Below are 115,343 nucleotides of genomic sequence, written 5' to 3'. Positions count from 1 at the left end.
ATGCATTCTTCATTGCCTGCTCTTTTGCCGCAGAATCTTCCATGGCATAAACATTAATGGAAGCCTGCCTATAGTACGGAGCATATATCCTTGCTGTCTTTGCATAAATGGCCTGTTGCTGATTCATGGCATTTCTGAATTTTGTTTTGTATTTTGGTGTAATAGCCGAATTGCTCTCACTGCTGGTATCTACTGTTGGCGCAACAATAAAGACATCCACGGAATTCTCTGGATAAGCACCATCATACAGCCAGTTATCAGAAAGCGAGTAATCCAAAGGACTTGTGAAAGGCAGAACTTTTACTGCCTTAGCAGTAATTTTCGAAGGAAATGCTACCGCCATTATCAAAAGAATAGTAAACAATAATCTTAGTCCCTTATTTCCCATTAATTTGCTCCTTTCTGATTACCATTTTTACTAATACACACAGCTTTATTTTACCATTTTGCGTTTATTCCTTTTGTAAAAAATGTATAAATATCATGTTGTACAAAAAAACACACATTGGATCCTCTTTTCCAATGTGTGTCTGTGTTTTATATCATATTAAAATGCTTCAGCGCCTCAGTAATAGCCTTCTCCTTTTCCGGAGTTGTTTCCGACTGCCTGCTATCCTCTGACTTCGGCTTATTATAGTTCTCTCTTTCAATAATTCCGTTCTTTCTCTTGATCTGGGCTATATTCAGGTTAGTAACATGTATACCATACTTTTCCTGTACCCAATCTCTTATCTCATCGTAGGTAGCTCCATCCTTGAAACCATCAGTATCCATGCCCTCTAACGATATTTCTACCTTAACTTTCTTACTGGGTATCTCGCCCTTGGAAAGCAAGACGACCGTCTCAACATGATTCGTCCAGGGGAATTGATCCACTGCTACTGCTCGCTGGACATAATATCCGCCTTCGGCGAGTATCTCAAGATCACGAGCAAGGGAAGTGGGTTTGCAGCTCACGTAAATCATATGCTTAACGCCGTAATCTATGATTTTCTTTAGAGCTTTGGGGTTGATGCCTTCACGGGGTGGATCAAGAATAATGAGATTGGGTTTGTCTTCAATCTCGTCCAGGACCTTCAATACGTCTCCGGCGATGAACTCGCAATCCATCAGGTGATTTCTTGAAGCATTTTCCTTTGCTGCAGTAACTGCTTCTTCTACAATCTCAACGCCGATAACTTTGTTGGCAACAGGAGCAATAATCTGGGCAATTGTTCCTGTTCCGCAATACAGGTCAAAGATGATCTTATCTCCGGGATCCTCGGTCGTGTTGTCGTAGAGGCCGTCGATATATTCACGTACTGTGCCGTAAAGGACCTCCGCGCTAAGAGAGTTTGTCTGGAAAAATGAAAAAGGAGTTATTCTGAACTTTAACCCTAAAAGTTCTTCAAAGAAATAATCCTGTCCATAAAGGATAGTTGTTCCTTCATCTATGATGGCATCTGCCTTGGAATCATTTTTCGTATGAAGTATGCCTACGATATGTCCCGACAGGTCAAGAGTAAGGAGCATCTCCTTATAATCCGACAGATCATGGTCTTCCTGAGTAGTTGTAACAATATCTATAAGGATATCCCCTGTTTTAACAGCCTTTCTCACAAGAAGATGTCTGAGATACCCTATCTGCTTCATTCTATGATAGAACGATATTTTTCCGTTTTTATATAGCTCACCAAAATATGATATGGTTGCGCTTAGAATCTGATTATAGTCATCATCAACGATTCTGCATCCGGTAACACTTACGATATCATGCATGCTGTTTCTTTTATGCATGCCAAGAGTGAGAGGCCCGCCAAGCTCCTCATCTCCGAATGTAAATTCCATCTTATTTCTGTAAGCAAATTTAACGGGGCTGGTCTTTATTCCTTCCCACGTATAGCTTTGTGTCTGATTCTCCAGAATAGGATTAAGTATTCTTCTTACCTGCTGTTCCTTAAGTCCAAGCTCCTTGACATAAGGCATGGTAAGATAACTGCATCCACCACATTTGCCAAAGTGAATGCAGGGACTGTCTATAGCATCAATAGGCTCTTCGAGAATTTCGAGGAGCCTGCCTTCTGCTCTGCCATTTCTGTTCTTTATAATTACACAGGAAACCTTCTGACCGGGAAGTGTATTCTTTACAATAACCTTCCCTTCAGGAGTCTCCATTATTCCTTTGTTCGGAAATTCAACACGAACAATTCTTCCCGTTACGATATCTTTTTTCTTCATTTCTCCAAATCCAGATCAACGAAATCGTCATCATCAAAATCGTCGAAATCGTCATCATCATAGTCAAAATCGTCCTCGTACTCGGGCATCATATAGTTAAATACTAAGTAAGCGATTGTTGCAACAGCTGCTACTGCACCGAAAACCGCAAGGCACCACAAAATAATATTTGCAGGCTTTTTAGCATTTGCTGCTTCCTTCTTAGCCAGAAGCTCATTAATCCTTGTCATTTCAAGAAGTTCTTCAATTCTGTTTTTATCCATTACTGTCCCCTTTCCAAGATACTGTTAATAGTTAATACGCATGATAAATATATTATAACATTTACTTTTTTACATTCTATCGAATTAGTAAAGTTTATACTTTTTTTAGTTTAGCAAAAGCCGCAAACATGATTTTCTGGCCATAATCATCAAAGTTGATAGTAACCTTATAATCCCGTGGCTCTTTAACTATATCAAGTACTGTCCCCAGTCCAAATTTAACATGTACCACTCTGTCACCGACTCCGTATTCCAGTGCCGCTGCGGAGGGCATTCCCTTTGAAAGGCCGGAGAGGCCTGGTTTTCCAAGAGCCGCTTTACTGTGAGTGCTTGCTGCACCTGCAATAAACGGCTTATCCTTTGGTACTGCTCTCTTTTTAGGAGGTGCAGGCTTTGCTACAGGTTTTCCGTATGCCGGCTGAACTGCTGCCCCGGTTCCTGCATATGCACTTCTTCTCAGCGCTGAAGGCGTGTTATTCATGCCATAAGCAGGCTTTGAAAAATCCATCTTCTTTTTGAAAATACGACCTGTCTCAATATCAATATCATCGTCGTCATCAATTGATTCACCACCGTCAAACAGATATTGAGCTTCGGCGTAGCCAACCTTCTCTAAGAGGTTCTCGGGAATCTCAGATACAAATCTGCTGATCCTGTTATATTCAAGCTGACCTCTGTTCATCCTGCTCTTCGCACAGGTAAGTGTGAGATGCTTTTTGGCCCTTGTTATTCCAACATAAGCAAGGCGTCTTTCTTCCTCAAGCCCTTCCGGATCGTTATCTTCATTCATAAGAGTCATAAAGCTCGGAAAGACATTTTCCTCCATACCTGCAAGATAGACATGATCAAATTCAAGACCCTTGGCACTGTGAAGCGTCATCAGTAAAACCTTGTCGTCATCCTCCGACACATTATCTATATCAGCTACAAGTGCGACTTCTTCAAGAAAACCTGTAAGTGTCGGCTCGTCTTCCTTCTCCTCATATGAAGCCATCTTGGAAATAAGTTCATCCACGTTCTGCGCTCTGTCGTTGTCCTCGGTATTATCAAGGTCGTCAAGCGTATAAAGATAATCAATATATCCTATTTCCTTAATAACATGCTGAAGCAGCTGATCGAGCCTTGCTTCTTTTGAAAAAGCCCTGAAAACTCTTATCATCTCAGCGAAAGCTTTACATTTCGCCTGCGCCGTCTTATTAAGTCCCGGAATCATGTCAGCTTCCGCACATGCCTTAAGAAAACTGATATTTATTCTGTCGGCGTAGTCCTGCACATGAGAAATGCTGGTTGCGCCAATACCTCGCTTGGGCACATTTATTATTCTTCTGACTGAAAGATCATCCGCACCTGAATCAATTGTTTTCAGATATGCCAAAAGATCCTTTATCTCACGCCTTCCGTAGAAATTAACGCCACCAACAAGGTCATAGGGAATTCCCTCATAAACAAAGCGTTCCTCTATAAGTCTGGACTGTGCATTCGTTCTGTATAAAACAGCTATATCCCTATAATCTGCCTTGCCGGTTTTCTTTAGCTTTCCTATCTCAGAGGCAATAAATTCAGCCTCCTCGGGTGCCTGATTTACCTGCTTTAATCTGACAAGCTCTCCCTTTCCTTCATCAGTCCAGAGTGCCTTATCTTTTCTTCCGTAGTTGTTTTTAATCACCGCATTTGCTGCATCAAGAATGCACTGGGTTGACCTGTAATTCTGCTCAAGCTTTATTACCGTTGCATCAGGATATACCTTTTCAAAATCAAGTATGTTTCTGATGTTCGCACCACGGAATCTGTAAATACTCTGGTCATCGTCACCTACTACGCAAAGATTTTTATATCTGTCAGCAAGTAGCCTTACAAACTCAAACTGAACATTGTTAGTATCCTGATACTCATCCACCATTATGTAACGGAAGCGTTCCTGATACTGCTTTAAAATCTCATGCTCCTGTCTGAAAAGCTTGACGGTATTTAAAAGCAGATCATCAAAATCCATTGCATTGTTCTTTTTTAAAGTATTCTCGTACTCTATGTATGCCTTGGCTATCTTCTGCTTTCTAAAATCCGCCCCCTGAGTCAGCGCATATTCATTTGCATCCACGCAGTTGTCCTTCGCATGTGATATCGCAGTCTGTATTCCGCGAAGCTTAAGCTGCATAGTTTCGAGCTGGTATCTCTTGCAGATATCCTTGAGAACAGATTTGGAATCATCCGAATCGTAGATGGTGAAATTGTTGTCATATCCGAGTTTGTCGGCATATCTTCTAAGAATTCTCACACAGGTGGAATGAAAAGTTGCCACCCAAATGCTCTCCGAGCCAAAGCCTACAATTTTGTCAACACGCTCACGCATTTCACCTGCAGCCTTGTTAGTGAAGGTTATGGCAAGAATGTTCCACGGATTAACACCGCATTCATCAATTAAATAAGCGATTCTGTGAGTCAGCACTCTGGTCTTTCCCGAACCTGCTCCCGCAAGTATCAGAACCGGACCGTCTGTCTGTAGAACCGCCTTTTTTTGTTCACTGTTTAGCGTATCGTAAATACTCATTAAAAATCTTTCTGAGAGTCACTATTTAAGCGACTCCCTTGCCTTTCATCTTTGTTATTACACCACATTTACACCATTTTCAGGATAGTAATCTTACAATTCTCCTTCTGAAAAAAATAATTTCTTGCGTTTCTTCGATTCCCTTTGAGGATTGCTTTTATGACGCTCAAATTATTTCTTGCGTTTTTTCGATTCTCTTTGAGGATCGTTTTTATGACGCTCTTCTTCAACATGATCAAGAATATTCTCTATGAGAAGCATCTTCATAAAAACATCATAAGACAAAAGTGAGATAAAATTAAAAGTCTGAAGCTCCCGCTTGTCGTCCCCTTCTGCATTTGGAAATGATTCCTGTGCCACTTTAAATTTTCTTTCGATGTCCTTTTTAAGCGTAGCTACTATTTCATCCTGCTCGTCATATATTGTCGTATAAATATCCTTAAGATTTATGGTGGCATAGTCATCACCGAATCTCTTGTACAAAGGCTCAAACAGAGTCTGTATGTCGCTGAAGGAAAGGATGTTTTTGTAATAATATATGAACATCAAAAGTATAATATGATCCTTCGAGTACTTCTTTTTGATCGGAGGGGGCAAAAGATCATTTTTGGCATAATTGTTTATCATGGTCTTGGTAAGTATCTTATCAACACCGGGATGTCTTGCGGATCTTCGAAGACTCTCCTCCATGAAAGTAAGAAGCTGATCCATATAAAGATCAATATTAGGGATCTCAGTGACCTCAACCTGCTTAGTCCTGTCAAGACTCGCCATTATACTGTTTAAAAGATCATCGTAATCTAGTGTCATGTGTATTGGATTGCTCCTTTATCTGATATTATTCTTAACATCATCCGCCTGGCGCATCATCTCTCTTGCGTTTTCAAGTGTAGAATCTGTTATCTGCGCACCGCCAAGCATTCTCGCAAGCTCTGAAACTCTCTCATCTTCACCAAGCATTCGGATTCTTGTAACGGTTCTTTCCTGTCCGTCTTCCTTGTGAGTTCCCTTGGCAATCTCATAATGATTATCTGCCATCGCTGCGATCTGCGGCAGATGTGTGATACAGATTATCTGATGTTCCTTTGCAAGGAGTCCGAGCTTCTCAGATACCTTCCAGGCTGTCTGACCGCTTATTCCGGCATCTATTTCATCAAAAATAAGTGTATCGATTTCATCCTTATCCGCTACAACCGTCTTAATGGCAAGCATGATTCTTGAAAGCTCACCTCCGCTTGCTACCTGATCAAGAGGTCTTATCTTCTCTCCCGGATTGGTGGAAATCATAAATTCAACATCATCAAATCCTATAGCGGAAATCTTTTCTTCGTCAGGTCTTACCTCTATCTCAAATCTGACATCAATGAAATTTAAGTCAACTAAAGCTTTCCTAAGCAGCTCTGATAAAATATCCGCATTCTTTTTTCTGAGGTCAGATATCTTTGTGCACAACAAAAGGACCTTTTCATGATACTTTTTCTCGTCGGAAATCAGCTTTTCCCTGTAAGCACCAAGATCCTCAAGTTTACTTAGTTCCTCTTCCTTCTCATCCCTGTACTTTAGGACAGCTTCAATACTTCCGCCGTATTTATCCTTTAAGTGATTTATTACATTAAGTCTGTCCTCTGTCTGTGCAAAGTCTTCTGCATCGAATTCCAATTCGCTTATATATGAAGAGATGGCATGTCTGAAATCCGATAACAAATTATCGATATCAGAGAGCTGTGACAACAGTTCATCAGCCTTTTCATCATAGCTGCTTACCAAAGACAGTTCTCTTACTGCTCTGCCGATCGCGTCAGCTGCACTCTCATTGGACTCGCCGGCGCCGGTAGCCTCTGCGGCAATACCCGCTGCCTCGGCAATTTTCCTTGAATTAACCATTCTCTTATATTTGTTTTCAAGGTTTTCATCCTCACCAATCTGAGGATCGGCTTCATTTATCTCGTTGAACTCAAAGCTTGCAAGATCCTTTTGTCTCTCTCTTTCTCTTTCATCAAGATTAGTTTCTTCGAGACTCTTTAGGATATCCTTCCACTCTTTGTATGCATCAGCGCATTCATCTTTTAACTTTGAAAGCTCTTCACCGGAAAAATCATCAAGTATCTCAAGATGTTTTTTCTTATGCAAAAGCTCCTGGTTATCATTTTGTCCGTGAATATTTATCAGAATATTAGAAAGCTCTCTCAGCTGCCTTGCGCTTACGGTTTCTCCGTTTGCCTTACAGACACTTCTTCCTTCCATGATCTTTCTCTGAAGTATCAGTGTTCCGTCTTCATCAACAGGAATATCCAGCTCCTTAAGGCTCTTTTGCTGTGTCTCATCAGTTATTCCAAAGCTCAGCTCTATCAGAGCATATTCTGCACCTGTGCGGATCATTCCACTATCAGCTTTGGCTCCGAGTGCAAGATTAACGCTACCTATGATAACCGATTTTCCGGCTCCGGTCTCACCACTCATAATATTAAGACCGTTTTTAAACTCGACCTCCTGCTCGTTTATAAGTGCAAGATTTTTTACATGTAGACTGTATAACATATTTACCTCTTTCCTTTTGTGCTTCTTCGGGCAAACTAAGGAAATGTTGTTTTTATTATCCGATCATCTCGTTCAGTCTGTTCATTACCTTCTGAACGTCATCATTTGTACGTATTGCAGCCATGATAGTATCATCACCTGCAATACATCCTACTACCTCTTCAAATTCAAGAGCATCAAGAGCCGCAGCAACCGCCATCGCCATACCGGAAACCGTGCGTATAACGAGAATGTTCTGTGCACTATCCATGCTGATATAACCGGCTCTCAAAACATCCGCATACTTGTCGTTCATCGAAGCAGTGTCCTGAAGATAGACATATTTATGTCTTCCATCGGAAGTCGCTCTCTTTGTAAGACGAAGCTCTCTGATATCTCTTGAAACCGTCGCCTGTGTTACCTTGTACCCAGAAGCATTAAGCATATCCGCTATCTGCTCCTGTGTTTCTATTACATTGTTCTGAATAATTTCAATTAATTTGTTCTGTCGTTTTTTCTTCATACGAGTTTTTTCCTCAAAATGTTCAAAAAGCTCTCTTTGCTGATTTTCAGAATCCTTGTAACTTCTTTTGCGGCAGTAATATCTATTTTATCGCCGCTTTGCATCATCATTCTCTTTCCGCCGTCAAATGAGGCTTCAAGCTTTTGTATATTTCCGCCTCTTCCTTTTCCTATCTCAATTGTAACCCTGTCATGTTCAGACAACACGATAGTACGCGCATATGCATTATGTGAACAGATGGGTGTCAGAAGCAGAATCTGCGCCTTGGGATCCACAATAGGACCACCCGCAGACATATTATATGCCGTAGACCCTGTGGGCGTGGATACGATAATTCCATCAGCCTGATAACTTGTGAGCGGCATATCGTTTACAAATACATTGAAATTGTATACCTGGAGTGATGAACATCTCGCGATTACGATGTCATTTAGAGCATAGGTTCCTACACCTTTATCTTCTCCCTGACAGGGAACTCCCTGAAGCATCATGCGGTCTTCTATCTCGTACTCATCATTAAGAAGCTTATCCATCGCTTCTTCAACCTCGGAGAGCTCTACCTCTGCCATATAGCCAAGAGTTCCGAGATTAACACCTATGATGGGAAGATTCTTCTCTCGCACATTCCCTGCTGCCTGCAGCATTGTGCCGTCTCCGCCGAGAACAATACAGCATTCATAATTATCCGGAACCTCACACAAATACTCACTGCTGTCATTTTCTCCGGAGTTTTTCTCCATTTCGGCAACCTTACACTGTCCCCCGTGAGCTTCCAGATACTCTCTGATACGTAAGGTCTCCTTCATCTTGGGATCTTTGTTCCTATTGGTGATAATAAAAAACCGCTTCATAGTTTTATAGCTCCCCGTGCGCTTTTTTAACCGTCTCCTCTATCAGGTTTTTCATTTCCTGCTCGGTTGAAAAACCATTCTTTGCCTCAATTTTTTCAGAGAGAAGATGTAGTCCCGTGCCTTCATTTATCTCACTGACTTCATCATTTTTGCTCTCATCCTTTTTAATGTGAAGCAGATATTCTATATTTCCTTCCGGTCCCCTAACCGGTGAAAAATCAAGGTTCAAAACTTTAAATCCGATTATGTCGGCAAAATCTATTACTTTGCAAATGACCTCTTCGTGGATTTCAGGTTCCCTTACAACGCCTTTTTTTCCGACCTTTTCCCTGCCGGCTTCAAACTGAGGCTTTATGAGGCACACCATCTCGCCGCCATCCTTAAGAAGCTTTCTTGCGGGAATCAGAATTTTTGTAAGTGATATAAAGGAAACATCCACCGATGCAAAATCCAGATCATCATCAATATCATCCCTTGTCAGATATCTGAAATTCGTCTTTTCCATACAGACAACACGCTCATCGGACCTGAGTTTCCAGGCAAGCTGACCGTGTCCCACATCAACAGAGTACACCTTGGATGCTCCGTTCTGAAGCATGCAGTCTGTAAATCCTCCGGTGGAAGCCCCGATATCCATACATACAAAACCATCAAGACTAAGCTCAAAACTCTTCATAGCCTTTTCAAGCTTAAGCCCGCCTCTGCTCACATATGGAAGCTGATCTCCCTTTACTTCAAGCGATGTTATTTTGGATTCATCAAAGGATGTTCCGGGTTTGTCTTCCCTTTGTCCGTTTACAAAGACATCTCCTGCCATAATGACAGCCTTTGCCTTTTCTCTTGAGGGTGCAAGCCCTCTGGAAACCAGAATTACATCCAGTCTTTCTTTAGCCATTTACTAATATTTCCTCGTATTTTCTAATAACCTTTTTAGCTATAGACTGTGCGTCTATGCCAAGCGCCTTATATAACTGATCACAGGAGCCATGTGTCACAAAAGTATCGGGAAGCGCGATAGTCAGCTGCTTAATATCAATCTCTTCATCTGCAATAAAGCGTCTTACCTGATCTCCGAAGCCACCGTTTTCAATGTTCTCTTCCATGGTCACCATAAGCTTATGCTTCTTGGATGCTTCCCTGATATAGTCAACATCTACAGGCTTAACAAATCTGGCATTTGTAAGTGAGCAGTTGTAGCCCTTTTCTATAAGGATCTCCCTTACCTGTTCTGCAGTCTTGACCATGCTGCCTACAGCCAAAAGAACAATGTCTCTCTCTTTGTAGATCGGCTCCGCTTTTCCCATAACGATAGGCTCACGGAATTCCTCAAGTCCGTCGTAGGCAGTTCCCCTTGGATATCTTATCGCCGTCGGTCCGTTAAACTGTATAGCGAACTTCATCATGTCGGAAAGCTCCCATTTATTTTTAGGTGCCATGACATGCATATTAGGCATACTTGAAAGATAAGACAGATCAAAAATTCCCTGATGAGTCTCACCATCACTGCCTACAAGTCCCGCCCTGTCTATTGCAAAAGTAACGGGAAGGTTCTGTAGACAAACGTCCTCGATCATCTGGTCGTATGCTCTTTGTAAAAATGAACTGTAAACCGCAAAAACAGGATGATATCCGCCAACTGCAAGACCTGCTGCAAAGGTAACCGCATGTTCTTCCGCGATCCCCGCATCAAAAAATCTCTTGGGATACATATTCCTGAATCTCTTAAGGCCTGTTCCGTCCGCCATGGCAGCGGTTATTGCTACGACCTCCGGATTACGCTCACCTATCTTACACATTACGGTACTGAAAATATCCTGGTAGTTTGCTACCGTTCTGGGATTTCTGGGTATACCGTTCTCAATGAGGAAAGGCTCCGTACCATGGAATCTTGCAGGATGTCTCTCAGCGGGTTCATAACCCTTACCCTTTTTCGTAACAACATGAATCATAACTGCCTTACGAACCTTCTTGGCCTCACGAATCGCCGCTCTCATAGCGGAAATATTATGTCCGTCTATAGGTCCGAGATATGTTATTCCAAGATTCTCAAATACCATACCGGGTACAAAGAGCTGTTTAAAGCTGTTCTTCGCCCTTCTTATCCCCTTTACCATCTTGGGGCTGGAATTCTTCAGAGAATTATAAATGTCATCTCTAAGATTCAGATATCCCTCATTTGTGCGGACTACATTAAGGTATTTTGCCATACCTCCAACGTTCTCCGATATGGACATCTCATTGTCATTAAGAACCATTATAAAGTTCGTATCCAGCTTAGCTGCATTATTCAAAGCTTCATATGCAAGTCCGCCTGTCAGAGATCCGTCTCCTATAACGGAAACTATAGTGAAGTTTTCATCTGAAAGCTGTCTTGCTCTGACCATACCGAGTCCTGCTGACAAACTGGTTGAACTATGACCTGTGTCAAAGCAGTCGCAGTCCGATTCACTTCTCTTTGGGAAACCACTCATTCCTCCGAATTTCCTAAGTGAGTCAAAACCATCCTTTCGTCCGGTAAGAAGCTTATGGGTGTAGGACTGGTGTCCAACGTCCCATATGATCTTGTCCTTTGGCAGATCAAGTTCAAGATGAAGCGCCATTGTAAGCTCAACCACTCCGAGATTGGAGGCAAGATGCCCCCCTGTAACACTTATTTTTTCTATAAAAAACTCTCTGATTTCCTGAGCGAGTTCATTTAACTTGTTCGCAGGTATTTTCTTTATATCATTTGGCTTATTGATACTATCAATTAACATGTCAGCCCTCATCCTCCAGCCTAGCTGAAAAGTATTTTCGTACCCTTGGAACAGCACTTACTTATTACGTGTTATCATCCACTTCACAAGTGGAATAAGGAATGTATCTGCTCCTTCAAATTCAGACAATATTCCGATTGCTTCATCGGAAAGTCTCTCTACTTCCCTCTTTGATTCTTCAATACCATGAAGAGTCACATAGGTAGTCTTCTCATTTTTCTCATCAGAGCCCACAGGCTTTCCCAGTTCTGCCTCGTCGCCTGTTACATCAAGGACATCGTCCTGTATCTGAAAAGCTACGCCGATTTTGCGGGCAGCCTGTTCAATCTCTTTAAGCGTCGCACTATCCGCACCTGCAAGAAGAGCGCCTATCATCATACTGCTCTCAAGAAGTGCTGCGGTCTTGTTTTCATGGATAAAAATGAGTTCATCCTCTGTCGCACAGGCTTTACCTTCAGCCTCAATGTCAGCGCACTGTCCGCCTATCATTCCGTAAATACCGGCTTTCGTTGCAAGAATCTTAAGTGCAACAGCCCTTCTGTCGCTGAATTCTCCGTCATACAAAGGTAATTCTTCCTTACAGTTAAATACCTTTATTGCCGTCTCAAACGCATAGTTTAAAAGGCCGTCACCTGCAATGGTTGCCATACCCGGTCCGTAAACAACATGAGTTGTTTTTCTGCCTCTTCTGTACTCATCATTATCAAGTGCAGGAAGATCATCATGAACAAGTGAGTAGGTATGTATCATCTCCATGGCAGCCATGAACGGTGCAATGATCTCCTCTGATTTTCCTGAAAAGATTCTGAACATCTCCATCATGAGGACAGGTCTTATTCTCTTTCCACCTGCAAGAACACTATAGTTCATAGCCTCAATTACCGTCTTCTGATAACCTTCCTCTAAAGGCAAAAAGCTTTTTACGATTTTCTCAGCCTCAGCAGCTTTTTCATCAAGTAATCTGTCAAAATCAGACATTATTCAAAATCCTCCGTACGGCCGTCCGCCATTACTTTCTGAACCTTTTTCTCAACCTTGTCAATTGAGTCATTGCAATATTTTAAAAGGTCCATTCCTTCCTTAAAGAGTTTAAAAGAATCCTCAAGTGATATATCGCTTTGTTCAAGTGCCTTGATCGTGGCATCAACCTTATCAAAGGCTTCTTCTACAGGAATATCCTTTTTCTGTTCGTTATCCATATCTTCAGCTTTTTTAGCCATAGGTTCGTTCCTTTGCAGCTATTACTTCAGTTTTAATAGTTCCGTCAATTACATTTATCTCTAGCACATCTCCGGCTTTTACGCCTTCGATAGACCTGATATTTCTGCCGTCCTCATCACAGACATATGAAAAACCGGACTGCAGCTTATCAAGAGGACTAAGTGCCTTAAGCCGCTCTATATTAACATCAAGAAGATGCCTCTTATCACGTATCATATCCGTCATAAGTCTGATAAGGCGTTCCTCACCCTGAGCAGCTCTCATTCTCTGATCCCGTATTCTTGCCTCGGGTGAAAGATGCTCCAGCAGCCTTCTGTCACTTGCAGCCTTATCCCGTAAGATACGAATTTTATCATTCATCCTGCGGGTCAGAATATCCCTGTAGGCTTCCAAATCGTGAAGCAGAAGGTCAAGTTCATATACCGCAAGTTCAGCAGCAGCTGAAGGTGTAGGTGCCCTAAGGTCCGAGACAAAATCCGCTATCGTCCAGTCAGTCTCATGACCGACCGCTGAAATAACAGGTATAGGGCAGTTAAAGATTGCCTCAGCAACCACCTCTTCATTAAAAGCCCACAAATCCTCAATGGATCCGCCACCTCGCCCCACGATGATGACGTCCACATCCATTTTTGTAAGTGTTTCTATTCCTCTGACAATGCTCTCTTTTGCCTGGTCTCCCTGGACAATTGCCGGGTACAGATAAATCTGTACATAGGGATTTCTTCTCTGAGAAATATTGATTATATCCCTCACGGCAGCTCCTGTGGGAGCAGTAACAACTCCCAGAGTCTTTATATATTTGGGAATAGCCTGTTTGTACTCTGCAGCAAACATTCCCCTCTCAGACAGTTCTTTTTTAAGTGCAGCAAAACGCTCAAATAAAGCACCTTCTCCATCTAATTGAATTTTCTTAGCATAGAGCTGGTACTTACCATCACGTTCAAAAACATCTATAGTTCCGGTCACCTTGACCTGCTGGCCTTCCTTCATCTCAAAATGCAGACCCTCAGCCCTGCTTCCGCGGAACATCACACATGAAATCGCTCCGGACGCATCCTTAAGCGTAAAGTAGATGTGACCGGAGGAATGATATTTACAGTTACTGACCTCTCCCTTCACAGTTAGCGATGAGAGCAGAAAGTCCTGCCTGAACATATTTTTAATGTAATTATTTATCTGCTCAACAGTATATTCGTTACGCAAACTTTGCAAGCACTCCGTTTACAAAGGAGGAAGCTCCATCCTGTCCGAACTTCTTAGACAGCTCAACCGCCTCGTTAATTGCAACTCCGGTAGGAATTGAATCGTCAAACTTTATCTCATAAACAGCAAGTCTCAGGATAGCAAGTTCAACCTTACCGATTCTGCCTGTGTCCCATCCGGTTGTCACTTCATTTATAAGCTTGTCAATCTCAGGAAGTTTCTCAGCTATGCTCTCATAACGCTCCTTAACATAGCTCACATCCTTCTCACTCATATTCAGGTCATTAGTTTCAATGAACAGGTCTTCCTGTTCTCTCATTTCCTCAGGCGTATTAAATTCAACACGAAAAAGAAGCTGAAAAACCTGTTCTCTTAATTCTGATCTTTTCATAATATCTCTGTCATCCTCTTATTCCGGCATAGTAATTCCGGCAATGCGGACATTAACGTCAGTTACTTCAAGTCCTGTCATACTCTCAATCGAGTTCTTAACCTTATCCTGTACCTTCTTGCTGGTTGCGGGAATGTTATAGCTGTAATCCATAAGTATGGACATATCCACGCGAACCTTACCATTGTTCAGGAAAATTTTGGAGCTCTTCTGAAGGTTCATAGGTCCAACCTTCTCAATAGTCTCACTTGTATAATTACCTGCCATTGCGCTTACGCCATCAATCTCAAGCGCTGCAAGTGCAGCAATCTTTGCAACTACGTCGTCAGCAATTTTAACAGATCCAATACCCTTTGCTTTTGTAAGTGTATTATTCTGTACTTCTTTTTCCATAGCAATCACGTTCCTTTCATACTGAAATCCTTATAATTATACAAGATAGAAAAGCGGAGGGCAACTTTTTATGTCTGCCCTCCGTCATATCTGTCAGTTAAATTTTCATTATTCTTTCTTACTGTTATCTTCAATGTACTTATCAAGTTTATCAAGCTGTCTTGCAGCAAAATTCCTGCCGCCAAAACCAAAGGATATGGCAAATGCTATTGCAAGCGAAGCTACAATGATTATGAATGCTGAATTCACTATTACGGTTGCTATGCCAAGCTGGTTTAAGACCATGAACACACCGATCACAAAGATAACCGCTTTTGAGATCATTGCATATCCGTCCATGCCATTTTTCTTAAGAGCTTTCTCTGCAAGAATACCCGCAAAATATGCAAGAGTAAGAACTATAATAGCAGCAAGCACCTTTGGCATATAGCTGATAACAGCAGCGCCTATATCTGTCAGGAGCTTTAAGTCAACAACCGCAAAGCCCTGCACAATAAAGATGATATTGATAACCACCTGCACTATTTTGCCTGTAACCTTAGACAAAACAAATTTTTCTGTCTTCCCGTCCGTCACATCTGTGAGCTTTTTATCCACGCCCGTTGAAGCAAGGAGCTGTGAAATTATATTTCCCGAGAATTTACCGATAAGATATCCCACAAATACAACCATGCAGGCTACAACAACACGAGGAATATAGTTTACTACAATTGTGAGCATGTTCACAGCCGGCTCAGTTATGGCTTCAATCTTGAGAGTGTTGAGCGCAACTATGAAAACAGGAATCATTATAAGAACATACACGATATAAGCAAGTGTGTATGAAAGTCTTGCTGTATCCTTAACCTCGATGCCTGCCTTAGTCTGAAGCTCATCAACCTTAAGCTTTGCAAACAGTGGTTCAAGAAGGCCTCTGACTGCACTTGCTATCAGATTACCAACAAAAAGAACGATAACCGCTGCCACAACGTTAGGAGCGTATCCCCAGATCGTATTAAGCAGTCCCATTATGGGAGAAGAAATACTGTCAATCCCCAGTGCTCCGAAAATTGCCGGAATAAAAAGCATAAACACAAGAACATAGACAAGCTTGCTTATGTAGGTTATTGTCACACCGGGTCTTTGTCCGTCAGCTCTCGATACGATGAAGCCAAGCTTCGTATGTGTCATGAGCTTGATTATAAGTGATTTGGCAATCGATGCGACGATATACGCAATGAGAAGGATGACAAGCGCCACCATTACTTTCCCCAGGCCCCCAAATATGCCCGTCATAAAATTTGAAAAATCTAACATACCATTTCCTCCACTCTAAACGTATTTTTGTATCCGACTAGCCGGATATCCGTTTCTGCAAGATTATTTTATCACTGGAAATGGTATTATTCAACGAAATACCGTTTGTTTTAACGAAGCATAATTCATCAATATAGCCAAATTACGAGTATGTATTGCGTCTCAAAGCTTGAATATGAAACAGTATTATTTGAGCCTTCCATTAATCTGAAAACTGTTTTATCCGTAAAAAGAGTTTTCTTAAATTCATCATAGATGTTTTTGGTGCTGCACTTGATTGTCACATTATTACTGCCTATGGCATAGCTTCTCTTAAAGAGGTTTTCGAGTGCATTCATGTCAACCTCTGTGAAATACTCGCCCTCTCTGACATAATAATTGTTTTTCATTGAAGTGCACTCCGGAACCGGAAGAGTCTCGGCTATAACGTGAGTCTTCTCAATATCCTGAGTTGTGCAGCAAAGATATGTATAATTTATCAGAGGCAGCTTTTGGGAATTGTCATCTCCCGCTTCAAGCTTCTGGTATGAAGAATCTCCCCATGTCGTATCAACATAAGTGTACTCGCCATCCACAAGAACCAGATTCCAGGCGTGCCCTATCCCATTCACTTTTCCTGTGACAAGTGTTGTAGGTACCCCGAGTTTATTAAGCAAATACTGTGTTGCCTTGGCATAACCCTGACACACGGATCTGCCGTATAAAAATACCGAGCAGATATTCTGATTGTCCGGAGCCTTGGCATCGTACTCCGTATTAGTGATCAGATAATCATAAACATACTTTACTTTTGTATAGTCATCAGCATCTGAAGGTACTTCCGAAAGACATGTATTTACATAATCATTGATCCTGTTTAATCTGTCTGCGATCTCCTCATCGCTGTAGATATAGTTTCCCGTAAAAGATATCTTTTTCAGAACTCCCGCCACCGTATATCTGGTGTAGGTATATCCATCCATGTAAAAAAGCTCAGGGTGATCTGCAAGCACAAACTGACAGACCACATCAAGTACCTCTTCGTCAAGAGTTGATACTACCACATCCTCAGCACGCTTCTGAATTATTCTCAAAAGCTCCACATACAGAGTCTGTCCTTCTTTCGTAAGATGCTCAAAGGCATAATTACCTGCCTGCGTTTTTTTGAGTTCTTCAATATCCACAGAAGAAAGACCAAGGGATGCTCTCTGTGCTTCCTGATAGGTATCACTAAAGTAGGTGGTAGCATCCTTCCCGGATTTCTTATCGGTCTCCTCAACATTTTTTCTTCTGCCGGTGCGGCCTGTCTCTATCTCAATCTGAGTGATAAGGTCATCGATGGCTTTGTTTACTTTGTCAGGATCAAAAACGGAAGAAGCTGTGTTTGATGCCATGGTAGATTCGCCGGCAGAATCGGAGTTATTGCCTACGGCATTACTGCCCTGAACATTGCTTCCTACATTATCAGTATCGCTGCTATTCTTTCGGCCGTTAGAATCATTTCTCTCTAAGTTTTCATTCGCAGCATCAATTCCGACATCCGATTCATCTTCATCCGCAGCATTGGTACTGTCATCCGATTCATTTTTATTTGCGGCATGAGCACTACTGCCCTGCTCGAATTCTTCTCTGCTCATGGAAAATGCATCCGTGTCGAAGCCGCCTTCCTCAAGGTTAAGGTTTTCCTCATCCTGAGCGCTTTCCACAGCTTCAGTTTCATCATCAGAATCTTTATCTGCTCCAAAACTCAGAGAGTCTGCGCTATTTAGCGGATTATTTTCCTGTATGAATTCCTTCACATTTGCAGTCGTATCGCCACAACCTGCGATCATCGTCCCCATGCATAAAAATGCAAAAAAGACAGATGTCTTCCTTATTAAGTTTTTAAAACATCTGTCTTTTTTCATAACTTTAGTTCTTCCTGAATTCACTAAGTGAAAGTCCCTTGTTTCTGTCTATAACCATCTGAGGGCTCCACTCGTTGATAAAGATAAGAAGCGGTCTTCCATTCATATCCTTAATCTTCTTCATATCTGAAGTTCCAACAAGTGAGTTCATATCAACATCCTCATTATCAACCCATCGGATATACTCATATGGTAACATATCCAGAATAATTTCGACATTATATTCACTCTGAAGTCTGAATTTAAGCACATCAAACTGGAGGACACCGACAACGCCTACGATGATTTCCTCCATACCCATATTAAATTCCTGGAAAATCTGAATTGCACCTTCCTGTGCTATCTGCTCGATACCTTTGACGAACTGCTTACGTTTCATGGTATCTACCTGTCGTACTCTTGCAAAGTGTTCGGGAGCAAATGTAGGAATACCTTCATAGGTTACCGAATCCTTAGGCATGCAGACGGTATCACCTATTGAAAAAATACCCGGATCGAACACTCCCATTATATCACCTGCATAGGCCTCACTTAAGATTTTCCTCTCATCTGCCATAAGCTGCTGAGGCTGTGATAATCTGAAAACCTTGCCGGACTGGATATGTTTAACTTCCTTATCGGCATCATAGCGTCCCGAGCAGATTCTCATGAAGGCAACTCTGTCTCTGTGAGCCTTGTTCATGTTGGCCTGAATCTTAAATACAAAGGCTGTGAATTCATGCTCCAAGGGATCAATGACCTCGCCATCTGATGCTGTTCTTCCGCTTGGCGGAGTAGCCATCTGAAGGAAATTATGCAGGAAAAGTTCAACTCCGAAATTCTGAAGTGCTGAACCGAAAAATACCGGTGTAAGCTTTCCGGCACGAACCTCGTCAAGGTCAAATTCTGCACCTGCTCCGTCCATAAGCTCGATCTCGCCCTCAAGATTTTCAAGAGCCTCTTCGCCAATGGTAGCGATAAGCTGATCTCTGTCATCCATAGGAATTATGGTCTCAGTACCTTCCTTGGTTCCCTTCATGGTATCCTGGAAAGTCACAACGTGTTTCTCACTTCTATCATAGATTCCCTTGAAATTCTTACCTGATCCGATAGGAAGATTCATAGGGCACGTAGCTATTCCAAGATGATCCTCAATATCATCAAGCAGCTCATATGTATCCATGGCATCTCTGTCAAGCTTGTTTATAAATGTAAAAATCGGAATATGCCTCATCGTGCAGACCTTAAAAAGCTTCTTGGTCTGAGGCTCAACGCCCTTACTGGCATCAATGACCATGACCGCTGAATCCGCAGCCATAAGTGTTCTGTATGTATCCTCTGAGAAATCCTGGTGTCCGGGTGTATCAAGAATATTGATACAGCAATCCTCAAAGTTAAACTGAAGTACAGAAGATGTAACCGAAATACCTCTCTGCTTCTCTATCTCCATCCAGTCTGATACGGCATGTCTTGCTGTCGCCTTACCCTTAACGGAACCCGCAAGGTTGATCGCTCCACCATAGAGAAGGAACTTCTCCGTAAGTGTTGTCTTACCTGCATCGGGGTGGGAAATAATTGCAAATGTTCGTCTCTTATTTATCTCTTCTGTAATCTGGTTGTTACTCATCTTAAAACCTTTCAAATAATCCTAACAATTACTATACTGCTCTACGCAACAAGCTCAACTAGGCTCGACAAAACCTCGCCAAGTTGACTTGCATGGTTCGCACTAAGTTCGTGAAAGACCTCACTAAGTGCTCTACACAAAGCGCACCCAACCTATTTTAATGAAGGGTGCGCGTAAAGTCAATTACTGACTTAATCTATTTATATTTTCTCACCTGAACGGATTGTAGAATCTGCTTCCATTAATATGCGTAAGCGTAAGTGATGTCGCAAAGAGAAGCGCACATACAAGGATGCAGAGATAGTCGGCCCATCTGAATTTTTTCTCCATATACCAGGTTCGCTTTTTATTCTTTCCAAAGCAGCGAAGCTCCATAGCATTTGCGATAACTTCTATTCTATCCATACTGCTGAGCACCAGCGGGATCAGGATTGCTGAAGCAGCCTTAAGCCTATTTATAAGCGATGCCTTTTTACTAAGTTCTATTCCCCTGGCCTGTGATGCCTGGCTGATCTCGTGATACTGCTTTTGTATATCTGGTATGTAGCGAAGCGCCAGCGCCACAGAATAGGCTACTGAATACGGGACCCCTATCTTATTAAGTGATGCGGCAAATTCACTGGGATTCGTGGTGCAGACAAACAAAAGCACAAACGGAATCGTCGCAAAGTACTTCAGAATATAATTAAGCTGAAAAAAAAGCTGCTCTGCAGTGGGGGCAAAATATCCCGAAAGCCCAAAGAGGAATGTCGTACTTCCGTAAACTCCGCAGCCATGACGCGGCGAAAACAAATACACAAGCACTGTATTCAGCACAAGAAAAACCAAAGTAAATACCAGCATAAAGGTTACATCCTTCAGCTTTATCCTGCCTATAGGAAAAAGTGCGATCCCAAGTACTGACAAAACAGCAAGAAGCCTTGTATCATAGGTCGTCATCGCAGCAAGGCTCCACAAAAGAAGGCATACCAGCTTGGTCGCACCTGTAAGCTCATGAATCGGAGACTGTCTGTCTATATAATTAAAAAGATTATTCATCGCATAATCCTCTCATATTTTCCCGCTCATAATCGATAAAGTCCTGAACAAAGCCGGCACCATCCTCAATACCGCACATTTTTGCCAGATTATAAAGACTTGTCTCTTTGAGACTTGCCCTGTCGACAATTTCTGAATCCGTCAAAATCTCTGCGCAGGTCTTATCCGCTATGATCTCACCACCGGAAAAGACAATACCTCTGTCCGCATACTCCAGCATAAGATGCATATCGTGAGTTATCATGATTATCGTAATTCCCTGCTCGTTCAGCTGTCTCAAAAACTCCATTATCTTAGTGTAATGCCTGTAATCCTGTCCCGCAGTGGGCTCATCCAGGATAAGAACCTTTGGCTCAAGTACAAGAATCGAGCATATGGTAACTCTCTTCTTCTGCCCATAGGAAAGCGCTGATATAGGCCAGTTTCGCATCGTATAGAGCCCGCAGATCTTGAGCGCCTTTATAACCTTTTCCTGAACCTCTTCCTCGGGAACTCCCCGAAGTCTTAGCCCCATAGCGACTTCATCCATTATCATGACCTTGGAGATCATCTGGTTCGGATTTTGCATCACATAGCCCACATAAGCCGCTCTCTCCTTGATTGACAGCATGGAAAAATCGCTGCCTTCAAAAAATATCTGCCCTTCATCTTCCCTCTCCATACCGCAGATTACCTTGGAAAAAGTGGACTTCCCGGCTCCGTTGGTTCCGACGATCGCCACCATTTCTCCCTGGGATATCGCGGTAGTGATGTTATTAAGAGCTCGCTTTTTCATCTTCTCATAAGTAAAGGAAAGATTCTTTGTCACAAGAAGTTCTTTCTTTGCAGAAGCTTTTTTCTCTTTGTGAACATCCTTCATAAACTTCTTTAACTGCTCTTTGTTATCTTCTGAAAGGAGCAACGTATTAATAGAAGATGGACGCATGTTTTTCTCAATACTTACTCCTGCATATTTAAGAGCTGTGAGATACAGCGGCTCTCTTACTCCGCATTCGGCAAGCAGCCCTTTTGAAAGGAGCTCATCAGGACTTTCATCCGCAACAATATGGCCTTCCTGCATCAAAACAATTCTATCTACATGCCTGTGCAGAACATCCTCAAGTCGATGCTCAATTATAACAACAGCAGCACCTGTCTTCTTTTGAAGTTCATCTATAAGCTCTATCGCCTGCTTTCCGGTCTTGGGATCAAGATTAGCAAGAGGCTCATCAAATAAAAAGAGATCCACGTCACTTGCCAGAACACCTCCCACAGAGACTCTCTGCTTTTGTCCGCCGGAAAGTTCAGCAGGCGCATGGAGCAGAAAATCCTTAAGGTCCAGCATTGTAGCTACTTCATCCACTCTCTTTTTCATATCGGGAAGAAGCACACAATCATTCTCCAATGCAAAAGCAAGATCTTCCGCAACTGTCATCCCTACAAACTGGGCATCACTGTCCTGAAGAACAGTTCCGACGATATGTGATATATCAAAGATTGACATTTCCTTTGAATCTTTACCTTTTATTAATAGATAGCCAGTAATATCACCCTTATAGGAAAATGGAATAAGTCCGTTTATAAGACTCCCCAAAGTGGACTTGCCACAGCCGGACGGGCCTGCGATAAGAAGTTTTTCACCCTTTTTGATTTTCAGGTCAATATTAAAGAGCGTAGGCTTAGCCTGCGCCCTATATTTAAATCCAAGATTCTTAAATTCCAGTATATTTTCACTCATATGATCAGTTTTCTTGTGTAAGACTGCCCTTCTTAGGGATTGCCTTGGAATAAGCTATACAAAGAATAGTTCCAACAACAGCAGTTGTAATGATGTTGATGATCGCGCCGGTAACGCCCTGAAGAAATACCTTGTTAGCAGGTTCCTGGAACATAAGGATGTCCAGAACAGGTGCAACAACTATCCATGAAATAGCATGTGCAATGGCCTGACCAATGTTAAAAGTGATAATGCCCCTTGTACCGAACTCGCCTTCATCTATCCTTAGTTTCATGGTCACAATTCCCATGAGGCAGCCAAATACTGCTGAAGCTATAACCCAGCTCCACCACACTCCCCAGCCATAGCTGAAGTCAATAAAGAAGTGTCCGATCAGGCCTGCAAGAGCTCCCGGAATAGGTCCGAAAACAGCTGCGATAAATGCAAGCAGACCATACTGGATTGAAATGTTAGTGTTCGGCACAGGACTCGGGATTGCAACGAATCTGCCAAGTACAAAGAAAAGTGCCGCACCGATACCAATAGCTACAATTGATTTTACCCCTAGTTTTTTCATCCTTTTCCTCCTTTTTTTATAGCATTGACGTTCCTTCAAACTCCGGTTTGATTCCAAAGTAGTCGAGAACAGTGGCTCCGATATCAGCGAAAGTGCTCCTTGTTCCGAGGTTCTTCGGTGTAACATTCTTACCATACATAATGAAAGGAATGTACTCTCTCGTATGGTCCGTGGTTTTAAGATATGCAGGATCGCAGCCGTGATCAGCGGTCATCATAATGATGTCATCATCACGCATCTTAGCGACCATCTCGGGAAGCTTGCTGTCAAAGTAATTAAGTGCCTTAGCATAGCCATCGATATCTCTTCTGTGTCCGTAAAGCATATCGAAATCTACCAGATTCACGAAGCAGAGTCCGTCAAAATCTCTGTCCATGTACGCAAGTGTCTTCTCAATTCCATCGGCATTGCTCTCGGAGAAAACAAACTCCGTAAGGCCTTTACCTTCAAAGATATCCCTTATCTTACCAACTCCGAGAACATCCTTACCTGCTGCCTTTAGCTGATCAAGCATGGTTGTCTTCGGAGGCTCAAGTGAATAATCATGTCTGTGAGGAGTTCTCGTATAATTGCCACTTGTACCAACGAAAGGTCTAGCAATTACACGGCCAACACCAAGGTCTCCCTGAAGCATCTCTCTTGCAATATGGCAATACTCATAGAGAGTTTCAAGAGGAACTATATCCTCATGTGCCGCAATCTGGAACACACTGTCTGCGGATGTATAGACGATAAGATCTCCTGTCTTAACATGCTCATCGCCGTAATCATTTATAACCTGAGTTCCTGAATAAGGCTTATTACATATCACACCTCTTCCGACACGCTTACTGAACGCATCAAGAAACTCCTGCGGAAATCCGTCAGGGAATTTCGGCATTGGCTTAGGTGATATCACGCCTGCAATCTCCCAGTGTCCTGTAGTAGTGTCCTTATCCTTACTTGCCTCCTGGCATCTGGCATATGCACCTGTCGGATTATCGACTGACGGCCTGCAGTCAACGCCATCAATGTTGAACAGTCCCATTGCTCCCATGTTAGGCATGCTGAAATACTCACTGGTAGCGCATGACCTTATTGTATTTACATCAAAATCTCCGTACTCTGCAGCATCAGGCTCTTCTCCGACGCCAAAACTATCAAGTACTATAAGAAAAATTCTTCCCATATATGTATCCTCCGGAAAAAAATTATAAATAGTAAGGGAATTCCCCTACCCTATTAGTTTATCATGAAAAAGTATCCGTTGCGACGAGTTCCTGTAAAAAAGAACTGGGAAATTGATTAAATCAAAAACTACTCTTCTATTTTTCCAAGGTATCTTATTATCCCTTCATCCTAGGTAAAGCTTCTATCATAATTATAGTTTGTTTATCTACGATATTAAATACATTGCAGCGTCTTTATTTTGAATGTTTTTTCGTTAAGCATTTCGTCAATTTCGCGCAACCCGTTCTACGTCTAGGTTTCCGTTTTTCTTCCTCTCATACAATTGCAGTTAAACGTTTATGAATGAGATTCTAAACCTTCCTCAAATCTAGCAAAATCCGTTAGTGTCGGGTTTTGCTTGTTAAAAGAATTTAACAAAATTTAGTTAATGGGTAAGACCAGGCATTAACGAAATGTTAATTCCGAACTAAACTAAAATTTCTTTATGAAAGGGGAACAATTTATGAAGAAAAACAAAAAGATCTGGGCTTATGCTCTTGCTGGAGCATTAGCTATAAGTAATCTTAGCGTAGTAGCAACTCCGTTTGCAAGTATTGTTGCACAGGCAGGTACGTCTCTTACGGCTAATACAACATACAGTACTGATGTGCAGAAAATTCAGGTTGGTGTACCGACTACCGTGACTGCGACTACTAATGACACTCTTGGCGCGGGCGATAAGATACAGATTGTGCTCGGTGATGCGAGTGGTATATTTGGTATAACCTCGAATAGTGAAGTTTCTACAGGTCCAGCTACTGCTACCTTCACAACCACTTCTACGGCAAAAGTAGGCGATAAAGCTAAGATTAAGCTTGCTGCAACTGTAGCCGCGTCTTCTACTACTAAGGAATTAGCTCCGGCAACAGCAGATTCAGATGACACTCTTGTTGTTATCGCACCTAACACGACCAGTATATCAAAGGGTGCTACGAACACGGTTGTGCTCGGCTCAGAAACTGATATAGAGGTAGAAGGTGCGTGCAGCAGCGTGACTGCGGCTCCACTTACAGATGCTCAGCTTGCAGCAATTAAGAGCGGAATAAAAATCACTGGAACATTGGCCGATTCTATTACCTTGACTGATATTTCTGCACTAAGCGGAACCGGAAATAATGGTAAATTTACTGCTACATTCACTGTAAATGCGACTGATGATAAACGAACATCCTCCGATTCTGCCACAATCACTTTTTCTGACGAGAGTAATTCAGGAAGCAATACTGCATCTGTGTCATTATCAGGTGAATCTTCAGCTACAAAAGCATCAAAAATTGCATTCTATACAAAAGATGATAACGGGAAACTTATAGTAGCTAATAATGTAACTAAAAGAACTGCTGGTGCTAACATTGAACTGAATGTAGGCGTTATGTCAGGTAGTAAGGTGGTTCCCTTCAAACAAGGTGCGACACCTAAGACAATTAACAAAGATACTACTGATGTTACAACTGCTGATCCAGCTGGGACTACTGCTATAACATACGTGGTAGCTGACACTTCGGTTGCAACATTAACAACTTCAGGTGCTGAACATGATACTCCTACTCTTACACCAAAAAAGGCTGGAAAGACAAAAGTTACCGCTAAATATACAATTAAAGATGCAATAGATAATAAGGTTTACACTTCTACAGCAGATATAGATGTTGAGATTATTGCATTACCAGCTGCTACTACGGGCGTTGTTATATACGAGAAGGGAACAGGTTCTGCAGCTATAACCAAAAAGATTACAGCTGGAGCATTCGATAACAAAGATACAACAGCATATAATCTTGTCGCAGAGGCATCCAATACTACTATTACACCTGGCCAAAATTTCGCATGGGTTTCAGCTAATCCTGACGTAATTGCACTTTCTGATGATACAGGTGTTGCAACAACTGTAACTGCTAAAGGTAATTCCAGTTCAGGAATTAATGTATATGCATTCCATACAGATACAGAAGCATGGATTAAATATGCAAATAGCAAGAAAGACGCTGCTGCTCTTGCAACTCTTCTTTCATCTACCACCGACGGAACAGATAGAGAAACTGTTAGTTTCACATCAACTGGTTACACCGATAAGATTGCACTTTCAAAAGAAAGTGTTGATGTCGTTGTTGACAAATCTGAGGAAGTAACTGCTTCAACAAATAATACAAGTCTTTCAGCTGGTGCTACAGCAAGTGAGACAAAGGTAGTTTATTCAGCAACTTCTGCAGATAAAACAATCGCTACAGCAGAGGTCGATACTGCAACAGGTAAGATTACCATCAAAGGCGTAAAAGCTGGTTCTACTACTATTGATGTGAAGGGCGAGTACAAAGTAAGGAATTCAACTACTAATAAACTTGAATCCGCTGAAGTTACTGGAACAATTAACGTAAAAGTTATTGATCCTAACGCAGCCGACAAAGCTAAAGCAGACGCTATCGACGCAGCTGATAAGGCAGCTGACGCAGCTGTAGCTGATCCTACAGCAGATAAGATTAAGGCAGCTAATGATGCGGTTGTTGCAGCAAAGGCTCTTGGTGCAACTGATGACGAACTTAAGTCTGTAACAGAAAAGGTTGCTAAGGCTGAGGCAGCTAAGGAAGCAGCTGAAAAGAAGGCAGCCGATGAAGCAGCTAAGAAGGCAGCTGACGAGAAGGCAGCCGCTGAAGAAGCAGCTAAGAAGTCCGACGGTTCTACTGCTGGCACACCCGCTCCTATTAACTCTAACCTTAAGGATGCTAACGGCACAGAGACTGGCTTCGTAGTAACTAATGCTACTGCTGGTGCTGCAGAAGTTAAGCTTACAGCAGCTGCTGTTACAAAGGGCGCTTCAAGCTACACAATCCCTGCAACTGTTAAGGATGCTTCCGGTAACGATTACAAGGTAACTTCTATCGATGCTAACGCATTCGCTGGATCAGACGTTAAGACAGTTACTATCGGCGCTAACGTTAAGTCTATCGATCCTGCAGCATTTGCAAGCAGCAGTGTTAAGAAGATCAACATCAAGGGTGCTAAGCTCACTCAGAAGATGGCTAACTCTCTTAACAAGGCTAAGAAGGGAACAAAGGTTAAGGTTACAGGCAAGAATAAGAAAGCCAACATCAAGAAGATCAAGAAGACAAAGGCTTACAAGAAGGACAGAATTAAGCTCGCTAAGTAATTTTAACTGTTTGGAAGGTTAACAAAAAGTAATAAGCAAAATTTAGGTATTTAATTTGTCATTTCAAAATTTTAGTTCGGAATGCCTAATTTAAAGAAGGCGGGACTCGCATAAACGGGTCTCGCCTTTCTTTGTGGGTGTTATTATTCTTGAAAAAAATCCGAAATCAGTTGATTCGAAAGCAATGCCTTAATATTATTATCAACATATGAATAATCTACATTGCTTTTATATACAAGAGTATCAAATTTCGAAGCTTCTTTAGCTCTTTTTAAAATGGCATCAACAGGGAATTATCTCAACCATATTAGGCAAAACACGTATTTTCTCTCTTACAGTACCTTTTAATGCATTTTTGCCAACACCTCTTTTGACGAAATCAAAGTCGTTTTCAGAAAGTGTCCTATTTAAACATTTCTTAAAAAATGTATCAGGTGGCATAGAAGTATTAACACCTACAAGATGCAAATAATTACCATCTAATGCTTTTGTTATATAATATCCAGAATCACTAAAAGCCTTTGATATGATGCAATATTCATAATTGATAAAATTATCATTAAATTTGGGAGCATTTTCTATTGCGCAGTTTTTTACTCGTTCTTTAAATGAAATTTGTACTTCCATAATATTTCTCCACAATAAAAGGGACGAGTAAAATAAATTATTCGTCCCTTAACATTCAAAGGAGCGGATTATGGTCGCCGCCCCGACCTCTCGGATAGGTTTATAGTCTCTAGCCCGACTTCTTGAACAGGTTTATAGTCTCTGGTCCGATATTCAAGAAAATATATAATTATCTGAATGTTTTGACAAGCATGCCCCTCTTTTTTGGATTATTTCTGAGCTACATCCTTCATGGAGAAGCTGATTCTGCCCATTCTGTCCTTACCAAGGCAAACAACCTTAACTTCATCGCCAAGTGTAAGTACATCTTCAACATGATCGATACGCTCGTTAGCGATCTTGCTGATGTGAACCATACCCTCTTTTCCGGGAGCGAATTCAACAAATGCGCCAAATTCCTTGATGCTGACAACAGTTCCTGTAAAGATCTGGCCCTTTTCAAACTCTGTTGTGATGATGTTGATCATATCGATCGCCTTCTGCATCATATCCTTATCTTCACCGCAGATGCTTACTTTTCCGTCATCGGTAATGTCAATCTTAACATTTGTGCGGGCTATGATCTCATTGATTGTCTTACCTCTCTGCCCTACTACATCACCAATCTTCTCAGGATCGATCTCAATAGAGATAATCTTAGGTGCGTACTGGCTTACTTCCTTACGAGGCTCGGCAATTGCCTTGCTCATGCACTCATCCATAATGAAGAGACGAGCTGCGCGGCACTGTGAAATAGCCTGCTCTACGATGGGCTTTGTAAGACCATGGATCTTGATATCCATCTGGATAGCTGTGATACCTTCCTTAGTACCTGTTACCTTAAAGTCCATATCTCCGAAGAAGTCCTCAAGACCCTGGATATCTGTAAGTACTACGAAATCGTCATCTGTATCGCCTGTTACAAGACCGCAGCTGATACCTGCAACCATCTTCTTAATAGGAACACCTGCTGCCATAAGTGACATACATGATGCGCAGGTAGATGCCATTGAAGTTGAACCGTTACTCTCAAAAGTCTCTGATACGCAGCGAATAGCGTAAGGGAACTCTTCCTCTGAAGGAAGTACAGGGAGAAGTGCTCTCTCTGCAAGTGCGCCGTGACCGATCTCACGACGTCCGGGACCTCTTGAAACCTTGGTCTCACCTACTGAATATGCAGGGAAGTTATACTGGTGAATATATCTCTTACCTGTTACGTAAGGATCAAGTCCCTCAACCTTCTGCATCTCTGAAAGAGGAGCAAGGGTTGTAACATCACAGATCTGAGTCTGTCCACGAGTGAACATAGCACTTCCGTGAACACGGGGAATAAGATCGATCTCAGCTGAAAGAGGACGGATCTGATCAAGTGCTCTTCCATCAGGACGCTTGTGGTCCTTAAGGATCATCTTACGTACTGTCTTCTTCTCATACTGATAAATAGCTTCACCGAGAATGGAAAGCCATTCTTCGTTATCTGCAAATTTCTCTTCGAGACGTGCAGTGATGTCAGCAATATTAGCTTCTCTCTTCTGTTTCTCATCTGTAAATACAGCATTCTCCATCTCTTCCTGAGGAACAACTTCCTTGATGGCATCAAAGAGTTCCTGAGGAACTGCACAGCTGTCATAAGAATGCTTCGGCTTACCAACCTCTGCAACAATGCCCTTGATGAACTCAATGAGCTTAAGGTTCACATCATGAGCAAGGTAGATAGCTTCCTTCATCTTATCTTCAGGAACCTCGTTACAGCCTGCCTCGATCATGATTACCTTCTGACCTACAGATGCAACTGTAAGACGCATATCGCCATTATCCCACTGTTCCTGTGAAGGGTTGATAACGAACTCGCCATCGATAAGACCAACCTGTGTCATAGCACAAGGGCCGTCGAAAGGAATATCTGAAACAGATACGGATACGGAAGCACCGAGCATAGCAACAAGCTCAGGGCGGCACTGTGTATCTACAGACATTACCATAGTTTCGATTGTAACGTCATTACGATAATCCTTAGGGAACAGAGGACGCATAGGTCTGTCTATAACACGGCTTGTGAGAATAGCATTCTCAGAAGGCTTACCCTCTCTCTTATTAAATCCACCGGGGAACTTACCGATAGAATAGAATTTCTCGCTGTACTCTACGCTGAGCGGGAAGAAATCAATTCCGTCCCTGGGCTTATCGGAAGCTGTTGCTGTACAAAGAACGGTAGTATCACCATACTTCATAAAGGCACATCCGTTAGCCTGTTTACCTACTTTGCCGATCTCAACTGTAAGTGTACGTCCGGCAAGTTCTGTTGAAAATGTTTTCATATTTCGTCTCCTTCTCGCGCCATCCGCGGGCGCATTTTCCTATTTGGCTTTGGCCAAAACAAAGAAATTTCGTAAAATAAAACAAGGCGGAATAAGCCGACTATTTCTAATCGGCATCCCCGCCCTATTCTCCCATTGGAAATTACTTTCTGAGTCCAAGATCAGCAATAAGCTTACGATACTTCTCAAGGTCCTTTTTCTTAAGGTATGCAAGAAGAGCACGTCTTCTACCTACCATCTTAAGAAGACCTCTTCTGGAGTGGTGATCCTTCGGATGTGTGTTGAGGTGCTCGTTGAGCTCCTTGATACGAGTTGTAAGGATAGCTACCTGAACCTCCGGTGAACCTGTATCGCCGGCGCTTCTAGCGTACTGATTGATGACTTCTGTTTTCTTTTCCTTTGTTATCATGTTTCGTCTCCTTTTATTTTCAATTTGCCGTATACCAGGAAGTGGCTGGAGTACCATCATCCGAGTATCGGTAATAACGTAACCGTTTCTCATGTGAGAAACCACTTGATTTTAACACACACGCCGCCACTTGTAAAGGAGCGGATAAATTTTAATCATCGTTCATAATCAAAGAAGTTTCTCCCGGCCTCAAGGTCAAGCTCAAGCTGTTTCTTTAGCCTGTCAACGTCTGAAAATTTCTGCTCTTTTCTATGGAAGGTCAAAAGAGCGATCTCCAGATATTTTCCGTATATATCTTCATTGAAATCATATATATAGGTTTCAACGCTTATCTGTCCGCTATTTGATACTGTGGGTCTGCAGCCTATGTTTGTCATACCCTGATGGCTTTTTCCGTCGATCCTGACCTCTGAGAAATATACACCGAAGGGTGGTAAGCATTTCTCATCGGGAGGAAGGAGATTTACCGTAGGAAATCCTATGGTCCTGCCAAGTCTCTTCCCATGTTCGACGATACCGCCTATATAGTAAGTTTCACCAAGAAGCTCTGATGCACGTTCCATCTCTGCCTGTGTTATCTCTTCTTTTATAAAGCTGGAGCTTACATTTCTTCCGAACATCTGAAGCTTTTTTATCGCATGGGTTCTGTATCCGAGTTCCGGTGCAAGTTTATTTAAGAGTTCGAAATTCCCCTTGCCCTTATAACCGTAGGAAAGGTCATCTCCTGCTGCTATGTATGCCGCATTCATCTGATCATGCAGTATTTTTCTTACAAAATCTTCAGGCATGGTATGTGCGGTTTCCGCATTCATTGGGAATTCAACGAGAATATCTATACCGAGCTTTTCAAATTTGCGACGTTTTTCATCTCTTGTAAGAAGCTGGGTGAGCATCTTCTCATGTCTGTCAGTATTGTTTTTGCCCTTATTGTTATTATCAGGATTATGACTGACTTTATTATTTCCACTAGCCATTTGAGCAAAGAACACCGCAGGCGGCGGGTCGAAGGTAAAGATTGTTGCCTTCATCCCCTGTTCCTTTTTATCAAGGATATGCTTTAGGAGCTTTTGATGCCCCATATGCACGCCATCAAATTTGCCTATGGCAACTGCGGTCTTATCCTCTATATGAAATTGTTTTTCTCCGGATATTATCCGCATTTTAGCTCCTTTACCACATCAAACATAAAAGAATTTCTCGACTCTGAACTGGCCTGTTCTTTCGTCGCATTTGTATATTCCGAAGAAGGTACCGTCCTCGGAATATACTCTGACTCTTGTTCCGTCAGCGTATAGTTTTTCAGGCTCCACAAAGTCCTGCTCATCCTCCGGTGCTTCACTTAACAGATTTTCTATTTTAAAGCTGTTTCCGTTTTCAAGCATTCTTCTGAAGTCGTCCTTTACTATGCAATAGTCAAGGTCCTTAAAGAGGCTCTCTGTAGGCGCAACTATATCATCTACCCTGCCTTCATCACGAAGCTGCTCTATCTGATCAAGGGTATGGGCGGTTTCAAGGTGGAAGCTCCCTACAGCCGTTCTGGTAAGATGCTCCATCGCTGCACCGCAGCCAAGCGCCTCTCCTATATCATGGCAGAGGGTTCTTATATAAGTGCCCTTGGAGCACTTTACTTCCATGGTAAAGATATGCTCGTCCTGTAAGTGTGATTCGTCAAGAACCGTAATGGCTTCAATCCTTATACGTCTTGGCTTACGCTCAACTTCCTTACCCTGTCTTGCAAGTTCGTAGAGTTTTTTTCCGCCGACTTTGATAGCGGAATACATGGGCGGGATCTGGTCATATTCACCTACAAATCGCTTTATTGTTTCGTGAAGCTTTTGGGAAGTCACATTTACTTCTTTTTCCGAGAGAATATGGCCGGACATATCCTGAGTGTCTGTTGTCACTCCAAGTCTGCATACTGCTATGTATTCCTTGTCGTGATCCGTAAGCATTTCACACAGTTTTGTCCCGTTGCCAACACAAACAACAAGGACTCCGACCGCATCCGGATCCAGAGTCCCTGTATGTCCGATCTTTTTCATTTTTAAAATGCCACGGAGGCGAGCTACAACATCGCTGGATGTATAGCCTGCCTCCTTGTAAACATTAATCAGTCCGTTATAACTCAAGAAACTACTCCCTTTAAATATCTTTCAACATATTCGGAAAGACTGTTAATTATGTCATGCTGTGTTCCGTTCATGGTGCAGCCTGCTGCTCTTGCGTGGCCACCGCCGCCAAAGAGTTCTGCTATTTTTGCAACATTGACTTTTCCCTTTGATCTGAGGCTGACTTTGTATTCAAGGCTTCCTATCTCGTACATAAAAATAGCACACTCGGTCCCTGTTGTTAACAGAAGCTGGCTTACTATTCCGTCAAGGTCGCTGGATTCAACAGCGTAGAAATCCATGGTCTGTCTTGATACTACGCTTACTATGCATTCACCGTCCATGATAAGCATGCTTTCAAGCAGTGCTCTTCCGAGTATCTGGTTCTGGATATAGTTTTTCTCATAGAAAACATGGTCTATGAGTTCTCCGAAGTCAAAGCCGTAGCTTATAAGGTCGGCTGCAGCTCTCATTGTATCGGGAGATGTGTTTGAATATTTGAATACACCTGTGTCTGTAACAATGCCCATGTATAGCATCTTTGCGATTTCTGCATCAATCTTATCCGGTATAAGGCAGTTGTATACAAGTTCTGAAGCAGAGCTGGCTAAGGGTACTATATAGTTCTCATCGCCTGTGCCCTGGTTGCTTACATGGTGGTCAATGTTTACTGTTTTCTTGGCTGCATCGAAAAGTTTTTCAGCTTCGCCAAGTCTTTCCTTTCCGCAGTCAAGCGCAAAGAATATGTCGTAGCTGTCCACATCTGTTTTAAATGTTGTATTTACTTCGTCTACAGCCTCAATTATCTTGTAGCTCTCAGGTATTTTCTCAAGAAAGACATCTACCTTAAGATCGGGATAATTTTTTTTCAAATAGAGGTATAATGCTACGGTAGAACCAATGCAGTCTCCGTCAGGACGTATGTGTCCGCCGATTCCGACCGTATTTACACCGTTTACAAGTTCATCTATTCTCATCTACAATCCTCATCTAAAGTCGTAAATTTTAAATCTTACTCATACCGGTCTGTTGCCAGTACCGTTAACCAATCATGCTCCGCATTCTTGGACGGTACTTGGCTCATGTATAAATGTAAGTTTCTATCTGAATGTAAGTTTTTATAATATATTTTATTCTTCTGAAGGTTCCTCTGTGGGTTCTTCTTCGATTTCGCCTCTTGCTGCCTTTGCTGCGGCATCCTTAGCTGCGACTTCATCAATCTTTTTGGACATGTTGATAGCGTACTCAATGGAGTCGTCCATGATGAATCTGAGCTCAGGTGTGTTACGCATATTAAGTTCTTTGGCAACAGTGCTTCTGATATACCCTGCAGCCGATTTAAGGCCTTCTTCGGTGCGCATTCTGTCTTCGTCATCGCCCATTACAGATACCCACACCTTACAGGTTTTAAGATCGGGAGCGACCTCGACATCCATAACGGATGTCATGGGGCTGATTCTGGGGTCCTTACTATATCTGATTGCTTCAGATATAACCTTCATTACTTCGCCGTTTATGCGGATATTTTTTATACTGTTTTTTCTCATATTGTGCTCCTAAATCCCCTCATCCACTCATACCCTCATCCGTCAGCTTCGCTGACACCTGTCTTCGCTCCGCTTCGGTCCGCGCTGAGCAATCGTCCCCTGGACGATTAGCGCCCCCTAAAAGGGGGGAAGGCTATGGGTGATGATATTTCATCGGATGATGGTATTTATTTCTTGTTGTCGATTTTTTCGCGGGGAACTTCGACCATGATGTATGCTTCAACAACATCGCCGACGTTGATCTGGTCAAAGCCTTCAAATACAAGACCACACTCGTAGCCGTCCTTAACTTCCTTAACGTCGTCCTTGAAGCGCTTAAGTGAAGCAAGGTCGCCTTCGAATATCTGCTCGCCGTCTCTGCTGATACGTACTTTGCAGTCCTTCTGGATCATGCCGTCGGTGACAATAGCACCGGCAATGTTACCAACCTTGGATGCCTTGAAGAGCTGGCGGATTTCGGCATGGCCGATAACCTTCTCCTCGTATACAGGAGCAAGCATTCCCTTCATGGCATATTCTACGTCTTCAATAGCCTGGTAAATAACCTTATACAGCTTGATCTCTACGCCTTCGTGCTCAGCTGTGCTCTTGGCAACAGCGTCGGGACGAACATCAAATCCGATGATGATCGCATTTGAAGCAGCTGCAAGTGATACGTCAGACTCGGTGATGGCACCAACGCCGCCGTGAATAACCTTAACAACAACTTCGTCATTTGAAAGCTTAAGAAGGCTTGCTTTAAGTGCTTCTACGCTACCCTGTACGTCAGCCTTGATGATAAGGTCAAGCTCTTTAAGCTTACCTTCCTCAATCTTGGAGTAGAGTTCATCAAGTGACATCTTAGCCTTTGTCTCTTCGATAAGGTCTTTCTTCTGCTGCTGGAGGTATGTGTTTGCATACTGCTTAGCTTCCTTATCGCTCTGGTGGCCAAGAAATACTTCACCTGCTCCGGGTACATCTGAAAGTCCGAGTATCTCAACAGGCTGTGAAGGCTTAGCTTCCTTAAGTCTCTTGCCCTTGTCATCGATCATGGCACGAACTTTACCTGAGCATGCACCTGCGGAAATGAAATCACCTACATGAAGTGTACCCTTCTGAACAAGTACGTTAGCTACAGGACCGCGGCCCTTATCAAGCTTAGCCTCAAGAACGAGACCTCTTGCTTCTCTGTTTGCATTAGCCTTAAGCTCAAGAATGTCAGCAGTGATAAGGATAGTATCAAGAAGTACATCCATACCCTCGCCTGTCTTAGCTGATACGGGAACGAACTCTGTTGATCCGCCCCAATCAGTAGCGATAAGGCCGTATTCTGTCATTTCCTGCTTAACTCTGTCAACGTTAGCACTTGGCTTATCAATCTTGTTGACAGCAACGATTATTTCAACACCTGCAGCCTTTGCATGGTTGATAGCTTCGATTGTCTGAGGCATTACACCGTCATCGGCAGCTACAACAAGAACTGCGATATCTGTTGAATTAGCACCACGCATACGCATAGCTGTGAAGGCTTCGTGTCCGGGTGTATCAAGGAAGGTGATCTTTCTGTCCTGAACCTTGATCTGGTAAGCACCGATACGCTGTGTAATACCACCGGCTTCCTTATCGGTTACGCTTGTATCACGGATAGCATCAAGAAGTGAAGTCTTACCATGGTCAACGTGACCCATTACGCAGACAACAGGGGGTCTTGATGTAAGGAGGCTCTCATCCTCCTCTTCCTCTTTAAGAAGCTCTTCAATAACATCTACCTGTACTTCTTTCTCACAGATGATGTCATAATCAATAGCAATGTTCTCAGCATCTTCATATGAAAGCTCCGAGTTAACAGTAACAATCTGACCTGCCATGAAAAGTTTCTTGATGATTGCTGAAGGCTGAAGCTTCATCTTATCAGCAAGTTCTTTGATGGTGAGCTTTTCAGGGATTGTGATAACCTTGATCTGCTCTTCAGGTTCTTCTACCTTTTTAACCTCAGGTTTAATGAAGCGACCAACCCTCTTGCTTCTGGGCATCATCTCTTCATTTTCTTCATAAATATGGTCCTTCTTGGATCTCTTGTCCTTATCCAGGCCCTGGCGTCTCTTGCCTTCGCTCTTTCCTTCATTTATGGGAGCAGCATCAAATCCGCCTCTGTCCTTACCCTTGGAGAAGTCTTTTCCTTTTCCTGAAGGACGGTCCATGCCGGGTCTGCCCTGAGCGCCCATTCCGGGTCTTGCATTGCCTGCGCCCTGACGAACATTACCCTGGCCTTGTCTTTGTCTGTCATTCTGAGAGCCTTTTCTAAGCTGTCCGCCCTGCTCTCTTCCATCGTTTCTACGGTTGTCGCCGCGGTTTGCATTACGGTTGTCACCACGATTGTCGCCACGGTTTTCACCACGATTTTCATTACGATTATCGCTGCGATTTTCAGCACGGTTGTCGCTGCGATTATCATTCGTACGATTCTGGTTCTCAGCGGGCTTGTTTTCCTTAACCGGAGCTTCAGGCTTAGTTTCAGTTACAGGCGCACTTACGCTTACAGGTTCCTCAACCTTCTTAACAGGTTCAGCCTTAGGTGCCTGCTCAGCCTTCTGTTTCTGTGTGGGCTCCTGGTACTTGGGTATCTCTGTATTATAAGCTTCAAGCTGTGAAGGCGCTGTCAGAGGCTTGATCGGATGATACACGTTCTGTGAACGGGCAAACGTACTCTGCTTCTGGCCGCCACGATTGTCGCGGTTCTGATTCTGGGTTTTATTCTGTCCGCCGCGGTTGTTATTATTGTTGTTATTATTTCCGCTCTGGAAATTACCGCTCTTAGAGTTGTTGGGATTAGTTACAAAGATAATGTTCTTTTTCTTTTTAACTGCTCCTTCACCCTCAGGTTTTTTCTTCACAAGCTTCTTTTCACCTTTTTTATCATCATTTGTTATCACGGGCTTCGTCTTATCCTCCTTAGAAGTAACCTCCGGCTTCTTCTCGTTTTTCGCATCTGCTTTTCCGCTTCCGAAGTGTTTTCTTACCTTCTCCGCATCATCGTCTTCGATTGAACTTGTTGATCTCTTTGCAGCTTCAACACCCTGATTCTGCAGGAATGCCATAAGCTCCTTATTATCAACACCAAGTTCCGAAGCGAGTTCGGATATTTTAATTTTCGACATTCGCATTTCCTCCGTACTGTTCATCTACACGTAAGTTCTTCTGAAAGCTTTTTGCAAATCCGTCGTCCGTGATCGCAATACTCGTTCGAACTTCCTTGCCGATCGCATGTCCTAAATTTTCTTTTTCCCCAAACATGTAAAACGGCACACTATAATAATCACATTTATCCCGGAATTTTTTGCCTGTATTATCAGAGGCATCTTTACTGACAATAACCATACAGGCTTTTCCGCTTTTTATGGCATTTTCCACTGCAAACTCACCGCTCACCAGTTTCCCTGCCTTTTGACATAAGCCGAGCAGAGAGTAAATCTTATTATCATCCATTTACCTCAAGCTCCTTTTTCAATTGCTCCAGAGTTTCCTCGGGAATGCTTACTTTCAGTGACCTTTCCAGGCCCTTTCTTTTTATTGCCTTTTCCAGGCATTTGATATCCCTGCATACGTATGCGCCTCTTCCGTTTGCTCTTCCGGAGGGATCTAAGTGGATTTCTCCGGAAGTGTCGCGGATCACGCGGATGAGCAGGGATTTTTCCTTGCTTTCTCCGCAGCCGACACATTTTCGCATAGGTTTCTTTTTCTCCATAAAACCCTTAACCCTCATCCGTCAGCTTCGCTGACACCTTCCCCCTGGAAGGGGGAAGGCTTTTTATTTATGTTGGCACCTTCTCTCAAGGGGGAAGGCTTTTTTGTTGTTCGCTGACACCTGTCTTCGCTCCGCTTCGGTCCGCGCTGAGCAATCGTCCCCTGGACGATTAGCGCCCCCTAAAAGGGGGAAGGCTTTACTATTCTTTAAACCCTCATCCGTCAGCTTCGCTGACACCTTCCCCCTAAGAGGGGGAAGGCTTTATTATTTTCTTCGTGCCATCTTCCCCCTGAAAAGGGGAAGGCTTTATTATTCTTTAAACCCTCATCCGTCAGCTTCGCTGACACCTTCCCCCTAAGAGGGGAAGGCTTTATTATTTTCTTCGTGCCATCTTCCCCCTGAAAAGGGGAAGGCTTTATTCTTCAAACCCTCATCCGGCACTTCGTGCCACCTTCCCCCTAAGAGGGGGAAGGCTTTATTATTTTCTTCGTGCCATCTTCCCCCTGGAAAGGGGAAGGCTTTATTATTCAACATTTTCTTCCGATTCTTACTCTTCTGTATCTTCAGCAGTATCCTCTGCATCTTCTGCAGTGTCTTCTGTATCCTCAGCGTCATCTGCTTCTGCTTCGTAGTCTTCTTCAGCGTATTCGCTGTCCTCGGATTCGTACTCTTCCTCTTCTACGTACTCTTCCTCGCTGTCGTATTCTTCCTCATCATCCATGTAGTCTTCGATACGGAATCCGGGAGCGTCCTTAGCCTGAGTCTCGCTCTTGATGTCGATCTTGTAGCCTGTGAGGCGTGCAGCAAGTCTTGCGTTCTGTCCTTCCTTACCGATTGCAAGTGAAAGCTGGTAATCGGGAACTACGACCTTAGCACTCTTCTCATCGGGATCGGCAAATACTGCAACTATCTTTGCAGGTGAAAGAGCATTCTGAATAAGGTTTCCGGGGTTCTCATCCCAGTTAACGATATCGATCTTCTCACCGTTTAATTCATCAACGATAAGGTTAACTCTGCTTCCGTTAACACCTACGCATGCGCCTACAGCGTCTACGTTCGGGTTGTTGGAGTAAACTGCAATCTTTGTACGGTTGCCGGCTTCACGGGCAATGCTCTTTATCTCAACTGTACCGTCCTGGATCTCGGCAACTTCCTGTTCAAAGAGTCTCTTAACAAGATCGGGATGTGTACGTGAAACAAGGATTCTGGGTCCCTTGTTTCCGTTTCTGACTTCAAGGATATAAACCTTGATTCGCTCTGTAGGACGGTAATGCTCTGTCTTAACCTGTTCATTCTCGTTGAGCATTGCATCAGCTTTTCCGAGGTTGATGCTGATGTTCTTACCGATGAATCTCTGGATCACACCGGTTACTATATCGTGCTCATGATCATAATATTCGCTATAGATCGCATCCTTTTCTTCCTCACGGATTTTCTGAAGGATAACGTTCTTGGCATTCTGTGTGGCAATACGGCCGAATTCCTTGGAATTAAGTGAAACGGCAACGATATCACCTATCTGAGCTTTGGGGTCGATCTTGTGAGCATCATCAAGACAGATTTCCAAAAGAGGATCCATAACATCGTCCTCTAATTCAACTACTTCTTTATCTGCAAAGCATCTGAAGTCGCAGGTATCTCTGTCAACTTCAACGCGGATATTCTCAGCTCTGCCAAAATTGTTCTTGCAGGCAGTAATAAGAGAATTCTCGATTGCATCAAACAGTGAATCTCTGCTGATGTTTTTCTCCTTCTCAAGTAAATCGAGTGCGTCCATCAATTCTTTACTCATGGTTTTTTTCTCCTTGGTATATGAAAGTTTTATCAATTTCCGAGTCTTGCTCTGATTAGTTATGTTAAATATTTAAAAATCCAATGTAAGCTTCACACTTGAAACTTCTTTTCTGATGAAGGATCTGTCACCGTTTGCTGTTTCTATAGTGATAGTCTCTGCATCGTAGGCCTTGAGCTTGCCGGTAAATTCCTTTGTTCCGTCAATAGCTTTGTAAAGCTTAACATCAACGTCTGCTCCAAGACTGTTTTCGAAGTGTCTGTCCTTTTTAAGTTGTCGTCCAAGTCCCGGACTGCTGACTTCCAAAGTGTAGGCTTCCTCGATGAAATCATGCTCATCAAGTGCATCAGAAAGTGCATGACTTACATCAACACATTTGTTGATATCAACGCCTCCGTCTCTGTCAATGTATGCTCTCAGATACCATTCGCCGGCTTCCTTGACAAATTCCACATCGTATATGCGAACTTCGTTCTGCTCGGCAATAGGCTTTAAAAGCGCTTCTGTTTTGTTTTCAATTTCTTCTCTTCTGGACATAATTTTTTCCATAAATAAAGTGGACTCGCAAAAGTCCACTTTCAGTTAGCATTATTAAGTTACAAAAGTAATATAGCACCACTACAAAATTTCGTCAAGCGCCCGTTATTTTATTCTTATAAACTATTTCTTAACTTTTTATTAGAACAAGGGCTTGATGGTTCTCTCCACTGCCTTTAGCATGATATAAGTAATAAATGTATCAACGGGCAGCATTATCGCATTCGAGAGTATTCTTCCAGGTAAAAGTGCAATAATTGCCTGATCATAGAGGATTTTCAGCCATAGGGAGTTAAGTCCGATATTCACGAATATCTTTACAATAAGCTGTGCAATGAAGACTCTTGCTACGGATATGTCCTTTTTATAGAAGGCAAAGCCGTAAATTATTCCGCCAAGTGCGGCACTTATTGTAAAACCGGGAAAGAAATCGCCGGATGGCTGCAAAAACCATTTAATGATATCAAGCGCAGCCCCGAATATAGCTCCTACTGCCGGTCCGAAAAGGTAGTCAACTACCTGATTGGGGAGCCCTGAAAATCCGATTCTGATAAACTGGCCGATCCTGATCGTTGCAACAAAGCCGAGAATGATTGCAATGGCAGCCATCATTCCGCAAAAGACAACGTTTCGAAGTCTCTTAAACTCTTCAAGTGATTTAAGCCATCTGTTTACTCTGATCTTACCTGTTTCATTGATAGTTGCATTTTTTTCCATAATAAAACCTCCTTTGCATTCCACAGTATGCACAAGGAGGTGTAAGAATTCATAACACATTCAATATGCTACAGTGGGAACCGAATCCGATATCGCGGCTGTCCTTCGTCCTCCGGCAGTCCCTGTCCGGATGGCACTTAACGCATCGAATTCTACTCTGCTGAATCTAATTGTTACCAATTCATTATATCAATTAATGTGTCTGCGTCAATAAATATATTATTATTTTTTGTTAAAAATTCCCCTCCGCAATGGCAGAGGGGAATCCATATGTGAAGATATCAGATTATCTTGTCAAAAGTAGCTGCAAGTGCAGGATAGATATTCTTAAACTGCTGGTATCTAGCCTCATATTTTTCAACAAGTGAAGGATCCGGCTTCTCTGTCTTGTCAACCTTAACAATTGCCAAAGCTGCCTCTTCTACGCTCTTGTATGCGCCGCATGCTACCATAGCGAGCATAGCACCGCCCATTCCGGGGCCTTCCTCACATGCAGGAACGTCAACTTCTATATTAAGAATGTTTGCGATCATTTTTCTCCAAAGAGGACTCTTTGCTCCACCGCCGCAGATCATTGTCTTTTCAGGTGCAACGCCTATGCTCTTTGCAACTTCGTACATATCTCTTGTAGCAAATGCAACGCCTTCAAGAACAGCCTGTGTCATATCCTCTCTTGTTGTGTCCATTGTGATGCCGGTGAAAGTAGCGCGGGCATTCGGATTGTTCCAGGGAGATCTCTCACCCATAAGGTAAGGAAGGAAGAATACATGGTTCTCTCCAAGCTTCTCGATTCCTTTCTGCTCATCAGCGTAATCCTTTGTTTTAAGGATTTCGTCCATCCACCATTTGTTGCAGCTTGCTGCGCTGAGCATGCATCCCATGAGGTGGAAGTGTCCGTCAGCATGGTCGAAGGAATGAAGTGCATTGTTGCTGTCAACCGCAAAGCTGTCAGATGACATGAAAATAGTTCCGCTGGTACCAAGTGAAATGTTACATCTGTTGTTGCCTACAGTACCTGTTCCTACAGCTGCTGCTGCGTTATCACCTGCACCTGCAGCTACTACTACGCCGCTCTTAAGTCCAAGCTCTGCTGTAAGCTCGGGATTGAGCTCACCAACCTTTTCATAACTCTCAAAGAGTGAAGGAAGCATGTCTTCTGTAATTCCGCAGATATCGCACATTTCTTTTGACCATTTGCGGTTCTTAACGTCAAGGAGCAGCATTCCTGATGCATCAGAGTAATCTGTGCAGAAGGTGCCTGTAAATTTATATGCAAGATAATCCTTGGGAAGCATTATCTTCTTGATCTTCTTGAAGTTCTCGGGCTCATTTTCCTTAACCCAGAGAATCTTGGGTGCTGTAAAGCCGGCAAATGCGATATTTGCTGTATAGTTTGAAAGTGTTTCTTTTCCGATCTCATTATTAAGGTAATCAACCTGTTTCTGAGTTCTTCCATCGTTCCAGAGGATTGCTGGACGAATAACATCGTCGTTCTCATCAAGAATAACAAGTCCGTGCATCTGGCCGCCAAAGCTGATTCCGGCAACCTCTGATTTATCTGCATCCTTTAAGAGTTCCTTTAATCCGTCAACAGCCTCTCTGTACCAGTCCTCAGGCTTCTGCTCAGACCAGCCGGGCTGAGGGAAGTACAAAGGATATTCCCTTGATGTTGTTCCATGAATTTTCCCCGTTTCATCCATAAGCACAAGCTTAACTGATGATGTTCCTAAATCTACACCTATATAAAGCATGTAAAACCTCCCATATAATTCAGTATTTTAAGTTACTCTAGTGTTTTGTCTGACTCATTATTAGTCAGGCAGAACACTAATCTTCTGGCGGCTCTGTATTTAACCCTTATGCCGCACTTTTCATAGAATATTATAATTGTTTTTTCCCTTACGTGCATTACAGTTTTTGCTATATTTTCCCTAATTATTGCCCGGGTTCTGTAATTGATTATTCATATTAACCGTTTACTTATATTAATCGATTACTCATTTTAATCGTTCATTCATATTTTCCATGAGCACTTTTTCAAATTCTTCTGCCCGCATAGGTTTCCCCAGTAGATATCCCTGCATCTTGGTGATTCCGAGGTTCTTTAGTATCTCGTACTGTTTTACAGTTTCTATTCCAACAGCTGAAACTGCAATCCCCATGGTTCCGGCAAAATTCAAAATGGACCTTATAAGGATTTCGGTGCTATTGTCCTCTCCCACACCGGCTATAAGATTTCTTGATAGTTCTATAAAATTTATCCCGCAGTCCATAAGATATGAAAGGTTAATGTTTTTTCCGCCAAAATCATTAAGACTAAGCGCAAAGCCGTAATTGTGAAATGCTTCGAGGGTCTCTTTTGCGGAATATGTTGCGCCGACTATGACCTCATTGGAAATATCAAGGACTATTTTACCCATATCAAATTTGTAGTCATCACTTAAGTGTTCAAGGGTCTCTATAAATTCGGCATCAAGAAGCTGCACCGGTGACAGGTTGAGTGTAAATCCTATATTTGTGCCTAATTTCTTGTTCCATTCGGATACGGTAGCCATCGCTGTTTTGGCTGTCCAGATGCTAAGGCTGCTTATAAGGCCGGTTTCCTCTGCAATAGGCACAAACTCCTCGGGAGATATATGCTCCATATCTCCGTCAAGATGAAGAAACACCTCCGCTCCAATTATTTTTCCTGTAGAAATATCAAACTGCGGCTGGAAATGAAGCAGAAAATCCCTGTCAACCCTTGCTGTCTCCAACACTTTCTGTATGGTCTTTTTCTTTAATACCACATTGGTCAGCTTGGAGTCAAAGAACTTGTAACCATCCTTGTTGCCGCTTTTCTTAACTTCGTACATGGCAGCATCCGCATAGTTCATAAGCGCTTCATAGTCCTCGCTGTCATCGGGAAATATGGCTATTCCCAAGCTTGCAGACAGATTAAATATGTATGAGTCAAATATTATCGGTGTGTTAAAAAGATTTCTTAGCTCTTTTGCCGCATCTATAACTTCGTCCTGATTTTTTATGTCAAAAAGACTTATGAGAAATTCGTCTCCGCCAACTCTGAATGCTGAAAAGTTCTCAGGGAGGCTGTTAAGTCTTTTTCCGAACTCGATCAGAACCTTGTCTCCCATCTCATGTCCGTAGGTATCATTTACGGGTTTAAAATGATTGAGATCGGCAATAAAAATGGCATACTTTTTCTCTTTTTCCATTGCGGTCATCCATAGTTCTTTCATGCATTCTTCGGATGACCTTCTGTTTTTCAGCCCTGTCAGTGCATCTGTGGAGGCCATGATCTGAAGGTTATCATTTGCTTTTTCCAGATCCCTGGTCTTTTCCTTAATCCGCTCTTCAAGTATCGCATTCTGCTCGCTCTGCTGATGGATAAGCTCTTCATTAAGATAATTGGAATGCAAAATATAGTTCACGATCAGATAGGAAAGCAAAGTGATTATAATGTATACTCCCAGGGACTCCGGAAGAAATCTGGTCGCTATAAAAAGCAGATCCACCATAATTATTATTATGGTAATTGCAAAGCGCCTGCCTGTTGCTTTTTCGGAATAATCTCCCGATCTGAAGTCAAATTCGTACTTCTTCTTTTGCTGTATGGTTGTTCCGACTGTCATCAGTATCATAAAGAGCACATATAAGAGATTGACAAAATTATTCTCGGCATCAATTCCCAGCGACTGCAAAAAGTCATATTCTATGTCGAGAATGGCATATCCGAAAATGCCGAGGCTTACGAGCATTGTTCCCTTTCGCAAATTTTTGACACCAACAAATGACACAAGCTGCAGGCACATCATTATCGTATAAAAGCTTATAAAAAAGAATACAATCTCAATCTGCGGCGTAAAGTTCCCACTATAGCCCGTAGCAATCTGATGAAATCTGAATATAAGTACGAAGCCGATTATGGCAAAGCATAGTGTGTTTATCATCAGAAATGCCAGGTCATTTCGTCTGCCCAGAAGCTTATGTATCATATAAATACTGATGCTCAGGGCGAATAAAGCATTTGGAAACAGATAAATAAAATCCGTTATATCTGTAAGACTGCCGGGATTATCTACAACGAAATCATTGAAAAAGAACAGAATATCCCCTATAAACCATACAAGAATTCCTGCAGCCAAGGCGAGCACGGGCCATTTGAACTCGTATAGCTTCCTTACCTTTGAAATAATCAAAACTAATACAAGCCCGATTGTTACAGGTGACATCAGGTCCATAAGAAAGTCGCTTCCCCAAAATGTACCGAACAAATACAAGACAAAGGAAGCCGTTATTAGAATTTGAATTGGTTTTTCCAATTTCTTTAGCATAAAATGCACCACTGAAAATACAGAAAAATCGCTTATTTAAGCGGATTACCAACGTCATGAATATTATATCACAAATTTTTTTAAATTTTTTTCAAAAAAGTACTTGCAAAAAAATCTATCTTGTAATAATATAATCAAGTCGCCGGACGAAAGCGATAACAAATAAAAAATATGGCTCGTTGGTCAAGCGGCTAAGACGCTGCCCTCTCACGGCAGAATCAGCGGTTCGATTCCGCTACGAGCTACTGACTGTGTAAACAGCCCAACCCTATGACTCCAGATGCTATCAGCGTTTAGGAGTTTTTATTTTGTCTGGAAATCTTCTATTTTCCCCAGTTAAACCGAAGTTAAACCGAAGGGTTTCAAAAATGTTTATTTTCAGGGGGGATTGTCATAATAGATAAATCATATTTAAAGAAAAATATCCTCTCTTCTATCCGTTCATGCTTCTCAATTCGCAACATCATTTATTATGCTATTACTATTTTAACACAATAAAAATGGTAAAATAATGCTGTCTATACAGGTTGTGGGGCTATTGGACTGGAATAGCTGCCAGTCTTGCGGAGGGGCAGCTATTTTACTCACTTCATCTTAGATATTTTGTAAGTGAGTCCTATGATTGCTACGATCAGCAATCCAAGTTGGATCAAATCTGACCATGATACCATAAGCAGCTCCTTCCGATTTTTCAAAAAGTCGAAGGGCTGCACCACCAAAGATTATTATACAGATATCATCCTAATATAATTGACAGTCTTTGATACAAAATCTGAAAAAGAAACTGCATAGGGTGCGGTACATAAATCCATTTGATGTCAATTAGTAACTGATCATCCTTAGAAAAGTCTCTCCTAAAATCTTTCACTGGAAAACTGAATATATTCTGTATTATCCCTTAATAAAATCAAATATGCTTATCTGGTTTGATTCGGGGATGTCGCCCAGAAGTCCCATTTCTGCCATCTTATCTACCACGGCCTGAGGGCACTTGGTACGCTGCTTGAAGTCGTCCCTTGAAATAAAGGGGCCGTCCTTTGCAGCTTCAACTATCTGGTCGGCAGCTTTTTCGCCAAGTCCGTCAATGCTGACAAGGCTGGGCATGATCTTATCTCCGACTACCTGGAAGGATCTGGATGCAGCCTTGAAGATGTCTATGGGGACTACATCTATTCCACGTTCATACATTTCCTCGGCAAGGCGCATGGCTGCCAGCTCGTTCTGCTCGGCATTTGTCATTTCATCGCCTTTATTTCTGTATTCCGTCATCCACATATGAAGCGTTCCCTCTCCCTGGAACATATGCTCATAGTTAAGAGCCTTTGCCCTTATGGAAAACCATGCAGCGTAAAAAGCCTGAGGCACATAAACCTTAAAATAGGCAATACGCCATGCCATCATAACGTATGCGGCAGCATGAGCCTTAGGGAACATGTACTTGATCTTTTTGCAGGACCAGATATACCAGTCCGGTACGCCTGCCGCTATCATGGCTTCCTCCATCTCGGGTTTAAGTCCTTTTCCCTTACGAACAGATTCCATGGTCTTAAAGGAAAGAGATTTATCCATGCCCTTCTGGATGAGATAAATCATGATATCATCACGGCAGCAGATGCAGGTATCGATTGTTGCTTTTCCTTCCTGAATAAGTGTCTGCGCATTACCCAGCCATACGTCGGTTCCATGTGACAGACCTGAAATTCTGATAAGGTGCGACAGCGACGTTGGCTGCGCATCGATAACCATCTGCATGGCAAAGTCTGTTCCGAACTCCGGAAGTCCCAGGCATCCGAGCTTGGTTCCGCCAATCTGATCAGGTTCAACTCCCAATGATTTTGTGCTCATGAAAAGTTCCATTACGTTATGGTCATCAAGCGGAACCGTCTTGGGATCAAGTCCTGTACAGTCCTGAAGGAATCTTATCATGGTCGGATCATCATGCCCGAGAATATCAAGCTTTAGCAGGTTGTGGTCAATCGAGTGATAATCATAGTGAGTTGTAATGGTGGCTGTAGTCATATCATTTGCCGGGTGCTGAACAGGTGTAAATGAGTTTATGTCCTCTCCCACCGGAAGAACTATAATTCCTCCGGGATGCTGACCGGTACCTCTTCTTATGCCGATACATCCCTGTGTTATTCTGTCTATCTCACATCTTCTTTTCCCGACACCTAGTCCGTCATAATATTTTTTTACAAAACCGTATGCTGTCTTGTCTGCAAGTCCGGCGATTGTTCCTGCTCTGAAGGTCTGTCCGTATCCGAAAATAACCTCTGTATATTTGTGTGCCTTTGACTGATATTCTCCAGAGAAGTTAAGGTCGATATCAGGTTCCTTGTCTCCCTTGAATCCAAGGAAGGTCTCAAAAGGAATGTCAAAGCCGTCCTTATTCATCATATGTCCACACTTGGGGCATCTCTTATCCGGCATATCGCAGCCTGAATTACCGCCATATTTAAGGACATCCTCTGAATCAAAGTCACTGTATTTACATTTCGGGCAAACATAATGCGGTGATAGCGAGTTAACCTCTGTAATACCGGAAGCAAATGCAACGAAGGATGATCCTACGGATCCTCGGGATCCAACCAGATATCCATCCTCTACCGATTTCCACACAAGCTTCTGTGCAATGATGTACATAACCGCGAAACCGTTCTTTATAATTGAGTTCAATTCTCTTTCAAGCCTCTCCTCAACTATTTCAGGAAGCTGTTCACCGTATATCTCGTGTGCCTTGTCATAGCATATTCTGGTAAGAATTCCATCACTGTCTTCAATGACAGGCGGACATTTATCCGGTCTTACAGGTGATATACTGTCACACATTTTCAAAATATTTCTCGTATTCTCGATTACCACCTCACGGGCTTTTGAAGCTCCGAGATAGTCAAATTCCGCAAGCATTTCTGCAGTCGTTCTTACATATAAAGGTGCAGGCTCCTCGTCAGCCATACCTTTTCCTGCCATGATAACGGTTCTGTAAATCTCATCATCGGGATTTAAGAAATGCGCATCACATGTAGCAACAACAGGTTTGTTATACTGTTCTCCCAGTTTAACAATCTTTTTGTTTATCTCTCTGATATCGTCATCGGAATTGATATCCTCATATCTCTCAGACTCAACCATAAAGTGGTTATTGGCAATGGGCTGGATCTCAAGATAGTCATAAAAATTAACTATCTTGGCAATCTCGTCTTCCGCTCTGCCCTCAACAACTGCTCCGTATAATTCTCCCGCACAGCACGCAGAGCCAATTATCAGGCCTTCTCTGTACTTGATAAGCTCGCTCTTTGGTATTCTGGGGAATCTGCTAAAATACTCTACGTGAGACTTGCTGATAAGAGTATAGAGATTCACACGACCTACTGTGTTTTTGGCAAGCAGTATAATATGGTGAGTTCTAAGGTGCTTTACAATCTCAGGATTTGATGCACCAAGGGCATTTACCTTGGTAAGATCATCAGCGCCTTCCTCCTCCATCATGGGTATAAACTTCTGAAAAATCTTGGCAGTACATTCAGCATCATCAACAGCTCTATGATGATGTTCATTAACAACTCCGAGTGTCTTACAGAGAGCATCAAGATTATGCTTCGCCTGTCTTGGGAAAAATGCTCTGGATAATCCCATGGTATCAACAGTTGTGTAGTCAACATCTATGCCAAGCTGCTTGCAGTTTTCATTGATAAAGCTTATATCAAATCCGACATTGTGCCCAACAAGAATCGCGCCCTCACAGAACTCTACAAATTTGGGAACGATTTCATCTCTGGTAGGGCATCCGATTACCATGTCATCGGTAATGCTCGTAAGCTTTGTAATCCTGAAAGGAATGGGTTCCTTTGGATCTATAAATTCCGAAAAGCGGTCAAGGATAACTCCATCCTTCATCTTAACCGCACCAATTTCAATAATCTTATTATTTACAGGAGAAAAACCTGTAGTCTCTATATCGAAAACAACAAATGTAGAGCCGCTTACCTTTTGGCCTTTATTGTTTATTACTATCTCTTTAAGGTCATCAACAAGATATCCCTCAACGCCCTGAATTACCTTAAAGAAATCCTGTCTGTCGGGATTTTTATCACCGGCTTCCTTACGCCTTGATTTTTCATCCTTCCACAAGTCCTCCCAGGCATGGTTGGCATCTGTAAGAGCCTGTACCACTCCGTGATCTGTTATGGCGATACCGGGCATTCCCCACTTGTACGCCTGTTTGACGATATCCTTTACTTCAGATACTCCATCCATATCAGACATCTTGGTATGGCAATGAAGCTCTACTCTCTTTACTTCCTCTTCATCTACACGTTTTGTTGTAAAATCAGGTATCTTACGGATTCCGGCAACGCTTTGTATCGTAACCTCATGGTCAAATTTATCAACCATTGCTATGCCGCGTACCTTAAGAAAAGCACCTTTTTTGATGTCCTGTTCAAGCTCCGGTACATTTTCCTGTTTTGAAAAAACCTTGACAGTTATTGTGTCCGTAAAATCGGTCATGGAAAAAATGAGAATTGCCTTCTCATTTCTGATGTCACGTCTTTCATAACTGATAACCTGACCTCTGACGGTAACTTCACCCATCTCACCGACAATTTCTTCCATGTTGATGGTTTCCTCGTCGAAGTCTCTTCCGTAGATGACGTTGGGATCATCGGACTTTTTGAAGCCGCCTGCTCCGCCTTTTTTGAAAAACTTACCACCCTGGCCAAATTTGCTTCCGCCTCCGAATTTGCTTCCGGAAGGTGCGCCTGCCTGCTTTGCTGCAGGTTTTTCTTCAGCGCTCTTATTCTCTTTTCCGCTTGCAGCGCTTTGTTTGGCAGCTTTTGCCGCTTCCTTCTCCTGATGCTTCTGCTCAGATTTTTCTTCAGCAGCTTCGAGTCTCTGCGCCAGCTTGGAGGTTTCCTTGGAGTAATCAATCTCCTTTTTCCTTGAGGCTGCCTCTTTATATGTGATGCCGAGCTTTACAGCAAAACCGCAGCGTTCGTTTAGTATCTTTTCGATTATACGGCTTATATCCTGTGATTTTTTTTCAGCAATAACAGACTCCTCAAGGATCAGCTCCACTCTGTCTGATTCTGGGAATGAGAAGTCTGCGGATTTTAAAATAGTATATTCAATTGGATCGTAGTTTTTGAATTCCAAAAGAATGCTGTCCTTATACATCTCAAGAAGATTCTGAGGTGTATACTGTGCGGAAAGGAAAAATCTCTCATATATCTTGACCGTCATGTTGGTCCCTTTGAAGAGCTGGTTCTTTATTTCCTTTTCCGCTTTGACAACATCCGCCTTTTCGATAAGACGGTTGCTGGATAAGTAGATGCGTACGAGATCCTTTTTCTCTGTGGTGGAAATCTTTTCAACCTGCACATCTGACAGTTCTTCTTTTGTGTGTTGGTCTAATTTTAAGGTCTGGAAGACCTCAAGAAACGGTTTTCTCATACTTGTATATCTCTTTCTAATTCCCATCTGTCAGTGTCAATGCAGGCTTTTGTCAAAAACATGTCTGTGTAATTTATGCGGAAAACATTTTACCGGCAGTGAAAACATTTTACCGGCAGTAAAAATATTTTACTGACAGTGAAAACATACTACCGGCAGTAAAAACATTTTTCTGACAGATGGGGATTTAATTCTTCAATTATTTAGTCATTCCAGTGAATGAGTTCCTGCCTTAGGGCATCAATGAGCTCTGATTCCGGAACCTTTCTTATAACTTCGCCTTTCTTAATAAGAAGTCCTTCTCCGATTCCGCCGGCAACTCCGATATCGGCTTCTCTTGCTTCACCGGGGCCGTTTACAGCGCATCCCATAACTGCAACTTTGATATCAAGAGGGAATTCCTGAACCATCTTCTCAACATCATTTGCAAGTCCGATCAGATCAATCTTGGTTCTTCCGCAGGTGGGACATGAAACGACCTCTATTCCGCCCTTACGAAGTCCCAGAGTTTTGAGTATCATCTTGGCAGTTCTGATCTCTTCAACAGGGTCTCCTGACAGTGATACTCTTATCGTATCACCGATGCCCTCGTTCAAAATAATGCCAAGGCCGATTGAGGATTTGATGTTTCCTCCATATAAGGTTCCGGCTTCGGTTATTCCTACGTGGAGAGGATAGTTTGTCTTTTCCGCAAGTTTTTTATGGGCATCAACGCAAAGCATTACGTTTGAAGATTTGATACTGATAACAAGATTGTCGTATCCGAAATCTTCAATAATGCGCACTTTATCAAGTGCACTCTCAACAAGTCCTTCTGCCGTTACTCCACCGTATTTCTCAAGAATGTCCTTCTCAAGTGAGCCGCTGTTAACGCCTACTCTGATAGGAATGTTTCTCTCCTTCGCTGTCTTAACAACAGCCTCGATTCTATCCTTAGAGCCTATGTTGCCGGGGTTTATTCTGATCTTATCAGCACCGTTTTCCATGGCAGCGATGGCCATCTTATAATCAAAGTGAATATCAGCAACCAAAGGAATATGAATTCTGCTCTTTATGCTTTTAATGGCGTCAGCGGCTTCCTGATTAGGTACCGTGCATCTTACGATATCGCAGCCGGCTGCCTCAAGAGCAAGGATCTGTGATACGGTTTTTTCTACATCCTCAGTGGGTGTGTTTGTCATTGACTGAATCATGATGGGATTGCCACCACCAATGATTTTGTTTCCTATGTGTACTATTTTTGTGTTATCTCTGTATGCCATAATTGTCTCCTGTTTTGCCCCTCATCCGGCACTTCGTGCCACCTTCCCCCCAAGGGGGGGAAGGCTAAAATTTATAGCATCTCCCAGAGGGGGAAGGCTAAAATTTATAGCATCTCCCAGAGGGGGAAGGCTTTATTTATTTATTTCATGAATTTAGAAATGTCACTTACAACAACAATAAGCATGAATGCCATAAGTACAACCATTCCCACGAGATGGACCATTCCTTCTTTTTCTCGGGGAACGGGTTTGCCTCTAAGTACCTCAATGAACTGGAATACCAGGCGGCCGCCGTCAAGTGCAGGGAATGGAAGCAGGTTCATCACGCCGAGGTTTACAGATAATAATACCATAAGTTCAAGCATTGTAAGAACTACGGAAGATAATCCGTAGGGGCTGACAGCCTCATATGTGTCATCCACAATTTTTACCATTCCTACGGGTCCCGAAACATCGCCAAGTGAGAGCTTTCCTTTTATCAAAAGAGCAAGGCTTCTGTAGGTTGTCTTGAAATGGTAAAGCACTTCATAAAAGGCATAAGGTATAACTTTAATGCCTGTTATCCTCTCATATTTTCCAAGGCGAAGTCCCATGTAGTAGCGGCCTTCTTCCTCATTGTACTTGGGGGTAAGGTCAGTATAGTAAACCTGTCCGTCCCTTTTATAACCGATGTGCATTACGCCGCCCTGACTGAACTGGGAAATTATGATGACTTCATTGGTCTGGTGAATCGGTTCTCCGTCAACAGATACTATCATGTCGCCTTCCTTAAGTCCCGCCTCCACAGCAGCTGATTCGCCCTCAACAAAGTCACTGATCACAGGGAATGACCAGGAGGTATTTGCAACTACAATGACTGCAAGAATCATAGCCGTTATGAAGTTAAAGAAAGGACCACCGAATAATACCGCTATTCTTGCCCATACATTGGCATTCGGAAAAGATCTCTCATCATAGCCATGGTCTTCACCATCTATATCATCTTCTCCTTCAAAGCGGCACGCTCCGCCTATAGGTAGTAATCTTATACTATATAAAGTCTCACCCTTTTGCTTTTTAAAAAGAACGGGCCCCATACCTATAAAGAATTCCAAAACTCTGATATTATTTGCCTTGGCAATCAGAAAATGTCCAAGTTCATGAGTCGTAACAAGGACTCCGAAAATTATAAAAAACAATATTACACTTACAATCATCTATATTCCTTTCAAAGGCAGCACTATTATATGACTTCACTTATGGCTACCCGGTCTTACTTATTTCCAAGATACTCATAAGTATCTGCTTCAACCATCAGTATTTCTTCAAGGTTGGGATTTTCAATCTTTGTATGATGTTCCATAGCACCGGAGATCATATCATAGATATCAAGGAATTTTATCTCCCTGTTAATAAACTTTTTAACAGCCATCTCATTAGCCGCATTGAAAACAGTGGGCATACTGCCGCCTGCTCTAGCAGCGTCATACGCAAGTTTAAGTCCCATAAATGTATCTGTATCGGGCTTCTCAAACGTAATCTGAGACAGCTCAAAGAAATCAAGTCTCTTTTCACTCATGGGCATTCTGTCGGGATAGAACAGAGCGTACTGGATAGGAAGCTTCATATCCGGAACTCCAAGCTGTGCCATAACTGCCCCATCCACAAACTGAACCATGGAATGTATTATACTCTGAGGCTGAACAACTACCTGAATCTGATCAAGAGATACATCAAAAAGCCATCTGGCTTCCATTACTTCAAGTCCCTTGTTGACAAGAGATGCTGAGTCAATGGTAACCTTGGGGCCCATATCCCAGTTAGGATGCTTTAACGCATCATCTACCGTCATCTCCGAAAGCTCCTGTCGTTTCTTTCCCCTGAAGGGACCGCCGGAAGCCGTGAGAAGGATTTTTTCAAGTTTATTTACAGGCTCACCGTTAAGAGACTGGAAAATAGCACTATGTTCACTATCCACGGGCAGGATCTTTACATTCATTTTCTCTGCAAGCGGCATTATAATGTGTCCTGCTGTCACAAGAGTTTCCTTGTTTGCAAGAGCAATATCCTTTCCGCTCTCAATCGCTGCCATGGTAGGTCTTATTCCTATCATTCCCACAACTGCGGTCAAAACCGTATCAGCGTCCGGAACCTGTGATATTTCTACAAGGCCTTCCATTCCTGAAAATATCTGCACGGGCATATCAAAGAGCTTTATTTTAAGCTCCTTAGCCGCATCCTCATCATACATAGCAACATATTTGGGTCTGAATTCCCTTACCTGCTGCTCAACCTTATCTACGCTTCTGTTTGCGGCTATTCCGACCACTTTAAGGTCACTTGGATTAGCTCTGACAACGTCTAAAGTCTGTGTACCTATTGATCCTGTAGAACCAAGTAGAATAATATTTCTTCCCATTCGTCAACCTCATCAAATATTCATAAAAAATCTTGCCAAAAAATAGATAACCGGTGTAATAAAAATAACACTGTCAAATCTATCCATTATTCCGCCGTGTCCGGGGATTAACTTTCCGTAATCTTTGATCTCATGGTCTCTCTTAATTCCTGAAGCAATAAGATCGCCCACCTGAGATAACGCACCTGCAACCAGTGTTATCACTGCAAAAATCAGCATTGCCGAATTTGCGGAAATGTTGCTGTCTGCATATTTAGCATATACATATCCGTATATAACACCTGCCAAAACGCTTCCTGCAATACCTCCTATAGCACCTTCTATAGTCTTTTTGGGAGATAAAACAGGACAAAGCTTATGTTTACCAAAAGCCCTGCCGGTAAAATATGCGCAGGTATCACATATCCATGCGACAAAAGAAACCCAGGCAAGATAAATTCCTGCTGAAGATGACCTTATCAAATATATAAAGGAAAGCATCATAGGTGCATATAAAAACGCAAATACAGCACCGATAAGCTGCCCGGATTTATATACCGGATATTTAAATACAAACGCTACCCCTTCTGCTACGAACAGTCCCATTATAACTGCTAAAAAGTATTGCATGTCACCGCCCGCAAATACTATCAGGCCGTAGTGAATGCACACTGCCAGTAACCCTATTATTTCAAGCAGATTGGTCTTTTCATCGCTATTTCTGACTCCGATTGCCAAAGTAAGCTCGCGATACCCTATAAGCGACACCAAAAGCAAAACTCCCGCTGTAATATATCCTCCGCTTACAAGTGTTAATATAAGCAACACTACAAGTATAGCTCCGCTTATTACTCTAGTCTTCATATTATTCCCTTTCGTTTCGACCGGTTTTATTTATGCCTCTGAGTCATTTTTCAAACCGCCAAATTTACGGTTACGGTTACCATAGGCATCTACAGCCATCTGAAGCTGTTTCTCATCAAAATCAGGCCATGCTATATCCGTATAATAAAATTCGGTGTAAGCACACTGCCATAAAAGGAAATTGCTAAGGCGCTGCTCACCACATGTGCGGATCATAAGATCAGGATCCGGCAGATTTGCAGTGTCCAGATTATTGGATATCATTTCCTCTGAGATATCTTCGGGCTTAAGCTTGCCATCTTCGCATTCAGCAGCAATTTTTCTTACTGCGCGGACTATTTCATCCCTGCTTCCGTAGTTGATGGCGATAGTAAATGTAAGTCCTGTATTACCTGCTGTTGCAGTTTCAAGTTCATTTATAGCATCCTGTATATCCGATGAAAGCTTGCTGCGTTCACCAATAACCTGACAGCGAACATTGTTTTTCATGGATTTTTTGATACTGCTCTTTAAGTATTGTCTAAGGATCATCATAAGAGCAGATACTTCCGTCTCAGGCCTGTTCCAGTTTTCAGTGGAAAAAGCATAAACGGTAAGATACTTAATTCCCATATCCCTTGCTACAACAAGGATGTCCTCTACAGCCTTGGCGCCCTGCTTATGGCCATAGTTTCTGGGGAGGCCTTTAGCTTTGGCCCAGCGTCCGTTTCCGTCAAGAATTATTGCTACGTGTTGCGGTATTTTTTTATTTTCTTCCATGTTAACCCTCATCCTAACCCTCATCCGTCAGCTTCTCTGACACCTGTCTTCGCTCCGCTTCGGTCCGCGCTAAACCAACGTCCCCTAAAAGGGGGAAGGCTTTATTTTGATTGCTTTGTTAACCCTCATCCGTCAGCTTCGCTGACACCTGTCTTCGCTCCGCTTCGGTCCGCGCTAAACCAACGTCCCCCGGACGTTGAGCGCCCCCTAAAAGGGGGAAGGCTTTAAATTTATTGCTTTGCTTATAATGTAAGTAGAGCCTGTGCTATAACCCACAGGCTCTTAAAATTATACTGTCATTATTTCTTTGCTCTTTTCCTCGATTGCATTATCAATCTTTTTAACAAACTGATCTGTTATCTTCTGCAAATCTTCTTCCATCTCAGCAATCTCATCTTCTGAAATATCTGATCCCTTAAGTTTCTTAAAAGAATCATTACCGTCACGGCGGATATTTCTTACAGCAACCTTGGCATCCTCACCCTTTTTCTTGATGTCCTTGGCAAGCTGTTTTCTTCGTTCCTCTGTGAGCTCAGGGAATATAAGTCTTATTACGCTTCCGTCATTACTGGGAGTAATTCCGATATCTGACGCAAGAATAGCTTTCTCAATATCCTTGATAAGGCTCTTGTCCCAAGGTGCTATCTGAATCATACGTGCCTCAGGTATTGAAACATTACCAACCTGCTGAAGAGGTGTGGGTGTTCCGTAATAATCAACTTTAAGTTTATCAAGAACATGCGGATTGGCACGTCCTGCACGAACTGCAGCAAGCTCCGATGCAAGGAAATCAAAAGCTTTGTTCATTTTTTCTTCGTAAGGCTTAACTTTTTCGTTCATACACTCATCCTCCGGATTATAGTTTATGCGGTTACTGTGGTTCCGTTAAACTCGCCACTGGCTGCCTTTATTATACTATTTTCTTCCTGAAGTGCGAATACCCTCATAGGAATATGATTTTCTTTTACCATGATGGATGCCGTCATATCAACAACCTGAAGATTCTGTGCTACCACATCATCTATGCTGATTGTGTCATAACGCTTCGCATCGGGATTGGTAGCTGGATCGCTGTCATATACGCCGTCAATTGCCTTGGCAAGAAGCATTACATCTGCCTCAATCTCTATTGCTCTGAGCGCTGCTCCCGTATCTGTTGAGAAATAAGGATGTCCGGTACCGCCTGCAAAAAATACGACCATACCCTTTTCAAAGTATTTATTAGCTCTGTCCTTGGAAAACAGCTTTGTAAATGAGCCGCATTCAAACGGTGTCAGGATATTGGTGTTCATTCCGACGCTTCTGAAAATCTCGGATACGTAGATGCAGTTCATGATTGTTGCGAGCATACCAATCTGGTCTGCTTTAACACGATCAATATTCTCACTGGTACGGCCTCTCCAGAAGTTGCCGCCACCGATGACAATTCCCACCTGTGTTCCGTTGTCTACAAGTTCTTTTACCTGAAGTGCAACCCCGCGAACAGTTTTCTCATGAAATCCTGTCTTATTAGGGCCTGCGAGCGCTTCTCCGCTTAATTTTAAAAGTATTCTCATTATCTCTGTCCTTTAAGTCCATCAAAGAATGCAGAAGGATTAACCTCAGCATAAGACTGTGAGCAGTTACCTTCTATAACAGCACCGTTGTTGATCTGTACTGACTGTGACTTGATATTACCCATTACGATAGCTGTTGTATCAAGTACTACAGGTCCGGGAACATCAATGTCACCCTTAACAGCACCAGCGATAACAGCGCTTGTAGCAAAAATGTTACCGATTACAACTGTACTCTGTCCGATCTTAACACTTCCGTTACTTCTTACTTCGCCTGTGATTCTTGCAGCCTCTGCATAAATCTCTGCTGCCTTTGAATCACCTTCAATCTCACCTGTAACATTGAGTTTGCCAAGGCATGTAACATTACCTGTAACTCTGCCGATAAGATCAAGAGATCCTGTTGTCTCAAGATTACCGACAATCCTCATACCCTCAGTAATGCTGGCTGTCTCATCTGTAGGTGTCTGTTGCTGAATATCCATTGTATCAAATCCCCCATTATCATATATTGTACTTTTTTCATCATATACAGGAGCTTCTTCAGCCTTCTCCTTTGCAATAGATGCAATTGCACTGAGAGATGCAGCAAGATCGGCAACTGTATCCTCCTCTTCCTCCTCTTCCATAGCGATTGCCTCATATGGCTCATCGTCATCAGGCTCTTCTATAGAAACAGGCTCCTCTTCAGGCTCTTCTACCTTAATCTCCTCCTTAACAGGTTCCTCGGGAATAACAGGCCTTATAACAGGTCTTACTACAGACTCTTCAACTTCTGTCTCTACCTCTGCCTCTGCCTCTTCTTCCTCATCTTCTGCCCCACCTTCGTCGAGCTTAATGTCGTCAAGATGATCAAGCATCTCATTCAGATCCTTCTTTACCTCTGCGTCTGACTTCGGTTTTACCTCAGAATTGTCCTTAGCAGTTTCATTCAGGCTCTGTGCCTCATCACCATCCTCAGGCATAATTGTCTTGGCTGCCTGAGAGAGATCACTTTTCAGCTCTGAAAAAAATCCCATTTTTCTTTCCTCCGTTTCAAAATTACTGAGAATTGCTGATATGTTGAACCGGTAACGTATCCTCCGTTATCGGAACTATCACTGTGTTGTCCATTGCCTGAATCTGTTCAATTATCTCAGGCAGTGCTTCTACTGTTGCAGGCTTATCTGTAGCATCATGCAGCAGTATGATTGCATCATTATGTTTCTGAACACCTGTCATAACATTAGCTATGATTATGTCCTTATCAATTCCGGATCTGTCATCACTGCTCGCCACATTCCAGTCATAGAACTGTATATGAGTAAGCCCCATGTATTTTACAAGCTCAGACATCGGAACCTTACTGACTGTATTCGAGCTACCTCCGGGAAATCTGTAATACTGTGACCATACTCCTGTAGTCTCATATAAGAATGTCTGCAATTTATGCAGGTCCATCGAAAAGCTCTCAAGAGATTCGTAAAGCTCACTATATCTGTGACTGAAGGAATGCATACCGAGAGTATGACCGCTCTGCACTATACGATTGTACAGCTGCGCATATTCTTCGCCTTCCTTACCGGTGACAAAAAATGTAGCCTTAACACCGTACTGATCAAGTATATCAAGTATTGCATTTGTTGAAGTACTGGGTCCGTCATCAAAGGTTATATACACTCTTCTCGTGCCGTCCCATTCATCCTCAGCTGCTAAAGGTGCTGTTGCAAGAGATTCGCCGCCGGATATATCCGCTCCGGTCCCTGCCGATCCCCCACTGACCTCAGAGGTCTCTACCCCTCCGGAGCCATCCTGCTCATTCAGGTCATTGTCAGCATCTGCCTCTCCACTTACATGCTTAGTATCAGCATCCCGGCCCTCGCCGTCGGAAAGCACATTCTCACCAAATTGTTCCTCATACCATGCAAGTTCTGTTTTAGCTTTATCAAGGGTTCTCACCGAACGATTCAGCTGAATTGCAAGGATAACGCATATCATGGTGGGAATAAGGCATGAAGCTGCAATGGTTATCAGAATCAGTCTCCTTAAAAAGCGGATTCTTTTGGAACGATCCACGCCTGATCCATGACCCTCCGTGTTCGCTGCCATATTCATTACCACATTTCCAACTTACTGTTATGTCTTAACGACACCGGCTATTACATAGCCACAAAAGATTATACCATATTATAAGAGGTACAAAAAGAAAAAAATTTAATGCCCGCACTTGTCAAGTTGGAAAATGTACTAAAGATTTAAGATAAATTTTGGAGGCACAAACTGCCCCAGTATATAGTTTTTTTAGATTTAGTTTAGGGGATATTTATTCTCGTTTGGTATCCTATTAACACTAAAACAAATGGAGGCCAAACGGTATGAAGAGACTTTATTCTATTATCATTTCAATCACCGCTGTTATCAGCGTTTTTTCAGGTTCAGCAGTTATTTCCAATGCCGCAAATAACAGTAATGACGCTAATGGTCTGAAAATTAATAATGAATATAAGATTGAAGATGCTGACGGCCTTCACATAAGATATGTAGTTATGGCAACCAATACATCCGGAAAGGATCTGGAGGTTTTTGCGGTTTTTAATGCAAATGCATCAAACGGACAGATTGTTAAGACTGTCTCTGACGATGCCTATGCAGTAAAATCAGGACAGTCCTTTATGCTTTACGGACAGTTCAAAAACAGTGATATCGAAGATGCGACAGATTTTTCTTACGATCTTAAGACCTCCGATACTTCTTTATGCAGATATGATGCGGTAAGTCTCGATGTAGCAAAGGCTGAAGATAATACCTTATCTGTTACGGGGACAAATTATTCAACCGAGGATATCGGATGCATAAATGTAAGAACCGTATTTTTCAAGGATGGCGCACCTGTTGCATTTGATACCGTAAATATCGGTGACAGTGGTTATTTACTTAGAAGCGGCAGCTCAAACACACAGGAGCTTGGAATGCTTCTCGAAGATTATGACAATTACGTTGTTACCTATGTTGCAGCGGATGATATGTAAATTTCTCAATAATCGACCTTCATAAGGCAGAGCCCCTGCGGCGGAGCGGTGGGCCCTGCTTTTTGTCTGTCACAGGCTTCTATTATTGTCTTTATTTCTTCAGGGGCTATGTGTCCGTAGCCCACTTCCAAAAGTGTACCCGTCATAATTCTTACCATGTTCTGTAAGAATCCGTTACCATGAAAATATAAGCGTATCTGAGGTCCACTCTCCTCTATCTTTATGTTGTCCACGCATCTTACCGTGGACTTTTTCATTTTGGTATTCCCGCAAAAGCTTTTAAAATCATGGGTCCCGATTATAAATTCAGCGCCTTTTTTCATCAGTTCAACATCAGGCTTCTCTTCAAGAACCGTTACATATTTACGGTCAAAAACCGGTTTTGAGTTACCGTAATAACATGTATATCTGTATGTTTTACCAATAGCATTGTATCTGCTGTGAAATCTCTCAGCACAGGCCCTTACATCATTGATGCTGATATCTTCAGGCAGATACTGATTCATGTAGCTCTGAATCTCTTCTTCATTAAGAGTTGTATCAAGCATGGCATTGGCGGTCATGGCTCTGGCATGTACGCCCGCATCCGTCCTTCCCGCACCGATAACCTGAACAGATTCACCCTCAGGAAGATTTGTCATTCTGGTAAGGACCGCTTCAAGCTTCCCCTGAATAGTCATATCCTTATTTGGTTGCCTCTCCCACCCGAAAAATCGTGTTCCGTCATAGCTGAGTGTGAATTTGTAATTTCTCTTCATGAATTTATCTCCAATTATTTCATAAGTGTAATGTCCGTTTTTCATAGCAAAAATCGGATGTTACCATCCGATTTTCGTCATGTAAAAAATGTAATGTCTATTTATTTAAGAAGCCGGATTATTTATCAAGCTGTTCTTTGATAGCTGCAAAAAGCTCATCATATGTCTCAAAAGCAGGAAACTGAGGATAATCCTTCTTAATCTGGTCTGTAGTTCTGAATAAGAAACCTGCCTTACTTGCTTCGATCATTCCAAGGTCATTGAAGCTGTCGCCGCTTGCGATAGTCTCAAAGCCTATGCTCTGAAGTGCCTTAACAGTTGTAAGTTTGCCCTTTTCGCAGCGCATCTTAAAGCCTGTGATCTCGCCGTTATCTGCTACCTCAAGGCTGTTACAGAAAATAGTAGGCCAGCCAAGCTTCTTCATAAGAGGTGAAGCAAACTGGGTAAATGTATCACTCAGAATAATTACCTGAGTTACCTCTCTAAGCTTATCCAGGAACTCTCTTGCTCCCGGCAACGGATCGATTTTTTCAATTGTGTCCTGAATCTCTTTAAGTCCAAGACCATGTTCCTTAAGAATATCAATTCTGAATTTCATGAGCTTATCGTAATCAGGCTCATCTCTTGTTGTTCTTTTAAGTTCGGGTATTCCTGATGCCTCAGCAAAAGCAATCCAGATTTCGGGAACCAAAACACCCTCAAGGTCCAAACAGGTAACGTACATTCTTTCATCCTCCTCTACTTACACGTTTACAAATTAGTAGTAGTTTAACATATTTTTTGTAAAATAGAAGAGCTAATCAATACTTTTCCCACGTCATTCTGTTAAAGGACGTATATTTCCTGCTTTCCGCCATAGGCTGCGGTTTTCCGAAGTGATACCCCTGTGCCTTATCGCATCCTATGGTCTTTAGAAATTCGTAGTGTTCCTCTGTCTCAACACCTTCTGTCAGTGTTACATGCCCCATGCTGTGCGCTGCCTGGATAATAAATCCCAGAACTTTTCCGGACCTTGGATTTTTATCGTATCTTCTAAGGAAAGCCAGATCCAGTTTTAATGTGTCGAACTGATAATCCAGAATTGTTGTAAGCGATGAATAACCACTTCCGAAATCATCTATCCACACCTGATATCCGAGACTTCTGAACTGGTCTATAGCATTTTTAATAATTGCATCGCTTTCGGTAAGTGCACTCTCCGTTATTTCAATATCCAGCATATTCACAGGCATATTGACTTTTTTTCTGCAGTTTTCAACCTCATCAATAACGTTACACAAGTTGAAATCAAGTCTGGAGAGGTTTATTGATACCGGAACCAGCATCTCGCCCTCATCTCTTAGCTTAGCGTAATCTTCACAGACTTTTCTGACCATAAACATATCCAGCTTATGTATCTGTCTGTGTTCCTCGAGAATATTTATAAAGCCTGCAGGCGAAATCAACCCCTTCTCCGGATCCTTCCATCTTGCAAGTGCCTCATAACCGCAGATTTCATTGGTTCTGGTTCGTATGATGGGCTGATAAAAAACCTTAATGTCTCCGCGTTCAACAGCATCATCTATATTATCAAGAACAAACTGCTGCATTTGCAGCTTGGAATGAATGTCTTCATTATAAAAAGCATAGGGTATGTCATATCTTGTTTTTATGTTTCTGCAGGCAAGTCTCGCGTGATCGCAGGCAAGTCCTATATCATTGCAGTCGTTTTCTAACTTATAGATACCTGCCTTTATTTCAAGCTTTGCTCCAGGAACAAGCTTGGATACATCGTCATGAATTTTGGAAACGATTGCTTCCACTTCTCTTGAAACGGTGCAAACAACAAAATGGTCCTCCGAAAATCTTGCTACCATTCTCTCCAAAAACGAATGCCACAGGAGTCTTGCAATATCATAGAGAAGCTCATCGCCCTTTTGGAAACCGTATTTTTCATTGAAAAGTTTGAAATGATTTAGATCGAAATAAATGACGGATATACCCTGTCTCCTGAAATTGGTATCCATCATTTTTTCCTGAACAACCTTATAGAAATGTGCCTGATTCCACATGCCGGTTACAGAATCCATCTCCTGATTCATCTCAAGGACCTGAGCTTCGGCATAACTGTTTTTATTGGTGTTATAATACTCATTCTGCTCAATATCTACTATATAAACATAGTAATAGCTGACTCCGTCCTTACCATGCACGAGATGTCCGAAGTCCTCAACATACTTGATATTGCCCTTTTTGGTACGTATGCGGTATCGCACATAATCATGGCGCATAGCCCCAAACACAGTCTGCTTGCTGATAGCCCCCTGAGTCATATCATAATCCTCAGGATACACCATTCCGCAAAAACAATTCCCTGTAAGATTTCTGAATTCTTCCATGGATTCACATTCGTAGAGCTTTATTATGTTTTCATCGGCAAATACAATATCGCCGTTTCCCTCAGCGTAATAAATAAAGAATCCTCCGGGAATTCCTTTTGGTATAAATCCGCTGCCGGTACCGGCGATATAATCTTTGATTTTATCCTGATTACGCGACATAAGTCTCCCCCTCGAGTAATTGCTTATTACTAATTTTAACTTATGTCTTATCTGAAAATTATAAATTTGAAATTAAAATTCAATAATCATTTTCTATAGAGAAATTTTCTTGCAGCACTTTGGAAAACCTTATAGGGCAATGGCCTTAGCGCTTTATCGGCATTTTTCAGTTCCTCTATTATATGGATATGCTGAGGACAATGGCTCTCGCATTTTCCGCAGGCTACGCATTGAGAAGGAAGTCCGGGATTTTTCCTCATACCGACAATCCTCATGTACTCCCATCTTCCGGAGCTCTTGTCATCCATATACATCGCGTTGTAGCATCTGAAGGTGCTGGGTATATCTACGCCTCTGGGACATGGCATACAATAACCGCAGCCGGTGCATCCCACCTTAAGGTGTTCATTAATACTGTCAGTGATATTTTTAATCAGCTCAAAATCTTTGTCGGTGAATTCACCGACTTCAACTTCAGAAGCCACCCTGCAGTTTTCCTCGATCATCTGCACAGAATTCATTCCGGAAAGTACGCAGGTTACCTGAGGCTGATCCCAAAGCCATCTGAAAGCAAGCTCTGGCGCAGTCCTATGCTTTTCATCCGCTGCTATGAGCTTTTTAGCCCTTTCAGGAAGCTGATCAACAAGCTTACCGCCACGCAGAGGTTCCATGATAATTACAGGAACTCCCTTTTCTCCCGCAGCTTCAAGACCTTCTCTTCCAGCCTGGGATACCTCATCAAGATAGTTATACTGTATCTGGCAAAAATCCCAATCATAAGCGTTTAGAATCTCTATAAACATTTTGGAATTTCCATGAAAGGAAAAACCTATATGCTTTATCTCACCGGAAGCCTTTTTTTCCTTTATCCAGTCCTCTATGCCAAGTTTTTTAAGCTTTTCCCATGCCTCTATATCGGAAAGCATGTGCATAAGATAATAATCGATATAATCAGTACGAAGTCTGGAGAGCTGCTCATTAAAATATTTATCTATAGCTGCTCTGTTTGTGATCAGATATTGTGGAAGCTTTGTTGCAATCTGAATCTTTTCCCTGATATGATTTTTTTCAAAAATCTCTCCAATGGCCACTTCACTTCCCGGATAGATATAGGCTGTGTCATAATAATTTACCCCAAGCTCATAAGCTTTCATTATTTCTTTCTCAGCCTTTTCCATGTCAATCCCTGTACCGGACTTAGTGAATCGCATGCAGCCATATCCCAGTATGGAAATATCTCCGCCCTGTCTGTTTTTCCTGTATTTCATACTAATCTCCTCGGTTATTATGACTTAAGGGGCAAAAGAAATTTTGCCCCTTACTAATAATATGAATTGTGGTGGATTCTTTTTGTTCAGTTTCTATTATATGAGTTTCTCAACACACGCTGCAACATTTTCCATTTTTTCGGTAGGTTCAAAACGTGCAACAACCTCTCCGTTTCTGTCTACCACAAACTTTGTAAAATTCCATTTGATATCGGGATTATTCTTATAATCCTTATCAATCTTCTTGAGCATAACGCCCATTGCCAAAGCAGCAGGACCTTTACCAAAGCCTTCAAAGCCCTTCTGCTCCTTAAGGAATTTATACAAGGGCAATTGGTTCTCACCGTTCACATCAGACTTCTTCATCTGAGGGAACTTTGTGTTGTAATGCAGCTGGCAGAATTCATGGATTTCCTCATCCGTTCCGGGTGTCTGGCCGGCAAACTGGTTGCAGGGAATATCAAGAACTTCAAATCCCTGCTCATGAAATTTCTCGTACATATCCTCAATATCTTTGTAATGAGGTGTAAAGCCGCAGCCTGTAGCTGTATTTACAACAAGAACAACTTTGCCCTTGTAATTATCCATAGAAAACTCTTCGCCCTTGGCAGTTGTCACAGTATAATCATAAAATCCCATAGCAGACCTCCAAAATAAATATAAATCATCGTCAACTGTTGTTCAATTTTTCTCTATTATATTGTGTACAATTCTTTCTGTCAAGGTTTTTTTTTGGTCACATCTTTATCAGTTCATAATTTCTTGTGCCAAGACCAATCTTTTCACCATGTTCAAGTGTTTCTTTCCATTTTACATTAGGATTGGAATCAAGGAAATGGTCATGGTGATGATGCCAGCCTTCTTTCGCAAGATTATCTCCAAGCTGGCTATTGCGTATAGGATCAGCCTCAAGGCAAAGGTCGGCACAGGCCTGGTCAAGTGCAACCGGATCAAAGGATGCAAGCATTCCTATGTTTGGAAGTATGGGAGCATCATTTTCTCCATGACAGTCACAGTTGGGGGATACATCCATGATAAGTGTTATATGAAAGCACGGTTTTCCTTCACATATAGCCGCGGTATACTCTGCCATTTTTGAGCAAAGGGACTCCAGGGCCGTTCCGCTTTGATTTTCAATTGCATCAAAAGCACACGCTCCTATGCAGCGTCCGCAGCCTTTACACAGGTCCTGATCTATCACAGCTTTTCCAGTTTCATAGGAGATAGCATCAGAACCGCATTCCTTCGCACATTGCTTACAGCTCCTGCAAAGCTCGGGATGCACTATCGGTTTGCCGTCATTGTGCTGTACCATTTTACCTGCACGGCTTCCTCCGCCCATTCCGATATTCTTGATAGCACCGCCAAAGCCTGTCATTTCATGTCCCTTAAAGTGTGAGAGGGAAATAATAATATCCGCATCATACAAAGCTCTGCCTATATAGGCTTCCTTGCAATACTCACCATTCGGAACAGGAACAGTTGCTTCATCCGTTCCCTTAAGGCCGTCTGCAATAATGACGTAGCACCCTGTGGTAACGCTGTTGAAGCCGTTAACCTCAGCATTGTAGAGGTGATCTACAGCATTTTTCCTGCTCCCGGGATACAGGGTGTTACAGTCTGTAAGAAAGGGCTTGCCACCCAGTTCCTTAATAAGATCCGCAACAGCCTTAACATAGTTTGGTCTTATATATGAAAAATTGCCAAGCTCACCGAAATGCATTTTTATAGCTACAAATTTGCCTTCAAAATTAATATCAGCTATCCCTGCTTTTCGGCAGAGCTTTTGAAGCTTCACTCCCTGACTCTGATCCAGTTTTGTTCTGAAATCAGTAAAGTATACCTTTGCCTTATCCATTAAATATCCTCCTACCTGCAAATTACTTACACAACTATATCAACCACATTTATAGGCTCACTTCCGCAATCTGTAAATTCTATTCCATTAGCATTAGGTTCATCAATCAGTGCCTCATAATACCCCGGCACTCCATCAGGATAATACTTTTTCCTTTTTTCTGTAATCAGCCTTGACTCCTTTTCCGTCATAATATAAATGGCCAATGTTGTATATTGCCATATCATCGCCCTGATTAAAGTAAAGAGATCCAATTTCCGCAAGTGTTGCGGGATCATCTGATTCTTCCGATAACGCCTTTTCATCCGTCGTCTCTTCCTGTTCGGTTTCAGGCTCCGCGGCCCCTACAATAAACACTACCGGCATTAAGGCTGAATACACACGCGATAATCAATGATGCTGAAATAATTTTTCTCATAAAATTATCATCTCCTTTATAAGTACTGCTGTCACCAAATCAATTTATCTGATGACAGCAGCACAAATTATTATGTAAGCGATATACTTTTTACCAAACAGCTATCCTGTCTTTGGGAGCAACGTACATTCCGTCGCCCTCCTTAATGTCATAGCACTTATCAAATTCATCAAACTGACTTACGGCAACATTGGTTCTAAGATAATGCAGCGGGTGTGTATCTGTAAGAACACAGTTCTCATTAAACTCCACTGTTCCGGTTCTTGCCCACATTCTGGCATGTGCTCTGAAGAACTTGTCATAATCAAAGCCGTCAATTTCCTCAGCCATCTTAAGCATGCACTTAAGACCTGCCATATCTGCAATTGCCTCAGTCTGAACCATCTGTCCGGAGTACTTTGTTCCATCGTCAAACGCTACTACATTGTCATAGAATTTGATAACCTTGTCAGCTCTGTCCTGGAAGGCCTTATAATCCTCATCTGTCCACCAGCTGTTAACATTACCATTTGCGTCATACTGAGCACCTACAGGATCAAAAGCGTGAGAAATCTCATGACCTATAACACTTCCTAAAGCACCATACTTCTCTTCTATGCTCATGTCTTCACTATAGGTTGCATCACAGAAATATCCCGGAAGAACAAATATTGCATTAAGTGACGGAGCATAAAATGCATTTGTATCAAGAGTATCAACAAGCCAGATATCCGGATCGATCTTGGTGTTTAACTTGCTAAGGTTATACTCAAGTGTTCCCTTTTTATAATCATTTATAGCCTGTATGAATGTACCGCCGTCTTTCTTTGAGGTTACTTTATAGAATGAATCATCATCCCATTTATCAGGATATACTGAGCAAATCTTGATATTTCGAAGCTTATTCTGAGCCTCTTTTCTTGTCTTTTCAGAAAGCCACTCTGTTTCATCAAGCATCTTGTCATAATAATCAATTGCATCCTGACAGAACTTTGTAATCTCGTCTCTAATATCTTCGTTCAGGTATTTATCTACATATATGCGGCCGAAACTGTTTCCGAAGGCTTTCTTGGTTGCTCTGTATGCAAGAATCTCATCAGGAGTAACATCTTTCGCACCTGTAGCCTTTTTTTCATATTCCTGATTTTCACGGAAAGCCTCTTCATCTATAGCGCCCATATAAGATCCAACGGTCTGCGCAAGAACATATGCCTTAATTATGTCAAGATTTTCCTCTGTATATACTTCATTTAATCCGGCAAGCCACTCAGGCTCATTGAGATTGATGAGCTTTGACTTAGCCCAGCCAATGTTCTCCATATACTCAGCAAGCGGATAATTAGGAGAAAGCTTCTTTATATCTTCCATGCTGACAGGATTAACCGAAGCAGTAACATATTCAGGATCATTTTGCTCAAGCTTGGATTTTTCATATCCGGCAATAAGCTTTTCAAACTCCCACAGATCATCTATAGTCTTTTTAGCTTCATCATCTGAAAGACCTATGCGGGAGAGCATGTACTTATAAACTGACTCAGAGTATTCCTTAGAGCGTTTTCCATTTTCAGTAAGAGTCTCATACTCAGCAGAATCACCAAGCGACAGGCTTGTGGGCTTAATTTCCACATTAAAGTATGAAGCGTCATTGGCATCTATGCCGAGGCCAACTCTTGCAAGAGACTGTCCCCAGTATAAAAGATCCTCTGAAACCATAAGCTCTGACATTTCATCAAGAGATGAAACATCCTGAATCTTCTTGACAATAGGCATAAGCGGCTCTACTCCGGTTTCATTTCTTCCATCCCAGTCAAGCCATAGCTCATAAAAGTTCTGTACCCTTTCTGCATCCTCTCCTTTAAGGCTCTTGTCCTTAACGATATCAATGCATCTGTCCTGAACATTTTCCACCGCATCCATAATAGGTGTCTCATTGGAATATCCGGGACGAAACTTTGCATTTACCAGCCAGTCATGATTTACACTAGCGAAAAAATCATCCTTGAGATCTATTTCAGTATCCTTTGTAACCATTCCCATAATTGAGGAATTGATCCAGGGTTTCATAACAGAAGGATCCATCGGGAATTCTGATTTGTCAGTATCCTCGGCATTCTTGTCATCCTTGTCGCTCTTATCGTTTTTATCGCTCTTGTCGTTCTTATCACTCTTAGCAAGCTTAGCATCAACTAGTTCTTCATACTCATCTACAACCTTCTTAAAATACTCAACCACATAGTCATAAGTATCCTTTGAAAGAGGATCAACGCCTGCCTTCTTCAAAAGGTTAACCGGGCTGTCACTACTACCAAGCTTAAGGAATTCCTTATACTCTTCTACAGCGCCTTCTTCTCCGTCCAGAAGTCTTCCTGCAATAGAAGCTGCATATGAAAAATCAGCTGAGTACTGGTATACATAGTAAACATAGTAAAAATGAGGAACCTCAACCCAGCCATATCTGGAATTATCGAAGGTTGCAATACCGTCGCCTCTGTAAGTATTAAGAATCTCCAACCATTTATCACTGAGGTCTTCTGCATCGAGGCCTTCGCCTGATTCTACCTTTTTATATGCATAATCCTCGAATTCTGCATACATCATCTGTCCAAAGAGAAGTGATGAGCATTCTTTAGCTAAAGCTTCAACATAATAAAGCTTTTCTTCATCATCTTTTGCAGTATTGATTTTGTAGGAATTATAAAGAAGCTCATTTGTAACCGATGCAACTTCATGAGTAAATATAGTTGGACTTACATACTGTTCTGGCTGGTTTTCCGCAGATAATTCACCATAAACAGCATGTCCCATTTCATGTGCCAATGTACTTACATCCTTTGCATAGCCATTGTAGTTGTACAATATCCATGGAAGATCCTTATAATATGTGTGCTCCATGAAAGCACCTGATTCTTTTGATGCCTTAGGGTAAACATCAATATGTCCGCTTGTCAGTATCTTTTTGAATATATCAATATAGTCATCCCCAAGAATAGAAAGGGCATCCATAATCTCATCCATTGCATCAGCATATTCGATCTTATCAGGGTGATAATCAGATGCAGATGTTCCCATATGGTAAGGATACTGCTTTTCCAAGCCCAGTGCTTTCTTATGGATGTTGAAATATCTCTGGTAATCAACACTGCCTTCGTGAGCTGCATCTATAAGCATGTCATAGACTTTTGTATCCATGTCATAATCATAAAATGAGCATTCCATGGTTGAGTCAAAGCCTTTAGCCTTGGCCTTGGCATACTCCTCCTGCATTTTGCCTTCAAGAAGCTTTGCCATAGTATTGGCATACTGTTTGTTTTTTTCAATTATAATCTGATTAGCCTTCTCTTTAAATTCATCATCATAGTCCGGGTTATACAGGATGTCATCATAAACCGCTTCAGTCAGTTCCTGCTCCGTGCCATCGGGCATGGTGATCATAGGATGCGGAATATCAACATTCATCAGGATTCCATACACATCCTCAGTATATCCCTGACTGGGTTCTAAGGTTGCCAGAATTATATTTTCCTCCTCGGAAAGTGACTTATAATCAGGATCCGTAAATTTTCTAAGGCGGTAAGCCATGTCCTTTAATACAGGATCAGAGAAAATTTTCTTTCTTTCATCCAATGACATTTGGAATATTTCCGGCTCAGCAAAGGCTGTAACAGTATTCTTCTTTGCCTTAAGATTACTGATCTTTGTCATCAGTCTGTTGAATGTTGCATTTGATCCATCAAGCTTTTGACCATAAGAAGCGTAGCTCTCCAATTTTCTGGCCAGCTCGTTATACTCACCAAGCTCTACATTCTGAAAATAATCATAGATATTCTCAGCAGTGTTTAGCGTTCCCCTGTATTTTTCAACCTCATCAAGGAGCCTATCTGCTTTCTTATAGTCTTCATTCCAATCATCTACGCTTTCATAAAGAAGTGTCAGATCCCATTCGGTGGGATACTTGCTCTCTGACTTATCTTCCTTTGCTGAGGTGCTTTCCTTTGCTGTGACATCAGCGGGAATCACAGCTGCTGATGTCACCCCTAAAGCAAATGAAAGTCCCAGTGCCAAAAGTTTTGATTTCATTTTCTTCATGTACTAACCTCCTTAATCTTCCTTTGGATATGCCTCTAAGACCTCTGAAATAGCCGGAACCATCTCCTTCTTTCTTGATATTCCCGGGCTAAGTATGTAAGAAGTTCCGTCAAAAGTAGCCTTATCACCAAAAGCTTCTTTTAACACCTCAGATGCTGTATCATCAGATGGAACCAGATACGCTATGGAGATATCGTCATGGAAAATACCCTCGATGGATATTCCATCCCTGCTGATACCACAGGCACTTCTTACCTCATCAAGGTAAAACCATTTTCCAAAACATGCCAAGATCATAGCAAGAATCTGATCGGGTGAGCCCTATCAACTACGACTGTCGCTTCTGTTAGCATAAATACATATTGGGAGATATCTCTCCGTCTTTATGTTTTTCCTACATAACTATTTATTACCAGACTGTAATTCTGTCCTCAGGTGCCAGGTACATTCCGTCGCCTTCCTTTACATCGTAGGTCTCTAAGAACTCATCATAATTCTGCACGGGAATGTTGCATCTGTAGCACTCAACAGGATGTGACTCTGTAGCAATGTAGAACTGCTCTGCAGCATCATAGCGGGCATTCTTCTGAATTGTCGCAATCTGTGTAAAGAACATTTCATAGTCAAAGTTCTTTTGCTTTTTAGCAATACCAAGAAGGCACTTAAGTGACCCAAGGTCAGCTATAGCTTCGCCATTTACATGTATTGCGCCTTCCTCACCATAGGGCTCATCAGAAATTTCCGGTGCGGGAACAAGTGCTGCATAGTACTTATTAAGCTTTGCTACACGTTTCTTGAATTCTGCCTTATCTTCAGGCTGCCACCAGTCTGCAAGGTTACCATCCTTATCATAGTTTGCGCCTTTGGTGTCAAAGGCATGGCTTATCTCATGACCTACTATCATGCAAAGACCACCAAGCTTCTTCTCAAGCGGCCAGTCGGGATCATAATAATCACCGCCGCAGATTGCTGCCATGATATTTAATGAATTCTCTGCAGGCTCATAAGCTGCTCCAAGCTCACTGCAGTTCTCTAAATCTGACCAATAGGTTCCGTCGTTTTTAATTGTGAGTAATTTTATCTTTCTGCCAAGCGCATACTGCTTTGCTTCAGCCACAGCGTCAAGCACTGTTTCGCCCTCATCTGATGACTTGATATCAAGTGTTCCGGCATCAAGGAACTTATCGGGATAGCAAACATTAAGTTTGATATTATCCAGCTTTTCTATAGCCAGTTTCTTTGTTTCATCTGAGAGCCAGTCTTCTGCCTGCAGCATTTCTCTGTACTCATCAACCATCATCTTGGTAAGTTCCATGACCTGAGGCTTTATATCCTGATCAAAGCAGTAGTTTGCATAAACCTCATCAATCTGATACTTAGCAAGTTTCTGTATAGTTTCCATCGCATAAGCCTGGTCATCCTTTACGGAATCAGTGCCGGTCATCGGTTCACTGAACTTAGCCATAGCTTCATAGGTGTCCCTGTCAAGATAATCGGAAATATCAATTATTGTATGTACCAGAGTCCACGCCTTAAGCTCTTCCAGATTTTCCTCTGTATAAAGCTTGTCATATTCATCAATCATATCTACATAGTAGATACGGACAGATGAATCCTTCAAATCATATCCAAGCTTTTTATAGATATCTATAAAGGGTATATTCTTATATCTTTCTTCAAGCTCTTTGGAGGTAAGGACAGTAGCCAAAGCTTCAGGTCCCATCTCCTGTTCTTTTTTCTCCATAGACCGCTTTGCAGGAGCGAGTTTTAGTTCAAAATTAATGCAGCTGTCTGTCAGTTCCTTTGCCTGCTTTTTATCATAGCCGGCCCTCTCAAGAACATATTCTGATGACTGCCTTACAACTTTAATTAAATCGCTGTCATTTCCTTTGTCTGCTCCATCGTAATATTCAGCACGAGGGCCAACCATTTTAGGGGTCAGCAGTACAAATATATTGGACAGCGCATCCATTTCATTAGCTGTTACAATATCTTCCACGTTAGGTCCCATGAGAAGATTGCGCTCTTTATCCGAATAAAACTCAGTCAGTTCATCAATAGAGGAAATAGACAATATATCGTCAGTGTATTTTTTCAACACTTTGTATTCGTTCTTATCACGGCTATCCCAGTCAAGCAAAAGATTATAGAGATTCTGAACCGATGTAAGATTCTTATCATCCTTCTTCTCTCCTGTGATAACCTTAATCTTCGCCTCATTTACGCGCTCTGTCTGCTCAGTTCTTGAAGATGCATTGGATTCACCTTCAGCAATCTTTACCTTTTCAGCCCATTTGCGGTTTACATACGCAGCAAAGTCGTCCTGTGGGCGAATTTCAGGTGCGTCTTTAAATACTCCGAATATTCCGGAATCCATCCACTTAGCTCCCGGGCGGTCTGCAGCGCTTACCGTCATCCCAAACAATATGGATGCTACGCAAACGCTGGCTATAACCTTTTTTCCTGTTCGCTTTAAGAGATTTGTGTTTCTTACCATAGGCCTACTTCCTTTCTAAAAAAATTTGATCTTTATTCTTTTCCTGCTTTTATCTTATCTTCGATAACATACCTCAGTATGCAGAGTGTAAGTACTACAGCACAAAGCATCACACTTTTTCCGAGTGTGGCCATTTCAACAGTTTCTTCGTATTTCATTGAAAAGCCTGTAATCTGATATGCTCTAAGCGCTCCTGTTATGGCAAACAATATGTGGTAAAAAACGACTAAGAGAATGACTATTCCCTTCATCATATCCGCGAAATTTAACTTTTTAGAAGCCATCATTGCCTCCTTTAAGTTTTTATCAATAGCTATAAGAAGACCAAAAACACAGCAAAAGGGGCATAGAAGAAAAAGCGCTTTTCCCCTATGCCCCCAAAATATTTAATATAAATTATGTCTTACTTCTTATTGTGAATAAGTTCAGCAATTGTACTAGCAAACTGTACGAGCGGCTGAGTCTGAAGAATTATACGGCCGGGACCTGTAACTACTGTATTCATGAGACCTTCTCCACCGAAGAGAATATTATCAAGGCCTTCAACCATAGCGACATCAATAGTTACTGTGTCATCACACATTACAAGATAACCTGTATCAATAGTCATCTTCTCGCCGGGCTGAAGTTCATACTCTACAGCGCCACCATCGATCTCGATAAGAGCCTTTCCACGTCCGGAAAGCTTGTTCATGATGAATCCTTCACCGGCGAATAAGCCTGCCTGAAGCTTCTTCTGGAAGAAGATATCAAGGTTTACGCCTTCATCCATTGCAAGGAAGGAACCCTTCTGAACAACAATGGGACGACCTGTAACATCAATCTCACGGATTTCACCGGGTGAGCATGCACCAAGTGCAAGGATGCCGGGACGCTCAGCAAAATAGCGGTTCATAAAAGCAGACTCGCCTGACAATGCACGGCCGAGCATCTTGCCAATTCCGCCACCGGTATTTGTTTCCATCTTAACGCCACCTGCGTACCAGGACATAGCACCTGTTTCACATAAGATAGCGTCTCCAGCTTCCATCGTGCAGATAGCTACCGGAAAGTTTCCACCTTTAATTTCACAATTCATAGTAACCTCCTTTAATATATGTTTTTTAAAAAAAAGTTATTTCTTTAGTACTCACCGTCTCTGTAATTCTTGATTGTGTTTGCTGCAAGGAAAATGCATCCGTTTTCAATAAGTGTAACAATAGGAGAAACAAGTGCGCTTAAGCCGCTACCAAAATTGGAAATAACTCCTACTATCGCAATAATAAAACCAATAATAGCAAATATCCATGCAGGCATAACCTTTTCGGGATCGTTTGATGCACGTACTGAAAAGATACCTTCAAGTAACGTAACTACACCAACAACAATGATGGCTATTATTCCTATAAGGGCAAATGTGCCAACCGCACCTCCGAGTTCCTCGTCAACCTCGACTGCGATTCCTGTGAGAAGTCCACCTGCGAAAAGGCTGATCACACCCATTATAAGAGTTCCAACACCACTGATTATTCCCAAGATACCTACAATCTTAAGAATAAGTTTACTAGTATCCAAGCTCATAAGTTTTCGCTCCCTTCATAAGAAAAAATTTTTTTATATAAAGCCATTTGACTATGGCTATATACCTTACTCAATGAGAATGAATGAGGTTCTGCGGAATGCACTGAATATCCTTACTACTGCGGAATAGATAAGTCCAAGACTATATATCAAAAGCGCAGTGTTTGATTTTCTTATAAGTATCAGGCATGCTATGGCAAGTAAAAAGTTGATCATTCCATGACTGAATTTAAGCTTCCATGGGCCTTCAACAGTTCTTTTTGCTTCCATAGCTCTCAGTACCTCAACCACACCTGAGAATGCATGGATTCCAATCAGATACAAGAGAATGAAGATTTTCGGTACTGTTGCGAGTGAGCCTGTAATAAGAGCAAAGTCAAGAATTATTACTCCCTGAATAAGGATCATTTTGCCGCCTATCATGTGTCTGGCCATTGTAAAATAGAAAATAATATCTTTAATTCCCGCTATTGCAAGGCCAAGTGAAAGGATTGCGACAATAACCATATACATTTCGTCTGATGGAAAGACAATGAACAATATTGCAACTGCCAGCATTACCAATCCAAACAGCACACCTTTTATTCTTTGAAAACCACTCATGTTAAACCCTCTTTTTGAATCAAAATCTTCGTAACATCAGTAAGCCTTTTACTTTGTAATACCGGCAAGCTTATTGTCTGACCTCTGTATTGCCTCTATTACCATGCCCTTGTGAGCCATCGCGCCCCTTGTGAATCTGCCGATAAAAGTATCATCCTTCTTAGAACTGCCTGCATATTCAGCAAAGTACTTATCGATTTTATGATCTTCTATCTTCTGTCCCGACAAGTCTTCTCCGAAGGCCTTCCAGTCTTCGCAGGCAATGACCTGTCTCTTTTCGATAATTCCCTTTATTCTGTCCAGATAAGGCTCTACTGCCTTAGTGTCATATTCCTCTTTCAGGAAGTAAGAAATATCTCCCCTGATGTACTTCATTGCCTGGATCATCTGAGTGAAGGCTTTCATATAATCGCTTGGATTATCCTTAATGAGCTCTTCATATTCTCCCCAGGCCGGAAGATATTTATATCTTACAAAGCTGTAATCCGGAAGATGTCCTGCTCTGCCATGACCAAGATTCATGATGGAATTTTCATTGGTCTGATACAGGCTGTTCGTGTAAATGCTGTTGTCAAGATCATCCGGTGTTGATGTCTTGTGAACAAATGTTATCTGCTTTTCTCTATAGCCATCTCCCTCAGGGAACAACTCATAGAAGTAGTAGTTTGTATTGTTTATTACAAGAGATGGTGTTCCCGCAAAATTGCTGTGTGCCCAGGTATCTGCAAGAACGTGCATTGCAATGCCAACCGACTCTAAGGGTTTTCCTTTTGCGAGCTCAACGGTTTTTAAAACAAGATCTCCGTTGGGTCCGCAGACCAATCTGTACTTATCAAGATATCTCTTGGAACATCCCGGCTTATTTGCATACAAGTCTCTGGGCAGAAAATGGAATGAAGACCATATTCTTGTAATATCCTGTAGTCCCACCGGATCGGTTCTTGCATCCATAAGCTCAAGCTGCATCTGTGTGGTAGCCGCATCTGAGGGTCCTTTAATCTTTGCAAGCAGTGTCCTCGTGCACAAATCTACAAACTGAGCACTGTAAGCTACCAGAAGGCTCTCCTCATGGTCATAGCCTGCTAAAAATGCTGCGCAATATGTAGCATAGTAATGAAAATCTTCCTGCATAATTATTCGCTCCTCATCTATAAATGCGTATTTACTGTCTCAGGTTTTTAATCTTTCGGGTTGATATTACAACAGTTCCCAGAATATAAATGGCGGTTATATCAACAATAATTGAGGCTATGGTGGTCTCGATGTTCTCAAGATCTTTGATCTCATCAACATAGCTAAGCATTCCGAGAATTGAAACAACCAACAGAATCACTGCCCAAACGAAATATCCCTTTTTATAAGGCATTCCCTTAGCAGCCCTTGAAGCGTTAATGCCAATATAGTAATGAATAAGGAATATAAGTGCTGTTATAAGAAACAGTACGGCAATAACTCCTATGAGAACACCAATTGCAATGCCCTGTTCCTCTTCCGTTACTTCACTTAACATCTCAGCGGTGGCATCCTTCATATTCATCATGACTTGCATGATAACCTTCAATACATCCCATGCACCGAGTATTATTACTCCCAGTCCGCACACATTCAGATTGTCTTCATAACGCCTTAGTAAAGAACTGTCACTATTCATATCTTTTTCCTTTCTCACAACATTTTATATGTAAAAAAGTTTAGTTATCATATATTATTTACTATTCTCCCCACATATATGATTTTACAATGAGGGGGGGAATGAATACTATTAAATCAAAATAAAATATCTATATATCGTTAGTTTATATTTATGTTCATTTATTCGGTTTAAATTATATAACTTGACTTTGTGCTACAAATTCAATATTTTCAGACGGCGCACATAAAATCATAGATAAACAAATTGACTAATTATGAGTTGGACAGAGCGCTGATTAAATAAAATCATCATCATCATCGTCATCACTATCCTCTTCTTCCTCGGAAGAATCCGTAGATGAATCGCTTTCGTCTTCGGATCTTTGCATTCCTTCATAATTGAACGGTGAACCGATACCATTTTTATCAAAGAGGATTTTGATTTCTCTAAGCACGGCTCTTGCGGCCTTCCTGGAATATCTGGGTATTACGTAAAGTCGTATTCTTAGCATTACGCAACCATCTTCAATTGCATTGACGCCCTCGTATCTTAAAGGCTTTACAAGCCCGACAATATTTTCTGAAATTTTTGGAAGCTCTTCTTCAAGCAGTTTTTCAATCTCCAAAAGATCAAGATCGTATGCGATGGGGAATTTTACTACCTCTTTGGCCACTTCACCATTGCAATTAATGACATCCTTTATCGATGAATTGTTGAAGATCTTGGTATCTGCATATGAAACAACTTTCGTGGAGCGTATTCCTATCTCCTTAACTATTCCACCCCAGCCTCCTATAATTACATAGTCACCGATTTTTAAGGTTCCCTCAAATATGATGAAGATACCGGCAATTATGTCATTGACCAGGTCCTTGGCACCAAAACCTACCATAAGAGACAGCACTCCTGCTGATGCCCATAAAGTCCTGGTATCTACGCCAAACTTCGCCAGTCCCATGTATAGGAAAAGCAGAGCAGCTGCATATTTAATGGCATTTTTAAAAAGAAGCAGCATTGTTTCCGTACGCAGATCCGTTATCCTTGCTATGCTGTATAGTATCTGATTAAGCAGCTCCTTAAATACATACAATACACAGAAAAGGAACAGGCAGTAGGAAAATGAAAAGAGATTTAGTCCCTCATCCCAGTTTCCAAGGAGCACATATGCAAATCCATCCAGCCTTCTGGTATCCACTCCCGCCATAATTACCAAAAATTCATATGCAATCAGCAGGGAAGAAAATACCAGTAATATGCGGTAGATTATCTTTTTTATACGCATTTCGGGTGGCTGCTTATTGACAGGTATTGTGCTCTGATTCTCCCATCTTTCTTCGAAGCCAAACTTTTCCTGAACCTTTATAATGTCGTTAAGAGAATTAAAAATCGCAGTGCCTGCATTTCCATTATTTGCTCCGCCTTCTTCAGCTGCCTTTGATTCAGTGTTTTCTATATTCTTAAAGATTCTCTTATAGGCAAATATAGCTATCAGCACAATAAGGATGCATGTAACCATAAAGAAAGCCGCCATCTTCAGTGAAATGAAAAAGACATTGGTGTTATCAGTGCTTTTGCATATCGGCATCAGATACAGGTCTTCTGTTTCGCTTATTCCGGCATAATATGTATCACCATTTATGATTTCAATTCCGTTATAATCTCCTCTTATTTCCTCTACATCCAGTCCGATATCCTCAACGCTGGCATTTTCATAGCCCAGCCCTGTAGTTGCAGCAATTGTCATATCATCCTTGTTTATAGCCAGCGCATACTTAGGAAGTCCTATTACCATGTTGTCCAGAACAGTTTGTACATCAATAGGACCAATAAGCCGCTCTCTGAGCGAAGGATCAATTGCAACCTGAACAAAGCCATCCGCAAGATCATTCTCATCACGGATGCTGACGCCTATATACTGTTTATATTCTCCCTCTGATTCGTCATCCCGGGGATCCTGAATAACATAGTCCGTTCCATCCAGCAGGGTTCTGAATGCATATGACTGGTCATCAGGATCATTACTTAAAACGAAATGATCATACGGCGAGTTTGTGACCATGACCTTACCGTTTTTATCAAAGACATAGATGTATTCCACATCCAGATCTTTAGCATATTCTGCAAGGTCTTTTCGAGTAACGTTGTTCTTACCTTTTGATAATACGAGTTGCGCAGCCAGCCGGCACTGGTCAAGATACTGAGAATCCAGCCACTCGGAAAGCTCTTTTCGATAGTCCCTGTAGGTATTTAAGGTCTCCACTGCCACCCGGGCATGTTGGTTCATGGTAGCAAGATCCCCTGTCATTGTGGACATTTCCTGATAATACCAGATGGTAGAAAAGTAAATAACAACAGCGATAAGCGTGCAGGATATTATCTTGCGTCTGAAATTCTTATTATCATATTTTTGCCAGGCGAAACAAAAACCAATATAGCGAACTATAACCCATCCAATAATATAGAAAATTAAAGTTGCAAAAAAGCACCTGAATACTATAAAGGAAATTGCCTGACGAAGTGTCTCTCCGCAAATAATATACGTGTCCCTATAAGAGAAGGTTGACCCGATTATCCCCTCATCCATAGAGGCTGATAAACTCTCAAGGTCGAGATTTCTATCCAATATTTTAGCAGGAATAAAGAACCCATATTCGTTAGCAATATCTTCTTCGGTAAGCTTTCCGCTCATTTCTTCCAAATCCGGAACATCCAGTTTATCAGTGTCGCCAAAGACCAGTTCCAGTTTTGAACCTATAAACGTTTCATCAGGATGCGCCAGAATTGTCAGGTCGTCCTTTGAGACAACAAGAACATGCCCGCCTCTTCCGACACGGAGCTTTGTGACCCTGTTCATCCATGAAAGTGTATGCTCAATAACACTTTCTACACTTTCTTCATCCGTTTCTGTCCTGTCATAAAGCGCATCCTTATTGTGTTTATATATATCTTCGCGGCTCTTTTCCAGCTTTGCATTGATTTCTCTTAGTGCATCTTCATTTTCCTGAAGTTGGGGAAGTATTTTTGAAACCTGAATAATGGCACGATTTACCTGCGGTATCAATTTCGTTTCCATATCTTTAAAGAAAAACATAAATGATACCACTGAAAAAACGATAGTTGCAATGATCAGAATTATGTGCATGCTTAGTTTTGATAGTCTTATTGTAGCTTTCGTTTTAGATTTCTTTGTATCTTTCATGGTATCCCCCTTTGAAAGATAGTGCCAAGGTCGAAGTAAAAAATAGAAGTCAATTTAATGATACAATAGTTACAATTTACCGTTTATAAAAAAAGGGAAAATATTATTAAAACTTTGTTTATTCTAAATCTTGTATCTCTACGATTAGTAGAGCACAATGTAGCGCCAGGGTATAGTCACTTTCCTAAGCGTAGGGTTACAATAATAATGTATCCGACTTACGCTATAGTTGTAACCGATAACCTGTGGATAGGAGGCTTTTATGCTTGATCAGACAAAAACGGGAATGTTCATATGCGATCTGCGAAAGGAAAAGGGGCTTACACAAAAACAACTGGCTGATGAAATTGGCGTTAGTGATAAGACTATTTCAAAATGGGAAAACGGTCACGGAATGCCGGACACCTCAATCATGCCCGATTTGTGCAGAGTTCTGGAGATAAATATCAACGAGCTCTTATCCGGCGAGCACCTGACCACAGAGAATTATAACGGAAAGGCGGAAGACAATATGGTAAAGCTAATTAAGAACAGTGAAGATGAAAAAAAGAAGGAACAAGGCAGAGTCATCGGCACCATTATAGGGCTTTTTCTTTTAGTACTGTTTCTGTATATCATAATCCTGGTATCATCAGGTGGTTCAAATCAGGTGTTGTGGTTTCTTGACGCACCATCTTTAGTGGCAGTACTTGGTTTTCAACTTATAGGGCTTGCAGCATCAGGGCAGTTCTACAATTTCTTCAGAGGCATCAAAATTACTTTTGCCCCTAAATCAGTTCCTTCGGAAGAACTTCCGGCATTGGCACAGAGATTAGAATACGCTGTCGGTTTTGGAATAAGACTCACTATTCTTGCAGGAGCAATCTCCAGTCTCATTGGTTTTGTTCTTACTATGCAGAATCTCTCCTCCCCCGAAACCATCGGTCCGACTATGGCAGTATGCGTATTAACGCTGTTTTACGCTTGTCTTATAGCACTTTTTATGTACGTGATCAAAGGACGTCTGCACAGAATAAGCGAGAGCTGATCAAGATACTATCCCATATAGAATCCATGTAATCAGCTTTAGGAACAGACTCAAACACATCCTCGATTGGCTGTCCACACAAGCATTTTCCTCTTTTACCGATTATAGTAAAATGGGCTGCCAGATCCTTATTTAAGTACTGCTGTAATATTCCATCTCATCGCACTTATGGCCTTTACAGAAATATACAATCACTATTGCCACTGCTACAATAAGTGCCTTGCATGCATATGACACATAAACGTTCCCTTCCGTAAATAACTGCGAGCATACATTTATCAAAGAATGAGTCATTACGCATAACCACAGATTCTTCGTCTTTGTGAACAGTGCAGACAGGATAAAGCAATTTGTAATAAGACCTATCAAAAACGGCAAGGCATCAATATCCGAAATTGTTCCCTCTATGAAAAAATACAGGAAATGCCATATGCCCCATGCCACAAACGTAAGTGTTGTCGCTAATACATAATTGATCCGTTCCTGCAATACAGGTTGAAATAAATATCTCCAGCCTATTTCTTCGATACCGCCAAATGCAATATGCTTGAAAAACATGATTATCGGCAGATACCAGGCACTCACCACAATGCTTCCACCAAATACAAAAGGTAAGAAATCCAGAAAAATAAAGAACACCATCAAAAGATAATTCTTATAGCTCTGTTTTATCCTAAAGAAATCTGATAAAACCGTCTTTATCGTTGATTTACGATACCTGATTGAGATTATGGTTCCCCATAAAGCAGACGATATGCCGCCAACAGTGATAGCAGCCAATCCGATTGGGGAAGTGTAATTTACAGTCAATCCACTACGTCGAAGTAAATAAACTGCAATGCAAACTATTACTATTTGTCCCAGTGTTCCCAGCATATATAGGAACAGTGCTTTTAATCTTTTCATATAATACTTTTTACCTAATATACTTGCGAACTTTGAAACCAAGCTTCTCTTAATATAATCGATGCATTTCTCCTAGCTGACTGTGCCTTATAAGCATGCTCATATCTGTAGTATAAGAAGATTATACTATGCCTGCCCTGGTGTAAAATACCACCAGGTATTTAGTTGACGTCCATTTTTCTTCATGAATCCATACTTTCTTTTGCACTGTTGATAAGCCCCAGAAGTCCCGCCTCCTTAATGAGAGCTATTCCATGGAATTCATCTCCGAGGACGATAAGATTGTCGCCTGTTTTAATATCAAAGATTTTTCTAGCCTTGGAAGGAATGACAATCTGCCCCTTATCTCCCACTTTAACCATTCCAAAGATATGTTTTCCTTTAGGCGGTATAGCATATCCCAGGTTGTCAGAATCATTCTTTTCATATGAGATAAGGTCGTCCATGGTTACACCAAAGAGGTCTGCCAGCCTCTTACATCTCTCTATATCCGGCAGTGACTCTCCGGTTTCATATTTAGAAAGCGTCTGTCTGGATACTCCTATCTTTTCTGCAATATCCTCCTGTGACAGGTTATTAAGCTTTCTTAATTCCATAAGGTTATCTGCAAAACTCATTCTTTCTTCTCCTTTTTTATACCCAGAACACACAACCTTATGAAAGGTATACGGCTCATGATTTCATACAGAATGTAGGAGCCTGCAAATGCTGCTATTGCAACCAGCAGATATACGATGATGGGCGCAAGGGACGGACATAAAGTATGCAGATACCATCCGCTGACCGCTATCATCAGATAATGGAAAACATATAGGCCCCATGACTTTTTACACATCCATTTTGCGAAAGCATTCGTGGAATTGCCCCATTTTTTCATGAAGGCAAGTATACCGAGAGTTCCAAACCATGCGTATACATTGCACATGATTGTATCCAGAACTACGTGCTCCGGATATGGCTGACCTTTATATAAAATCACGAAGGCTACGCAGGATGCGAGGGCAAGGATGCTTAATAGCAGCCAGTTTTTGCCAAGTCGATCCATCACTTCGTCATGAGACAGTACAAAGTATCCTATCAAAAATCCCAGTCCGTAGATACCGAATCTGTATACCACTATTATCGGTGTGTTAAGTATCTGCGCTGCTCCGTATACGGGTATGACAAGAAGTATAACTATCAGAAGATTGGCCTTGCCACAGATATTATAGAATCTGTCTTTTTCAATTCTTCTGATCAGTACCAGTATCAGGCTAAAGAGCCAGAGCATCTGTATGTACCACAGAGGGCCTGAGCCGCTGACTGCCATTATCAGAAAAAGGATTGGCATTGGTACATTGTTCATGGAACTAAATGCTCCGGATATCAGCATATTGTAGTATCCAAGAACCCAGCCGAAAACCAGAAGACCGACTGTTGATGGCACAAGATATTTTCTCGTCCTTACTCTGATAAATTCCTTCTCTGTCCGTTTAACCAGTTCATATCTGGCTGACATGCCGGATACCACAAACAGAAGTAACATGAACCACGGATATACAATGTACTGGTATGTATCCTGGGGCTGATGTTCACTGAAAGGTCCGATGATTCCATACTGTGTCACGCCGTTGAATATGTAAATTACATGATAGATTACAACCAGCACCACTGTTATCCAGCGAATATTATCCAAGTATGTCTTTCTCATATTTATACCACCTTTGCCAATTATTTTAACATTTTTCTTAATCATAAAAAAGTAAGCTCCGCCTGTCTACCAAGCAAAGCTTACATGTATTGCTATCTTTTGTTAAATTTGGTTGCAACCGCCTTCATGACCTTGGATTTCCTTGGCTGACGCAGTATCGAATCCGTAAAGCTGTGCTGCTTTGATTAAAAGATCATTTTTCATCATATGACTAACATAATCCTTTATATCTACTTTTACATTAACATGGTGCTTTGCTTCATGAAGTTTTGACAATAAGCACTACAGTTTCACAGGAACGTGTATACGGAAACATGTCAACAGGTATAATTCGCTTAGCCCTGTATCCGTTTTTTGTAATATACTCAAGGTCTCTCGCAAGTGAATCAGGACTGCAGGAAATATAAACAATTCTATCAGGATTAAGCTTGAACATGGAGTCCATGAAAATTTCGGTAGAGCCTGATCTTGGCGGATCCATGAACACTACATCCACGTGCTCACCTGCTTCAGCCATCTGCACCATAAATCTGCTCGCATCATTTTCATAGATATCTATATTCTTTATTTCGTTCATTTTTGCATTTATTCTTGCATCACGAACTGCATCTTTATTAAGCTCAACACCGATAACCTCAGCAGCATGAGGGCTTGCGATAATACCAATCGTTCCCACGCCGCAATAACAGTCAAGGACAGTTTCTTTTCCTGTAAGCCCCGCAAGTTCAACTGCCTTGGAATAGAGTTTCTCTGTCTGTACAGGGTTAACCTGGTAGAAGGACTTGGGAGAAATCTTGAACTTCATTCCGCATACTGTGTCATAGATAAATCCCGGACCGTAAACAGCCTTCTCCTTATCTCCGAGTATCATGCTGGTATGCTTATCATTGACATTTATTACAATAGTTGTTATTTCGGGATGTTCCTTTAAAAGTGCCTTAACAAAATTATTCTTGGATGGAAGGATTGGTGATGTAAGTACCAATACCACCATGATTTCTCCGGTGTTATGTCCAACTCTTATGAGAACATGTCTGAAAAGTCCATAGCCATTGTCCTCATCATAGGTCTTTATCTTAAAGGATTTAAGCAGGTTGCGTATAGAAGCTATGATCGCATCAGCCTTTTCGTTCTCAAGATAACATGCATCGACGGGCACAACATCATGTGTGCCCTCCTTGTAAATTCCGGATAAAGGATTGCCCTTTCTGTCATGCGTAAACACTGCGTGTACTTTACATCTGTAGTGATCAGGATGTTCCATCTCAATAAAAGGCTCAACCTTACCGAATGCACCAAGAAGCTCTTCTTCCCTCTTGTGCTTTCTCTTGATCTGTTCCCTGTAGGGAACATCAATCATCTGACAGCCACCACATTTTTTTGATACAGGACATTTTCCCGGAACCGTTTTGGAAGAATTTTTTATTTCGGAAGCAGTCTTCTTTCCTGCATATGATTTTTTATCAGCAGTTTTTCCCTGTCCTTCATATGTTTTCTTCCCGGGAGCAGTCCGTTTTCCGGCATATGTTTTTTTGTCTGCAGTAGTTTTATTTCTTACAGACTTATTTCTACCTGTATCTGTTTTTTTTATGTTTGCACTGTTCTGAGTGTTTTCTTTTCTCATTTCTATCATTCCTTATCTATAATCGTACCTGAGTGCTTTCAGCTTTTGCACATTTCTTTAGTCTCAAAAACCTCCGGCACTACCGGAGGTCTTAATCACTTATCCAAATGTTTCTGTTACTTTTTCTTTGGTTTTCCTTTATTTGTTTTACTTCTGTTGCCTTTTCTGTCGAAGTCTCTTACCTTAACATCCTCAAGACCGGAAACCAGTTCTCTGGCACGTTCAATGTCAGCCTTGTTGATTCGAACAGTGCATAATATCTTATCTCTGTCGCCACCAAAAATACGCTGCAGTAAGCTCTTCTCCTGCCAGTCAATATAATAAGAGATCCGGTTCTGTAAGAAACGATCTTCTAATATCTTCTTGCTCTCTTTGCTGTAAACCTTGCAAAAGGAAACTTCATTATTAAATACCTGATCAGTTTGAATTATTGATGACATAAACCTATCTAAAGCCTCTTTCTGAAAATAAATATTCAACTCATTTTACAATAACGTTGTTATATTTGTAAACCAATTATATTGTGGATTTCGAAAAAACGAGCATTTTTACACATTCTTCATTTTATTAATCATCTTTTCATTTGAACATTTGCAATCTGCGGTGTAAAAATAAATTAGAGGTATTATACACACAGCACGGAAGCTGGTTGTTCCCGGGAAGTATTTCCCGCAGATCAAAGGAGTGATTTATATGGGAATAAATGTAAATATGGATTATTCCGCTTTATTCAGTAGTCTGCCCGGAGGAAGCTCCTCTAATAACATGATGAATAACCTTTCGTCCATGCTATCCGATTACTCATCTATAAAGAACGGAAGCTATGGAAAACTGGTTTCAGCATACTATAAAAAAATCGGAAACGAAGGTCAGGACTCTGCTAAAGAAACAGAGAAATCATCAAGAAGCACAAACACGGACACTCAGAAATCAAATGCTGCTGAAAAAAAGCAGTATTCAGCAATTTCTTCTAATGCCAAAAATGTTGCTTCAGATATCGAAAGACTCACCAAAACCGGTGACAATTCCGTATATGGCAAGTCATGGCAAACAGTAACAGATGAAAATGGCGAGGAATCAAAGGTTTATGATTACGATCAATCAAGGATTTCAAACGCTGTTTCAAGCTTTGTGAAAAGTTACAACACCCTGGTTGATTCGGCAGCAGGTGTTTCCGATGTCACTACAAGTACCAGAGCCGATTATTTGTCAAAGATAACAAAATCCTACAAGGATGAGCTTTCCTCTATCGGAATTACCGTTAAAGATAACGGAAAATTATCGGTTGATAAAGATGCTTTAAAGGCCGCAGGTGCAGAGTCCATTCAAAATGTGTTTACTCAAAAAGCCGGTTTTGGATATAAAGTATCCCAGGCCGCAACAAGTCTTGAAACCTCTGCTTCACGTGCTGCATCAAGCTCCTCAACCTATTCGAAATCGGGATTTATGAATTCAGACTTTTCATCAATAATGGATTCTTTCATTTGATGAAAAGTAACCGTTCGCCGAAAGGCGTACTTAAAAATAGCCGCCGCACTCAGTCTTTGTACTGATGCGGCGGCAGTTTTATTTTTGAAATTATTCACCTGCTATTTCTTCAACTTTGTCAGCATATTTTACTCTGTATATTCTCCGAAGTGATTCGTTTATTCTGTCCTCGGAAATAACTCCGTTCTGAACTGCTGCAAGAACTCCCTGATAGCTTTCAGCAAAGTTTTCCGGTAGGAATATCATATCCGCACCGGCCTGCAGTGCTGCAACAGCAGCATCAGCAGAAGAATATCTGTCTGCAACATCAGAAAGTGAATCGGTAATTATTATTCCGTCATAGCCAAGCTGTCCTCTTAAAACGTCCTGTATAACGGTGGAGCTAAGGCATGATGGTGTATCATCTCCTGTAATTCCGGTTGAAGGAGCGGTACATACCATGATCATACTTGCACCGGCATCAATTCCTGCTCTGAAAGGAGCAAGCGCATCAGCCATCCCCTCTAAGGAATTACCGCTGTTTACTGTTTCAGGGAAAAACTGAAGACACGCAGAAACTCCAAATGTCTGAAGTCCCTCAACAGTTTTTCCAACCATTGCTGATACAAGCTTTGGATCTGTTCCGAAAGAATTACCGGAATCCGACAGATTGGCATTTACACCAAGGTTCATGTTAAAGCCATAGGCATTGAGATAATCAGCTACTTTTGATGCAGTATTGTATGCTTCATCAGCATTGCCGGATGCTCCAAGCTCTGAGGGTGATGCGACCGGATCAAGAGAAAGCGCATTAGCTACAATACTTTTTTCTCCTCCAACCTCAACAGTAGACATAAACAAAGGATATTTGCTCATAGATACGGTAGTACTGAGCATATCTTTAATCTGGCCGGCATCCTTTATGTTTTTGGATACATACAGAAGGCCACCTACCGCATAGCTATTGAGTGCTTCCTGAGTTCCGGTTCCGGCCTTGACTACAGCGTCTGAACCGGTAAGCTGTTCAGGTGATACCATGAACAATCCCGCTACCCTATCCTCCAAAGGCATCTCGGAAATACAAGTATCAACTATATTATCGAGCATGGAATCACTGTTTAATACTTCGGTGTCAGTTACACTTTCGTCAGGTGATTCAACAGCTGCAGGCAGGGCATTTACTTCCTTTGCCTCCGCAACAGTCTCCTCAACCTCGGCATTATATGCTTTCACAGCTCCAATAATCTTATTTACAGAAAAAAATGCGCCGGAAGCAACTGATACTCCTAATATACCTGTTATAGCATATGCTGTTATCTGTGCTCTAATCCTGCGCTGTCTTCTTAACTCTCTGCGAACATCTCTTTCAGAACCGCCATTATTATTCATTTTATCTTCCATATTTCCTCCCCAATGGAAAATTCCCCTAAAAACTTAATTAAAGTATATCATACACATGATACAAGTTCTACCATAAGAAAAAGATTTTACCACAAAATATTGTGGTAATGTCACAACTTAATTTTTAAGAACACAGGTCAGGATTACAACTTTTTTACATAACATAGAAAAGCATAAGGGCGAATGCATTTCCGTTTATACATTCGCCCTTACGCATAATCAAATTGTGATTCGTTGTCCAATGGACTTACCTCCAATTTCTCAACTCTGCCCTTTCCATTAACCTTTGCACTCGTATGCTGTGACGGCTAGTTCGACGACTATGCATTCGCCACTATGTCATGTACTAAAGCTCGTTGTGTTGGATATTCACTATTGTTTGAGGTGTTACTTTAATTGTTCGGCGGACTATACCTTCCTTTCCGAAAAAACTAAAACTAAGATTTAGAGCTAAAACTTAAGTTCCCTTTGGACCGTACCTCCATTTCTTTCAGCCTCGATACTGAATACTTTGAAAGAAGTTCTCTCTTTCTCTTATCTTTAAACGTAGTATACATAGGTTTTTATTAATTGTCAATACATTTTTTAAATTATTTTTCTGTATTTAGATTATTGCGTTAATTAATTTTGGTTTTCTGATAAATTGTTTTAAATAGGTATAATTTATATACAATTCAAAATACCGTTTTTACTTCTCGATATTCAGAATAAAATTGCATAAAAAGTGCCCTTACTCTATAACTTGAGTAAGGGCAGCTGCGTACTACAATATATTGTTTAAATTAGCGGATATTTTGCAGTTAATTCTTTGATTATTGCTCTGGCTTCGTCGTTTTTCTCACCTTTGTTCTTAATAACTATGGAAATTGCTTCAGCAATTTTGTCCATATCATTTTCATCCATTCCGCGTGTTGTAACGGCAGGTGTACCAAGTCTGATTCCGCTTGTTACAAAAGGTGACTGCTTCTCGTTAGGAATTGTGTTCTTATTTGCTGTGATGTGTGCATCGTCAAGCCATGCTTCCACATCCTTACCTGTAAGATCAAAATTTGTGAGGTCGATCAGCATAAGGTGATTGTCGGTACCACCTGATACGATCTGAATTCCTCTGCTCATAAGTCCTTCGCTCAGTGCCTTTGCATTTTTTACAACCTGCTCAGCATAAGTCTTAAACTCAGGAGAAAGTGCTTCCTTGAAGCATACAGCCTTTGCTGCTACTACGTGTTCAAGAGGGCCTCCCTGAATTCCCGGGAAAACTGCCTTGTTAAACTTATATTTATCCTGTGCCTCCTGGTTCCAGAGAATAAGTCCGCCTCTGGGTCCTCTAAGTGTCTTATGTGTTGTTGTTGTAACAACGTCTGCATAAGGGAATGGGCTTGGATGAACGCCTGCTGCAACAAGTCCTGCAATGTGTGCAATGTCAACCATAAGAACAGCTCCGCAAATGTCTGCTGCCTCACGGAATTTTGCAAAATCAATTGTTCTGCAGTATGCTGATGCACCTGCAATGATAAGCTTAGGCTGATGTTCCTTGGCAAGTCTCTTAACTTCTTCGTAATCGATGAAGCCATTTTCATCAACACCGTAAGCAACTACATTGTAATATGTTCCTGAAATATTAGCCGGGCTTCCGTGTGAAAGATGTCCTCCCTGGCTGAGATTCATTCCAAGAATTGTATCGCCGGGCTTAAGAAGTGCAAACTGAACGGCAAGGTTAGCCTGCGCTCCGGAATGAGGCTGAACATTTGCATAGTCACAATGGAAAAGCTCTTTTGCTCTCTCTCTTGCAATGTTCTCAACCTTATCAACAACCTGACAACCACCGTAGTAGCGTTTTCCCGGTAATCCTTCTGCATATTTGTTGGTAAGTGGGCTGCCCATAGCTGCCATTACAGCCTTACTGGTCCAGTTTTCAGATGCGATCAATTCGATATGATCGTTCTGACGCTCCATTTCTTCAACAATCAGAGACGCAATGTCCGGATCAACATTTCTTACTTCATCCAATGAATACATACCTGCATTTCCTCCGCTTCGATAATTTGACGTTTTAATGTGTTAAAGCAATTTTGTGATGTATCATAGCATATATTAATTGGAGTGTCAAAAGATTGTTTAAAGTTACTGTTTATTTTCGCAATCATTATTTTTTGATATACTTTTATTGATATATTTTCAATAATCCGGAGTTATCATATGTTTTATTGTATTGTAAATCCCTCTGCCAGATCAGGGCATGGAAAAAACATCTATAATTTATTTGAAGAAAAGTGCAAAGCATTGGGTAAACCTTATAAGGTTATCTTTACAAAAGGGCCCGGACATGCCATGAATGTTGCAAAAAGGCTTACCGAAGAAAAAGCTGAGGATGATGCCTCTTCCAAAAACAGTCCGGAAGCCGATAGTCCTTTAAACATTGTCGTCATGGGCGGCGATGGTACGATAAATGAGGTCATTTCCGGCATCCAGAATTTTGATAAAGTTCGCCTTGCGGTCATTCCTCTAGGTTCCGGCAATGATTTTGTAAGAGATCTTGGTTTACCTAAGGATCCCGAGGTATTGATCGATCGGATCCTCAAAGATGAGGTTGTAAGAAAACTGGATATAGGTAATGTTCACTACGATCATATGACAAAAACCTTTTCAAGATTGCATGATGAACGTATTTCAGAGGACAGGCGCTTCGATGTCAGCGCAGGGATCGGATTTGATGCCGCAGTATGTGAAGAAGCACTTTCATCAAACACCAAAAACAAGCTTAACAGGATCGGACTCGGCAAGCTGACTTACGGTATTATTGCTATCAGGCAGATACTTCACGCTGATCAGCCTTCCTGCGATATTGAGACAGATGACGGCAAGCATATTCACATCGATCACCTCATCTTCGCTGCCGCTATGATACATGCATACGAGGGAGGCGGCTTTAAGTTTGCGCCGGATGCGGATTATCAGGATGGTTATTTCGACCTGATAGCAGGTGGTGACCTTACCAAAAAGCAGATATTCAAAACTCTGCCCCTTGCATATTTCGGAAAGCATTACGGACTTCCCGGAATCTATCATATAAGAGCAAAAAAAATCATGATAAAGACTTCCATTCCCATGTGGGTTCATACCGATGGCGAAGTTTTACTAAAATCAGATTCTATTACTTTAACCTGCCATCATAAAAAGCTCAGTCTTTTATCGTGAAAAATTACTAGAAATTTATACTTTTTTTATGATTTTTGTACAGTTTTTCATTTGATAAAAGATTTCCGCCGCTGTATAGTAGAAAGCGTAGTAGTTATGCGTTTTTAACGAAATAAGGTGAGAATTTTTATGGAAAAAAGAACATCAAAATGGTTTGACAAGCCTTGGACCAAAGAAAGACTCGAGGTCACCATCAGATGCCTTATACCGGTTATCATTTACGGTTTTGTTTACCTCACATGGTTCTTTCATTTGGAAAACACAAAGCAATTACATTATACAGAGATACATGCGGCTTTAGATGATAAGATTCCGTTCCTTGAAATTTTTATCATACCCTACCTTGGTTGGTTTGCGTATTGTGCATTCTTTTTCTTTCTGTTCCTGCTTATGTATGACCTGGAAGACTTTTTCAAGAATGCAGCATTTTTCTTTACAGGAATGACGTTGTTTTTGATAATATCATCCATCTGGCCTAACATTCAGTACATGAGGCCTGCTGTTATGCCAAGAGATAACATCTTTACCCAGATGATCACGCATCTGTATCACACTGATACGCCGACAAACCTTTGGCCCAGTATCCATGTGTATAATGCAATCGGTACACATCTGGCAGTGATGAATTCAAAGCGTTTTTCAAAATGGCTTAAGAACAGTTCACTTGTCTTCTGCATATTGATCATCCTTTCAACGATGTTCATTAAGCAGCACTCGGTAATCGATGTACTTGGCGGTATAATCTTTGCGACAACTACCAATCTTGTAGTTTACAAGAGCGAATTGGTTGTAAACGCTTATCATCGTTACATCGAAAAAGAAAAAGCAAAAAGAGCTATGCAATAAAAAATATGGCTATGTGCTTATAAGCACATAGCCATTTTTATTAGCAATTTTTTAATTAAAATTGTAAAGCTTCTGGGCAATCTTATAACCCGTGAGTGTAATCTTTCTTCCACCTTTACCAGGAAGGTAGACAAACACGCCTTCTATTCTGTATCTTAGCTTACAGTACAACAAAAGACTCTTGTTCTTTATGTACCTCATCAGCTCTTTTCTTCTTTCCAGGTTTTCTTTTGTTCCCGAAGCAATCATCAGTATTGTAGAAATTGCTGTTACTATCTCAAGGTAGTTGAACATATAATGATAGCGCTTTTTATTTGAGCGAATCATTCCAATGTTCTCAACATAGTAATCAACCATGATCTTGTTTACCCTTACCTGCTGATCAAGTCTTGAGATCATGATATTCTGGTTAACAGACTGGTCTTGTCTTCCTATGTAGTAGTAATAGAAGTTCACATCAAGATAATACATTGTCTTAACAAACGGAAGTGGATTGAAAACATATATATTATCCACGTAGAATGTATGCTCCGGAAGCTTTAAGCCGCAATCACGTAAAAGCTTTGTTCTGAAGATAACCGAATGCATCAGGAGGTAATGTCCTATACTGATCTTCTTTACATCATCCCATGTAAACAGTTCCTCAATAGGAAACATTCTGTTGTATCTCATAACCTTATGACGGTGCTCGCCCTCTTTGTTATATACAAAGTTGCTTATAAGGAGGTCAAGTCTCTCACTTCCGCCAACAAATTCCTCCAGGGTTGTCAGAATTTTTCTGTATGCTATTTCCTTAACCCAGTCATCACTGTCTACAACCTTAAAGTAGAGTCCTGTAGCATTCTCAAGACCTGCATTTACCGCAGAGCCATGTCCACCGTTCTTTTTATGAATTGCTTTACATATTGTAGGATATTTTTCCGCGTATTCATCAGCGATCATCCCGGTGTTATCCTTAGAACCATCGTCAACAATAAGTATTTCCACATCCTCTCCGCCAACAAGAAGAGAATCTATACATTTTCGCATATAGTCCTGCGAATTGTAACAGGGTATCGCTATACTAAGTAACTTCATCTTTTTTCATATCTCCTTCAAAAATCAAATTAACTGCGAAGTCTGGTAACCTCGAATCTCTGCTTTGTCAAAAGACACTCTCTGAGTTCACCGCATCTCAAATCGGGATCATCTCCCGGAATTTCGGTATCGATGGACATTGCCATAATATCTATCATATCATTAGTTACAATCGGTCTGATAAGATTCAATACTTCCAGCCTCTCTGAGGAACTTCCCGCATCAAGGAATCTGACAACAAGAGGATTCATTCCGAATTCTTCAGCCTCCTGCTCTATTGTACGATTCATATAATTAGGATTAAAATCATTCTCCTCTGTTTTTGCCGAATCGTTTTTCTTTATCGGTTCAGGCTTTATAACGTTGCTGTTTTTAGCCTCATCCTCTTTTGCTCTATCTGCTGTTTTCGGAGTATTATCTCTCTTCTCACCGATACCCAGTCCCTTCGGAATTTCAAAGTGACGTTTTGCCTCATCAGCTGCCTTTCCTTCATCAGGTACAAAAGGTTCAAACCTCATTCTCTGATCGGCATTTGGATACTTTGTCCTGTCTACCTCTGAAGTAAATTCCTTAAGTGGTCTGCAGTATACCGTATAGTCTCCGTACAGAGCCTGATACACAACCTGCTCCTCACCGGTATCAGCATCCCTTGCTATGGTTATGACCTGATATTTTCCACCTTTAAAATGTCTGTATAATTCCTGTGGTTTTGGTCTTAGCAAAATAAAAACCCTCCTCTATAAACTCATGTTTATATCTGACTACATGCTGTCGGATGTCCGTTTTTTATACTGCTACATACACAGAAGCCAATGCAGTCTATTAATATTACCATAAATCAGTTACGTATGGTACATTACCTCGAAGTAGATTTAACTATGATCATCTCAATACTTATAAACCTGTCGAGTCGTCCCGTCTTAACAGCTTCATCACTTGAAAGGCACATATCGATAGCATCCTTTAAGTCATTCATAGAATAGCTCCTCGACCAGCCAAGCAGCTTTTCTGCAACAAATGGATGTACTCCTACTTTTGATGCCACATCCTTTTTATTCATGCCCAGCTCTGCCATCTCTTTTGTCTGAAGAAGCTGGTTAAACTGCCTAAGTACGAGCGCAAGTATCTGTTCAGGTGCAGTTTTCAGTGCCAGGAGCTCATAGTAGATTTTCATGGCTTTAGCCTGGTCCTTTAAAACTATGGCATCAGTCATTTCAAAAATCCTGCTGGTCAGCCAGTTTGCACATACCGCATCTATATCTTTTTCAGTTATTTCATTTCGTTCGTAGCAATAGCTTACAAGCTTGTCCATCTCATGTACCATGTTGGACATATCTGTACCCACTCTGTTTATCAGATATGCTATTGCCCTTACGGAAATTGCTTTCCCCTCGTTCTTAAATCTGCCGGCAATCCATTTGTAAAGCATCTGCTCATCGGGTGTTTCGCAATTTATATCAAGTCCAACCTTGGATACGGCCTTATACATATCCTTTCGCTTATCCACTTCGGACTCCACGAACAAAAAGGCTGTTGTCCCGGATGGATTTTTCAGATAGTCAGCAAGTTCAGGGCAACCGTTTTTAAAAAAACCGCTATCCTCAATTACAATAACTCTCCTGTCGGCAAAAAAAGGAAGCGTCTCCGCCATATCAATTATCTCACCGGGATTAAGGTTATTACCTTCATATACCTGCATGTTCATGGCATCACCTATGCCAAGCAGAGCTTTTTTTAATTTGTCCCTGTTCTGCTTTCTAAGATATACCTCTTCTCCGTAAATCAGATAACACGGTCTGAAATTACCTGTCTGTATGTCTTCATTTATTTGCCTTTGCTTAGCCGGATAATCCGTAGTTTTTTTAGCAGCCATATTATCCCCTTGCTCCATAATCACAATATGTTGTATTATAACATAAATAGGCTCGAAATATGTGCTTTTTGAATCAGGCCTAAGTCATTTTGTGGGAGGAGTCAGTATGTTAAAACAGGTATCTATTTACGCTGAAAACAAAAAGGGGTGTTTTCAGAACATCACAGGAATTCTCAGAAAAAATGATATTAATATACTCGGATCTGTAACCAACGATTCTGCCGAATACGGTATTATCAGAATGGTTGTTTCCGATCCCGAAAGGTGTATTGATGTTTTGAGATCCGAGGGATATATTTGCAAAACCACTCATGTCCTTGGTATTGAATGTCCGGACGCAGTAGGTGCGCTTGATAATATCCTCAAATCATTATATGAAAGCAATATCAACGTCAACTATATTTATCTGTCATTTAACCGTGAATCGGGACTTCCTATCATGGTTATGCATACAGACGATGTATATGCTGTTGAGAACATACTCGTAAACAAGGGTTACAAATCAATTTAACTCTTTATGCGATATCTTTAATTTGTAATATCATTAGAATAGCTAAATATTCATAGAAAAAACGCAGACTCCCCAGTCTGCGTTTTTTGATAAATATTTATAAAATTCATACCTTACTTAACCTCTGCTCCGTGGCTAGCAGCTACAAGTCCGACTGCAAATGTCAATGAAATTGCTATCTCAATCCCCAGGATAAACTTATCTGACTGTGCCCTTTTCTCCCCAAGCACATCAGAATATTCATTGTCATTGCCACCATCCGCATTCTCTGCATTCCCTCCCTCGGAGGTCAAAACTGTCTGTACTTCTGTCCCCGAAGCATGCACAGAACCGGAGGAGCCCCAAGCTCCCAGCAGTAACACGAAGAGTAATATCGTTCCTGCGATAAATTTTTTCATTACTCACCTCGGTTTCTAACCCCTTCTCCTTAAATGATTATATAGGAGGGTCCGCGGTTTGTGTTTACAAAAGATGCATAATATAATTCAAAACTCGTACTTGACATTGCTCTCAATTAATGTATTTATACTAATCTTCGCAATTCAAAAATTAATCTATGAATGTTTTTATTTTTATGTCATTTTCGCCTACAGAGGCCGTTATAGCCCCTTTTTCCGCAGTTATATAGATTTTTGCGCCTATCTTTTCCAGTCTTTCTATGACTTCCTTATGCGGATGATTATATCTGTTATTAATTCCGCAGCTTATAAGCGCAACCTTTGGCTTTATAAGTTTAAGAAACTCTTCATCTGTTGTATATCTGCTTCCATGATGAGCCACCTTCAAAAGTGTAAGATTTTCGAATTCCTTTCTGTTTTCCTTGATATAGTTTCTAAGCTCTTCCTGGCCTTCGCCATCCACATCTCCCGTAAAAAGCCCACTGAATCCGCCCTTTTTAATATATAAAACCGTGGAGTATGCATTGGGCTTATCTGTAAGCATATTCTTCCTTGGTCCCAGACAATAAATCTCAATATCTCTGTTCCATAACATATCATCTCTACCTATATAGGATACGCTAATATCGTTTTCAACCGCTTTTTTTACAAGCTCACGGTAGCCGCTTCCCTTTGCGCTTTCATCAATTTCAGGCAAAACAAGATTCGCAATCTGCACACTTCCTCTGCTTTTTTTCATTTCATCAATAAGCTCAATTATTCCGCTTATATGATCCTCGTCCTCATGGGTCATTATTACCGCATCAAGCTTGCCGATTCCGTTGTAAGACAGAAATGGAATAATCTGATATTTGGCTAATTTCTTCTTTGATGTACTTCCGCCGTCAATAAGGTAATTAGCTGTTTTAGTTTCAATAACTATCCCGTCTCCCTGACCAACATCAAGCGTAGTTATCCGAAGATTTGGTCTTATTCTTACACACAAAACCAATAAACCGATAGCCAAAAACGCATACCTTACTCTTATGATCTGTCTTATTTTTTCTTCCTTCGCTCCTCTTGCTTTCAGGAAAAGTTGCACTTCTCTGCTTTTAAGTACAACAAACACTGTAAGAAAAAGCATATATACAAGGACCTGCCATATCTTTGCATGTCCCGCATACCATGTATTTCCCGGTAGTAAATTCCCTGCATCACAGCAAACGATAAACCATCTGATAATCAGATGACAACCAATGCCTAAGACAGAACCTAAGGGGATAAAAAAAGCGCCCATAAAGACACATAGAATTCCAAGAAGCAACAAAACAGACATAAGCGGAAGTATAAATACGTTAAGTACGACCGAGTAAATGGGAAAGGTATAATAGAAACTCATGTTTATGGGAAGTGTAACCAGCATTATGGAAAGACTGGCAGATATTATTTTCAGCCTGCCCTCTCTTACCACTTCGGGCATCGCAGGTAAAACATACCCTATTGCAATAACTGCTCCAAAGGACATCAAAAATCCACTGTGCATAATATACAAAGGCTGCGAACACAGTAACATGATACCTGATAATGCAAGTGCTGACAGCATATCATAAGTCCTGCCTATAATATCCGCACCAAGATGCACCATAAACATGATGATCGCTCTGAAAGCTGATGTGCTCATCCCGCACATTACTCCGTAAATATACATAACAATTATCGCCGGTACTGCAGCAGGAGCAATCCCGCTCCCTGCCTTTCTCAATAGTTTGTATAACGTCATTCCGATAATTGATATATGAAGTCCCGATACTGCCATGATGTGGATTATCCCATTTCTCTTAAAAGAATCCTTTATATCCTCATCCAATCCGTTTTTGTCCCCGAGAAGGACCGCCTTCATAACACCGGCATCTTCACAGCTTAAGGTACTGTCCAAAATACCTTCAAAATACATTTTTGCATCGAACAGTTTTTCCAAAAGATAGTCCTCTTTTCCTCCAATACCGAGAACTTCCGTATCTGTCAGACTATATTTAATTTTTAAAATTCTGTAATAATTATAGCTGTCAAACTCTCCGGGATTCCTGCTCCCGGAAAAATTCCTTACTTTCCCCCTGACCTTTACAGTGCATCCCAAAGGAAGCTTATACTCTGCATTATCCATGTAGAGCATAACCTTTCTGCCATCATCACCCGTTATGTAAACGATAAGCCTCTTTTCTCCTGAAACAGAACTTATCTTTTCTTCTTTTCCGCTTATGGTTCCGATTGTTGTGATCACTGCCCGATCATTGGGCAAAGAAACTTCTTCTGCAGGCAAAATCTGCAAAAGAAGAAAGACAGCCGCTGCAATTAATCCCCCTATAATGCTTAGCGGTCGTTTCATATATATTTAGATACCTTATAATGTAGCTGCTTATTGTCTTACTATATCAAGATTCCTCTCAAATACGGTACCGAGTGAAATCTTCTCCATAAAATTAACGTCAGATGAACCGTTTACAGACATCTGAACCTTATTGACATCAGCAGTCTCACAAATTGTATTAACAAGAGAATAGAGTGCAATCTTAGGATCGACATTACCGGTTCTGGTATTGATAGCAGAATCAAAGTCGACGTAGCACACACCGTCTCGTACAGACACAGAGTTAATCTTTGCCTGTGAGTTTAATGTAGGACATGCCAGATCAGTATTGGGTCCGTTTAACACCTGCTCAATAACAAGTCTTTGCATAAGGATATTACTGTTATATACAACAGTCCTATATACCGGAATCAGTTCCTGCCCATCCTCATCCGCAAAATAAAGAACAAGTTCAGCCTTCTCGTATGCATTTATCTCATTTCCGGCATTGTAAACAAAGTTGTCTGCAGACATATTACCAATCATGTTACCATTTCCATCAAGAAGCGGTGCTCCCTCAACAGTAAAAGTCACATACTCTACCCCCGGGATCTGGGTCAGGGTTCTGACCATGGCTGCCCTGTCGAGTATTTCGGTAGTCTTGTTTGCAGATGTATATGTACCAGCGAAATCCAGCGTAAGAATTCCTCCGTTCAAAGTATAAGAAAGAAGATTAACCGGTCCGTAAATCGGAGCTTCATATTCAAGCTTTTCAGGCATGGTTTTCATCTGAGTAAGAAGCTCATCTATTACCTGCGATGTATTTTCCAAATCTGAAGTAACTGAATAGTTCTGGAAAATTATTCCCGTCTCTTCCGAATTCAGATAATACACCTTTATGTTGTTTGCTTCATCAGCCTCATCCTTGCTTGTGCAACCGGCCATACAGCCAAAAACGAGCATAAAGCACATTATTAAATTTGTGATCTTACCGAATGTAATTCTCATAGCTTTATCATTCCAATGACTGCATATAAATAAGAGGAATGCGAACCGTGAATGTGGTTCCTACATTTTCCTCACTCTTAACTTCAATTGTTCCTCTGTGCATCAGGATAGCATTATGCGTAATTGCAAGGCCAAGGCCCGTACCGCCAATCTCTCTTGATCTTGATTTATCTACTCTGTAAAATCTTTCGTAAATCTTATCCAGGCTATCCTCCGGAATTCCGATTCCGGAATCACTTACCTCACAAGTAAAATATTGGTGATCCGCATCAAGCTTTACTTTTACAAAGCCATCGTCCTTATTGTACTTTACAGCATTTTCAACAAGATTCATGAGGGCCAGCGACAGCTTTACCTCATCTATCTCTGCCGTAATTTCTCTTGTAGTCTCCAGTGTCAGTTCTATGTTATGCTTCCTTGCTATAGGTCTGACTCTCTTTAAAATAATCTCCATCATCTGTACTACATCGACAGATGTAATATTAAGCGGAGTTGCCTTCTTGTCCATTCTTACAAGTTCGAGAAGGTCATTGATAATCTGATTCTCTCTGTCTACTTCAGCAGCAATGTCCGCCATGAAATCCCTGTATACTTCATTTGGTACATCCTCCTGCATAATAAGAGAGTCTGCAAGTACCTTCATTGAAGTGATAGGAGTTTTAAGCTCATGCGACACGTTGGATACAAATTCCTGCCTTGAAGTATCAAGGGCATTCATCTTGACAAGCAACTGATTAAACGCCTGTATAATATGCTCAGTCTCATAATAATCAGATGCAGGAATAGGATCATTTGTAAAGCCCGCTTTTACATCATTGATCGCGGAAGTAATCCTGTCGAAAGGCTTAAGAAGTCTTCCCGACATATACCATGCCAGTACCAGCAGGATTATAATAGCTATAACTTCGATGGTTATCGCCCTTCTTGAAAGAACATCCATGGTTGTTGCAATATAATCCGTTGAAACACTTATTAAAAGGACACCTCTTACAACATCCTGTGTAGTACTTTCCGCAGCCCTGTCTCCGCTTTCGTAAGTCAGAGTTTCTATGATCGGCGCCGTCATTTCAATATAATGATTATTCTTATCATAAACGGCTGTAGAACCCGAAACTCCGCTTTTTAAGCATTTGACCACTTCCTCTGAAATGATAGTCTTGCCTTCACTTATTCCATAGGTATCCTTACGAATGGTAAGGTTACTGTCAATGACCATAACTCTTCCGTCATACAAATTTGCAAGAAGATCAAGCTCAGCATTAATAACATCTGAAGTTGTATCTGAAAAATAACTGTAATTTATAAGATGATTTGCCAGGATCATGAGCTGTGTAGAGACTTCCGATTCTCTCACATTAACAGCACGATCCTCATAGCTTTCAAGAACTGCTAAATGAATCACGAGGCATGAAACAAGCCCCGTGATAAACACAATTAAAAATATTCTGAATCTAAGACTTTTGAATGGATTATAAATCATAAGAGCTCCGCAAATCAGGCCTGGAAGTAATAACCTGAACCCCATTTTGTTCTGACATATCTTGGTTCACTTGGGTTATTCTCAAGCTTCTCCCTAAGTCTTCTTACATGTACATCAACAGTTCTCTCATCGCCGGGGAAATCCTCGCCCCAAACAGCATGCAAGAGCTCGATTCTGTTATATACTTTTCCGGGAGTGTGAACCAAATACTCCAGCACATCAAACTCTCTGCTTGTGAGATTTACTTCTCTCTCTCCGACGTATACTCTTCTGTATTCCTCATTTATCGTCAGATCACCGAAAGTGAGCACTTTTTCCTGGATCTCAGGTTTATTGGTTCTCCTCATGATAGCCTTGATGCGTGCCTTTACCTCAAGAATATTGAAAGGCTTTGTTATATAATCATCAGCACCGTATTCAAGTCCGAGAATTTTATCCATGTCATCGCCTTTAGCCGTAAGCATAACTATCGGGACATTTGAAAACTCTCTTATCTGCTGACAAACTTCAAATCCGTCCATTTTAGGAAGCATAACATCGAGCAGAATCATGTCATAGGTATTAGCATGTGCATAGTTCAAAGCCTCTTCACCGTCAAAGGCACTGTCAACTTTCATTCCGTCCTGTTCAAGGCTGTATCGTATTCCTTTTACAATTGTTTTTTCGTCATCAACAACTAATACCCTTTTTGCCATTTCATCCACTCCATTTTCATTATCAAACTGTTATATGATCTTTTATCTTTGAAAAAAACTTATCCTTAATTCCCGAAACTCTCTTAATGTCTTCGATTGTTCCAAATCTTCCGTTTTCTTCCCGATAGGCTATTATATTCTTCGCCCGACTGGGTCCAATACCGGGGATACTACACAATTCATCCTCCCCTGCTGTATTGATATTCACTTTACTGCTCTTACTATCTTCAGAAGCTTTGTCATTTGGAACCATTCCGGAAATACCGGCATCACCGGTTGTCGAAGAAGCCTGTATTCCACTCTCTTCTTCAGGTAATAATGCACTTTCTTCAAGAGTCGGTATTTTTACTTTTACTCCATCCTCAAGGACAAGTGCCTGATTAACATAATTACTGTCAGCTTCCTCTAAAAGGCCGCCTGCTGCCCTGATTGCATCAACTACTCTGCTCCCTGCGGGAAGCTCATATACCCCCTCACATAAAACAGCACCGCATACATGAACCATGATATTCTCAGGAATCACTGGTTGATCTTCCTGTTTTTGTTCGTTCTGTTCATACGGTGAATCAGTTTTCGAAGTATTTTCTTCTGTCGTAGCAGCATCATTACTTCCGGCATCCACATTTTCCGTTCCGGTTTCAAAACTGTTTACATCTGCCGCGCCGCTTTCGGTCAGAACACAGGCCGGTTCGGTAAGCACAACGTCAGTGCTTTTTTTGTTACAACCGGAAACCATTATGCTTCCGACTAAAATTAAAAATATAAAGCTGTTTGTAATATTTTTCTGCATGTTTCCTCCATTACAAAATGGAGGCCCCACCACGCATGGACCTTTATCTGTCCAAGTATCATAATAACGGAAAAGATTTTTTAACGCAAGATGGCTGTAATATTTTCGTAACAATTACAAAAAACTCAGCCAAACAGATAATTCTTTTGTTGAATTTTTATTCTTCCTGACCTTCAGTAATTACTACGGTAGCATCCGGAAGCCTGTCTTCCTCTACTGCCGTGCCGTTTATCTGAAGCTTTACATTCTCTGACAAAGTTTTTAACGTATCGTTAACACCCGCCCCATCCCAAATGTTAGCAAAAGCAATCTCAAGCTGAACCCAGAAGTTACTGGTAGCCATAAGTTTTGGCATAGGTACAGAGTTTGCGTAAACACTTACAAATGAATTCAAAGAATCATTATTATAAGGAACGCCGTCATGTGAGAGGAGCTTGCCACTCATGGAATAGCAGGCATCGGTAGTCTCACTGCAAAGAAATGCAGCAAAATCATTTGCCTTTTCCTGATGCTCCGAATAGCCGTTGACAACAAGGCAATTTGTTACAGACATTGTTCTGGTTGTGTACTTTTCATTAAGAGCAGGCATAGTGGTAACACCATACTCAAAGTTACAATTCCCTTCTGCCTTAGCAGCTTCTATCTTAGCAACAGCATCAGAGGTAGCAACAGTAAATACAGTTTTCCCATCAATGAAGTCCTGTAAAACCTTATCATAGTTAACCGCATTCTCATCAATAGCAAAGAACTGATTGAGCTGCTGATAAAAGCTCATGCAGTTAATAGTATTCTCATTATAAACGTCTATTTTACTTATATCGTCACCTGATTCACCACCAAGATCAAGGTAACTGCCCACAAAGAAATAATTATAAAAGATATCGGTAACATCCCACTGAAATACAGCTTCAACAGAGTCAGGAGCATTATAGTTATCAGCGAAAAGAAGAATGTCTTCTATTGTTTTAGGAAGCATATTCTGAACTTCCTGCTCAACCTGTTCAGGAGATAATGTACTTTCTTCGGCTACACCCTCTGCTTCATCAGTCTCTTCACCGCCCGCATCAGCACCTGCGGCATCTGAATTAATATCCTCACCGACTATCTCTCCGGCATCTGCCGCAGCCTGAGCAGCCTCTCCCTCAGCAGCATCAATGGCAGCCTGGGCTCTTGCTCTTGCCTCATCCTCAAGATATGTTCTGTTATAAAGAAGAGAACTTGTTTCAAAATAATAGGGATATGCTATATATTTTCCCTTATATGTGATCGCATTCTTAGCAGAGGCACTATAGCTTAGTGCCTCATCATCAAAAATCTCAGGATTCTTTATTTCTTTTGCAAGTCCTGCAAGATATGCCTTTTCAAGCCCATCATGAGTCATTATGAAAACATCGGGATAATTATCGCCCTCTATTGATGCCTTATTTATAGCTTCAAGATACTCAAGGCCCGACACACACTGTGTCTCCACTCTTGTTTTTTTACTTTTTTCATTGTATTCAACTACCTTGGCAGTAAGATAGTCCGTAAGAGCATCATCAGTATACCATAATCTTATTGTCGTTTTATCGTTTGAGCCCCAAATAGGGCGCTCCTCATGAAGTTTTACGCCCGCTTTAGAATAATATAAAGCTGCCAAAAGCAGCGCTATTGTAAGAACTGCTCCCAGCAGCCTGAATCTTATCTTCATTGTTTACCTCGCCAGGTGATCTAAATGCAAGGCTCCAGGATACTGATCATCTCATCAACGTCCTCTTTGGTAATGATGAGCGGAGGAATAAAACGTATTACATTTGCACCGGCATTGATAAGAATAAGTCCATGCTCCAGTGCAGCATTAATTGTTTCTGCCACAGGATGGTCAAATTCAAGTCCCTGCAACAGGCCGCTTCCACGACGACAGGTTATACAATCATGACGTTTTTTCAACTCTTCAAGTTGTTCCTCGAGATATTCCGAAACCTCTCTCACGTTATCTATTATATGTTTCGTCTCGAATAAATCAAGGACTTTGTTAATTGCTGCAGCTGCCAGAGGATTACCTCCGTAGGTGGTTCCATGGTCTCCTGCAACAAGTGAATTTGCACCTACTTTTTCAGTCATAAGGAATGCTCCGACAGGAACGCCGCAGCCAAGAGCCTTAGCTGTTGTCATGATATCAGGTTTAACTCCAAACTTCTGCCATGCATACATGTAGCCGGTTCTTCCCATTCCACACTGAATCTCGTCAAGAATAAGCAGAATATCCTTTTCGTCACAGAGCTGTCTTACATTCTTAAGGAATTCTTCAGTGGCAGGATAAATACCACCCTCTCCCTGAACAGTCTCCATTATTATAGCGCAGGTCTTGTCTGTAACCTGACTTTTTACACTTTCAAAATCATTAAAATCCGCAAAGCGAATATTGCCTATCATAGGCTCAAAAGCTTCTCTGTAGTGAGGATTTCCTGTAACGGATAATGCTCCGTAGGTTCTTCCGTGGAAGGAATGGTTCATCGCAATTATCTCATGATCCGTACTATTGTCCTTTAAAAAAGCATATTTTCTAGCAGCCTTGATAGCTCCTTCAACAGCCTCGGCCCCGCTGTTTGTAAAGAAAACACGGTCCATGCCCGATATTTTCTTAAGCTTGTGAGCTGCATTAATCGCGGGCATATTATAATAATAGTTCGAGGTGTGAATAATCTTATCAATCTGTGCTTTCAAAGCATCATTATATTCCGTATCTCCGTAGCCAAGAGCAAAAACACCTATTCCGGAAACAAAATCAAGATAGCTTTTGCCTTCCATATCATAGAGGTGCACTCCCTGTCCCTTATCAAGAACAACCTGGAAACGATTGTATGTATGGAGAAGATCCTTTTCGGCTTCTTCTATATATTCATTCATTATACTCATTATGTCTGTCTCCTTCACGCTTCATCCTGATTTAAATCCGTATCGGGCATAAACATTGTTCCGACACCTTTATTTGTAAAGATTTCCAAAAGCAGGCAGTGCGGAATTCTTCCGTCAAGAATGTGGACTCTGTGAACACCTTCTTTAACAGCATTTGTACAGTTTGCAAGCTTTGGAAGCATTCCTCCTCCGATATTTCCGCTTGCAATAAGTGCATCCGCTTCAGAACAGGTAAGTCTTGAAATAAATGTAGAGGGATCATTAATATCTTTATAAACTCCCTCAATATCTGTAAGAAATGCAAGCTTTTCGGCACTTACAGCCTTGGCAATGGCACATGCAGCATCATCAGCATTGATATTAAAGGTCTCAAAATCCTCGTTCATTCCAACAGGTGCAACTATCGGGAGATAATCATTATCAATAAGATCATATAAAATCTTGGGATTAACACTCTCAACATCACCGACAAAGCCTATGTCCTGTCCACCTGAAAGCTTCTTTTTTGCCTTTAGAAGTCCGGAATCCTTGCCACTTATTCCGACAGCCTTAACGCCGAGTTCCTGGACCATTCTTACCAGACATTTATTGACTTTGTTGAGTACCATCTCGGCAATTTCCATTGTTTCGGCGTCAGTAACACGAAGCCCGTTTACAAATTCAGCCTCTTTTCCCACCTTGCCTACCCATTTACTGATGGCTTTTCCGCCACCGTGTACGATTATGGGTTTAAAGCCTACAAGTTTAAGAAGTGTCACATCTTTGATGACGTTTTTCTGAAATTCTTCGCTTTCCATGGCACTTCCGCCATATTTAACAACGATGATCTTACGGTTATATCTCTGAATATAAGGAAGTGCCTCAATAAGCACTTCTGCCTTTTTCAATACTTCCTGCATGTCCTTGTCCATTATTCACTCCTCCTTGTTTTTAGGAAAACCTCGCTAAGTGCAAAGTGTCAGCTTCTGTAATCGGCATTTATTTTTACGTAGTCATAGGTCAGATCGCAACCCCAGGCAGTAGCCTCCTCGGTTCCCGTATGCATGTCAACCTTGGCAATAACTTCTTCCTCGGACAAGACCTTAGTTGCGTATTCTTCATCAAATTCAATAGGTTCTCCGTTTTTAAACAGTAAAACACTTCCCGCAGCACTCTCGATGGAAAGCTCTACCTTGTCAGGATCAAATAAAACTCCCGAATATCCAAGTGCACAAAGAATTCTGCCGAAATTGGCATCATGACCGTAAATCATTGCTTTTGTAAGTGAAGAGCAGATAACTGATTTAGCAAGCACTCTTGCGTTTTCCTTGGTGTCTGCGTTAATAACGTTTACCGTAAAGAGCGCTGTTGCACCTTCGCCATCACCTGCAAGCATTCTTGACATCTCTTTACATATTGTATACAGAGCCTCCACGAAAACTTTGTAGTCATCATTCTCTTCAATGATCATTGTATTTCCCGCATCTCCGTTTGCCATGACCATCAGCGAATCGTTTGTTGACATGTCTCCGTCAACCGAAATCATGTTAAAGGTATCTACCACAACTGCTCTTAGTGCTTTCTGTAAAAGCTCATGTGAGATTGATACGTCTGTTGTCATGAATGAGAGCATAGTGCACATATTGGGATGTATCATTCCCGAGCCTTTGGCAAGTGCACCTATTCTGCAGACTTTTCCTCCAACCTCAAATTCCATAGCCATCTGCTTGGAATGGGTATCGGTAGTCATAATAGCCTCAGCCGCACCGGTCCCTGCCTCCTCTGAATCAGAAAGCTCTGTAACCATCTTACTTATACCGTTTTTTATGGCATCCATATTCATCTGCATGCCTATGACACCTGTTGAAGCCACAAGGACCGAATTCTCCGGAAGTCCAAGAAGCATTTCAACCTCTCCCGCTGTTTCGGAGCAGATTTTTCTGCCCTGTTCTCCGGTACATGCATTTGCAATTCCGGAGTTTGCGACAATTGCATGAACAGGATGAAGGTCACTCAATATCTCCTTATCCCACATTACAGGAGCTGCTTTTACAACATTACTCGTAAAAACTCCCGCTGCTGTACAGGGTGATTCACTATATATGAGCATCATATCCTTACGGTTTTTATACTTTATGTTAGCCTCTGTGCTTGCTGCTTTAAAGCCTTTAGCTGCTGTTACACCACCTTTAATCTGTTTCATTTTCATTTCTCCTCGTTTCGCACGAATACAGTCTTGTTGTCTTCATTCAGTGTAAAATCGTAATAGTACATATCCGATCTTAGCGTCCAGTTCATTCTCTGCCAGAATGCATTTCCGACTTTATTTGTCACAAAAGCATTGAGGCAAACCTTGTTTATTTTCTCTTCTCTAAGCCTGTCTATACAGAACTCAACCATTTTCTTGCCTATGCCGTGTCGCCTGAATTCTTTATTTACGCATACATGGTAAAAGCTGGCGCGTCTGCCGTCATGTCCGCAAAGAATAGCTCCTACTATCCTGCCATCCTCTACATCAACTGCACTGGTAGTGGGATTTCTTTTTAAAAACATCATAATGCCTTCATATGAATCATCGAGTGTCCTTATGCCAAAGCCCTCAATTGAATTCCACAGTGCATAAACCTCTTCATAATCATCGATAGTCATTGTACGTACCATGACTTTTTCACCTCATCCGTTTACATATTTCAATCTGATATCAGGGAAAAGCGGGAACAAAATCAAGTCCCATACTCTCATCAAGTCCGAAGAGAATATTCATATTCTGTACTGCCTGTCCTGCAGCACCTTTCACAAGATTATCAATAGCACCAACCATGATGATGCGACCCGTTCTCACATCAATCTTAAAACCTATATCCACGTAATTACTGGTCTCAACCCATCTTGTTTCAGGATAAACACCATCAGGTAAAAGTCTTATAAACTTCTCATCCTTATAATATTTCTCATATGCAGCCCTGATATCCTCTTTTGTAGGAAGAGTTCCGTCTTCCTTCTTATTCAGGGTAGCATATTCCGTAGCAAGAATTCCTCTGTTCATTGGAATAAGATGGGGTGTAAAGTTTATCGTAAAGCTCTCTCCTGCCGCATATCCAAGCTGTTCCTCGATTTCGGGAGTATGTCTGTGATTTGCAATACCATACGGCTTTACACTCTCGTTAACCTCACAGAAAAGGTTGGCTGTCTTAGCTCCTCTTCCTGCTCCTGATGTACCGCTTAAAGCATCGACAATGAGTGTTGCCGGATCAATCAGCTTTTCCTTTACAAGAGGATAAGCGGTAAGAATCGAACAGGTTGTATAGCAGCCGGGATTAGCTACGATTCTTGCATTTTTAATATCAGCTCTGTTTATTTCACACAATCCGTAAACCGCTTCATTAATATATTGAGGAGATTTATGTTCTATTCCGTACCATTTCTCATAGATCTCCACATCCTTCAATCTGAAGTCTGCTGACAGATCAATTATTTTTACTTTATTTAAAATCTCATCATTAACAAGTCCTGCGCAAAGTCCCTGAGGAGTTGCAGTGAATATTACATCCACTTTATCAGCAAGCTCATCCATGTTATCATCAAGACATTTTTCATCTATTATTTTAAAGAAGTTTCCGTATACAGAACTGAATCTCTCATCTATATAACTCCTTGAGCCGTACCACACTATTTCTGCCTGCGGATGTGAATAAATAAGCCTTGCTATCTCTGCTCCCGCATATCCTGTTGCTCCGATTATTCCAACCTTTATCATGTCTGTGCCTTCCTTATAAATTGTTCTGAATAATTATAGAATATTGAAAATATTTGCGTGCGAAATTAAACGCACACAATTCATTATAAACTTTGTTTTTCAGTATAATCAACAAATCTGTTTTATGCAAGCATTATTTATATTTATGCACAAAAATGTTTAATATATAAATTTTTATGCATAAAAGTATTGCAATTAGTCATCCATTGTTGTATATTCGGCTTGTACTTAAGAGAACAGAATCCGTTTTAAACAAAAAAATGTATAAAAACGGTGCTTATTAAAAGGAGGAAGTTATGGCTAAGGAAAAGGTAATACTTGCATATTCGGGTGGTCTTGATACAACAGCGATCATTCCGTGGCTCAAGGAGAATTTTGACTATGAAGTTGTGTGTGTATGCATCGACTGCGGTCAGGAAGAGGAGCTTGACGGACTTGAAGAGAGAGCTACAAGCTGTGGCGCTTCCAAGCTCTATATATTAGATGTTATAGATGAGTTCTGTGATGAGTATGTGGTTCCCTGTGTTCAGGCACATGCCGTATATGAGAATAAGTATCTTCTAGGAACTTCAATGGCTCGTCCGCTTATCGCTAAGAAGCTGGTTGAAATCGCAAGAAAAGAAGGCGCAGTTGCTATCTGCCACGGTGCTACCGGTAAGGGTAACGATCAGATTCGTTTCGAGCTTGGTATCAAAGCACTCGCTCCCGACATCAAGATCATCGCTGCCTGGAGAAATGACAAGTGGACAATGGATTCCCGCGAATCAGAAATTGAATATTGCAAACAGCACGGAATCAATCTTCCTTTCTCTGCAGACAGCAGCTATAGCCGTGACCGTAACCTCTGGCATATATCTCATGAAGGTCTTGAACTTGAAGATCCCGGACAGGCTCCCAATTACAAGCACCTGCTGGTTCTCGGCTGCACACCTGAGGACGCTCCCGATGAGGCAACCACAGTTACCATGACCTTTGAAGCAGGTGTTCCGAAGTCCGTAAACGGCAAGGAAATGAAGGTTTCAGATATCATCCGCACTCTTAACAAGCTTGGCGGTGAGAATGGTATCGGTATTGTAGATATCGTAGAGAACCGTGTTGTAGGTATGAAGTCACGTGGTGTATATGAGACTCCCGGCGGAACAATCCTCTATGAGGCTCATCAGCAGCTCGAAGAGCTTATCCTTGACCGTGACACCTATACCATGAAAAAGGATATGGGCAACAAGTTTGCAGATCTTGTTTACGAAGGAAAATGGTTCACTCCTCTCCGAGAGGCTGAACAGGCATTCATCGAATCAACTCAGAAATATGTGACAGGTGAAGTTACATTCCGTCTCTACAAGGGCAACATCATCAAAGCAGGAACATCATCACCCTATTCACTTTACAATGAGTCAATCGCTTCCTTTAAGACAGGTGATCTTTACGACCATCACGATGCAGAAGGCTTCATAAATCTCTTTGGTCTTTCATCAAAGGTTCGTGCTATGAAGATGCAGGAAGTTGAAAAAAATAAGAACAAGTAATACGCTATTTCCAATCCTCCGGCAATTCCCTCGCCGGGGGATTTTTTTGTTATAAAAATATTCACAAAAAATCCTCCTCTTTCAGCTTTATCGCTAACAGAGAAGGATGATCTTTTATTTTTCCTGATTTTGTTGTGCCTTTACTGCAAGGCGCCTGCGTATTTCTTTTATGTTGCCCCTATAGGCAAAAGCAACTTTTATTTTTCTGTCATTATCCATTATAACAGAGCCAAAGGCTTCACTCTTAATATGGTTCACATTAACAAGTGCATTCTGTGAAACGGGACATATGGAATCAAATATCTCGCACTGTTCAAATAAATTGTAGATATCAGTTATGAGGTTAAGCTGTCGTCCCTCGGTAAAATATACGATGAGCCTATGCTCTCCTATCATCTCAGCACAGATTATGTCATCCTGCCTGGCATAGAATGTTTCTTTTTCTCCGCGAAGCTCCAGAGTCGGAATCGGATCTCCAAGACGCTTTTCACATTCAGCAAGCATATCCTCAAGGTCCTTAACTCTTATGGGCTTATCAATAAACAAAAGTTCATCCGTAAGGCCCGTTTTTTGGGCAAGCTCTCTGTAATCGTGCTTTGACGAACACATTACGACATTTTTCAAACCGCCGGCCTCAAACAACAGCTTTGCTACATCCATTCCATTTCTGAAATGACTGTCATCCGTTTCCGGTTCAGCCATATCTATAAAAATAATGTCATAAAGCTGCGGAAATCTCATCAGAGCTTCAATATTCCCATACAGATCAATATAAAAATGTTCTTTTCCTTCCTTCTGATAACGATCGGACTGACGTTTCAAAAGGCGTTCCATCTGTTTTCTGTCAGCGATATTATCATCAAAAACGGCTATATGCATCTTCGAAACCCCTTATTTCATCTAAACAGAACTTCTATCGGAGACATATTTATGCCAACAACAATCGCTATCTGTGCAAGAAGTATTGCCGGCATTCCAACTACAAAATACCAATGCTTCGTCTTATGTCTGAAAATATACATTCCCAGAATACTTCCGATACTGCCCCCCATGAGCGCCAGAATAAAAAATATTGATTCCGGTGTCCTAAAGGCATTTCTCTTTGCCTTCCTCTTGTCACTCCCCATGGCAAGAAAGCTTATAAAATTGATTATTCCAAGATAAGTTAAAATTAATTCCAATGAGTTCATGCCAATTATTCTAACTGATAAAAACCCGCTTCGCAATAATGTGGTGTTCTATTGTCAAAGATATTTTATCCTAAGATCATTACCTTCTGCGCTTACTTTTGCTTCTGCCCCCATGACAACGGGAAGCATCGGATCAATGTGCCCGATATCCGCATCCATAATAACAGGTACTCCAAGTTCTCCGACAACAGCCGTAACTGCATTATAATGGTCAGCTCCCATCATATTTTTTCCAAAAGCGGTAAGAGGTCTTCCTATCACGAAGCCCTTTGCATTGTCAAACCACCCTGCTTCTCTCATATTCCAGATAGCTCTTCTGTAGCTCATAGGCGTAAGGTCGCAGGCCTCAAGAACCCATATAATGTCCTTATATCTCTCATTAAAGCTGCGCATATTGTCAAACCTGGTACCTATCATATTTGCCAGTACGTCCACACAGCCGCCAAGTAAAATACCCCGCATGCTTATTTTTTCGCTTTCACCGGCCTTTACAGCCGTTCCGTTCTCAAATACAAGGTTAGTCAAAACCTTCTCGGAATTATAGTTGTAGGGAACATCAAAATTAACCGTAGAATAGTCAGTAATTTCTTCACCCTTTTCTTCCTTCTCCGGGTCTACAAAACGATCATAGCCTGCAAATTCCGTTTTGGTCCCTTCAAGAAGTGCAACAGCATCCGTCTCCGGTAGCTCCCATTTTTTAGCTAAACCGGAAATACAGGGTCCATAGATTCCCTGAACCTCCGCTATCGTAACAAGAGGAAAAATAAAATTAGTGTTATCGGAATATCCCATATACCACTTCGGTTTTACGTCTCTTAGACTTTCGAAATCAACATGAGTGATTGTTTCATTCATCAGTTCTCCGCCACCTGCGGAAATGATTGCATCCACATCGCTTCTTTTGTAAAAATCCATAAGTTCTGCGGCAGCAACCTTCGGATCAGTATTTATACCGACTCCGTCGTTTTTAAAAAGAGTATCTCCTTCTATTACTTTATAGCCTCTGGTTTCAAGGTTCTTTTTTGCATAAAAGTACATTGAATAATAGGGCTCGCTGGACGGACCAAAGGAGGGGGCTGTAATTCCTATGCTGCATCCGGGTTTAATATAATCAGGTCTTTTTATCATACTCAATAATCCTCCTCGTATTCTATGCGGGCATTGTCAAGAAATCTTTTCATATAATCATCCCATATCGTCTCATAAGACTTATCCATCAAAAATCCGGACAGCGCTGCACCTGTTGTAAGTGTAATGACTCCGTCCTTAAATCTCAGAATAAAAACAAGTGATGATATGTTTGTGTTCATCTCCTCCTGAAGAATGCCCTCTTTTTCCTCAGGAGATATACACATAATAAACTTAAAGCCAAGAGGGGTGTGCTTTCCCTTAATGAGCTCATAACAAACAGGTCTTAAGGTCTTCCATTCGGAGAGCTCATGCAAAGCCTTACCGTCATCCTCATCCCCGAAAAATTCCTTATTCACCCTTCCGTCAATTGTATATGTATTAGCAGTAACAAGTTCTGCACTCTCAAGTAAAAATCCGTCAAACACTTCACTTGCAAGCAGCACGGACATAAACTGCCTTGTATTCTTTATCCTTAAAGCTATCATTATGTATAATCCTTTTGTTCATGTCGTATCATCAGTAAGGGCCAAAACTTTACTTTTGACCCTTACATCATTATATTACTCCACCCCTTAAATGTCGCCATCTTTTATTTTGTTTACCCATATTGCTTTTCATGCTAGAATATGTCGTATAAAATACTACTTGTTTTTCTATTTGTTTTTTACGCAAATTCCGGAGGAATAAATCATTTATGAGTTATAAGATTGTTGTGGACAGTTGTACAGATTTACCCGCAGAATATCACACAGATAAACGTTTTGAAATAATCCCTCTTATCTTACAGATAGGCGATTACACCGTTCTTGATGATGAGAATTTCGACCAGCTTGACTATATCAGAAGAGTTGCGGAATGTGAGACCTGTGCAAAATCAGCATGTCCATCTCCCGACAGATATAAAAAAGCCTATGATTGTGATGCTGACGATATTTATGTGGTAACACTTTCATCAAAGCTTAGCGGCAGCTACAACAGCGCTATTCTTGCAAGAGATTTGTATCACGAAGATATCGGTGAAAAAAATATTCATGTTTTTGATTCTCTTTCAGCCTGCTGTGGGCAGACCAATGTTGCTTTTAAGATAATGGAATATGCCGAAGCCGGTCTCCCCTTCGATGAGGTAGTCGAAAAGGTTTCCGCATATCGTGATGGGATGGATACCTATTTCGTCCTTGATTCACTTGATACTTTGAGAAAAAACGGCCGTCTTACCGGAATGAAGGCAATCGTTGCCACAACCCTTAATATCAAACCTGTCTGCTATGCTATTGAAGGTGAGATTGCCCAGTGGGGCCAGGGCGTAGGCATGAGAAAGGCACTGATAAAAATGTGCGATCTTGTTTCCAAGCGCACCAAGAATCCTGAAGAAAAGACACTTATGATAACTCATATTAACTGCTACGAACGCGCAGAGGTTGTAAAGAACATGATTCTTTCCAAG

At 41.5% G+C, this 115,343-nt stretch carries 100 protein-coding genes, 1 tRNA gene and 1 riboswitch (2 of these 102 running past the window's edge); of the genes, 10 read left to right on the top strand and 91 right to left on the bottom strand.

All coding sequences use genetic code 11. The features are described 5' to 3' along the window. The 22 genes from BV60_RS0107915 to BV60_RS0107810 form a co-directional block, all read right to left on the bottom strand. Nucleotides 1–388, bottom strand: partial view of a DUF3089 domain-containing protein gene (locus BV60_RS0107915; RefSeq protein WP_051656584.1) — the 5' end (the start) only. Its footprint begins 653 nt before the window's first position; only the first 388 of its 1,041 coding nucleotides appear in the window; its start codon is at nt 386–388; its stop codon lies off the left edge, out of view. Nucleotides 389–537: 149 nt separating this feature from the next. Beyond that, on the bottom strand, nt 538–2,217 hold the full coding sequence (gene rlmD / locus BV60_RS0107910; protein ID WP_029320720.1) for a 23S rRNA (uracil(1939)-C(5))-methyltransferase RlmD: 1,680 nt from the start codon (nt 2,215–2,217) through the stop codon (nt 538–540). Continuing rightward, complete coding sequence (locus BV60_RS0107905; RefSeq protein WP_029320719.1) at nt 2,214–2,480, bottom strand: hypothetical protein; 267 nt, start codon at nt 2,478–2,480, stop codon at nt 2,214–2,216. Before BV60_RS0107905 ends, rlmD (BV60_RS0107910) begins: the two co-directional genes overlap by 4 nt. Nucleotides 2,481–2,574: 94 nt before the next feature. Continuing rightward, entirely contained in the window at nt 2,575–5,028 is a 2,454-nt protein-coding gene (locus tag BV60_RS0107900; protein ID WP_029320718.1) for an ATP-dependent helicase, read from the bottom strand. Between the two features lie 171 nt (nt 5,029–5,199). After that, nucleotides 5,200–5,838 (bottom strand): DUF1836 domain-containing protein, encoded by a 639-nt coding sequence (locus BV60_RS0107895; RefSeq protein ID WP_029320716.1) that lies wholly within the window; start codon nt 5,836–5,838, stop codon nt 5,200–5,202. An 18-nt stretch (nt 5,839–5,856) separates the two neighbouring features. Further along, nucleotides 5,857–7,566, bottom strand: a complete 1,710-nt coding sequence (gene recN / locus BV60_RS0107890; RefSeq protein ID WP_035777139.1) for a DNA repair protein RecN — start codon at nt 7,564–7,566, stop codon at nt 5,857–5,859. Between the two features lie 55 nt (nt 7,567–7,621). Beyond that, nucleotides 7,622–8,068, bottom strand: coding sequence for an arginine repressor (argR, locus tag BV60_RS0107885; RefSeq protein ID WP_029320713.1), 447 nt, complete (start codon nt 8,066–8,068; stop codon nt 7,622–7,624). Further along, nucleotides 8,065–8,919 carry an NAD(+)/NADH kinase gene (locus tag BV60_RS0107880; RefSeq protein ID WP_029320711.1) on the bottom strand — a complete coding sequence of 285 codons (855 nt, stop codon included), beginning with the start codon at nt 8,917–8,919 and terminating at the stop codon, nt 8,065–8,067. Before BV60_RS0107880 ends, argR begins: the two co-directional genes overlap by 4 nt. Nucleotides 8,920–8,923: 4 nt before the next feature. Next, nucleotides 8,924–9,814, bottom strand: a complete 891-nt coding sequence (locus BV60_RS0107875; protein ID WP_029320710.1) for a TlyA family RNA methyltransferase — start codon at nt 9,812–9,814, stop codon at nt 8,924–8,926. After that, entirely contained in the window at nt 9,807–11,675 is a 1,869-nt protein-coding gene (dxs, locus tag BV60_RS0107870; RefSeq protein WP_029320708.1) for a 1-deoxy-D-xylulose-5-phosphate synthase, read from the bottom strand. Before dxs ends, BV60_RS0107875 begins: the two co-directional genes overlap by 8 nt. A 57-nt stretch (nt 11,676–11,732) precedes the next feature. After that, the gene (locus BV60_RS0107865; RefSeq protein WP_029320706.1) at nt 11,733–12,653 is read right to left on the bottom strand and encodes a polyprenyl synthetase family protein; all 921 of its coding nucleotides are present in this window, start codon (nt 12,651–12,653) and stop codon (nt 11,733–11,735) included. Beyond that, entirely contained in the window at nt 12,653–12,895 is a 243-nt protein-coding gene (xseB, locus tag BV60_RS0107860) for an exodeoxyribonuclease VII small subunit (RefSeq protein WP_029320704.1), read from the bottom strand. Before xseB ends, BV60_RS0107865 begins: the two co-directional genes overlap by 1 nt. Next, nucleotides 12,888–14,099, bottom strand: a complete 1,212-nt coding sequence (gene xseA, locus BV60_RS0107855; protein ID WP_029320703.1) for an exodeoxyribonuclease VII large subunit — start codon at nt 14,097–14,099, stop codon at nt 12,888–12,890. The genes xseB and xseA overlap by 8 nt, the downstream gene beginning before the upstream one ends. Further along, on the bottom strand, nt 14,092–14,490 hold the full coding sequence (nusB, locus tag BV60_RS0107850) for a transcription antitermination factor NusB (protein ID WP_029320701.1): 399 nt from the start codon (nt 14,488–14,490) through the stop codon (nt 14,092–14,094). The genes xseA and nusB overlap by 8 nt, the downstream gene beginning before the upstream one ends. 18 nt (nt 14,491–14,508) lie before the next feature. Then, nucleotides 14,509–14,883: an Asp23/Gls24 family envelope stress response protein gene (locus tag BV60_RS0107845; RefSeq protein ID WP_029320700.1), complete on the bottom strand. Its 375-nt coding sequence runs from the start codon at nt 14,881–14,883 to the stop codon at nt 14,509–14,511. Between the two features lie 108 nt (nt 14,884–14,991). After that, the gene (locus BV60_RS0107840; RefSeq protein ID WP_029320699.1) at nt 14,992–16,179 is read right to left on the bottom strand and encodes a mechanosensitive ion channel; all 1,188 of its coding nucleotides are present in this window, start codon (nt 16,177–16,179) and stop codon (nt 14,992–14,994) included. A gap of 128 nt (nt 16,180–16,307) precedes the next feature. After that, complete coding sequence (locus BV60_RS21815; protein WP_197029541.1) at nt 16,308–17,999, bottom strand: transglutaminase domain-containing protein; 1,692 nt, start codon at nt 17,997–17,999, stop codon at nt 16,308–16,310. Between the two features lie 70 nt (nt 18,000–18,069). Continuing rightward, complete coding sequence (locus tag BV60_RS0107830; RefSeq protein ID WP_029320697.1) at nt 18,070–19,671, bottom strand: peptide chain release factor 3; 1,602 nt, start codon at nt 19,669–19,671, stop codon at nt 18,070–18,072. Nucleotides 19,672–19,881: 210 nt separating this feature from the next. Next, the gene (locus BV60_RS0107825) at nt 19,882–20,709 is read right to left on the bottom strand and encodes an energy-coupling factor transporter transmembrane component T family protein (RefSeq protein WP_029320696.1); all 828 of its coding nucleotides are present in this window, start codon (nt 20,707–20,709) and stop codon (nt 19,882–19,884) included. Then, nucleotides 20,702–22,426: an ABC transporter ATP-binding protein gene (locus BV60_RS0107820; protein WP_029320695.1), complete on the bottom strand. Its 1,725-nt coding sequence runs from the start codon at nt 22,424–22,426 to the stop codon at nt 20,702–20,704. The genes BV60_RS0107825 and BV60_RS0107820 overlap by 8 nt, the downstream gene beginning before the upstream one ends. A 4-nt stretch (nt 22,427–22,430) precedes the next feature. Beyond that, entirely contained in the window at nt 22,431–22,982 is a 552-nt protein-coding gene (locus BV60_RS0107815) for an ECF-type riboflavin transporter substrate-binding protein (RefSeq protein ID WP_029320694.1), read from the bottom strand. A gap of 16 nt (nt 22,983–22,998) precedes the next feature. Then, nucleotides 22,999–24,150: a phosphopentomutase gene (locus BV60_RS0107810; protein ID WP_029320693.1), complete on the bottom strand. Its 1,152-nt coding sequence runs from the start codon at nt 24,148–24,150 to the stop codon at nt 22,999–23,001. 504 nt (nt 24,151–24,654) lie between these two features. Here BV60_RS0107810 and BV60_RS0107805 point away from each other — a divergent pair. Further along, a complete protein-coding gene (locus tag BV60_RS0107805) occupies nt 24,655–27,336 on the top strand; it encodes a hypothetical protein (protein ID WP_029320692.1) in 2,682 nt (893 codons plus the stop codon). Between the two features lie 282 nt (nt 27,337–27,618). Here the strand turns inward: BV60_RS0107805 and BV60_RS0107800 are convergent, their stop codons facing one another. The 16 genes from BV60_RS0107800 to BV60_RS0107720 form a co-directional block, all read right to left on the bottom strand. Next, nucleotides 27,619–27,963 (bottom strand): PBECR4 domain-containing protein, encoded by a 345-nt coding sequence (locus BV60_RS0107800; protein WP_051656582.1) that lies wholly within the window; start codon nt 27,961–27,963, stop codon nt 27,619–27,621. Nucleotides 27,964–28,172: 209 nt separating this feature from the next. Next, a complete protein-coding gene (locus BV60_RS0107795) occupies nt 28,173–30,260 on the bottom strand; it encodes a polyribonucleotide nucleotidyltransferase (RefSeq protein ID WP_029320690.1) in 2,088 nt (695 codons plus the stop codon). A 142-nt stretch (nt 30,261–30,402) separates the two neighbouring features. Further along, nucleotides 30,403–30,669: a 30S ribosomal protein S15 gene (gene rpsO / locus BV60_RS0107790; RefSeq protein WP_029320689.1), complete on the bottom strand. Its 267-nt coding sequence runs from the start codon at nt 30,667–30,669 to the stop codon at nt 30,403–30,405. A gap of 155 nt (nt 30,670–30,824) precedes the next feature. Next, the gene (ribF, locus tag BV60_RS0107785) at nt 30,825–31,829 is read right to left on the bottom strand and encodes a bifunctional riboflavin kinase/FMN adenylyltransferase (RefSeq protein WP_029320688.1); all 1,005 of its coding nucleotides are present in this window, start codon (nt 31,827–31,829) and stop codon (nt 30,825–30,827) included. An 18-nt stretch (nt 31,830–31,847) separates the two neighbouring features. Next, nucleotides 31,848–32,798, bottom strand: coding sequence for a tRNA pseudouridine(55) synthase TruB (gene truB, locus BV60_RS0107780; RefSeq protein WP_029320687.1), 951 nt, complete (start codon nt 32,796–32,798; stop codon nt 31,848–31,850). Further along, nucleotides 32,795–33,754: a DHH family phosphoesterase gene (locus BV60_RS0107775; protein ID WP_029320685.1), complete on the bottom strand. Its 960-nt coding sequence runs from the start codon at nt 33,752–33,754 to the stop codon at nt 32,795–32,797. Before BV60_RS0107775 ends, truB begins: the two co-directional genes overlap by 4 nt. Nucleotides 33,755–33,907: 153 nt before the next feature. After that, complete coding sequence (gene rbfA / locus BV60_RS0107770) at nt 33,908–34,324, bottom strand: 30S ribosome-binding factor RbfA (RefSeq protein WP_029320684.1); 417 nt, start codon at nt 34,322–34,324, stop codon at nt 33,908–33,910. 167 nt (nt 34,325–34,491) lie between these two features. Beyond that, a complete protein-coding gene (gene infB, locus BV60_RS0107765; RefSeq protein ID WP_081846619.1) occupies nt 34,492–37,461 on the bottom strand; it encodes a translation initiation factor IF-2 in 2,970 nt (989 codons plus the stop codon). Then, a complete protein-coding gene (locus BV60_RS0107760) occupies nt 37,448–37,789 on the bottom strand; it encodes a L7Ae/L30e/S12e/Gadd45 family ribosomal protein (protein ID WP_029320680.1) in 342 nt (113 codons plus the stop codon). Before BV60_RS0107760 ends, infB begins: the two co-directional genes overlap by 14 nt. Further along, nucleotides 37,782–38,048 carry an RNase P modulator RnpM gene (gene rnpM / locus BV60_RS0107755; RefSeq protein WP_029320679.1) on the bottom strand — a complete coding sequence of 89 codons (267 nt, stop codon included), beginning with the start codon at nt 38,046–38,048 and terminating at the stop codon, nt 37,782–37,784. Before rnpM ends, BV60_RS0107760 begins: the two co-directional genes overlap by 8 nt. Before the next feature lie 354 nt (nt 38,049–38,402). Then, entirely contained in the window at nt 38,403–38,630 is a 228-nt protein-coding gene (locus tag BV60_RS23480; RefSeq protein WP_029320677.1) for a hypothetical protein, read from the bottom strand. After that, a complete protein-coding gene (gene nusA / locus BV60_RS0107740; protein ID WP_029320675.1) occupies nt 38,596–39,840 on the bottom strand; it encodes a transcription termination factor NusA in 1,245 nt (414 codons plus the stop codon). The genes BV60_RS23480 and nusA overlap by 35 nt, the downstream gene beginning before the upstream one ends. Before the next feature lie 72 nt (nt 39,841–39,912). Next, nucleotides 39,913–40,377, bottom strand: coding sequence for a ribosome maturation factor RimP (gene rimP / locus BV60_RS0107735; protein ID WP_029320674.1), 465 nt, complete (start codon nt 40,375–40,377; stop codon nt 39,913–39,915). Nucleotides 40,378–40,518: 141 nt separating this feature from the next. Then, nucleotides 40,519–41,094: a folate family ECF transporter S component gene (locus BV60_RS0107730; RefSeq protein WP_029320673.1), complete on the bottom strand. Its 576-nt coding sequence runs from the start codon at nt 41,092–41,094 to the stop codon at nt 40,519–40,521. A 69-nt stretch (nt 41,095–41,163) separates the two neighbouring features. Continuing rightward, a riboswitch (THF riboswitch) is annotated at nt 41,164–41,256 on the bottom strand. A 119-nt stretch (nt 41,257–41,375) separates the two neighbouring features. Next, entirely contained in the window at nt 41,376–42,845 is a 1,470-nt protein-coding gene (xylB, locus tag BV60_RS0107725) for a xylulokinase (RefSeq protein WP_029320671.1), read from the bottom strand. Between the two features lie 246 nt (nt 42,846–43,091). Beyond that, nucleotides 43,092–45,335, bottom strand: coding sequence for a putative bifunctional diguanylate cyclase/phosphodiesterase (locus tag BV60_RS0107720; protein WP_029320669.1), 2,244 nt, complete (start codon nt 45,333–45,335; stop codon nt 43,092–43,094). Nucleotides 45,336–45,601: 266 nt separating this feature from the next. Here BV60_RS0107720 and BV60_RS0107715 point away from each other — a divergent pair. Beyond that, nucleotides 45,602–45,673: transfer RNA gene (locus BV60_RS0107715), tRNA-Glu, on the top strand. A gap of 646 nt (nt 45,674–46,319) precedes the next feature. On the opposite strand, the gene BV60_RS0107710 is transcribed toward BV60_RS0107715, so the two are convergent. The 10 genes from BV60_RS0107710 to BV60_RS21810 form a co-directional block, all read right to left on the bottom strand. Beyond that, on the bottom strand, nt 46,320–50,879 hold the full coding sequence (locus tag BV60_RS0107710) for a PolC-type DNA polymerase III (protein WP_029320668.1): 4,560 nt from the start codon (nt 50,877–50,879) through the stop codon (nt 46,320–46,322). 203 nt (nt 50,880–51,082) lie between these two features. Then, entirely contained in the window at nt 51,083–52,141 is a 1,059-nt protein-coding gene (gene ispG, locus BV60_RS0107705) for a flavodoxin-dependent (E)-4-hydroxy-3-methylbut-2-enyl-diphosphate synthase (RefSeq protein WP_029320666.1), read from the bottom strand. Between the two features lie 140 nt (nt 52,142–52,281). Further along, nucleotides 52,282–53,319, bottom strand: a complete 1,038-nt coding sequence (locus tag BV60_RS0107700) for a M50 family metallopeptidase (RefSeq protein ID WP_242840959.1) — start codon at nt 53,317–53,319, stop codon at nt 52,282–52,284. Nucleotides 53,320–53,393: 74 nt separating this feature from the next. Beyond that, complete coding sequence (dxr, locus tag BV60_RS0107695) at nt 53,394–54,539, bottom strand: 1-deoxy-D-xylulose-5-phosphate reductoisomerase (protein WP_029320663.1); 1,146 nt, start codon at nt 54,537–54,539, stop codon at nt 53,394–53,396. 12 nt (nt 54,540–54,551) lie between these two features. Beyond that, entirely contained in the window at nt 54,552–55,382 is an 831-nt protein-coding gene (locus BV60_RS0107690; RefSeq protein ID WP_029320662.1) for a phosphatidate cytidylyltransferase, read from the bottom strand. Nucleotides 55,383–55,412: 30 nt separating this feature from the next. Further along, on the bottom strand, nt 55,413–56,141 hold the full coding sequence (locus tag BV60_RS0107685; protein ID WP_029320660.1) for an isoprenyl transferase: 729 nt from the start codon (nt 56,139–56,141) through the stop codon (nt 55,413–55,415). Between the two features lie 288 nt (nt 56,142–56,429). Then, a complete protein-coding gene (gene frr / locus BV60_RS0107680) occupies nt 56,430–56,981 on the bottom strand; it encodes a ribosome recycling factor (protein WP_029320659.1) in 552 nt (183 codons plus the stop codon). Between the two features lie 23 nt (nt 56,982–57,004). After that, nucleotides 57,005–57,697 carry a UMP kinase gene (gene pyrH / locus BV60_RS0107675; protein WP_029320658.1) on the bottom strand — a complete coding sequence of 231 codons (693 nt, stop codon included), beginning with the start codon at nt 57,695–57,697 and terminating at the stop codon, nt 57,005–57,007. Beyond that, nucleotides 57,697–58,716 carry a polymer-forming cytoskeletal protein gene (locus tag BV60_RS23750; RefSeq protein WP_029320657.1) on the bottom strand — a complete coding sequence of 340 codons (1,020 nt, stop codon included), beginning with the start codon at nt 58,714–58,716 and terminating at the stop codon, nt 57,697–57,699. The genes pyrH and BV60_RS23750 overlap by 1 nt, the downstream gene beginning before the upstream one ends. Before the next feature lie 22 nt (nt 58,717–58,738). Beyond that, a complete protein-coding gene (locus BV60_RS21810; RefSeq protein WP_197029540.1) occupies nt 58,739–59,785 on the bottom strand; it encodes a polysaccharide deacetylase family protein in 1,047 nt (348 codons plus the stop codon). A 266-nt stretch (nt 59,786–60,051) separates the two neighbouring features. Between BV60_RS21810 and BV60_RS0107660 the strand changes: the two genes are divergently transcribed. Continuing rightward, nucleotides 60,052–60,705, top strand: coding sequence for a hypothetical protein (locus BV60_RS0107660; protein WP_029320654.1), 654 nt, complete (start codon nt 60,052–60,054; stop codon nt 60,703–60,705). 5 nt (nt 60,706–60,710) lie between these two features. Here BV60_RS0107660 and truA read toward each other — a convergent pair whose 3' ends face one another. From truA to BV60_RS21805, 17 genes are all read right to left on the bottom strand, one after another. Next, on the bottom strand, nt 60,711–61,463 hold the full coding sequence (gene truA / locus BV60_RS0107655) for a tRNA pseudouridine(38-40) synthase TruA (RefSeq protein ID WP_029320653.1): 753 nt from the start codon (nt 61,461–61,463) through the stop codon (nt 60,711–60,713). A gap of 118 nt (nt 61,464–61,581) precedes the next feature. Beyond that, nucleotides 61,582–62,187 (bottom strand): bifunctional phosphoserine phosphatase/homoserine phosphotransferase ThrH, encoded by a 606-nt coding sequence (gene thrH / locus BV60_RS0107650; RefSeq protein ID WP_029320652.1) that lies wholly within the window; start codon nt 62,185–62,187, stop codon nt 61,582–61,584. 76 nt (nt 62,188–62,263) lie between these two features. After that, nucleotides 62,264–64,003, bottom strand: coding sequence for a sensor domain-containing protein (locus tag BV60_RS0107645; RefSeq protein WP_051656580.1), 1,740 nt, complete (start codon nt 64,001–64,003; stop codon nt 62,264–62,266). An 86-nt stretch (nt 64,004–64,089) separates the two neighbouring features. Continuing rightward, complete coding sequence (locus tag BV60_RS0107640) at nt 64,090–65,271, bottom strand: aldo/keto reductase (RefSeq protein WP_029320649.1); 1,182 nt, start codon at nt 65,269–65,271, stop codon at nt 64,090–64,092. 96 nt (nt 65,272–65,367) lie between these two features. Then, nucleotides 65,368–65,910 (bottom strand): glutathione peroxidase, encoded by a 543-nt coding sequence (locus BV60_RS0107635; RefSeq protein WP_029320647.1) that lies wholly within the window; start codon nt 65,908–65,910, stop codon nt 65,368–65,370. 97 nt (nt 65,911–66,007) lie between these two features. Further along, the gene (locus BV60_RS0107630) at nt 66,008–67,129 is read right to left on the bottom strand and encodes a DUF362 domain-containing protein (protein WP_029320645.1); all 1,122 of its coding nucleotides are present in this window, start codon (nt 67,127–67,129) and stop codon (nt 66,008–66,010) included. 135 nt (nt 67,130–67,264) lie between these two features. Then, nucleotides 67,265–67,495: a hypothetical protein gene (locus BV60_RS0107625; protein ID WP_156036027.1), complete on the bottom strand. Its 231-nt coding sequence runs from the start codon at nt 67,493–67,495 to the stop codon at nt 67,265–67,267. 142 nt (nt 67,496–67,637) lie between these two features. After that, nucleotides 67,638–71,612, bottom strand: coding sequence for a M3 family metallopeptidase (locus BV60_RS0107620; protein WP_029320641.1), 3,975 nt, complete (start codon nt 71,610–71,612; stop codon nt 67,638–67,640). A gap of 12 nt (nt 71,613–71,624) precedes the next feature. Continuing rightward, the gene (locus BV60_RS0107615) at nt 71,625–71,909 is read right to left on the bottom strand and encodes a hypothetical protein (RefSeq protein WP_029320640.1); all 285 of its coding nucleotides are present in this window, start codon (nt 71,907–71,909) and stop codon (nt 71,625–71,627) included. A gap of 112 nt (nt 71,910–72,021) precedes the next feature. Next, a complete protein-coding gene (locus BV60_RS0107610; protein WP_029320638.1) occupies nt 72,022–74,109 on the bottom strand; it encodes a M13 family metallopeptidase in 2,088 nt (695 codons plus the stop codon). Nucleotides 74,110–74,141: 32 nt separating this feature from the next. After that, a complete protein-coding gene (locus tag BV60_RS0107605) occupies nt 74,142–74,393 on the bottom strand; it encodes a hypothetical protein (RefSeq protein WP_029320636.1) in 252 nt (83 codons plus the stop codon). Nucleotides 74,394–74,512: 119 nt separating this feature from the next. Beyond that, nucleotides 74,513–75,187, bottom strand: coding sequence for a TIGR00266 family protein (locus BV60_RS0107600; RefSeq protein ID WP_029320634.1), 675 nt, complete (start codon nt 75,185–75,187; stop codon nt 74,513–74,515). A 44-nt stretch (nt 75,188–75,231) separates the two neighbouring features. Beyond that, entirely contained in the window at nt 75,232–75,669 is a 438-nt protein-coding gene (locus tag BV60_RS0107595; RefSeq protein WP_029320632.1) for a hypothetical protein, read from the bottom strand. 66 nt (nt 75,670–75,735) lie between these two features. Next, nucleotides 75,736–76,272, bottom strand: coding sequence for a hypothetical protein (locus BV60_RS0107590; RefSeq protein WP_029320630.1), 537 nt, complete (start codon nt 76,270–76,272; stop codon nt 75,736–75,738). A gap of 48 nt (nt 76,273–76,320) precedes the next feature. Then, complete coding sequence (locus BV60_RS0107585) at nt 76,321–77,403, bottom strand: DUF6765 family protein (protein WP_029320629.1); 1,083 nt, start codon at nt 77,401–77,403, stop codon at nt 76,321–76,323. Nucleotides 77,404–77,434: 31 nt separating this feature from the next. Continuing rightward, entirely contained in the window at nt 77,435–77,923 is a 489-nt protein-coding gene (locus BV60_RS0107580) for a hypothetical protein (protein ID WP_029320628.1), read from the bottom strand. A 277-nt stretch (nt 77,924–78,200) separates the two neighbouring features. Next, a complete protein-coding gene (locus BV60_RS21805) occupies nt 78,201–81,104 on the bottom strand; it encodes a mechanosensitive ion channel domain-containing protein (RefSeq protein WP_051656579.1) in 2,904 nt (967 codons plus the stop codon). Between the two features lie 262 nt (nt 81,105–81,366). On the opposite strand from BV60_RS21805, the gene BV60_RS21800 reads away from it, so the two are divergent. Further along, complete coding sequence (locus tag BV60_RS21800; RefSeq protein ID WP_051656578.1) at nt 81,367–82,131, top strand: helix-turn-helix domain-containing protein; 765 nt, start codon at nt 81,367–81,369, stop codon at nt 82,129–82,131. 132 nt (nt 82,132–82,263) lie between these two features. Here BV60_RS21800 and BV60_RS0107565 read toward each other — a convergent pair whose 3' ends face one another. The 5 genes from BV60_RS0107565 to BV60_RS0107540 form a co-directional block, all read right to left on the bottom strand. Continuing rightward, on the bottom strand, nt 82,264–83,037 hold the full coding sequence (locus tag BV60_RS0107565) for a CPBP family intramembrane glutamic endopeptidase (protein WP_029320623.1): 774 nt from the start codon (nt 83,035–83,037) through the stop codon (nt 82,264–82,266). Between the two features lie 182 nt (nt 83,038–83,219). Then, nucleotides 83,220–83,654 carry a helix-turn-helix domain-containing protein gene (locus BV60_RS0107560; RefSeq protein WP_029320621.1) on the bottom strand — a complete coding sequence of 145 codons (435 nt, stop codon included), beginning with the start codon at nt 83,652–83,654 and terminating at the stop codon, nt 83,220–83,222. After that, nucleotides 83,651–84,727 carry an acyltransferase family protein gene (locus tag BV60_RS0107555; RefSeq protein ID WP_029320619.1) on the bottom strand — a complete coding sequence of 359 codons (1,077 nt, stop codon included), beginning with the start codon at nt 84,725–84,727 and terminating at the stop codon, nt 83,651–83,653. Before BV60_RS0107555 ends, BV60_RS0107560 begins: the two co-directional genes overlap by 4 nt. A gap of 259 nt (nt 84,728–84,986) precedes the next feature. After that, entirely contained in the window at nt 84,987–86,351 is a 1,365-nt protein-coding gene (gene rlmD / locus BV60_RS0107545) for a 23S rRNA (uracil(1939)-C(5))-methyltransferase RlmD (protein ID WP_081846617.1), read from the bottom strand. A gap of 116 nt (nt 86,352–86,467) precedes the next feature. After that, nucleotides 86,468–86,791, bottom strand: a complete 324-nt coding sequence (locus BV60_RS0107540) for a hypothetical protein (protein ID WP_029320616.1) — start codon at nt 86,789–86,791, stop codon at nt 86,468–86,470. A 253-nt stretch (nt 86,792–87,044) separates the two neighbouring features. On the opposite strand from BV60_RS0107540, the gene BV60_RS0107535 reads away from it, so the two are divergent. Continuing rightward, entirely contained in the window at nt 87,045–87,839 is a 795-nt protein-coding gene (locus tag BV60_RS0107535; protein WP_029320615.1) for a hypothetical protein, read from the top strand. 90 nt (nt 87,840–87,929) lie between these two features. Here the strand turns inward: BV60_RS0107535 and BV60_RS0107530 are convergent, their stop codons facing one another. Together BV60_RS0107530 and glyA are read right to left on the bottom strand one after the other, a co-directional pair. Further along, a complete protein-coding gene (locus BV60_RS0107530) occupies nt 87,930–89,219 on the bottom strand; it encodes a glycoside hydrolase family 3 N-terminal domain-containing protein (RefSeq protein WP_051656577.1) in 1,290 nt (429 codons plus the stop codon). 777 nt (nt 89,220–89,996) lie between these two features. Continuing rightward, complete coding sequence (glyA, locus tag BV60_RS0107525) at nt 89,997–91,235, bottom strand: serine hydroxymethyltransferase (protein WP_029320612.1); 1,239 nt, start codon at nt 91,233–91,235, stop codon at nt 89,997–89,999. A gap of 180 nt (nt 91,236–91,415) precedes the next feature. Here glyA and BV60_RS0107520 point away from each other — a divergent pair, with 180 nt between their 5' ends. Further along, nucleotides 91,416–92,414, top strand: coding sequence for a diacylglycerol/lipid kinase family protein (locus tag BV60_RS0107520; RefSeq protein WP_029320610.1), 999 nt, complete (start codon nt 91,416–91,418; stop codon nt 92,412–92,414). Nucleotides 92,415–92,543: 129 nt separating this feature from the next. Continuing rightward, the gene (locus tag BV60_RS0107515) at nt 92,544–93,260 is read left to right on the top strand and encodes a phosphatase PAP2 family protein (RefSeq protein WP_197029538.1); all 717 of its coding nucleotides are present in this window, start codon (nt 92,544–92,546) and stop codon (nt 93,258–93,260) included. A gap of 51 nt (nt 93,261–93,311) precedes the next feature. On the opposite strand, the gene BV60_RS0107510 is transcribed toward BV60_RS0107515, so the two are convergent. From BV60_RS0107510 to holA, 3 genes are all read right to left on the bottom strand, one after another. After that, nucleotides 93,312–94,337: a glycosyltransferase family 2 protein gene (locus tag BV60_RS0107510; protein WP_029320607.1), complete on the bottom strand. Its 1,026-nt coding sequence runs from the start codon at nt 94,335–94,337 to the stop codon at nt 93,312–93,314. A 29-nt stretch (nt 94,338–94,366) separates the two neighbouring features. After that, nucleotides 94,367–95,059: a DUF1653 domain-containing protein gene (locus BV60_RS21795; RefSeq protein ID WP_051656576.1), complete on the bottom strand. Its 693-nt coding sequence runs from the start codon at nt 95,057–95,059 to the stop codon at nt 94,367–94,369. A gap of 134 nt (nt 95,060–95,193) precedes the next feature. Further along, nucleotides 95,194–96,210 (bottom strand): DNA polymerase III subunit delta, encoded by a 1,017-nt coding sequence (holA, locus tag BV60_RS0107495; protein WP_051656575.1) that lies wholly within the window; start codon nt 96,208–96,210, stop codon nt 95,194–95,196. Nucleotides 96,211–96,316: 106 nt separating this feature from the next. Here holA and BV60_RS0107490 point away from each other — a divergent pair, with 106 nt between their 5' ends. Continuing rightward, nucleotides 96,317–96,721, top strand: a complete 405-nt coding sequence (locus BV60_RS0107490) for an amino acid-binding protein (RefSeq protein ID WP_029320604.1) — start codon at nt 96,317–96,319, stop codon at nt 96,719–96,721. 113 nt (nt 96,722–96,834) lie between these two features. Here the strand turns inward: BV60_RS0107490 and BV60_RS0107485 are convergent, their stop codons facing one another. The 12 genes from BV60_RS0107485 to argC form a co-directional block, all read right to left on the bottom strand. Next, nucleotides 96,835–97,119, bottom strand: coding sequence for a hypothetical protein (locus tag BV60_RS0107485; protein WP_029320602.1), 285 nt, complete (start codon nt 97,117–97,119; stop codon nt 96,835–96,837). Between the two features lie 151 nt (nt 97,120–97,270). Further along, nucleotides 97,271–99,484, bottom strand: coding sequence for a DNA internalization-related competence protein ComEC/Rec2 (locus tag BV60_RS0107480; protein WP_029320600.1), 2,214 nt, complete (start codon nt 99,482–99,484; stop codon nt 97,271–97,273). A 30-nt stretch (nt 99,485–99,514) separates the two neighbouring features. Then, the gene (locus tag BV60_RS0107475) at nt 99,515–100,453 is read right to left on the bottom strand and encodes a GerMN domain-containing protein (RefSeq protein ID WP_029320598.1); all 939 of its coding nucleotides are present in this window, start codon (nt 100,451–100,453) and stop codon (nt 99,515–99,517) included. Between the two features lie 7 nt (nt 100,454–100,460). Then, complete coding sequence (locus BV60_RS0107470; protein ID WP_029320596.1) at nt 100,461–101,933, bottom strand: sensor histidine kinase; 1,473 nt, start codon at nt 101,931–101,933, stop codon at nt 100,461–100,463. Between the two features lie 14 nt (nt 101,934–101,947). After that, on the bottom strand, nt 101,948–102,628 hold the full coding sequence (locus BV60_RS0107465) for a response regulator transcription factor (protein ID WP_029320594.1): 681 nt from the start codon (nt 102,626–102,628) through the stop codon (nt 101,948–101,950). Nucleotides 102,629–102,650: 22 nt separating this feature from the next. Then, nucleotides 102,651–103,418, bottom strand: coding sequence for a helix-hairpin-helix domain-containing protein (locus BV60_RS21790; RefSeq protein ID WP_051656574.1), 768 nt, complete (start codon nt 103,416–103,418; stop codon nt 102,651–102,653). 157 nt (nt 103,419–103,575) lie between these two features. Then, nucleotides 103,576–105,108: an extracellular solute-binding protein gene (locus tag BV60_RS0107450; protein ID WP_051656573.1), complete on the bottom strand. Its 1,533-nt coding sequence runs from the start codon at nt 105,106–105,108 to the stop codon at nt 103,576–103,578. A 20-nt stretch (nt 105,109–105,128) separates the two neighbouring features. After that, nucleotides 105,129–106,316, bottom strand: a complete 1,188-nt coding sequence (locus tag BV60_RS0107445; RefSeq protein WP_330376223.1) for an aspartate aminotransferase family protein — start codon at nt 106,314–106,316, stop codon at nt 105,129–105,131. 14 nt (nt 106,317–106,330) lie between these two features. Further along, nucleotides 106,331–107,227, bottom strand: coding sequence for an acetylglutamate kinase (gene argB, locus BV60_RS0107440; protein ID WP_197029537.1), 897 nt, complete (start codon nt 107,225–107,227; stop codon nt 106,331–106,333). A gap of 47 nt (nt 107,228–107,274) precedes the next feature. Beyond that, the gene (argJ, locus tag BV60_RS0107435) at nt 107,275–108,498 is read right to left on the bottom strand and encodes a bifunctional ornithine acetyltransferase/N-acetylglutamate synthase (RefSeq protein WP_029320583.1); all 1,224 of its coding nucleotides are present in this window, start codon (nt 108,496–108,498) and stop codon (nt 107,275–107,277) included. Between the two features lie 2 nt (nt 108,499–108,500). Continuing rightward, nucleotides 108,501–108,956 carry a GNAT family N-acetyltransferase gene (locus BV60_RS0107430; RefSeq protein WP_029320582.1) on the bottom strand — a complete coding sequence of 152 codons (456 nt, stop codon included), beginning with the start codon at nt 108,954–108,956 and terminating at the stop codon, nt 108,501–108,503. Between the two features lie 40 nt (nt 108,957–108,996). Then, a complete protein-coding gene (gene argC / locus BV60_RS0107425) occupies nt 108,997–110,052 on the bottom strand; it encodes an N-acetyl-gamma-glutamyl-phosphate reductase (RefSeq protein WP_029320580.1) in 1,056 nt (351 codons plus the stop codon). Nucleotides 110,053–110,348: 296 nt separating this feature from the next. Between argC and BV60_RS0107420 the strand changes: the two genes are divergently transcribed. Then, entirely contained in the window at nt 110,349–111,578 is a 1,230-nt protein-coding gene (locus BV60_RS0107420; protein WP_029320577.1) for an argininosuccinate synthase, read from the top strand. Nucleotides 111,579–111,692: 114 nt separating this feature from the next. Here BV60_RS0107420 and BV60_RS0107415 read toward each other — a convergent pair whose 3' ends face one another. From BV60_RS0107415 to BV60_RS0107400, 4 genes are read right to left on the bottom strand one after another with little or no spacing between them, the layout of a single operon-like run. Next, nucleotides 111,693–112,457 carry a LytR/AlgR family response regulator transcription factor gene (locus BV60_RS0107415; RefSeq protein WP_029320575.1) on the bottom strand — a complete coding sequence of 255 codons (765 nt, stop codon included), beginning with the start codon at nt 112,455–112,457 and terminating at the stop codon, nt 111,693–111,695. 17 nt (nt 112,458–112,474) lie between these two features. Beyond that, on the bottom strand, nt 112,475–112,768 hold the full coding sequence (locus BV60_RS0107410; protein WP_029320573.1) for a DUF1294 domain-containing protein: 294 nt from the start codon (nt 112,766–112,768) through the stop codon (nt 112,475–112,477). A 54-nt stretch (nt 112,769–112,822) separates the two neighbouring features. Then, on the bottom strand, nt 112,823–113,896 hold the full coding sequence (locus BV60_RS0107405; RefSeq protein WP_081846614.1) for a S66 family peptidase: 1,074 nt from the start codon (nt 113,894–113,896) through the stop codon (nt 112,823–112,825). Nucleotides 113,897–113,898: 2 nt separating this feature from the next. After that, on the bottom strand, nt 113,899–114,384 hold the full coding sequence (locus BV60_RS0107400) for a DUF5721 family protein (protein ID WP_029320569.1): 486 nt from the start codon (nt 114,382–114,384) through the stop codon (nt 113,899–113,901). A gap of 209 nt (nt 114,385–114,593) precedes the next feature. Between BV60_RS0107400 and BV60_RS0107395 the strand changes: the two genes are divergently transcribed. Next, nucleotides 114,594–115,343, top strand: partial view of a DegV family protein gene (locus BV60_RS0107395; protein WP_029320568.1) — the 5' portion only. 87 nt of this gene lie beyond the right edge of the window; the window shows 750 of its 837 coding nt (coding positions 1–750); its start codon is at nt 114,594–114,596; its stop codon lies off the right edge, out of view.

Origin of the sequence: Butyrivibrio sp. AE3004 (assembly GCF_000703165.1) — a bacterium.
Lineage (GTDB): Bacteria > Bacillota > Clostridia > Lachnospirales > Lachnospiraceae > Butyrivibrio.
This window is presented reverse-complemented; position numbering and strand designations above follow the sequence as displayed.

Bases quoted from the DNA above. Each gene is read 5' to 3' on its own strand.
- rlmD (WP_029320720.1), bottom strand. From the start codon at position 2,217: ATGAAGAAAAAAGATATCGTAACGGGAAGAATTGTTCGTGTTGAATTT.
- BV60_RS0107905 (WP_029320719.1), bottom strand. From the start codon at position 2,480: ATGGATAAAAACAGAATTGAAGAACTTCTTGAAATGACAAGGATTAAT.
- BV60_RS0107900 (WP_029320718.1), bottom strand. From the start codon at position 5,028: ATGAGTATTTACGATACGCTAAACAGTGAACAAAAAAAGGCGGTTCTA.
- BV60_RS0107895 (WP_029320716.1), bottom strand. From the start codon at position 5,838: ATGACACTAGATTACGATGATCTTTTAAACAGTATAATGGCGAGTCTT.
- recN (WP_035777139.1), bottom strand. From the start codon at position 7,566: ATGTTATACAGTCTACATGTAAAAAATCTTGCACTTATAAACGAGCAG.
- argR (WP_029320713.1), bottom strand. From the start codon at position 8,068: ATGAAGAAAAAACGACAGAACAAATTAATTGAAATTATTCAGAACAAT.
- BV60_RS0107880 (WP_029320711.1), bottom strand. From the start codon at position 8,919: ATGAAGCGGTTTTTTATTATCACCAATAGGAACAAAGATCCCAAGATG.
- BV60_RS0107875 (WP_029320710.1), bottom strand. From the start codon at position 9,814: ATGGCTAAAGAAAGACTGGATGTAATTCTGGTTTCCAGAGGGCTTGCA.
- dxs (WP_029320708.1), bottom strand. From the start codon at position 11,675: ATGTTAATTGATAGTATCAATAAGCCAAATGATATAAAGAAAATACCT.
- BV60_RS0107865 (WP_029320706.1), bottom strand. From the start codon at position 12,653: ATGTCTGATTTTGACAGATTACTTGATGAAAAAGCTGCTGAGGCTGAG.
- xseB (WP_029320704.1), bottom strand. From the start codon at position 12,895: ATGGCTAAAAAAGCTGAAGATATGGATAACGAACAGAAAAAGGATATT.
- nusB (WP_029320701.1), bottom strand. From the start codon at position 14,490: ATGAAAAGATCAGAATTAAGAGAACAGGTTTTTCAGCTTCTTTTTCGT.
- BV60_RS0107845 (WP_029320700.1), bottom strand. From the start codon at position 14,883: ATGGAAAAAGAAGTACAGAATAATACACTTACAAAAGCAAAGGGTATT.
- BV60_RS0107840 (WP_029320699.1), bottom strand. From the start codon at position 16,179: ATGTTAGATTTTTCAAATTTTATGACGGGCATATTTGGGGGCCTGGGG.
- BV60_RS21815 (WP_197029541.1), bottom strand. From the start codon at position 17,999: ATGGGGACGATGATCGCAGGTTGTGGCGATACGACTGCAAATGTGAAG.
- BV60_RS0107830 (WP_029320697.1), bottom strand. From the start codon at position 19,671: ATGAGTAACAACCAGATTACAGAAGAGATAAATAAGAGACGAACATTT.
- BV60_RS0107825 (WP_029320696.1), bottom strand. From the start codon at position 20,709: ATGAATAATCTTTTTAATTATATAGACAGACAGTCTCCGATTCATGAG.
- BV60_RS0107820 (WP_029320695.1), bottom strand. From the start codon at position 22,426: ATGAGTGAAAATATACTGGAATTTAAGAATCTTGGATTTAAATATAGG.
- BV60_RS0107815 (WP_029320694.1), bottom strand. From the start codon at position 22,982: ATGAAAAAACTAGGGGTAAAATCAATTGTAGCTATTGGTATCGGTGCG.
- BV60_RS0107810 (WP_029320693.1), bottom strand. From the start codon at position 24,150: ATGGGAAGAATTTTTCTTATAGTACTTGATAGTTTTGGCGTCGGAGAA.
- BV60_RS0107805 (WP_029320692.1), top strand. From the start codon at position 24,655: ATGAAGAAAAACAAAAAGATCTGGGCTTATGCTCTTGCTGGAGCATTA.
- BV60_RS0107800 (WP_051656582.1), bottom strand. From the start codon at position 27,963: ATGGAAGTACAAATTTCATTTAAAGAACGAGTAAAAAACTGCGCAATA.
- BV60_RS0107795 (WP_029320690.1), bottom strand. From the start codon at position 30,260: ATGAAAACATTTTCAACAGAACTTGCCGGACGTACACTTACAGTTGAG.
- rpsO (WP_029320689.1), bottom strand. From the start codon at position 30,669: ATGATAACAAAGGAAAAGAAAACAGAAGTCATCAATCAGTACGCTAGA.
- ribF (WP_029320688.1), bottom strand. From the start codon at position 31,829: ATGCGGATAATATCCGGAGAAAAACAATTTCATATAGAGGATAAGACC.
- BV60_RS0107775 (WP_029320685.1), bottom strand. From the start codon at position 33,754: ATGAGAATAGATGAACTTGTAAACGGTGTAAATACGGTCGGAATCGGC.
- rbfA (WP_029320684.1), bottom strand. From the start codon at position 34,324: ATGAGAAAAAACAGTATAAAAAATATCCGCATAAACGGCGAAGTAATG.
- infB (WP_081846619.1), bottom strand. From the start codon at position 37,461: ATGTCGAAAATTAAAATATCCGAACTCGCTTCGGAACTTGGTGTTGAT.
- BV60_RS0107760 (WP_029320680.1), bottom strand. From the start codon at position 37,789: ATGGATGATAATAAGATTTACTCTCTGCTCGGCTTATGTCAAAAGGCA.
- rnpM (WP_029320679.1), bottom strand. From the start codon at position 38,048: ATGGAGAAAAAGAAACCTATGCGAAAATGTGTCGGCTGCGGAGAAAGC.
- BV60_RS23480 (WP_029320677.1), bottom strand. From the start codon at position 38,630: ATGCAGAGGATACTGCTGAAGATACAGAAGAGTAAGAATCGGAAGAAA.
- nusA (WP_029320675.1), bottom strand. From the start codon at position 39,840: ATGAGTAAAGAATTGATGGACGCACTCGATTTACTTGAGAAGGAGAAA.
- rimP (WP_029320674.1), bottom strand. From the start codon at position 40,377: ATGTCCAGAAGAGAAGAAATTGAAAACAAAACAGAAGCGCTTTTAAAG.
- BV60_RS0107730 (WP_029320673.1), bottom strand. From the start codon at position 41,094: ATGGAAAAAAATGCAACTATCAATGAAACAGGTAAGATCAGAGTAAAC.
- xylB (WP_029320671.1), bottom strand. From the start codon at position 42,845: ATGCTTTATATAGGTGTAGATTTAGGAACATCATCAGTTAAGCTTGTG.
- BV60_RS0107720 (WP_029320669.1), bottom strand. From the start codon at position 45,335: ATGGACCTGATGTCACCTGTAACAATCGGGCTTGTATTAGTTTTGATT.
- BV60_RS0107710 (WP_029320668.1), bottom strand. From the start codon at position 50,879: ATGAGAAAACCGTTTCTTGAGGTCTTCCAGACCTTAAAATTAGACCAA.
- ispG (WP_029320666.1), bottom strand. From the start codon at position 52,141: ATGGCATACAGAGATAACACAAAAATAGTACACATAGGAAACAAAATC.
- dxr (WP_029320663.1), bottom strand. From the start codon at position 54,539: ATGGGAAGAAATATTATTCTACTTGGTTCTACAGGATCAATAGGTACA.
- BV60_RS0107690 (WP_029320662.1), bottom strand. From the start codon at position 55,382: ATGAAGACTAGAGTAATAAGCGGAGCTATACTTGTAGTGTTGCTTATA.
- BV60_RS0107685 (WP_029320660.1), bottom strand. From the start codon at position 56,141: ATGGAAGAAAATAAAAAAATACCGCAACACGTAGCAATAATTCTTGAC.
- frr (WP_029320659.1), bottom strand. From the start codon at position 56,981: ATGAACGAAAAAGTTAAGCCTTACGAAGAAAAAATGAACAAAGCTTTT.
- pyrH (WP_029320658.1), bottom strand. From the start codon at position 57,697: ATGAGAATACTTTTAAAATTAAGCGGAGAAGCGCTCGCAGGCCCTAAT.
- BV60_RS23750 (WP_029320657.1), bottom strand. From the start codon at position 58,716: ATGGGATTTTTTTCAGAGCTGAAAAGTGATCTCTCTCAGGCAGCCAAG.
- BV60_RS21810 (WP_197029540.1), bottom strand. From the start codon at position 59,785: ATGGCAGCGAACACGGAGGGTCATGGATCAGGCGTGGATCGTTCCAAA.
- BV60_RS0107660 (WP_029320654.1), top strand. From the start codon at position 60,052: ATGAAGAGACTTTATTCTATTATCATTTCAATCACCGCTGTTATCAGC.
- truA (WP_029320653.1), bottom strand. From the start codon at position 61,463: ATGAAGAGAAATTACAAATTCACACTCAGCTATGACGGAACACGATTT.
- thrH (WP_029320652.1), bottom strand. From the start codon at position 62,187: ATGTACGTTACCTGTTTGGACCTTGAGGGTGTTTTGGTTCCCGAAATC.
- BV60_RS0107645 (WP_051656580.1), bottom strand. From the start codon at position 64,003: ATGTCGCGTAATCAGGATAAAATCAAAGATTATATCGCCGGTACCGGC.
- BV60_RS0107640 (WP_029320649.1), bottom strand. From the start codon at position 65,271: ATGAAATACAGGAAAAACAGACAGGGCGGAGATATTTCCATACTGGGA.
- BV60_RS0107635 (WP_029320647.1), bottom strand. From the start codon at position 65,910: ATGGGATTTTATGATTATACTGTGACAACTGCCAAGGGCGAAGAGTTT.
- BV60_RS0107630 (WP_029320645.1), bottom strand. From the start codon at position 67,129: ATGGATAAGGCAAAGGTATACTTTACTGATTTCAGAACAAAACTGGAT.
- BV60_RS0107625 (WP_156036027.1), bottom strand. From the start codon at position 67,495: ATGCCGGTAGTGTTTATTGTAGGGGCCGCGGAGCCTGAAACCGAACAG.
- BV60_RS0107620 (WP_029320641.1), bottom strand. From the start codon at position 71,612: ATGAAGAAAATGAAATCAAAACTTTTGGCACTGGGACTTTCATTTGCT.
- BV60_RS0107615 (WP_029320640.1), bottom strand. From the start codon at position 71,909: ATGATCTTGGCATGTTTTGGAAAATGGTTTTACCTTGATGAGGTAAGA.
- BV60_RS0107610 (WP_029320638.1), bottom strand. From the start codon at position 74,109: ATGGTAAGAAACACAAATCTCTTAAAGCGAACAGGAAAAAAGGTTATA.
- BV60_RS0107605 (WP_029320636.1), bottom strand. From the start codon at position 74,393: ATGGCTTCTAAAAAGTTAAATTTCGCGGATATGATGAAGGGAATAGTC.
- BV60_RS0107600 (WP_029320634.1), bottom strand. From the start codon at position 75,187: ATGAATTGTGAAATTAAAGGTGGAAACTTTCCGGTAGCTATCTGCACG.
- BV60_RS0107595 (WP_029320632.1), bottom strand. From the start codon at position 75,669: ATGAGCTTGGATACTAGTAAACTTATTCTTAAGATTGTAGGTATCTTG.
- BV60_RS0107590 (WP_029320630.1), bottom strand. From the start codon at position 76,272: ATGAGTGGTTTTCAAAGAATAAAAGGTGTGCTGTTTGGATTGGTAATG.
- BV60_RS0107585 (WP_029320629.1), bottom strand. From the start codon at position 77,403: ATGCAGGAAGATTTTCATTACTATGCTACATATTGCGCAGCATTTTTA.
- BV60_RS0107580 (WP_029320628.1), bottom strand. From the start codon at position 77,923: ATGAATAGTGACAGTTCTTTACTAAGGCGTTATGAAGACAATCTGAAT.
- BV60_RS21805 (WP_051656579.1), bottom strand. From the start codon at position 81,104: ATGAAAGATACAAAGAAATCTAAAACGAAAGCTACAATAAGACTATCA.
- BV60_RS21800 (WP_051656578.1), top strand. From the start codon at position 81,367: ATGCTTGATCAGACAAAAACGGGAATGTTCATATGCGATCTGCGAAAG.
- BV60_RS0107565 (WP_029320623.1), bottom strand. From the start codon at position 83,037: ATGAAAAGATTAAAAGCACTGTTCCTATATATGCTGGGAACACTGGGA.
- BV60_RS0107560 (WP_029320621.1), bottom strand. From the start codon at position 83,654: ATGAGTTTTGCAGATAACCTTATGGAATTAAGAAAGCTTAATAACCTG.
- BV60_RS0107555 (WP_029320619.1), bottom strand. From the start codon at position 84,727: ATGAGAAAGACATACTTGGATAATATTCGCTGGATAACAGTGGTGCTG.
- rlmD (WP_081846617.1), bottom strand. From the start codon at position 86,351: ATGAGAAAAGAAAACACTCAGAACAGTGCAAACATAAAAAAAACAGAT.
- BV60_RS0107540 (WP_029320616.1), bottom strand. From the start codon at position 86,791: ATGTCATCAATAATTCAAACTGATCAGGTATTTAATAATGAAGTTTCC.
- BV60_RS0107535 (WP_029320615.1), top strand. From the start codon at position 87,045: ATGGGAATAAATGTAAATATGGATTATTCCGCTTTATTCAGTAGTCTG.
- BV60_RS0107530 (WP_051656577.1), bottom strand. From the start codon at position 89,219: ATGGAAGATAAAATGAATAATAATGGCGGTTCTGAAAGAGATGTTCGC.
- glyA (WP_029320612.1), bottom strand. From the start codon at position 91,235: ATGTATTCATTGGATGAAGTAAGAAATGTTGATCCGGACATTGCGTCT.
- BV60_RS0107520 (WP_029320610.1), top strand. From the start codon at position 91,416: ATGTTTTATTGTATTGTAAATCCCTCTGCCAGATCAGGGCATGGAAAA.
- BV60_RS0107515 (WP_197029538.1), top strand. From the start codon at position 92,544: ATGGAAAAAAGAACATCAAAATGGTTTGACAAGCCTTGGACCAAAGAA.
- BV60_RS0107510 (WP_029320607.1), bottom strand. From the start codon at position 94,337: ATGAAGTTACTTAGTATAGCGATACCCTGTTACAATTCGCAGGACTAT.
- holA (WP_051656575.1), bottom strand. From the start codon at position 96,210: ATGGCTGCTAAAAAAACTACGGATTATCCGGCTAAGCAAAGGCAAATA.
- BV60_RS0107490 (WP_029320604.1), top strand. From the start codon at position 96,317: ATGTTAAAACAGGTATCTATTTACGCTGAAAACAAAAAGGGGTGTTTT.
- BV60_RS0107485 (WP_029320602.1), bottom strand. From the start codon at position 97,119: ATGAAAAAATTTATCGCAGGAACGATATTACTCTTCGTGTTACTGCTG.
- BV60_RS0107480 (WP_029320600.1), bottom strand. From the start codon at position 99,484: ATGAAACGACCGCTAAGCATTATAGGGGGATTAATTGCAGCGGCTGTC.
- BV60_RS0107475 (WP_029320598.1), bottom strand. From the start codon at position 100,453: ATGAGAATTACATTCGGTAAGATCACAAATTTAATAATGTGCTTTATG.
- BV60_RS0107470 (WP_029320596.1), bottom strand. From the start codon at position 101,933: ATGATTTATAATCCATTCAAAAGTCTTAGATTCAGAATATTTTTAATT.
- BV60_RS0107465 (WP_029320594.1), bottom strand. From the start codon at position 102,628: ATGGCAAAAAGGGTATTAGTTGTTGATGACGAAAAAACAATTGTAAAA.
- BV60_RS21790 (WP_051656574.1), bottom strand. From the start codon at position 103,418: ATGCAGAAAAATATTACAAACAGCTTTATATTTTTAATTTTAGTCGGA.
- BV60_RS0107450 (WP_051656573.1), bottom strand. From the start codon at position 105,108: ATGAAGATAAGATTCAGGCTGCTGGGAGCAGTTCTTACAATAGCGCTG.
- BV60_RS0107445 (WP_330376223.1), bottom strand. From the start codon at position 106,316: ATGAGTATAATGAATGAATATATAGAAGAAGCCGAAAAGGATCTTCTC.
- argB (WP_197029537.1), bottom strand. From the start codon at position 107,227: ATGGACAAGGACATGCAGGAAGTATTGAAAAAGGCAGAAGTGCTTATT.
- argJ (WP_029320583.1), bottom strand. From the start codon at position 108,498: ATGAAACAGATTAAAGGTGGTGTAACAGCAGCTAAAGGCTTTAAAGCA.
- BV60_RS0107430 (WP_029320582.1), bottom strand. From the start codon at position 108,956: ATGGTACGTACAATGACTATCGATGATTATGAAGAGGTTTATGCACTG.
- argC (WP_029320580.1), bottom strand. From the start codon at position 110,052: ATGATAAAGGTTGGAATAATCGGAGCAACAGGATATGCGGGAGCAGAG.
- BV60_RS0107420 (WP_029320577.1), top strand. From the start codon at position 110,349: ATGGCTAAGGAAAAGGTAATACTTGCATATTCGGGTGGTCTTGATACA.
- BV60_RS0107415 (WP_029320575.1), bottom strand. From the start codon at position 112,457: ATGCATATAGCCGTTTTTGATGATAATATCGCTGACAGAAAACAGATG.
- BV60_RS0107410 (WP_029320573.1), bottom strand. From the start codon at position 112,768: ATGAACTCATTGGAATTAATTTTAACTTATCTTGGAATAATCAATTTT.
- BV60_RS0107405 (WP_081846614.1), bottom strand. From the start codon at position 113,896: ATGATAAAAAGACCTGATTATATTAAACCCGGATGCAGCATAGGAATT.
- BV60_RS0107400 (WP_029320569.1), bottom strand. From the start codon at position 114,384: ATGATAGCTTTAAGGATAAAGAATACAAGGCAGTTTATGTCCGTGCTG.